An 82,094-nucleotide genomic window follows, 5' to 3' on the forward strand; every position below is an offset into this window, starting at 1 on the left:
TCCGCGACTTCGGTGCGCGCTGTCCAAAGGGTCCGCTTGGGTCACTTGGGGGAAGGCGGAGTGGGGTGGAGGGTGCGGGGCTATGCGCGCACTTTTTTCACAGGAGATTTGGAGATGGGGGAGTTCGGAAGGCGGGAGCCGTTTACGATTGTTTACTGTGGTTGGCGGTCGTTTACGGTGGTTTGGGCCAGAAGGCGGCGGTCCGAGTGAATCCGACTGGATCCGACCTTTTGCGATGGGAGGCGGTGGATGGAGTTGGCGGGGTCGTTGCCTCATCACACGGAGTGTGATGGCTACTTTGCTGGCGCGCATCGCTGCGGGGCGCTCGAAGAGAATCCAAGTGGATCCAACCAGATCCAGGTTGGTTTTGTGGCGCGAGGTCTCTGGGCGAACGGGGCTAGGAAGGTGGCCACGTTCGGGCGATCCGAGTCAATCCGACTGGATCCGACCTGTTGCGGTGGGAGGCGGTGGATGAAGCTGGCAGGGTCGTGGGCTCATCACACGGAGTGTGATGGCTACTGTACTGGCACGCTTCGCGACTTCGGTGGGCTATTTGGTGGACATGATCTCGCGCTCCAGGAGTTCGAACTCCTGAATGAGGATGTTCAGGCGGCCGGTTTGGGAGAGCATCTGCTGCTCGTGCTCGGCGGCGACTTCCTGGGCGGGATTGAGGATTTCGAGGAAGCGTGCGAAGAGAGCTTCGACATCGATGCGCACTTGCTCGGTGAGCATTTGGCGCAGGGCATGCGCGGACTCCTCCAGGCGGTCCACCAAGGTGCGACGTGCGCTGTTGAGCGCGGCTTGAGTGATGAGGAAAGCGGCGCCGACGAGCAAGGATCCACCCGCGATGGCGATAGCGGCTCCGAGCGGGCCTTCGAAATACCACGCGGCAGCGATGGCGATGATGGCAGGCAAGGCGAGCCAGGGAACCCAGCGTGCACGGCGACGTGCGGCGACGAGTCCTGGCGCGATGACTTCATCCAGCTTCAAGCCGAGTACGAAGCGGCGGATCGTGGAGTCGACATGGGCACTGAAGAGACGGCGCACTTCGGGATCGGCCTCCGTGGGGAGCTTGTCGTCCGGTGGGAAGAGACTGCCGCGGCCTTGGGCATGCAGGAAGCGATCGTATTGAAGATAGTCTTCCTCCAGAATGATGCCGACCTGACGCCAGCGATCTCCCGTGCGCTGTTGGAGGTCTTGGAAGAGGCGATGATCCAGGCTCTGGGCCTTGTTGCCGCCGTTGGCGGCATCGTCGTTGTCCTCAGGGTCAGCTTTCTCAAAGGCCTGCTTGGTGGCGAGGGCATCTTCGGCGAGTCCGGCGACACGCAGGCAGGACTCTTGATAGTCACGCTCTGTGGCATCGAGAGCCGGGAGTACTTTCTTCAAGGTGCGGTCCACCTGCAGCTCACGTTCCGTCTGCATCTCCTGAACCAGCGCGGCGGCACGCTGGGCACCGCGGGCATGCGAGCCGATACGCTCGTTGATGTTGTTCAGGAGCTGGCGCGCGATGCGGATGGAATGGACGAGCTTGTTCAGGCGCGCGGCGTTTTGCGCGACGAGACGTGAGATGTAGCCTTCCAGCTCATGGAAGCCACTCTGCTGCATGAGCGCCTCACGGTCGATGCCAGAGCTGCGTGCCAGGTAGGCCTTCTTCGCCGAGACGGGGAAGATGGGGAAGTCACGCCCGTAGCGCTGGCGCACGAGCTGGCTCATGTAGTCGATGATCACGGTCATCTCCTCTGGTGAGCGGAGATCACACTGCTGGATGACAAAGACCACATTGCGCATCCAGTGCTTGTGCACTTTGTCCAGGAACTGCCAGGCGCTGGCACCCCAGGGGTTCATGGCGCTGAAGACAAAGATGACGAGGTCTGAGATGGGCACGAAGCGCTCCGTGATCTCCTGATGCTCGTTCTCGATGCTGTTCGTGCCGGGCGTGTCGACGATGTGGAAGTCACGCAGGAACTCGGCAGGCACCTGCACCTCATCCAGCGTGGGTGTGATGGGAGCGACGAGGTGCTGCGGGCCGTGTTTGAAAAACAGAATCTTGGCCGTGGTGGGCATCACGCCCGTGCTGGAGAAGTCCTGGCCGAACAGGGCATTGAGAAAGGTGGACTTGCCCACATTCACCTCGCCCACCACCACAAAGACAAACGGCTCCTTGAGGCTCGCGGTGAGGTTCTCGACGATGGCCTGGGATTCAGCATCCGCGCCGAGATCGCGCAAGACTCCGCCCAGCGCCTGCAGCTGGGCATCCAGCTTGGCGCGAAGGTGAAAGTAAGTGTCGCCGATCATCGGGAGGAATGACGAGGGATATAGCTAGAAGGATGCAAAGACGGTGACGAGACTCGAAGGACGGGCGCCACTTCGAGATTCGACTTCTCTCATCATGGCCAGTCCGCTCAGAGGTGCTCCCACCACCGGGAATTACTGCGGAAGAGGCTTGGGGTCTTTGTCACCCATGGGCACGGCCGGACGGATGACCACGCCGACGGGCATGCTGGCCTTCTCCATGTTCATGAGCTGGCTGACGGTGACGAACTGATAGCCTTTGGCGATGAGCTGGTCGAACATGGCAGGCACGGCCTGGATGGTCGGCGGATGAATGTCATGCGCGAGCATGATGGAGCCGGGGCGGGCGCCATTCACAAGGCGGCTGGTGACCACGGAGACACCGGGGCGGCGCCAGTCCTGTGGATCCACGGACCACATGATGGTGCTGTAGCCAAATTCCGAGAACATGAGCTGCTTGACGCGCGTGTTGATGGCGCCATAAGGCGGGCGGATGAGCTGCGGGCGGTAGTTTGCGGCGGCCATCAGGGCGGCCTCGCTCTGCTTCAGCTCGGAGCGGATCTGGTCGTCCGAGCGGCTGGTGAGGCTGCAGTGCGTGTAGGTATGGTTCCCGATTTCATGCCCTTCCGCGATGATGCGCTGGACGATCTTTGGGTAGGCCTTCACGTTCTGGCCGATGAGGAAGAAGGTGCACTTGATGTTTCGCTCTTTCAGGATGTCCAGCAGCTTGGGCGTGAGGCTGGGGTGCGGGCCGTCATCAAAGGTCATGGCCACCACGGGCTGGGTGATGTTCACCTGCGAGTAGCTGATGCGCGCACCGGCGGGAGGCGTGGTGGGCATGGTGGAAGGTTTGTTCAGCCGCCTGGCCAGCGGATTGTCCTGCAGCACCGCCGTGTCGGGCACGGGGCTGGAGGGCTTTTTATCGGAGGTGGAACAGCTCGCGCTGCCCATGAGGATGCCAAGCCAGATGCTGAGATACATGCGTTGTGAAGTCACGGCCGCGAGAGTAGAGGAAGCTGGCGGTTAGGAAAGGGTGAAGTTGGTGGAAAAAACACGGGGTCCAGGAGGTGAAAGGTCAAGAGGGTCAAGGGTTTGACCGGAGGAGAAAGAAGACGCGGAGACACGGAGAAGGGAGACGCGGAGAGGGGTGCTTTTCGCGGCGTGACCTCTTGACGGGTTTGCTTGGACAGCGCAGCGATCTGCCCATGCACATCCCGAGCTTGATCGAGCGCAAACGCGAGGGCGGTGAGTTGTCGAGAGAGGAGATCCAGCGGGTGATCCGGGATTTTACTTCTGGGGAGATGCCGGACTACCAGATGAGCGCGCTGGCCATGGCCATCTTTTTCCGAGGCATGAGCACGGAGGAAACGGCAGCTTTGACAGAAGCGATGCTGCACAGCGGCTCCACGCTGAAGTGGCCGGACTCAGCGCCCATGCGCGTGGACAAGCACAGCACGGGTGGCATTGGCGACAAGACGAGCCTCATCATCGCGCCACTGCTGGCCTGTGATGGTGTGTGGGTGCCCATGATCTCGGGTCGTGGCCTCGGCATCACGGGCGGGACCCTGGACAAGCTGGACTCCATCCCCGGTTTCCGCACGCAGATGAGCGAGGTGGAGATCCGCCGCGTGATCGAGAAGCACGGCTGCGTCATGGTAGGGCAAACCGGAGACATCTGCCCGGCGGACAAAAAGCTCTATGCGCTACGAGACGTGAGCGGCACGGTGCCGAGCATCCCGCTCATCACCGCCAGCATCTTGTGCAAAAAACTCGCGGAGGGCCTGGACCGCCTGATCCTGGATGTGAAGTATGGCAGCGGGGCCTTCATGCAGACGGAGGCGGCCGCGCATGAGCTGGCGCAGAGCATGGTGCAGACGGGCCGGGCGCTCGGCGTGCGTGCGAGTGTGCATCTGAATCGCATGGATGAACCCACAGGTGAGTCCGCGGGCAATGCGCTGGAGGTGGCCGAGGCCGTGCGCTGCCTGAAGGGTGAAGGTCCGCCGGATCTGGAAAAGATCGTGCTGGATCTCTGCGCGGCGGTTTCCATCTCATCCCGCCAGCAATTGCATGACGTGCTGCATTCCGGAAAGGCCTGGGTAAAGTTCCAGCAGATGGTCGCCGCCCAGGGTGGTGATGTGGCCGCTCTGGAGCGCATGACGGAGATCCATCATGCGCCGGTGATTCAGGAGGTGAAGGCCGAGCATGCTGGCGTGATCCGGCGGATGGATGCGCGTGCCATCGGCCAGGCGGTGCTGGAACTGGGCGCAGGTCGTGCGAGATCGGGCGACAGCATCGACTACGCCGTGGGTTGTGACCAGATCGCGAAGACGGGCAGCGAGGTGGCCTTTGGGGATGTCTTGATCCGCGTTCATGCCCGCAGTCCAGCGGCGGCGGAGGCTGCGGAAGCCATGATTCGGAGCGGGATCCAGATTGAGTAAGGGGCTCAAACGGCCGCCCCATTCATGCTCGCCATGCATGATTTGCGTCGTTTGGAGCTGACTCGCGGGTTGTGCGGCACGCCAGGTGCGTCATGTTGTTCTCAAATCATGCCACTCACTGAAGACATCCTTTCCCGCCTCGGCACGGAGGTGCCGCTGTCCAAGATCGACCATGCTCTGCAGGAGATCTGGGCCAGCGACGAGGCGAAGACACGCGCCTCGCTGATCAACTTCGCCATCTACTCGGAAGACCCTGAGATGCTGCCGCGGAACAATGACCGTCTGGCGCGGATCACGGCGGATCATTCCTGCCGCGCGATGCTGATCACCTGCCTGCCCGAGGTGAAGCCCCAGCGCGCCCGCGCCTGGATCAATGCGCTCTGCCGTCCGTATCAGGGCAAGCAGGTCGTGTGCAGTGAGCAGATCAGCTTTGTGCTGGAAGGTGGCGATGCCGCGCAGGTGCAGAATGTGGTTTTCGGCCATCTGGACTCCGACCTGCCGCTGTTCATCTGGTGGCAGGGGGCGCTCACGCAGCACTTCGAAGAGCGTCTGTACTCCCGCATTCACACGCTGATCGTGGATAGCAGCTCCTGGGCGAATCCGAAGGCGGAGCTGGCCTATCTCCTCACGGCGCGGGACTCGGCCAGTTTTGATGTGCGTGACCTGAGCTGGACACGCAGCCACTTCCTGCGCACGGCGCTGGCCAGTTCCTTCCAGGATGCCAAGGCGCGCGAGAAACTGCCGGAGGTCGAACGAGTGGAGATCACGCATGCGCCGAAGCAGCGCTGCGCGGCCCTGCTGCTCGCAGGCTGGATCTCCCAGCGTCTGGGTGCCGAGCTGGATGCCACACAAACCGGCGGTGACTTTGTTTTCACCAAGGCGGATGGATCGAAACTGAAGATGGAGCTCAAGGAAGCGGATTCAGGCTGCGCGCTGTCCTCGCTGACGATCCAGGGTTCCTGCCTCGACCTCTCCATCACGCGGGACGGCACCTCCACCTTTGTGCATACCAGCACTTCCTGTGAAGGGCACAGTCATGATGAGATCCTGCCGGCGGACGTCGTGAGTGATTCCGAGCTGATCGGTGAGCAGCTCAGCCGTGCGGGTGGAAACACCCATTTCCGCGCCGCGCTGCCTCTCCTGGCGCGCATGATCTAAGGCTCACTGCCCTGTGGGTCAGCGCAGGAGACGCCAGAGATGCTCCACATCCTCGTCAGGGATGAGGGGGTCCAGATCTTCATGCGCGATCTCGGAGAAAATGGAGCGCGCCTTGGCGGTGAGGTTCACCATGCGCACGCGCAGGGCATTCACGGAGAGGCCGAGTTGCTGGGCCACCTCGGATTGCGGCGGGGTGTTTTTGGGCCAGCCATGCAAGATGTAGGGGCGCAGTGCCTGGTAGATCTCCGGGCGTTTTTGCACCTTGTCATCCGAGTCGAGCCTCAAGAGCGTCTTTTCCCAGAGTGGCAGGGCCAGGGCCTGATCACAGGCGAGCGAGGCCTCCTGACCGACCCTGTAGTGCCGGGTGAACTCCATCTCCACACTGTCAAACTCCCACTGCACATGCTCCACCCCGCCGCCGCGCTTCTGGGCGGTGCGGTGCTCGCGGCGGTTGGTGAGACGGTTGTTGAAGGAACGGATCATCCAGGCGCGCAGCCGGCCCTTCTCTTTTTGCAGAGTCTTCAGCGCGTCCTGGCCCAGCACATGGGCAAAGAAGTCCTGCACTGCATCCTCGGCATCATGCGGACCGAGGCCTGAGGCACGTGCATAATGGTAGAGCGCGCGCCGGTAACTGGCGCAGAGTCTGTCCAGCGCGATGTCGGCACCGCGCGAGTCGGCAGTGCGGATCAAATGGACCAAGGTCCACTGGGTCGTAGGAAACAAGCTGGGTGGAGGTTCCACGGAAAGGGGTCTTTATGCGCTCACAATTACAATCGGTTTATCCCAGAAAGGCGCGCTTGTTACCATCAAAGATCAGAAGTGGAAGATTTTTAAGCTTACTGATTTTGAGACTCGGGAGAATCTTGGCGTTTTTCCCCAAATCTATTTTGCGAATCGTGGCAAATTGAGTGCCCAGAAGCTCAAAAATCGCTTACTTTACGATTCTTGATTGATGGAATCCGCCAGAACAGCGCCCTCCTCCACTACGCCAGCGCCTGACTGGCTCCGTGACTTGGGCTGGGCTGACGTGTATGAGGTCAGGAGAGTCATCGGCCGCGGAGGCATGGGCCGTGTGTATGAGGGCTGGCACCGCCAGCTTGGCATCCCGGTCGCCTTGAAGATCATCGATCCGCATCTTGTGGGGGAAGATCACGTGCGGGCACGCTTTGAGAAGGAGGCCATGACCCTGGCCCGCCTCCAGGAGCCGGTGCCGCATCCGAACATCGTCCGTGTCATCGACTTCAAGCTGCTGGACAGCGTGGGCTGCATTGTCATGGCTTATGTCAAAGGCATGGACATCCGCGCCTGGTGCGTGGATCGCGAGGAACCCCTGACGAAGCGAGCGGCCTTGATGGAGCAGGTGGCGCGTGCCGCCGGTTATTTTCACAGTTTTGGTCTGGTGCACCGGGATCTCAAACCGGCCAACGTGCTGGTGCGTGAGGGCTCGGGAGAGCCCGTGATCGTGGATTTCGGCATCGTGCGGGGCAGGGAAGACATCACGCTCACCCGCACGCAGCAGGCGCTGGGCACGGCGGCCTACATGGCCCCTGAGTTGTTAGGCCTTAAAAAGAATGAGCCAGCGTCGCCATCCACGTCCACATCCACCACCACGGCCACAGCGACTGAGACGGATGAGCGGCCGCCGGGAGAAATCTCCCCGGCAGCGGATGTGTATGCACTGGGCGTCATGCTCTATGAGCTGATGTGCGGCAGCCTGCCGTATGGTTCCACGTTGGTGGAGGTGCTCCCGCAACATCAAAGGGAAAAGGTGCCCAGTGGCATCACCTCACGGCCGAAGCGGCTGCCCAAGGATCTCGAGCGGGTGTGCTTGAAGGCCATCGCGCACCGTCGATCGGAACGTTATGCGAACGGCACCGAACTGGCAGAGGACCTCGCGCGCTACCTGCGTGGCGAGTCCGTGCTGGCACGTCCGATTTCCAAGATCCGCCATGCGGCCCGGCGAGCCAAGCGCAGGCCTGTGCTCAGCATCGTGACGGTGATCGCGGCCGTGCTGATCCTGGTGGCCGGGGTGCGTCTCTTCTGGGATGCGCGGCTCGCGCAACTGGCAAAGCTTCGTGAGCAGATCAGCCTGAACATCCCCGCCGCTTCCTGGTCCACGCAGACCATGCTGAAGACGGACCGGATGATCGATCAGCTGCAGCAGAGTGATCCCGTGCAGGCGGCCATTTTTCATCGTACGCTCATTCACGGTGCCATGCGTGAGATCATGCAGATCCTGAAGAAGCCGCGCATCAGCGAGGAGGACCGCCAGGAGATCCAGGTCGCGCTCAAATGGCTGGAAGAGCATGACATGACAGAAGCCGCCCGCCTGCGCGCGGCCGTGGAGCAACGCCAGGCGCGCTGGGACGCGCTGCTGGAGATCACGCCGCCGTTTCAGAAACTGGCCGCACAGATCGAGAACGCTCATGTGGAGGATGGCGCGGTCGTGCTCACCGGTCAGAGCACGAGCGAGCGGCTGCTGAAATTCACCCGCCCGCCGCCGCTGGAGATCAGTGCCACCTTTGTCATTCCTCCGGAAGGTGTGGAGTCGCTGGGGTTCAAGGTGCGTCTCTCCGGCCAGTGGCACACGGTCCAGCTGATCCAGCCTCCCACCTCCTCGCTGATGCTGCATTTGCAGCAGTTTCACCTAACAAGTAATATTCCAGAAGCCGTGCTCGTCATCGCTAAGAAGGACCGCATTCTGGCGGTGACTCCGCTGGAAAAGCTGCCTCAGCCAGGCGCTGCCTTGCAGATGAAGCTGCATGTCGAAAACCGCCGCATCAGCCTGGAGACAAGCGATGGTGATCGTGTGGAAAGCCTGCAGCGCTACCAGTCCGTGGATCCTGTCTCTGTGGCGCTGGTGGGACATCCCAGCCTCCGCATCCAGGAGCTGCTCTGGACCGGGCCTGAGGAGCTGCCTGATGCCAGCCCGCTGGAGAAGGGTGACCTTGATGCAGGTAATGAGCGCTGGTGGCTGGCGGAGACGCATTTTCTCCAGCTGTCAGGAGATCCTGAGTACGGTGCCGAGGCCCTTTTCAAAGCGGGTGACTGCCAGCTCCAGCTCGGGCGTGCGGCAGATGCGCAGTCCACTTGGGAGCAGGTGATGAGCGGGCCGGAGTCCGAGTGGCGCACGGAGGCCTGCCTCCAGCTCTGGTATCTGCATGCAGAAGCCGGCCGTCTCAATGAAGCCCGCGTGTATCTGGATCAGCTCCCCGGTCCTGAAAACATGCCTGTGGACTACGTCGCGCAGATCCAGCGCCCTGGGCGCAAGCTGGATGACATCTATCGATCCCAAGGCCGCGGTCTCAATCTGCTGCGTCCCATGCCTGCGGTGGAGGACGCCGTGCGCGTGCACCGGATGCTGCAGTACACCTCCGTGGAGATCGCCTCCCGCTTCGCCCTGGCGCGCCATTTCAATGGCATGGACGAGGCTGCGCGTGACCTGCTCTATGACGGGGTGAAAGTGAAGCGTGTCGAAAGAATCACGTCCGAGGAGAAGCGCTCCATCAGCACGAACTTTGAACTCTGGAGCCTCATCACGCGCAGTGAGATCGATGAAGGCCTGGACGACGCGCAGAAGGCCTGGATGGCCCGTTTGCCGGCAGATCATTCCATCGCCCTGACGATCCGGCTGGACCAGGCGCGCCGCCTTGCGCGCGAGGGCAAGACTGCGGAGGCGCTCGCCATCGCTCATGAGGTTCTGAAGGAGGAGAATGCCAGCATCATGAGTTTCACGGGTGCGGCCTTGCTCATCGCGGCGCTTGAGCCTGCAGCAGGAGTGGAGGCGGCGGACAACGCGCTGCAGCGTGTCACGGAGGCACCACGGCAGATTCATGAGTTCACGCTCACCCATCGCCTGCTGCTGCACAGTGTGTTGAAAAACTGGACCACTCCGAGCACGGTGGACATCCTCGGGCAGTATCTCAGCCTCGGTGAGCCCAGGGATAACCGTGAGGCCGTGCGCGGAAGGCTGTGCCGGCTGTTGCTGGAGGATCGGGCCATGGTCGGCGCGCTCAACTTTCTGTATGCTGGCGAGGCCGGGGAGCAGCTGCTTCAGGAATTCGCCCTGCGCTCCAGGCCGGCGCGGGTTTCGGTTAACAACCTATTCTTCATGATTTTGCGTCGCTACGTGATTTTGGCGGCTTTTGGCCAGCAGGTCAGCAGAGATCAAGTGAGCGCCTCTGCTGCCTTTACGAGACTGTGGCTGGACACCTTTGCCGACAACGAGATGTCCGTGGATGACTTCCTGACGATCATGGAGAGCCTGCGGGAACCGGAGCCTGGGCTGATGCTGAAGGCCGCGCTACCACGCTGGCCGGAGCCTTTGCAACAGGCTGTGGGCAGGCTCTTCGAGCTCAAAAAGACCTGATCACATCGTCTCCACCTGCTCCAGCACATTCGCAAAGGGCACGCGCTCCAGCTGGCCGAACAAATCGTGCTTCGTCATGCGGGCTCGCGAGGTCGCGGGACTGGTGAGGCCGCACAGAAAACGCGTGAGCTGCCTCGGTGTGCGCAGCGCTGCATGCCGCTCATTCATCAGTGTGCGGATCGCCGTGATGTCTTCATCCGTGATCTCCGGAGCACGTGCTCGCGGGATCTCGCGTGGCTCGTCCATGACCGCCCCTTTGGCACGTTCGAGACAGCTCGTGCAGGTGCCGCAGTCCTCGGCCATCTCCTCGCCAAAGTAGCTCAGCAGCCAGCGCGTGAGACAGCCGCGATGCGATGCCATTTCCAAAACTTGGTTAAGCCTCTCCACATCACGCTTCTCGCGTTTGGAAAAGAGCTTCTGCATCTCCTCGCTGATCTGCTCGGGATTGCGCTTCTCATGCTCATCACAGAGACGATAGCGCTGGCGTGATCCACTGGGCTTGAGCTCGATCTCCCCGGCTTCTTGAAGCCAGGTCAGGGCTTTCAAGATGCGCTCGCGATCTTCCTCCATCGCAGTGGCTGCTTCATCGGGATTCAGCGTGGTCCACTTCGTGCCCTTGTTGCCTGCGGCGAAGAGCCTGCGCAGGAAGGCCTGCCGATCCGGCTTGTGCCCGGAAAGCACACGTGCCTCGGGCTGCAGCAGGCGGAACTGATAGCTGGAATAAAAAGAGCCCAGCGGCCTCATCACCCCGCGTAACTCCAAGTTTGTCAAAACGGTCTCGATGACCAGTGGCCGGATGTCCGTGGCCTGGGAGAGCTCATAGAGCGAGAAATCAAACTCCTGTCCCTGGCGCAGCAGATGATCCACCAGCTGCCGCAGCGCTTGTGGAGTCGGTGTGTCACCAAAAGTAAAATTCTCCAGCACCGTGCAATCGTCACCACAAGCCAGCAGCTCGCACACAGAGACCTTGCCATCGCGTCCCGCGCGACCCGTCTCCTGCATGTAGTTCTCCAGCGTCTTCGGCAGATTGTAGTGATACACCGCGCGGATGTCAGACTTGTCGATCCCCATGCCGAAGGCGATCGTGGCCACGATCACATCCACGCTGCCGTCCATGAAAGAGTCTTGAGCGGCATGTCGATGCTCATCCGCCAGTCCCGCATGATAGGCCAGCGCATTCACCCCATTCTTCTGCAGATGTGTGGCCACTCCCTCCGCCGTGTTTTGCAGTGTCACATAGACAATGCTCGGCACCTTGCGCTTCAGCAGCACCTTGGTGAGATATTCCTTCTTCTTCGCGACCGGACAGGGCGTGATGCGGTAATGTAAGTTAGGCCGGTGAAACGAGGTCTGTACATGATCCGCATCCGTGATGCCAAACGCTGCACGGATGTCCCGCGCCACATCCGGAGTCGCTGTGGCTGTGAGGGCCAGCACCGGCCTGATGCCCAGGTCCTTCGCCACATGCGCCAGACGCAGATACTCGGGACGAAAATTGTGTCCCCACTCCGAAATGCAGTGCGCCTCATCCACCGCCATCATGGCAATCTTGAGCCGCTTCAGGCGCTCGATGAAGTTCTCATTCATCAGCCGCTCCGGCGCGATGTAGAGAAGCTTTAATGTGCCATTGCGCAGTTCCTCAAAGACCTGGCCCGCCTGCTCCTGGGTGAGAGATGAGTCAAGCCTTGCGGCCGAAATGCCCCGAGCGCGCAGGGCCTGCACCTGGTCCTTCATCAGCGCGATCAGGGGCGAGATCACCAGCGTCACACCCTCCATCAAAAGCGCCGGGAGCTGATAACAAAGGCTCTTCCCCGCACTCGTCGGGAATAGCGCCAGCGCGCTCCTCCCCTCCAGCAGCGCCTGCATCACCCGCTCCTGCCCCGGTCGGAAAGCCTTGTGGCCGAACTGGGTCTTGAGCGTGGTGTGGAGATCGTGAGGCATGCAGCATCCTTACATAGGGTGGCAAATTCAGCATTCCCTTTCGGCGTGTTCGGTGTATTCCGTGGTTCATACCACCATGTCCCACTGGCTGCTCAAATCTGAACCCGACGTCTTTTCCTTCGAACACCTCAAGGCGCGCCCGAAGAAAACCGAGCCCTGGAACGGGGTGCGCAACTACCAGGTGCGGAACATGATGCGTGATGACATGGCCATGGGTGATCTCGGCTTCTTTTATCACTCGAGCTGTGAGGTGCCGGGCATTGCGGGCATCGTCAAAATTGTCAAAGAGGCCTACCCTGATCACACGCAGTTTGATCCTTCGTCCGAATACTTCGACAAGGGCAGCAAGCGCGAGGAACCACGCTGGCTCATGGTGGATGTGAAGTGGGAGGCGGACTTTAAGAACTTCGTCACGCTGGAGATGCTGAAGGCGGACCCGAAGCTGGCAGACATGCTAATTCTGCGCCGTGGCAACCGGCTCTCCATCACGCCGGTGGAGAAGGCGCATTGGGACCGCATCTGCAAGCTCGGCGGCCTGTGATTCTGATCAGGGTGTCACCACGACATCCTTCACGCTCAGAGTGCCGAAGCTGAAGCCCACGCTGAGGTTGGCTTTCTTCTGGGCATAGGAGGCATGCTCATAGGTCTTCTCGAAGTCGCCGATCTTCACCGTGGCCTTCGGTCCGCGCAGCGTCACGGTCACGGGCACCCATTCACCGGGCTTCAAGGTGAGCGTCTTTTCCTGGCCCGTGGAGATGGACTTGTGGTCCTTGGAATCCGTGGGGAAGGCACGCACTGCCGTCCCGAGGGCTGAGGTGCCAAAGCGGAAGACATGACCGTCCGCGCTGTTGCAGGTGAAGACCACCGTCTTCACCGCTGCATCAGCTTTGTAGCTGAAGTGGATGGTGGCATCGGTATAGCTGAGGTCGTAGAAGATGATCGGACCGTGGTCCTTGTTCTTCTTGTAGAGTGCATCGTCCTGCGTGCAGGTGGCCGTGTTTCCTTCGAACTTCCATTCGCCGCGTGAGGCACGGCGTGACTCCAGCTTTGGAGCCGAGAAGTCATCTTTGAGCAGAGGAGCATCCACCGCGAAGGCCGAGCCAAGGAGCAGGAGACTGAGAGAAAGGGTGCGCAGGATCATGAGGCGCTGAGAACAGTGCATCCCTGTCCGATATTTCATCGGGTTCTTGCGCAGGGCTCTGCTCCCCTCATAGCCCAGGGCTTTTTACAGGATTAACAGGATCCCAGGATTAACAGGAAAGAAAATAATCATGTAAATCCTGTATAAACGACCGCGAACTTCACCGGAGCTTCCATTCACCCAGCCGCTGCCACTCCAGGCCCGGGCGATCCACGCGGAACTGCACCAGCTGGCCGTGCTCCATCTCGGTCACATAGATGGTTCGGCCATCGGGGCCGCCGAAGCAGAGGTTGGAGGGATTCTTCCCGGTCAGGGTGATCTCTTGCAGCACCTCGCCCTTCGGTGAAAGCTTCACCACGGTGCCTTTGCCATGGCGGGTGATGTAGAGATTCCCGTCCACGTCCACGCGCATGCCGTCGAAGCCATGATCGGGGAACTCCTTGATCAAACGCTTGCCGGTGAGGGCGCCATCGGGCTTCACGTCAAAGGCCCAGACCATGCGCTGGATGCTCTCATTCACATAGAGGGTCTTGCCATCGGGGCTGAGGTCAATGCCGTTCGTCGTGCCCATGTTCTCAGCCACCTTGGTGAACTTGCCCTCGCGGCTGATGTGCCAGATCTGTCCGGTCTTCTCCTTCCAGTTGGGATCGCTGGCATACAGGGTCCCGTCCGCAGCCATGCAGAGATCGTTCGGCTGGTTCATCGTCGGCTCATGGGCAAAGGTGGTGATCTCCTTCGTCTTCGGGTTCACCCGCAGGATGTTATGCCCGGTGTAGTCCGCCACATACATCATGCCGTCCGGACCAAAGCGGATGCCGTTGGCCTTGGTGGTCTTCGGCAAATCCACAAAGAGCTCCGCCTTGCCCTCGGGGGTGGTTTTCCCCAGCGTGTGCTCATTGCCGAACTTCACGCAGAAGATGTTCCCCTGCGCGTCACAGGCCGGACCTTCGATGCCGCCGGTGAACTGCCCCTCGGGGGTCAGCGCGCTGGCTTTGAACAGCGGCTCTTCGGCATGAGCGGGAAGACAGGTGAGGAGGGCAAGGACGGCGAGAAGGCGATGATGCATGGCAGGCCTACACCAACGGCTGGTCCGGCAGGCTCTTGTCGCGGCTTTTGCCGTGGGGTGGCCCGGAATGGCCCGGAAGGAGGAGCCGGAGGCCCAATTCTCCCTTGCGCCTCTGGGGCGAATCAAGGATACCTCCGGCCCGTTCCTGCCCATGAATGTGATCCTTCCCCTGCTCGCCTCCGCCGCCCAGCCCGCCACCTCTGGTCTGGGGCGTTTGCACGAGTTCCTCGCCACGGGAGGTTATGTGATGCTCATGATCGTCCTCTGCTCCTTCCTGGCAGTGACGGTGATCATCTCCGCCTGGCTGCGGCTGCGGGACCATCTGGTGCTGCCTGCCAGCGTCATGAGCCAGCTCCGCTCGCTGCCGAACTACGCCGCGAAAGGGGACATCAAGCCCCTGCAGGAGTTTCTGGACAAAGATGAATCCCTGCTGGCCAAGCTGGGCGCGCTGGCCATCAGCGGCACCTTTTCCTCCCGCCAGGAGTGCGTGGACACACTGACGGCCCGAGCCAAGGAAGAGCTGCACCACCTGGAGCGCGGCATCCCCATGCTGGAGGTGATGGTGACCGTGGCGCCGCTGCTAGGCCTGCTGGGCACCACCGCAGGTCTGGTGGGCATGTTCTCCGCCTTTGGCAGTGAAGGAGGGGCGGACACGAATGCCGTGGCGCGTGAGATCGGCGTGGCGCTGCGCTGCACCATCGCAGGTCTTTTTGTCGCGGTGCCCTCCGTGGTGGCACACACGTATTTCGTCCGTCGTCTGGACCAGGTGGGCGTGAGGCTGGAGTCCATCATGCACGAGACCATCCAGACCTTCTTCGCGCACTTCGAGGTGCAACGTTTGGGGAACAATGCCCAGGACCATTCCTGACCTAACTGAAAACGTGTCATGCAGCTCAACCTACGCCCCCGCCGACGTCCGGTGCCCGCGATTCCCATCGTGTCACTGATCGACATCATGGTGATCCTGCTGATCTTCTTCATCGCCACCACGACCTTCCGCGAGAAGAAGGTGCAGATGAAGATCAACCTGCCGCAGTCGCAGACGATGGGCGGGACGGAGGCTGCTGAAGAGGCCCGCAAGACCATCACGGTCACGCCCAACAAGGAGCTTTTTCTGGATGGCAGCCCGGTGAATGTGGACAAGCTGGCGGCGGAACTGAAGAGCCTCAGGGCGGCGAATCCCAAGGCAAAGCTCGAGCTCCAGGCTGACACGGAAACACCGCTGGGAATGCTGGTGAAGATCTGGGATGCCCTGCGTGCCTCCGGCTTCTCCATCAATGATGTGCCGGCGCGCATCCAGCGGCCCGGGCAGAACTAACAAGCTTTCTTTTATCACACCATGGTCCTGAAAATCGTCCGATATCCCGAGCCCGTCCTGCGCGCGAAATGCCGTGAGGTCACTGAAGTCACGCCAGAGATCCGCCAGTTCGCGGCGGACATGATTGACACCATGCGTGCGGCGAACGGCGTGGGCCTCGCTGCTCCGCAGGTGGCTCGTGACATCCAGCTCGCGGTGATCGATGTCTCGCACAATCCGCAGTGCATCAGCTACCTGCGCATCAATGGTGAGGAAGTGGACATGGTGAAGCACATGCCGGTCATCTTCCTCAATCCGGTGCTGGAGCTCGGCAAGAACAAGGAATCTGACGAGGAAGGCTGCCTCAGCTTCCCGCGTCTGCGTGGTGACATCCGCCGCAGCATCGACGCCAAGGTCACCTTCAAAACCCTGGATGGAGAGACCCAGGTCTGGGAGACGGACGGCCTGCTGGCCCGTGCCTTCCAGCATGAGATCGATCACCTGAATGGCGTGCTCTTCATCGACCGCATGTCAGCCACGGCGAAGGTCACCCTGAAGCGCAGGCTGGCCCGTCTGATGGAAGAGTGGTCCGAGGACGACATCGGCGAAGACTAAGCTGAGGCGAGGCTATGATCACCGTCAACGCGCCGCATCCGCTGCTGCCTGGGATTGATCGTGCCCATGAGGCCGCGGAGGTGAATGCCTTTGGCAAGGATCGCGGCGCAGGCTTTTACGAGGCCTGTCATCTGCATGCGCAGACTCAGTGGCAGAAAGGTTTTCCGGCGAAGTGCATCCTGGCGCTGAACCGTGCGCTGAGCTGCACCCTGAGCGCGGATGAGCCGGTGATGCAGACGCATCCGCTGCCGTATCAGGCACTCGCGTGGATCCTGATGAACCGCCGGGAAGACCAGTTCACCGGCAATCCGCGCCGGCACTGGCAGCACCTCGCCACACGCATGGTGGAGCCTAACAAGGAATTGCGGAGGTGGCGTGCCTGGGCCTGCTGGTATCTCTCGAAGGAGATCCTGCCCGAGCTGGAGTTCCCGCCGGACTTCAAGCAGATCCGCGAGGAGGCTGTGCGCGAACCACGGCATGCGGAGATCGCAGAGCGGCTCGCAGCCTTGTCTCCCGCCGATGACCTGCAGCGCTGGGAAGACGCGCTCAACTGGGTGCGCGAACAGATGGGGCGGAGTACGTCTGAGGTCACCGAGTGGCGCATCCGCCGCATCGATGAGGGCGAGCTGCCGGTGATCCAAAAGCTGGCGCAGCGCATCTGGCCGGCGGTTTATCCCGGCATCATCACGCATGCGCAGATCGACTACATGCTCTCCGTCTGGTACCACCCTTCCGCGATGATGCGGGAAATGGAGCTGCGCGGAACGTGGTTTGCGCTCATCGAGGCCGCCGGGCATGGACCGGTGGGGTATCTTTCCTTCGAGCGCTATCCAGACACAGACATCTGTTTCATCAACAAGCTCTACCTCGCCCCTGAGATGCATGGGCAGGGTCTCGGCGCGAAGGCTTTGGAATGGATCCGTGAACGTGCGATCGAGATGGGATGCGCGCGCTTGCAACTGCGTGTGAACAAGGCGAATGCTCCAGGAATCCGCGCTTATCAGCGCGCAGGATTCACTTTCCTCGAAGATGTCACCACGGACATCGGCAACGGTTTCGTCATGGACGATTTTCGCATGGAGAAGATGATTTGAGCAGCTAGCATGAGGTCTGTATGACAGACCTCCCCCCCTCCATCGGCATCATCGGCGGCTCCGGACTTTATGATCTGGAAGGATTCGAGCAGCGTGAGGAGATCACAGTGGAGACACCCTTTGGCGCGCCTTCAGACAAGTTTGTCACGGGGCTCTATGCGGGCAGGCGTGTGTATTTCCTGCCTCGTCATGGCAAGGGTCACCGCATCCTGCCGACGGAGCTGAACCACCGTGCCAACATCTGGGCGCTGCGCTCTCTGAATGTGCGCTGGATCATCACCGTGACCGCGGTGGGAAGCCTGAAAGAGGAGTATCGTCCGCGTGATGTGATGCTGTTTGACCAGTTCTTTGACCGCACCAGCCGTCGTGAGCATCACACCTTCTTCGGGAATGGCATCGTGGGTCATGTGGCCTTTGCAGATCCGATCAGCGAAGGGCTGCGCAGCCTGCTGAGCGAGGCGGCGAAAGCCGCGGGTGCACGTGTGCATGATGGCGGCACCTATGTGAACATGGACGGCCCGGCCTTCTCCACGCGTGCGGAATCGAATGCGAACCGACAGCTTGGTTTTGATGTCATCGGCATGACGAATCTGCCGGAGGCCAAGCTCGCGCGTGAGGCGGAGATCGCGCTCGCCACGCTGGCGATGATCACGGATTACGACTGCTGGAAAACTGATGAAGCGCATGTGACCGCTGACGCGGTGATGGCGCATGTGTCGGCCAATGCCGCGATGGCGAAGCAAGTGATCGCGCGTGTGATTCCCCGGATTCCTGCCGAGCCCTCATGGTCCGAGCACCAGGCCTTGAACGGCGCGCTCATGACGGATCGCAAGCTCTGGCCTCAAGCGACGATCGACAAGCTGGGTCCGATCCTGGCGAGGTTCCTTTGATTGATCAAAACCCCGGCTTATCCGGTGAATTGTAAGGCAGCACGTTCGGTGCGGTTCCACCCGGGATGGTGTTGGTGCGGGTGGTGATGGTGCCGAAGCCGGGCTTGTTAAAGTTGTCCTGCCCCGGATTCACAAAGATGTCCACGATGCCGGTGGAGGTCACAGTGCCACCGAGGTCCACCTGCACGGCGCGTGCGGAGAAGATGGAGCGCGGACTGTCGATGACCACATTGCCCCGGAAGCGCAGCATGGAGGCACCGGCGGCATAGAATTTCAGCACGGTGCGCGCCACGAAGGATCCGCCATCCACAATCACCGCATCACCGCTGGCGCTGTGACCGCGTGCCTTGATGACATCTGCGTTGAGGTTGGAATTACGCAGCGTGAGCACATCACCGGTCTCGCCGGCATCCAGCACGATCTGTCCCGTGGTGGCGTTTGCCATCAGCGTGGAGTTATCGACAAGGATGGCACGGCCGCCGGAGTCAAACTTGATGCTGCCTGCCAGCGCGGCGATCTGGGAGGAATTGCGCACCGTGATGGTGGTCGGAGCCGTTGAGGTGCCGAGGGTGATGCCTTTCGGCGCGGTCACCGTGCTGCTGTCGATGCCGATGCGCTGATTGCCACCCCCGAGCGCACCCCGGGCTTCCACGGTGCCTGCTTCGAGCGTGCTGCCTTTCACACCGATGTCGAATTCACGGGTGCTGTCCGAGCCAAAGGCTCCCAGCGAGAGCCCTTCCGAGGCCTGGGTGCCATTGCCTGCTTTCAACGTGGCGTTCTGGATGTCCAGGGCACGGCCTTCGATCTCCAGCGCGGTGTTCGCCGGCGTGCTGACATTGGCACCCGGAAGGATGAGCAGGGTGTCATCCGCGTTGATGTTCAGCTTCTGGGGCGAGCCTCCATAGACGTCAGGGGCCACGGTGACATTGCCGCTGATGGTCGGGAGCGTGGTGCTGCCATCGTTTTCCAGCCGGCTGCGCATGTTCACCCGCATCGTTCGTGTCTTCGCCCCCTGGCGGGTGATGGTGACGTTGGAGAGAGAGGTGGTGTCACCTCCTGGCGGTAGATAGTTCTTCTCACCCACGATGGCGTTGGGATCGTCCAGATCGTTCACGAGCTGGAAGACCGTGACTTCCGGCGAGGCACCGCGAAGCGAGAAAGGCGTGCGCGTGACCATTCCATCATTCACCTCGCCCCCCTGGCCGGAGGCACTGGCCTGGATGAAGGGATCAGTAGGCGCCGGGCCGAGCGCACCGCCAGCGGTGAGCACAGATGTGGTCACAAGGCGGTTCAGATCCACCTCCACCGGATCAGGCAGGCGCTTGTCCGCCGGATTGATCACCAGCATCTGGCCTGCCTCAAGGGTCTCAAATTCACCTAACAAGGATTGCAGCGCCACGCGGATCCTGCCCTCCAGCACGGTGATCTTGATATAGCTGCCCGGCTGGTAGGCGATGAGCGCGGTGCCCTGCACCTGGAAGTTGTAGCCCGGGGCGGTGACCTTCACCGTGCCGCGCTTCCTGGCGCCGTCACTGCCCACCATCATCACGCCCTGCTTCAGGTTCACCTGGTCATCCTTGCCCACCTGGAACTGTGAGTTCGAGCCGAGGCGGACAAAGCCTTTGTCCAGCCGGATCTGGCTCTGGCTGGACTTCTTCGTGGCAAAGCTGGAGCCCGGCGGCAGTGCCTGCGCGGCCTTGGCGGATGCCCCGCCCTTCACGGCTTCCACCGTGGCGGCAGAAAGCGGGCTCACGATGGCCCAACCAACGATGCTGGAAAGAATGAGCTTTGTTTTCATAAGATCAGAACTCAAAGTGCGCGGTGAGGCCGGCTCCGATGATGAAGTTCTCGTAGTCGAAGGCGGGTCCAGAGGAGCGGTTGATGGTGTAGCTGCCGGTCACGCCGGCGCGCAGCCAGTCGGTGATGTTGTAGCTGACGTTCGCCATCATGACATGGTTCCAGTCCTGGCGCTCGCCGGTGCGGTACTGGTAGCGTGCGCCGCGGTAGCTGAGCTGCAGGCTCAGCGCATCCGTGAGGCGGAGCCTCCATCCCGTGAACAAACTATACTCATGCCGTCCGGCCGCCCAGGGCTCCGGCGCCGTGCTCCAGTCCGCATACAGACCGGCAAAGATCTGCTGGCCGCGCGAGATCTTCCAGGTCTTCTGCAGGCCCACGCTGGCCACATGATCGTCATAGAGCTTGGTGCCCAGGCCTGCCTCGGAGAGACGGTAGTAACTGTAGCGCGTGACCAGGAAGGTGTCCTTCAGCTTGGGCAGCAGGTACATGAGGCCGATGTCACCACGCCCCAGATCGAAGTCGAGATCCGTGTACTCGCTGTGTCTCACGGTATGGTAGTCCCAGGAGGCATTGAAGAAGAGATTTCCCACCACACGGTTGGAGTAACCCACACGGAAGCCCGTGCGCAGGTAGGTGTCCTCCTCCATGTTCTGGCTGCCGAGCGCCACGTTGTCTGTCCACAGTGTCTCGATGTCCGCCTCGAGGCTCCAGGGAGCCCAGCTGGCTTTGCGAATCAGGATGCGCTGCTCGCCATACTCTTCATCACCCGCCATGGTGGGCGCGGCAGGTGTGGAAGAGGCAGAGTCGTCATCTTCATCGGCCAGATTGCTGCCCCAGGCACCCTGGGCCACGCTTTGCTGCCGGGCCATGTCCGCCTGCTGCACATTGCTGGTGCTGTTTTGCGCCTGTGCCGCTCCGATGACCAGGCCGGTGAGGAGCATGATCAGAACGAAGAGCCGTGGGGAGCGGGGCAGGCCTGCAACAATGTTCATGAGGGGGATGCTGTCGGCTGCCCTTTTCCGATGAAAAGTCAGCCCTGACAAACTCCATCTACCGAAATGAACGCCCCAAATTACAGGCCTGTGGCAGTTCCCGCCGCAGCGGCATGCTACTTTAGTTCCTTCGGCAGCTGGTCGACCAGCTTCTTGATGTTTTCCGCATGAGCGCGGCTGGTGATAAGCAGCGCGTCCTTCGTCGAGACGACGATGAGATCCTGCACGCCGAGGAGTGCCACATGCTGGCCCGTCTGGGAGAACACCAGATTGTTTGCCGCGCTGATCTGGGAGAGGGCGCAGTTGTGCTGGTTGCCTCCGCCATCCTTCTGCAGGTAGCGGCCCACGCTGGTCCAGTTCCCCACGTCATCCCAGTCAAAGGTGGCCTCCACATTCAGCACGCGGGAGGAGCGTTCCATGAGCGCGTAGTCGATGGAAAGCTTCGGCAGCTTGCCAAACTGTTTGTTCACCGTGGCCATGAAGTCCTTCGATCCGCGCAGCTCGGAAATGAAGTCCGCCAGGGCAGGGCAGTGGCGGCTCATCTCGCTGAAGATGGCCGGGATGGTCCAGATGAACATGCCGGCATTCCAGGTGAAGGTACCCTGGCTGATGAAGTGCTCCGCCAGATCCGGGTTCGGCTTCTCGCGGAAACGCACGACCTCGTACAGGCCGCCGCAGTCCACATTGAGGAGGGTCGCGCGGCGGCCACGCTCGATGTAGCCGAAGCTGGGGCAGGGCCAGGTGGGTTTCACGCCGATGGTGACCAGCGCGTTGCCGGACTCCGCAGCGTCCATGGCGGTGCTGAGCGTGCGCTGAAACTCCGCCTTGTTCTGAATGAGATGGTCCGCTGGTAGCACCATCATGGTGGCCGCGGGATCTCGGGCCACGACCCAGCCGACGGCCAGGGCGATGGCGGGCGCGGTGTCGCGCTTCTCCGGCTCGGCGATGATGTTTTCCTTTGGCAGATCGGGGAGGAGGGCGCGCACACCGGCTTCCTGGGTCTTGTTGGTCAGGACGAGGATGTTTTCCTTGGGGACCAGCCCGTCGAGGCGCTCCACCGTCATCTCAAGGAGGGTCTTGTCGCCAAAAAGCTTCAGGAGCTGCTTGGGCAGGGCATCCCGGCTGATGGGCCAGAAGCGCTGGCCGCTGCCTCCGGCGAGAATGAGAGCATATCGAGAAGTCGGCGCGTGGGTGATTGAAGGCACGCCGGATCATGGAGCAGTCCTGGAAGCGGGCAAATTCCACTTTGGAGAATGTGCGGATCTGCTATCGTAATGCGTCATGCCTCCTGAAACATCCGTCGAAAGTCGCTACGAAGCCTATGCCAACGTCATCGCTCCCGCCGCCGCCGGCTGCGCGCTGGGCATCCTTTTTGGCCGTGGCATGAGCCGTAGCTCCTCCAACATTATCTCCCTCGCGCTGCTGGCTGCGAGCGCTGTTGTCGCCGCACCCGTGATCACTGATCTGGTCGGCCGCACCACGAACAGCCCGCGCACAGACCGTGGCAGCCGCCGCCGTCTGGACGGCATCCGCACGAACTCGACCGAAGACGAGCTGAAGGCCTTCTTCGTCGACTCCCCGGACGCTTTGGTGCCCTGAGATTCCCGCCCTCCCATCTCCTCCACAACCTGCATGACCAAATCCATCGCCCTGCTCCCACTCCTGGCACTCGCCCTCGCGAGCTGCTCCTCCGGTGAAAACGACGGCCGTAAGTATTACACGAACAACTCGTCCCCCATCGCCGGAAAGATGGGCGTGACCTACCGCCGTGTTAAGGCTGACAACCCGCCGCCTGCCTCTGAAACACCAGCCCAGCCTAGGACCGCAGAGTCTGACGGCCTCCTCGGCGTGCTGACCGGCGGTCACAGTGATGAGCCAGCAGGCCTTCTGGACCGCAATGAGAAGCCGGATGAACCCGGTGCTCAGTATTGGATGCACGCCCGGCAGTCCCCAGACCCGATTGCCGGGAAAATGGGTGTCCGCGTGACCCGCCTGAAGAAGTGAGCGACCTGCCCCAGCCCTGAATCTCCGAGGTGCGCACGAAAGTGCGCACCTTTTTTTGTGCCTGGAGTCCGCTGGAACGGGGAAGGGAAATTCCTCAGAAAATCCTCGCTCAATTGTAATATAAACCTTTCCAAAATAAATGAATGACTCTAAATTCCGTAATTCATAGAATCCGCATGACCACCGCCTCCCAGCGCTGGGCAGACACCGGACAGGGCTTTTGCCCTTCCTCTGCGGACTGCACCACGGCGCGAGCGGTGGCAGCGCAAGCTGCCTGACCGAGGGCGGCAGCTACCTCGAAAATCAACCCCCTCTTGCCAAGCGGACAAAAGCGCCCACTTTGCGCCCCTTTTTCGCCAATCTGCCCCTTCCTTTAGTTCGTGAGCACGTCCCATCCTATCGATGACCTCCGCGTGGCGGAGATCCTGCCTTTGATCCAGCCAGCGCTGCTGATGCACGAGCTGCCCATCAATGAGACAGGCGCGGCCTTTATCGAGAGCTCCCGCCGCCAGGCTGAAGACATCCTGAACCGCAAAGATGGCCGTCTTCTCGTGGTCACCGGCCCCTGCTCCATCCATGATCACAAGTCGGCGCTCGAGTATGCCGCGCTGATCCGTGAAGCCCGAGCGAAGTACAGCGCAGACCTGGAGATCTTCATGCGCGTGTATTTTGAGAAGCCGCGCACCACGGTGGGCTGGAAGGGTTTCATCAACGACCCGCATCTCAACGAGAGCTATGACATCAACACCGGCCTGCGCGAGGCGCGCAGCCTGCTGATCGAGCTCACCCGCATGGGCGTGCCTTCCGCCACGGAGTTTCTGGACGTGATCACGCCGCAGTACATCGCAGACGTGGTGTCCTGGGGCGCCATCGGCGCGCGCACCACTGAGAGCCAGGTGCATCGCCAGCTCGCCTCCGGCCTCTCCATGCCGGTCGGATTCAAGAACGGCACGGATGGTGGTGTGCAGGTGGCCCTGGACGCCATCCAGGCCGCCGCAGGCCAGCATTGCTTCCTCTCCGTGACGAAGGACGGCGTGGCCGCCATCGTGAAGACGAAGGGCAACAACGCCTGCCATGTCATCCTGCGCGGTGGCAAGGCCGGACCGAATTTCGATGCGGCCCCCATTGATGCCGTCGTGAGCCAGCTCACCGCGCGTGGCTTGCCAGCCAGCGTGATGGTGGACTGCAGCCATGGCAACAGCTTGAAGGACTACCGCAAGCAGCCGCTCGTCAGCGCCTCGCTCTCCGAGCAGATCTCCGCAGGCAGCAAATCCATCACCGGTGTGATGATCGAGAGCCATCTCGTCGAAGGCCGCCAGGACGCGAAGCCCGGCCAGCCGCTGACCTATGGCCAGAGCATCACGGATGCCTGTGTGAACTGGGCTGCCACCGAGACCATGCTGGACGAGCTCGCTGCCGCTGTGCGTGCCCGCCGCGCCAAAGGCTAATTCATCTCTGCCATGCTCACCACCGCCACTGCCCGTGACGCCATCGAGCGCATGCCGGGCTGCCGTATCCTCGTCATCGGGGATGTGATGCTGGACCATTTCATCTGGGGTGCGGTGCGCCGCATCTCACCGGAGGCCCCTGTGCCTATCGTCGAGGTCACGAAGGAGACCACCTTCCCCGGTGGTGCGGCCAATGTGGCGCGCAATCTTTCCGCCTTTACCCCGCATGCCTATCTCATGGGCCGTGTCGGCAAAGATAGTTCGGCGAACGAGCTGAAGCGCCTGCTCAAGGAGGAAGGTGTGAACACCGACCCCATGCTGGAAAGCGACACCCTGCCCACCATCGCCAAGACGCGCATCATCGCCCGTCAGCAGCATGTCGTGCGTGTGGATCGCGAGACCATTGAGAAGCTCAGCGGGGAGGAGTTGAAGCTGATCTCCAGCCGCCTTGAAGTCATGCTGCCGGATCTCGATGGCGTGATCATTGAGGACTATGGCAAAGGCTTCGTCACCCAGGCCTTCGCGGATCAGGTGATCGGTCTCTGCAAGGCTGCCGGGAAGCTGGTCACGGTGGACCCATCTCCGCACAATCCACTCAGTTGGAAGAATGCCTCGCTGGTGAAACCGAATCGTCTGGAAGCCTTTGCGGCGGCAGGCATTCAGGATCATCACAAGCTCATCCCGCCGCTTCAGGACAAACGTCTCCTCGAAGTCGGTGAAAAACTCCTCGCCCAATGGTCTGTCGGCAAGGTGCTCGTGACCCTCGGAGAGCAGGGCATGATCCTTTTCCAAACTGACAGCGCGCCGCATCACATCCCCACGCGCGCCCGTGAAGTTTACGATGTTTCCGGCGCTGGTGACACCGCCATCGCCTTCCTCACGCTGGCGCTTGCCGCCGGTCTGAGCGCTGAGGATGCCGCGGGCATTGCCAATCATGCGAGCGGCATCGTCGTGGGCAAGCTCGGCACGGCACGGGTGATGAAGGAAGAGCTTCTGCAATCTTTCGAAGACTAACCAAAACCATGTCTGAATTTGCCACCATGCTCAAAGGCCACATCGATGGCCATCTCGACACCATCAAGCGCCTCGACGACTGTGGTGCGGTGCTCAGTGCCATTGCCGATGCCTGGGTCACGGCCCTGAAGGCTGGTAAGAAAGTGATCTTCTTTGGCAATGGTGGCAGCGCTGCGGATGCGCAGCACCTCGCCGCGGAGCTGGTGGTGCGCTACCGCATCAACCGCCGCGCTTTGGGAGCCATCGCGCTGACCACGGACACCTCCATCCTCACCGCGCACAGCAACGACTACGGCTTTGAGACCGTCTTCGCCCGTCAGGTGGAGGCGCTCGCACAGCCGGGAGATGTCGTCGTCGGTATCTCCACCTCCGGCACCAGCAAGAACGTCATCGCTGGACTTAAAGCAGCCCGCGAGAGCGGCTGTGTGGTGGTGAGCTTCACCGGTCAGAATGGCGCGGACTGCGCCGCACTGGCGGATCATGCTTACTGCGTGCCTTCACCGATCACCGCCTATGCCCAGGAGTGCCATCTGATGGCCGGGCACGTGCTCTGTGAGTTCGTGGAAGCAGCTTTCCGAGACTGACGTCACGACCTGCGGTCGTGTCCCATCTTCCTATGAGTACCAAGGCCCGGCTTCATCTGGAGAAACTGCGCTTTGCCTGGCATGTGGGAGCCAGTTTTGCCGACCGGCTCAGGTTGTGCTGGCTGCTTTCCAAGCACATCGCCGTGAATCGCGGCCTGACACGGCATTCCCGTGAGGCTGAGGAGTATCGCATCCGCTATGCGGGGAAGGAGACCTCTGTCGTCCTGCGGGACAACCTCACGGACGGCCTCATCTTCCAGGATGTGTTCGGCATCGAGTGTTATGCCTTTAGAGCCCAGGTCCAGCCTCCGAAATGCCTCGTGGATGCAGGTGCCAACATCGGCATGGCCTCTCTGTATTTTTCCCTCCGGCATCCAGAGGCCACGGTCCATAGCTTTGAGCCCGTGGAGCATGTCATGTGCCGTCGCAATGCGCGTCATGTGCATCCTCATGCGCTCGGAAAAGAGCCGGGGCAGCTTCATATCCTGATCGATCCGTTGAACAGTGGTGGTCATCGCCTAACCATCTATGATCAGGATTCAACGCTGGAGCGTCTGGAGGTGAAGGTGGAGCGTCTGGATCATCTCATCGACAGCGGGGGCCTGCCGGCGCCGGACTGGATGAAGATCGATGCCGAGGGCGCGGAATGCGATATTTTGGAAGGACTGGGCCGTCACCTCTCCGCCCTGCGTGTGCTGCTCGCGGAGACCCAGTCACGTGCGAATCATGAATGGATCGTCGAACGTCTGCGCAGCTCGGGCTTCGCGCGCATCGACGAGCACATCCTGCACCCGGATGCCAGCCAGCCGCATGAATCATACTCCATCATTCACGCCCACAGGGACTGATCATGGGAGGAAACCTCAAACGCAGCGCCGTGTGGATGCTCGGCAGCCATGTCATGCGGCTGCTGGTGGGCTTCTTCCTCGGCACCTGGGTGGCGCGTGTGCTGGGTCCTGTGGAGTTCGGCATCCTGGCCACTGGCACGGCCGCCGTGGCCGTGGCGCACAGCGTGGCCGAGCTGGGCATCCGGCAGTTTTTGCTGAAGGAAGTGGGCCGCCGGAAGCGCAGCGGCGCGGTGATCGCAGGCACCATCATGCGGCTCTGGATGATGACCGGCGTGCTGGCAGCGCTCGGCCTAACGATTTGGAATACCATCACCGGGGCGCTGCCCTGGCTGGTCCTTGTGGCCATGGTGGTGCCGCTGCTGTGTATCAGCCTGAGTGTGCACAACAACTGGGAGGAGAGCTGCCACCGGGCGGATGTCTCCGCACGCAATCAATTGACCGGTTATCTCGTGGCCGCAGGCGCCCGGCTGGTGGCGCTGCTCACGGTGCCAAAGCTCGCGGTGATCTCGTGGACCTTTTCTTTGGAGACCGTGCTCGGCGGTCTGCTCGGCTTGCGCACGAAGCGTCAGCATGGACCTGCAGGCCGTTGGAACGGGCGGGTGGCACGCATCGTCCTGTCGCGCGGAATGCCGCTGTTTTTAAGCCAGGCAGGGATGCTTCTTCTGCTGCGCATGGACACGCTCATGATTGAGGAAATCTCCGGCCGTCGCGAGGCAGGGATCTACGGTGCCGCCGTGCGCCTGAGCGAGCTGTGCTATGCGCTTTCCCCCATGCTGATCACGCTGATCCTGCCACGGCTGGGCAAGTCCCTCAGCCAGCGAGATGAGGACGGCTTCCGGAAGCTGAGTGCGAAAAGCGCGGGCCTGGGAGCCATGGCAGGTTTCAGCTCGGCCATCGGGCTCTGGCTCGTCGGCGGACTGTTTGTGCAGTGGCTCTTTGGCAGTGAGTATCTCGGCTCAGTGCCGGTGCTCATGATTCATTGCGTGGCTGCCATCCCGTTCTTCCTCGGCGAATGGCGCTCGGCCGTGCTGGTAGCGCTGGACAAGCCCGCATGGACGGCGCGCTTTGCCTGGCTGGCTGCTTTGTTGAACTTTTCGTTAAACCTTCTATGGATTCCGGATCACGGAGCGCTGGGCGCGGCTTGGGCCACCCTGACCAGTTATCTGGTGGGGGGCATGCTGGCCACCTGGTTCGTGCCTGAGCTACGCTGGCTGGCCAGGATGCAGGCCGGCGCCTTGCTGGAACCTTTCCGTTGTCTCGGGGCTCCCAGACGCTGGTGGCGGGAGATGCTCGCCACATTTTGAGTTCTTTTAACCGACGAGTTCTTTCACCTCATGAATGACGGACGCGGCACGAATCCCTTCTCCATGATGCTGGGCCTGGGACTGGCCTTGTATGCCATTATCTCGGTCACCCTCACCCAGGGAAATTCCATCAGCGAGCTGTGCCTGATGCTCATGCTCGGCGGGCTCTTGCTGAGCCTCACCTCTCCGCGCCTGGCCTTCACGGCCTGGATCATCACCTCCGGCTACATTGATCTGGTGAAGCGCCTCATGGTGCTCTCCGGCAGGGTGAGCCAGTCAGACCTCTATTATGTGCTGGGCATTCATCCGCTGATGCTCGGCGGCATCACCATCTCGCTGATCGTCGGTGCCATGCTGGGCCGCCACCGCCTGCGTCAGGCAGATTTGTTGCGGTTCATCGCGGCGCTGATGTTCATGGGTCTGGCAGCGCTTGTCTCCTGGCGTGAGAACGGGCTGCAGATGGGCACGGTGATGGCCGATGTGGCCAACTCCGGCTTCTACGCGATGCTGCTGTTTGTGGTGCCCCTGCTCATCAAGGATCTGGACGCGGTGCTGCGACTTCTCCGGCTCGTCGTCATCGCTTACACGCCGGTGGCGGTTTACGGCATCATCCAGCAGATTGTGGGATTCCAGGATTTCGAGATCGAGTACCTGCTCACGGGTCTCTCCATCGAGATCAAGCAGCTCCTGAGCAATGAGGTCCGTGCTTTCTCGACTCTGAACTCACCCACGGCGCTGGGATTCGGCTGCGGTGCCTGCCTCATTTTCTGCTACATCCTGGGCTGGCACCGCGACCAGAAGGCGGCCCAGTTCCGCTTCCCCAAGCTGCTCATCATCCTGATGATGGCGGCGTTTCTCGGCGGACTGGCCAGCGCCACCATGCGCTCCGCCTTCGTGCTTGTGCCAGTGGGCCTTCTGGGAAGCTGGCTGTTCTCCTCCCGGATCCGCACAAGGGTCTTCTACATGAGCATGGTCATAGGTTTTGTGGCCCTGGTGATCTCATCCAAATGGATGCTGCAGGTTTTGCCCCAGGCGATGGCCGCGATGGGGGATGTTTCGGGAGACTCGGTCTTCATGTCGCAGATGCTTCGCGTGGGGACGTACTATGAGCGCCTCATGGGTTTCTCCAACTGTCTGGCCAATCCGGCCGCCTACACCCTGACGGGATTTGGCGCGGAACGCGGGCGCGATTACGGGGACGAGTTCATGAACCATGACCCGCTGAGCAACATCCTCATCCGTTATGGTGCGCCAGCCTTGTTCCTGACGCTCTTCAGCATCTGGATGGCGCTCCGGGTGATGCACCGCAGTGTCTTGAGCCTGCCGGAAGGCGGCAGCCGGCGCACCGCCGCCCTCCTGCTCAGTGTGCCACTGGGCTACATGGTGGCCTCCGTGCTCCAGGGCAGCGTCTTCGGCACCTTCCCGCTCAATCTCCTGGCCTACCTCTGCCTGGGGCTCATCCAGTCCCTAGGACGCTCCATGCAGCCGGAGGCTTCACAGGTTCCTGCAGCACCACACATGGATTTCCGGCCGCCTCCCCGAAGCATGATGACCCAACCAAGAATGCTTCCACGGCCGGCGCCGGGTTCCTTTGCCGCGGGCAGGCGGCCGTTCACACCTCCGTGAAGATCGTCGTTCATCGGATCTGCGGCGTTGGAGACGCGGTGCAGATCACGCCTCTGCTCCAGCAGATGCGGCTGGACTGTCCGGACGCGGAGATCACTTTCATGACCAGCCAGAATGCGGCGGATGTGGTGCGTGGTGCTCCGTATGTGGACCACGTCGTGGCCATGCCTCTGGCCAGCGTCACTCCCGGCCGTGGCAACCCGTTTCTCTGGCACATGTGGTCACAGATTGCCGCGCAGGGTCCCATGGATCTTCTGGTGACACTGGATTCCCGCTGGGTGCACTCGGTCGGCGCCTGGACCGTGCGCGCCCGCCGTCGCGTGGGGCTCAGCACTGGGAAAAAATGGCGGCCTCATCCTTTTCACGATGTCCTCGGATATCCCGAGAATCCGCAGCATGAGACCCGCCATGCCAGCCAGGTTTTCCTGGAATTGTGGACCAAGGCCACAGCTCACGCGGATCGTGGTCTCTCCGCATCGCTTCCACATCTGGGGCTGGGTGATCCGCATGCGCGCTGGGACGGCGCGCTGGCAACACGCTATCTCTGCCTGGCTCCGGGCGCGGGGAACTGGCTGAACCCCGCGGACTACAAGCGCTGGCCTGCGCCGCACTGGCAGAGATTGATGACTCTGGCTGCCGAGGCTGGCTGGCAGACGGTGGTGCTCGGCACGGCGGGAGATTTCCCGCCCGAGCTGCTGCCTGAAGGCGCTCTGGATCTGACGGGCCGCACCACGCTGGCGGAGACCGCCAGTCTGCTGCGGCGGAGCGGTGGCTTCATCGGGCATGACTCGGGCTTGTTTCATCTGGCGTTAGGCCTGGATGTGCCTGCGGCCGCCTTCTTCGGCCCTACGCGTTCCGATCTCACCGGCCCTTTCCGCAAGCCGAGGTCACGTGTGCTGCGCGCCGCTGATGTTCCCTGTGCTCCGTGCTGCCATGCGCACTGCATCCTGCCAGATGCCGCCGCCCGCGCCTGGCATGGCGCGCCGCCCTGCATGGCCCGCATCCAGCCGGACCAGGCCTGGACCGAGATCCAGGGTTTCCTCGCTGCCTGATCACCCGCCCGCTCCTGATGAGATGAAGACCTCCCACCACCTCCTCCACATGCTGTGCCAGCGCTGGCCCTTTCTGCGCGGGCGCGATGCCATCCCCCGCCATTTCCTGAAGGATGACTTTGCCCAAAGCCTGGCTGCTTATGGCCCGTGGATCACCACACGTGATGGATGGGAGATGAAGGCCAACATGGGTGGTGACTACACGTCCCAGGTTCTCAAGCTCTTCGGTGAGCTGGAGCCTCTGACCAAGGCCTTCCTGTTGCAGCACCTGGGGCCGCGTGGTGTGTTCTTGGATATTGGCGCGAATGTCGGTTACTTCTCCCTGCTGCTGGCGCGGCACCAGCCGCAGTCCCGCGTCTTTGCCTTTGAACCCAACCCTGCCATCTCGACCCTTTTGGCGGATTCCATCGAGCGTGGCGGCCTGGGTGATCGTCTTTCCCTGCACACGTTCGCGGCTTCTGATTCCGTAGGCAGCGTCAGCTTCCGCGTCGAAGGAGACAACTCGGGGCATTCGCGGCTCGTCGGCGGACCGGAGTCCGCGGCATCTGCCGAACAAACTTTGCAGGTGGAAACGGTTCGCCTGGATGACTGGCTCCCGCCGCAGCTTGGAGGGCGCCAGATCCAGGTGGTGAAGATCGATGTCGAAGGCGCGGAGCTTCGCGTCCTCCGTGGCATGGAGAAGCTGCTGGCCCAGCACCGTCCCGCGCTCGTGGTCGAGGCCTATGACGAGCATCTGGCCGAATTTGGAGACAGTTGCGCTTCCCTGCGTTCCTGGCTGAAAGCCGCCGGTTATGTAGAAGAGGCCTTCTTGGGCGGGAACCTGCATCTGGTGCATCGCGACGCCCGCTGACGCAGCCTTTGATTTCTGAACAGCATGGACCGTCCCCGCCTGCTCATCATCAGCCACACGTACGCGGCCACGGAGAATCGTAAAAAGATCCAGGCCCTCGCGGCGCATTTTGACGTCGTGTGTGTGACCTCGGCGCTGGAGTCTCACCTCATCCTTGGACGTGCGGCTTCTGATTTCGATGATGATGGCGATGCAGCCACGCGCACCTATGAGCTGGTCCGCTGCCAGCGTAACACGCCTAACGAAACACGTTTCTATTATCGGGGGCTGTCCAAGGTCATGCAGAGCGGACGTCTTGATGTCATCCTCGTCGAGAATGAACCCTGGTCAGTCGTGTGCCTGCAGGCGCGGCTGCTGAAGTCTCTCCACCAGCCGCACGCATTGTTCGGCGTGTTTACCTGGGAGAACGTTGAACGCACGGGATTGAAGGGCTGGATCCTGGACAAGGTCTACCGGTTTGCCGCAGCCACCACGGACTTCTTCATTGCGGGAAGCCAGCGCACAGCGGCCATTTTGACCTCTCGCGGGATGCCTCTGGAGAAGATTCTAGTCGCCGGGCAGCTTGGTGTTGATCTGGCCAGTCACTCTCCTGCTCATGGAGATGAGAGAGAAGCGCTTCGTGGCGGTCAGGGCCTGCCGGAGAAGGCTTTCGTGGTCGGCTACTGCGGTCGCTGGGTGGAGGCCAAGGGTCTGCATGAACTGGTTTCCGCCTGTGATGGTATGAAGGCTGTGCATCTGGCGCTTCTCGGTGCGGGACCGCTCCATCCCTGGTTGGAGGAACAGGCGCGCACGCGGCCCTGGATGCATCTGCTCGGCGCGCGGCCTCATGCGGAAGTGCCTGATTTTCTGCGCTGCCTGGATGTCTTCGTTCTGGCCAGCAAACCCTACCACAAGGATGGGGAGAACTGGGAGGAGCAGTTCGGTCATGTCTTGATCGAGGCCATGGCCTGCCAGGTGGCCACGGTCGGTTCCAGCAGCGGTGCCATCCCGGAGGTGGTGGGCGAGCCGGAAGTGGTGTTTCCCTGGGGTGACGCGGGAGTGTTAAAACAAATTTTAGTTAGGCTGCAGGAAGATGCCGGCTTCCTGTCCGACATCGTGCGGCGCCAGTACCAACAGGTGCTTGAGAAACACACGCACGAGGCTCTCGCGACTCATTGGACCGCCTTCATTCGCAAGAACCTTCCCAGATCTTGACTAACATGCGTCGCTGCCTCCATCTCGCCGCTTCACGCTTTGAGCGCCTCTCGCGCCCGGCCACGGCTCTGCTCTGCCAGCCTGGATGGATTCATCTGGGCGAGCCGCCTATCGACTGGCCAGCTGAGGTGCGTGAGCAGATGCGTTTTGGAAACTGGACTGGCGCTACGCGTCTCTGGCTGGCCTCTCACTATCGCCGCCTGCGGCCACGCTACTCCGCGGAGGAGCTTGCGCAGCTTTATGCTGCCTGTGAGTTCCGCGAGTTCTTCTTCCAGGCTGGCGGACGGCTGGACTTTGAGGATGCGAGTTTTGATTTCATCGTCAGCGAGCACTTCTTCGAGCACCTGCAGCTTCCGGATGCGCTCGCGCTCATGAAGGAATGCCAGCGCCTCCTGCGTCCCGGTGGAGTCATCCGCACCAGCGTGCCGGATGCCGATCTGCGTGGTTATGCCCCTCCTGAGCCCCCGGGTTACCCGGGTGCCATCGTGCCCTGGGACCATCACCAAAAGCACAAGTCCCGCTGGAACGTGCACAGCTTCTCGGAGTTGTTACGCCTCGCCGGCTTGGAGCCACGGCCTATCCAATATTGCACCAGTGACCGGCAGTATCACGATGATTTGAAGCTGGCCGCCTCGGCAGATCCGCAGCACGCTGCCGCCGACTTGATTGCCACCACGGACTACTTCCGCCGCCTGCCGTCCCTGATCATGGATGGCATCAAACCACGGACATGATGAGAAGACTCCAGGACATGTGGCTTGGACTTCAGGATCTGCTGAAGTTTGATCACGTGGCTCATCTGCTGTCCCAGCGTCTGCTGGGTCGGGGTGCGGGCTGGACGGTCTACCGCAAAGACAAGCTCTGCTTCCTCGTGGATCACAGCGCCGGGGACCAGAACGGCACGCGCGACTGCCTGACGCAGCCAATGTATCGTGACCTGCTCAAGCTCTTGAAGCTGCCGAAATCACTGCGCGTGCTGGACCTCGGCTCGAACGGCGGCGGCTTTCCGCTGCTCTGCCTGGATGAAGGTCACAACATCACAGCACTCGCCTGTGTGGAGGTGAATCCCTGGACCTTCTCGCGTCTGTCTCTGAACATCATGCATAATGTGGGCCTTCATGCGAAGCTGATGAACGTCGCCATCGGCGGTCATGCGCGGCTGCTGCGTCTGCGCCTGTCTCGCGGCGGTACCGGTCATTCCATTTATGAAGGCTCCGCCTCGGGAGATGAAGTGGAGATCCGTGTCCGCAGTTTTGATGACATCTACACCGAGGCCTTTGGCGATGGGTTCGTGGATGTGTGCAAGATGGATGTTGAAGGCGCTGAGTATGAGACACTGCTGGAAGGTCACGCTGAGTCTCTCCGGAAGGTGCATCATCTCATCATCGAGATTCACGAGGCACCTGCGGAGAAGCAGCAGGCCCTGCGCACTCGTCTCCAGGCGCTGGGCTTGAAGCATGTCATGACCTCTCAGGCCCATGACGACGTGCATCTTTTCACCAACGAGACCTGGTCCGCGGGAGGTTCCGTTTGAGCCAGCGTTCAGGCCAGTTTTTTCAAAGCCATCTCATGCACGTGGTCCACGCTCCAGCGCTTCATGCAGGCCATCGGCTCGGTCGTGTTGAGGCAGGCGTTCACCGGATGGGTGAGGTGATCACACGGCTGGCAGGCAAGCGCGGGGTCGCGCAAGATCTCAAAACGATCACGATGCCAGAAGGGATCCCAGACATCGGTGGAAGGTCCATTGAAAATGATGCCTGGGGTGCCGAGGGCCGAGGCCAGATTCATGGGTCCCGAGTTGTTGCCGATGAACAACCTGGCTCCAGCGATCTGACGGATGAGGTCTGCCAGCGTGCCTGGCGAGATGCGCCGCACCTCCGGAGAAAGCTGGTCTTCCGCAGCAGAGCCCTGGTTCATCCACAGTACTCTGGAATGTGCCGAAAGACGGTTCGCCAGATGAATGAAGTTCTCCAGCGGCCACTTCTTGTAGTCACGGCTGGCTCCAGGATGAATGAAGACACCTCCATGATCCTCACGGCCAAACGCGCTCAGGTCCGGCGGCGGAATCTCTTCAGGAAGCTCCGGCACGAGGGCACGCGCGATGCTCCAGTTCTGCCAGGGATCCGGCTGGGAGAAGTCAACCTGCACGCGCTGGCGGAGAAGACCTCCCAGGTAACGTTCGCGGACGAAGGCTCCGGCAGACTGGGGTGCGCCGCTCAGCCACGCGAGCAGATGCGCCACATTTCCCTGATCATTGCCCAGCAGGCAGAGGTCCTGCGGTGTGGTCATGAACTTCCGGGCCAGCCTGAGCATGGTCAGGGGATGACGCCAGACACTGTTAAAGTCACGGGTCACGAACTCCCTCACCTCCACACCGGGGCAGGCGACGTAATACAAGGGCGCGGCCACAGGGCTCGTGCATACCGTGATGTGCCACTGCGGATGCTGACGCGCGATCTGCTGCACCACCGGCAGGAACACCACATTGTCCCCCAGTTGATTCACTTTAAAAATGAGCAATCGCATCGGCATTGATTCTCCACTGCCGGTTGAAGGTGGCAACTCTTCAAACTTGGCAAGTGCGGCCGGCAGAGCGCCGATGAGCCTGCGGAGCTTTGGCATTTTTGTGGCGCTGGCCTTGGCCGCGCTGATGATTTTGCAGCCGTATGCCGCAGGCTATGGAGCCTTTCGTCTGACGCTGCTGCAGGAGCTGCTCATGCGCTGGAAGGACCCGACCTGGCAGCATGGCTTCCTCGCGCCCTTCATCGCCAGCTGGCTGGTGTGGCGTCAGCGTGAGGTACTGATGACTTTGCCGGTGAAGGGTAGTGTGCTGGGGCTCGCGGCCGTGGTGGTCTCCATGCTGGCCTACTTCGGCGGCTACAAGGCAAACAACTACTACCTCGGTGTGTTTGCCATCCAGCTCTTCCTCGCGGGTGCGGTGTTGGCCTGCCTGGGCTGGGCGCATGCACGGGCCATGGCCTTTGCCTGGCTCATGCTGTGCTTCATGTGGCCGCTGGTATTTCTGGAGGACTCCCTGTCTTTCCAGCTGCGTGAGCTGATGGTGCGGACCACCTCATGGCTTCTTAACACGATCGGGCTCGACACGATCCGCGAAGGCACCGCTCTCATCTCAGCGCCTGTGGATGGCCGCGCGTCAGGGCAGCTCTTCAGCCTGAAGGTGGATGGGCCTTGCAGCGGCATGAGATCACTCTTCGCACTGCTGATGGTCTCGGCCCTGTTCGGCTACTTCCGTCAGAAGACACTGCCGCGGAGGCTCTTCCTCTTCTTCTGCGGCTTCCCGCTCGCCATCCTGGCGAACATGGCGCGGCTGCTCCTGCTCATTGGCGGCACGATGGCCTTCGGCCAGGAGTTCGCCGTGGGAGATCAGGAGAAGGAGGTCAGCACCTTCCACTTCCTTTCGGGCATCGTGGTGTATCTGGTGGCGCTGGCGGGACTGGAGATGATTTCGAAGCTCATGCGGAGAAAAGGAGAAAGGCACGGAGACGCGGAGATGAGGAGACGCGGAGATGTTTCTGGATCTGCTCGTCCGGGCATCTCGATGTCGCCGCGCCTTGTGTTGATAGGTCTCTGCATCATCGCGGCCATCGCCGCCTGCCGCCTCTCTCCGGAAGTCCGTGCGGGGGATGCCTCAGGTGTGGTCATGGAACTGCCGACGGCAGCGGGGAGATTCCTCGGGCAGCCCATGGAAAGAGATGCCGCTGAGAAAGCCCTGCTGCCGGAAGACACGCAGATGCTGAAGATGCAGTACCGCTCCCCCGGCCGGCCTGAAGACCGTGATCTGGCACAGGTGACTCTGGTGCTGGCAGGCGCGGAGAGACGCAGCATCCATCGCCCCGAAGTATGCCTGGATGGCCAGGGCTGGACGCTGGTGAGCTCTACCATCATTCCCGTGGAGATCACACCCGGCCACACCTTGCAGGTGAAGGACCTGCTGGTGGAGCGTGAGATCCGTTTGAACGAAGGCAAGGCCAGGATGCTGCGCGCACACTACGTCTACTGGTTCATCGGCACAGACGTGACGACCCCGAGCAATGCGGTGCGTGTGTGGCTCAGCACGTGGGACAACATCGCCCGCAACGTGAACCACCGCTGGGCTTATGCCAGCATCACCGCCTGGGTGACGGACAATCTGGATGTCCGCGAGTCCGGACAGCGTGCGCGCGATTCTGCAGCCACCACAAGGCTGGTGGAGGAGATCATCCGGAGTCTCTCACCCCGTTTTCAAAAGAACCTGCCGTAGAAAAGTTCATCTCATGAGCGGCAACTTGTGGGTGAGCGGATGGTTGAAGAGTTGCCGCCCGGAAGATTTGAAGCGGTCGTCTAACTTGCCCCCATGAACCAGCGGCTGGACCAGAATTCAGAACTGATGATTGACGCATTGCGGGGCATCGCAGCCGTGATGGTGCTGCTGTCACACTGCTTTGACCTGGCGATCGCGGACAAGTTTGGCTGGAACTATGCCGACACCCCCGCTGGGTGGAGGCTGGCGCGCGCGACCATCGGCCACGGTGGCTTCTGGGTGTGGTCATTTTTCATGATCTCCGGCATCTGCATTCACAGGTCGATCATGAAGGGCATGCAGGATGGAACCTTCTCCTGGCGAACGTATGGCCTGGCACGGCTGACACGCATTTATCCCCTGTTCCTGCTCGGCCTCCTGCTGGCGGTGATCACCTGGCTGTTGCATGAGGACTTTGGGGGCTCCTCCCAGCAGCCCTGGCCCTGGCGGCAGTTTCTCGCCAGCATTGCCGGCCTGCATATCATGACGTGCTCCTTCCCCGGCTTTGAGACCTCCTGGAGCCTGAGCTGTGAATTGATCTATTATGCTGCCTGGCCCGTTCTTTTGCGGCTTGTGGGTGGGAGCACGAGCAAGACTGCATTCGTGGCCATCCTGGGCTCCTTGGCCGGCGCCGCCCTCATCCTCATGATCTGGAAAGGGCTTCACCAGATGGAACACAGCGCGTCCGTGGACGGAATGTGGACGACGCTGGTGCTGTTTCCGGTGTGGGTCTCCGGTGCCTGGATGGCTGCTCACTGGCAGCACGGCGGGCTGGTAGTTTCCCGAAACTTTTGGTTAGGCTCTTTTCTCCTCTGCCTGCTCTCCGAGCTGCTGCTGGCGACCCTCAAGTTCAAGCAGTACCCAGGCTGGGCGCTCCACCTGGCGGGCTTGAGCGCCATTCCAGGGCTCATGTTCCTGCTGTCAGGTGCCGGGCATCTCCGGCTCTTGCTCCGGCCTGCTGCCCAGCCTTCCTGCCGCTGGCTTGGCCGACTTAGCTATCCCTGCTACATCCTGCATTTGCAGATCCTGCTATTGATCAACTACTGGGTGAACAAGATCGCGCCTGACAGCATCACCAAGCGTCCAGTGGTGCATTCAGTGGTGGAGTTTGTGCTGGTGCTGGCCCTGCTGAGTGTGATCGGGCCCAGGCTGGAGTCCTTTTTTCTGAACTGGCGCGCGGGCATTCTTGCCAGAGCTCATCTGCGCATCGTCCGGGCTGTCTGAGAGACTGTTTTTATGTGTGGTTTTGTCGGCTGCTTTGCTCCATCGGGCCAGCCTCTGCCTTCAGCGGGAGTTTTGGAGTCCATGCTGCGCAGCATCCGCCATCGCGGGCCGGATGATGAGGGCTTTCATACGGTGTCTTTTTCTCAAAGGAGCACCCAGGTGCATCTGCCGGGGCAGAGCCTGGCCGCAGGCACGGACGGCGGCTTTGGCTTCGCACGACTGAGCATCCAGGATCTCTCGGAGGCGGGTCATCAGCCGATGTGCAGCCGTGATGGAAGGGTGGTGCTGGTCTTCAATGGAGAGATCTACAATGCTGGCGCGCTGCGTGACCAGCTGCGGTCTCAAGGCGCGGAGTTTCGCGGGCACTCGGACACGGAGGTGATCCTGCGGATGTATGAGCTTCACGGCTGGGATGCTGTGCTGGCAAAAATCGAGGGCATGTTTGCCATCGCCATCGCGGATGTGAGGACGGGCCTGCTGCGCATGGCGCGGGATCACTTTGGCATCAAGCCTCTGTATCACACCCAGCTCGCGGATGGCACGCTGCTCTTCGGTTCGGAGATCAAGGCGTTTCTGCATCACCCAGCCTTCCGCGCGGAGCTGGAGACGGCGCATCTGGCCGAACAAATGATGTTTCGCTACACGGCGTGGGATCGCACCTTGCTGCGCGGAGTCCAGCAGCTGCCGCCGGGGCATGAGATGTGCCGGCAGGCGGATGGCAGCCTCACCCTGAAGCGCTACTGGGCGCTGCCAGATGCGGTGGATGGAAAGGCGGATGCGAATGCGCTCCGCGAAACCCTGCGGCAGGCCGTGCGCAGCCAGCTCGTGAGTGATGTGCCTCTCGGCACGCAGCTCAGCGGTGGCATTGATTCATCTCTGGTGACTCTGGATGCGGCGCGGGCCAGCACGGTGACACGGCACAGCTTTTCGATCGTCTTCGATGATCCGGAGGTCAGTGAAGATGTCTGGATCACCGAGGCTGCGCGCAAGGCTGGCGTGCACAGTCATCGCTACCTGTTTTCACCCAGGCACTTCGCGGAAGATTTTTCACGGGTCACCTGGCATCTCGATCAACCTCCAGGCAATCCCAACACGCTGGCGATCGACCTGCTGGCGCGTGAAGCGAGACAGACGGTGAAGGTGCTCCTCACCGGCGAGGGCTGTGATGAGCTCTTCGCGGGTTACAATCGCTTTTACTACACAGCGCTTCAGCAGCAGCATCCCGCGCTGTTCCGGGCGGGTGCCAGGCTGGCAGGAAGGTCACGCGGGCGTCTTTGGAGGCTGTTGGGCCAGGCAGGAGAGAGCCTGGAACGTCAGATGGTCACGGGCTCAGCCTACGGTGCCGCAGCTCTGATCACAGATCTGCTGCCTGATGCACGTGTGGAAGATGCGCTCACTCGCCGTCTCGATCACCTCGCGGCTTTGCCTGGAGATGGTCTGCGCAAACAGATCCGCTATGAGGCGGAAACGTATCTGCCGGATCTCTTGCTGCGGCAGGACAAGATGACCATGGCCCATGGAGTCGAGTGCCGGGTGCCGTTTCTAGATTTGCAGGTCGCCAAGGCCGCGCGCTCCCTGCCTCTGAGCGCGCTGGCTGGAGCCGCCTATGGACCGAATGCCCGGATGCGCGGCACGAAGCGGATGATCAAGCAGATCGCTGCAGATGAGTTTGGCGCTGCCTTCGCCTTCCGGCGGAAGCGGGGTTTCGATGTGCCGCTGGCTTCCTTTTTCAGGCAGCCCGAGGTGCGTTCCAGGATTCAGGATGAATGGCTCCCGGGCATGAAGAGACGCGGGATCGTAAACGGCAGCGCCGTGGAGGCTCTCTGGAAGAGTCTGCAGAATGAACCCAAAGGCGGGAAGTCGGCCGCCGAGGCGCTCTGGGTCGCCCTAGGTTTAGAAGTCTGGGCAGGGGGAGTGCTAAATTTCAAATCAGAAATTCCTCTAGATAGCTAAAAAATCTATATTTTCTAAAATTATATTGGCGGAAATGTAAATTTATGGAAAATTTATTGTGTATGAAATTAAACGCCCTCTTCTTCACCCTGCTTTTCGGGCTGGCTGCCGTCTCGGCGCAGGCTGACCCAGCAGTTATCAATGGCGTGGACCGTGATGGTTGGGGCGGCGTCTATCAGATCGACGGCCCGGCTTTTGATAACGGCAACTACTGGTGGATGTGCATGGAACCCAATGGCAGCCCTTCGGCCACCATCAGCGAGGGATTCATTGCGGATGCCATCACCCTTTTGGATGGCTGGGATCAGCAGAACACAACGAGGCAGAACTTTTTCATCAATGACCCGAGCGCGAATCCCGCGCTGCAAGTGAGGGTGATCGAGTATGTGCTGGACACCTATCTGCCCTGGAACCTTGTGGGTGCGTCCAACCGCTTTCTCGAGCAGAGCTCCAACTCATCGCTCTTCGGCACGAACGACGATTTTTATAACGCCTTTTTTACCGTCCAGCACTTCATCGAGGAAGCCTATGGCAAGGGCAACATGGTGGACTTCACGGATATGTCCGAGTTCCTGCACGATAGCCAACCGGGCGACGTTCCCTGGAACGGTGGCAATGCCGCAGGAAATATCGACGCCTTCAATGCCCGCATGGCCCTGTTCAACAGCATCCTGAATGATGTGGAGAACAAGGCAGGAATCGCGGGCTTTTTTGAAAACTACAATGTCCAGGGAACCTATATCGTCGCCAATACGCTCTTCCCGGAAGGCGATGACGGCAATTGGCAGGATGCTCTCATCATCCTGGCTCCCGTCCCTGAGCCCAGCGGCGCGCTGCTGATCGCCTGCGCTGGCATCGTTGTCATGTTCCGCCGCTTCCGCCGGCTGGCTGCATGAGTGAATGATGCGGGCTTAAGGCTCGCTGAAAATAAAGATGTCTCTCGAAGACAAGCTCTATCCGCTGCTGCGGCTCTACGAAGCCGCGCCGCAGCCTGTGAAAAGTCTGGCCGGACATGTCTACCGGACCCTGCCAGTGGCCTGGAGACAAGGTCAGGCCTACCCAAAGTTTCAACAAGAAGCACGTGACTGTGAGAGCTGGGATGCGGACACGACCCGCCGATATCAAGTCAGTCATGTGCGTGAGTCCCTCATCGCCGCAGGCAAGGCACCTTTTTATGCGCGCCGCTTTGCCGAGGCAGGTGTGAAGCCGGAGCAGTTTGAATCGCTCGAGCAGCTCTCCGCTTATCCGCTGCTCACCAAGGCAGATCTGCATCAACACCGTGAAGAAATGGTGAACCCGGAGATCCCAGCCTCCCAGAGACTCTACATCACCACGGGTGGTTCCAGCGGTGTGCCGGTGGGCTTTTATCTTCAGCGCGGAGTCAGCCGCCCTAAGGAACAGGCCTTTCTCGAGGCGCAATGGTCACGGCGTGGCTATCGGCCAGGGGATCGTGTGGCCGTCATCCGCGGGGGTGTGACCTCCAGCAGGGCACGGGGCGGCATCAGCTACTACGACGCCACGCGTGACTGGCTCATTCTCTCCTCCTACCATCTCACGCTGGATCGTCTGCCGGAGTATGTGGCGGCACTGCAGCGCTTCCGGCCTAACCATTTGCATGCCTACCCGAGTGCCGCGCTGCTGCTGGCGCGGAGCCTGGAGCAGACTGGAATGAAGCTCAATTTTTCACTCACCTCCGTGCTCTGCGGATCGGAGAAGCTGGATGCCGAATCGCAGGCGTATCTGGAGCGCGTGTTCGATGCCCGTGTGTTTCACTGGTATGGTCACAGCGAGCGCGTGGTGCTGGCGGGGCAGGGAAGGCATACGGATCATCTCTACTTCTGGCCTGGCTACGGATACGTCGAGTTCGGCGAGGCTGATGCGCAGGGGTGCCGGGAGATCATTGGCACTTCCTTTCACAATCACGTCATGCCGTTGATCCGCTATCGCACCGGTGACTATGCTAAATTCAGCGCCCGCATGGACGGGGAGCTGCCCATGACTGAGATCGAGGCCGTGGTGGGGCGTGACTACGAGTTTCTCGTCAGTGCCACGGGCAGGCAGATCTCCCTGACGGCACTCAACATGCACGACAGCATCTTTGACGGCCTGCTGGCGGTGCAGTTTGCGCAGGGGAAGCCCGGGGAGGTGGAGTTTCGCTACCAGCCGGGGCCTGCGTGGCCGCCCGCGCGTGCGGAGTCCATGCGCGCCGGACTGCTGCGCAAGCTGGGGGATGACTTTGACCTCCGCCTTCGCGAGGTCGGGGAAGTCGAGAAGACAGTCTCAGGAAAGCATCGTTGGTTAGTCAAGATGGCTTGAGGAGGGTTCATGCCCTGAATTCCTATGTGCGGATTTGCAGGCTGGTTTCAAAAGGCGGACATCGTCTGGCCTGACGATGCGCGTCAGCGTCAGGAGCGTGCCTTGAAGGCCCTGAACCATCGCGGGCCTGATGATGGCGGCGAGACGCGTGGCCCCACATGGTGGATGGGCTTCCGCCGTCTCTCCATCCTGGATCTCAGTGACCACGCGCATCAGCCGATGAGCTTTGATGGCGGGCATCAAACGCTCACCTTCAATGGCGAGATCTACAACTTCCGCGAGCTGCGCGAGACGCTCGGACGCGAGCGCCTGTCATCCACCGGTGACACGGCCGTGCTCGGCGCGCTGCTTTCCCGCCAGAGGCTGGGGCGTGTGCTGCCGCAACTGCGCGGCATGTTTGCCTTTGCCTGGCGGGATGAGACACGGCGCACGCTGTGCCTCGCGCGTGATCATTTCGGCATCAAGCCGCTTTACTATCATCTCGATTCGGACGGCACTCTTCGTTATGCCTCGGAGATGCGCACCCTGCGTGCCTTGCTGGGTTCCAAAGCCTCCGCGCTGTCTCCGCAGGCCTTGACGGGTTATTTGCGCTGGGGCTGCGTGCAGGCACCTGACACCACGGATGACGGCATCCGCTGCCTGCCGCCCGGCCATCGCCTGATCTGGCAGGATGGAGAGATCGAGGTGGAACGTTGGTTCATGCCCGTGTGGCAGTCACAGAATGACTGGATCCGTGATGAGGATGAGCAGCGCCACATGGTGCGGATGGCCGTGCTGGACAGTGTGCGGGCCCATCTGATCGCGGACGTGCCTGTGGGTGTCTTTCTCAGCGGCGGTCTAGATTCCTCTCTCATGGCAGGGGCCATGCGCCATCTGGGCCAGAAGAAGATCAAAGCCTTCTCCCTCGGCTATGATGTGGATGCCGGAGTGCCGGATGAAACGCAGGCCGCAGAGCGCACGGCGCACGCCCTGGGGTGTGACTTCCATGCGGAGTGCATGTCTGCCGCGGCTGTGGAAAGCTTGCTGGATGACTACATCGGCAGTCTCGATCAACCCACGGGAGATGCCCTGAACACCTGGCTAGTCTCTCGTCTGGCGGCCCGTGATGTGAAGGTGGTGCTCAGCGGCCTCGGGGCGGACGAATGGTGGGCAGGCTATACTTTGCATCGGCTAGCGTCCTTGACGATGCGTTCACCACTCAAGCATTTTGGATGCATCGCCCGTGGCTTTCAGTCCCTGCTGCCCGGTGCACTGCACACCCATCCCTCCTGGAAGGCGGCCTTCTTTGCGCTTGGCGGTCATGGCCATACCCCCGCGCAGATCCAGCGCTCGTCACGGGCACTCTTCATGCCTTCAGAGGTGGCTCGCATCACAGGACAGTCATGGAGCGAGAACAGCGAGGGTCAGCGCATCGCACGCGAGGCTCCGCTCAGCGCGCCTGACAGCTGGCTGCACGAGCTGCTGCGCGTGGAGACGGAGACCTATCTCGCGGACATGCTGCTGCGTGACAATGATGTGGTCAGCATGGCGCACTCCCTGGAGCTGCGTGTGCCGCTGGTGGACAAGCACATTTTCGCGCTCTCCGCCCGCCTGCCTCCGGAGAGCAAGATGACCACGCGGCGTGGGAAGATCATCCTGCGCGAGGCGTGCAAAGATCTGCTCCCTGCGCACATCTACGATGACAAGCAGAAGAAGACCTTCACGCTGCCGCTGATGAAGTGGATGCGAACTCCGGCATGGCGTGCGCGTATTGAGGACACCCTTTACTCCACTGCCTGCCGCCAGCGTGGCTGGTTGCAGCCACGTGAGGTGGAAAAGCTCTGTGCGGCCTACTTCAACAGCTCGGTGGAGACGAAGCGCGGCTGGTCGCTCAGCCAGCGCGTGTGGGTCATGTATGTGCTGGAGGCCTGGGCCTCAAAGAACGCGTGAATAAACATTTATTTGGTTAGCGAATGTCCGTGATTCTCCAGGTCTTCAATCGCTATCTCCAGTCTGGTGGAGAGGAGAAGTCCGTGGACCGCATCCAGAAACATGCGGCGCTGCGCCATGAGGTGCCGCGCTGCTTCTTTGAGAGCGCTGCATGGACTGGGGCAGGTGCTCCAGGGCGCATCACCCAGGCGAAACGCTTCTTCTACAATGCGGCCTCCGCGGAGAAGTTTGAGGGGCGAGTTCGTGAGACCGGCGCGCGTGCGGCCATGTTTCATAATATCTATCCGGTGGGTTCGCCTGCGCTGTATCGCAGTGCTTTGAGGCAGAAGCTCCCGATCATACAATACCTTCACAACTATCGTCCTTTCTCGGTCGGTGGCTCCTTGTTTTACGATGGTCGTGTCCAGACAGCGCCTCTGCATGGCGACTATGCAGGCGAGGTGCGGGCAGGGGCCTGGCAGGGAAGATTAAAAAGCGGCCTCTGTGCGCTCATGCTGAAGATGCTGCATCGCAGTGGCTGGCTGGATGGCGTGAAAGCCTGGGTGACGATCTCGCAGTTCATGGCGGACCAGCTGGCGAAGCATGAATGTGTGCCGAAGGATCGCCTGCATGTCCTGCGGCACTCCTGGGATGCCATGCCAAAGCTCCCCGAGATCGAAGACCAGGGCAGCTATCTGTTTCTCGGCAGGCTCATTCCTGAAAAAGGCATTCACATGCTCGTGCAGGCGTGGCATGAGCTTCGCCAGCAGCTCGGTGATCGAACACCCGTGCTTCAAATCGCGGGCGATGGTGTTTTGGAATCATTCGTTAGGCAGGCTGCGACACTGAACCCGGGCATCCGCTACCTCGGACAGATCAGTGGTGAGGCGAAGCATGAGGCGCTGAGTTGCTGCCGGGCCGTGGTCGCTCCCTCCATCTGGTGGGAGCCTCTCGGGCTGATGATCTACGAGGCCTATGACTATGCCAAACCTGTCCTTGCCGCACGCAGCGGAGGTTTGATCGAAACCGTCCAGCCTCACGAAACCGGGCTGCTTCACGAACCTGGAGATGTCTCAGGACTTGTCCGGGATGTGCTCACACTCGAGTCCATGAGTGCGGAACTGCGCGAGCAACTGGGCTCACAAGCTCGTGCCTGGCTGCTCCGCGAGACGACGGTGGACAGATGGCAGGATCGTTTTGACGAGATCCTCGCCAGCGTGCTTTCATCACCCCACTAACACGCTACTAAGAATCCATGCTTCAGCTCGCCCAGTATCAGGATGGTCGTCTCGAACTCCAGGACGTGCCAGCTCCCGTGCCGCCGCCGGGAGGCATCCTGGTGCGCACGACCTGCTCGGTGATCTCTCCGGGCACAGAAAAGATGAAGGTGGAGCAGGCGCGCATGTCCTTGCTGCAAAAGGCCCGGGCACGCCCGGATCAGGTGAAGAAGGTCATCGATACCGCCCGCACACTAGGCTGGAAGTCGGCCCTCGAGAAAGTGCGCAACCGGCTCGAGTCACCCACGCCGCTCGGCTACTCGGCCACTGGCATCGTCGTTGCGGTGGATGAGCTGAACACACGCTTCCGAGTGGGTGATCGCGTGGCCTGCGGGGGTGCTGAGTGTGCCTTTCATGCGGAGATGATCGCTGTGCCAGATCTGCTGGCTTCGCCTGTGCCAGAGGGTGTTGAGGACTGGCAGGCTGCGTACACCACACTCGCCTCGATCTCGATGGAGGTGGTGCGCCAATCAGGAGCGCGTCTTGGTGAGCGTGTGCTGGTGATGGGGCAAGGTCTTGTCGGTCTGCTAGCCACCAGTTTGCTGAAAGCCTCCGGCGCTCGTGTGATGGGCGTGGACTTTGTGCAGCCACGTTTGCAAACCTCGCTCGCCATGGGTGCGGAGCGTGTGGTGAATCCTTCGCAGTCGAAGCTCGAAGATGAAGTGCATGCCTGGACTGATGGCCATGGCGTGGATGCTGTGCTGCTCTGTGTCGGTGGCAAAGGTCGCGAGGCAGCAGACAGCGCCATTGCTTGTCTGCGTGATCGTGGCGTCATGGTCATCGTGGGCATCTACGATGCCGAGCTGAGCTGGAAAACGGCCTACATGAAGGACATCCAGGTCCGCTACAGCCGAAGCTACGGCCCGGGCCGCTATGACCCGCAGTATGAGTGGGGTGGCAAGGACTATCCCATCGGCCACGTGCGCTGGACCGAGAACCGCAACTTCGAATCCTGCCTGCACCTCATGAAGACCGGCGCGCTGGATCTCAGACCCGTGACAACAAGACGAGTTGCTTTCTCTGGAGTGCTTGATGTCTACAACCATCTGGAGGCTGAACTGGGTGTGGTGATTGAGTATTCATCATCTCAATCCACGGCTTTGAGTAGTGGCCAGTCTGCCAGCGTCACTGAATCCAAGGTGACATCGAGTTCACCCGGTACACTGTCCCGTGCTTGTGATCGTTTGGACGTCCTCGGCGCCGGTAACTTCGCCCGCACCATGCTTTTGCCGCATGTGAAAGGGCAGATCACGCTGGGCACGATTGTCAATGCCACGGGCCTCAGCTCACGACATGTGAAGGAGAAGTTTGGTTTCTCCCATGCCGAGACGGATGCAGCCAAGGTCTTTGAATCCAATGGTGGCGCCGTGATGATCGGCACGCGTCATCATTTGCATGCGCCGTATGTCCTCAGAGCACTGGCGGCAGACAAGCATGTGTTTGTGGAGAAGCCGCTCTGCCTGACACGTGATGAACTGACGCAGATCGATGCGGCAATGAACTCCACCCAAGGCAGCGTCATAGTCGGTTTCAACCGTCGCTTCGCTCCTGCGACCGTGGAATTGAAGAAGACTCTGGCAACCATCTCGGGGCCGAAGACGCTCGCTTTCCATGTCTTCGCCGGGCCGCTCGCGCCGGATCACTGGTATGCAAACCTCGATGAAAGCGGCGGTCGTGTGCTCGGGGAGGCCTGCCACTTCTTTGACTTCGCCTGTCATTTGCTAGGCAAGCCGGTGCGCGTCACCGCTCAGACCGTGGGGCGCAGCACCTTCCCTGATTCTGTGACAGCACAGATTGAATTCGCAGACGGATCGGCGGCACAGATCATCTATTCCGCAGAGGGTGACTTCGCCTTCCCGAAAGAGACCTTCCGTGTCTTCGCCAGCGGCTTGGTGGCGGAGTGCGTGAACTTTCAGGAGCTTGCCCTGCATCGTCGCCGCAAGCGTGTGGTCACCAAGTTTAACAGCAAGGGACATGCGGAGGAGATGGCCGCGTGGATGGCCTATCTCAAAGGGCAAAGCCCGACTCCGCTGCCGTATGCGGAGTCACGCCAGAGCATGGCGCTGACCTTTGCAGTCCTCGTGAGTCTGCGGGAGAACCGCAGCATCTCTCTTTAACAGCTCACCACGCGCCGGTCACGATCACCGGCTCAAACGCGTAGCGGCCTAACAAACATCACCACAGGCCATGCTTGTGCCTGCATCAATGGGCCAGCGCCCAGGCGATGCCATTCAGCATGAGCTTACGGAAAGCAGGCTCTTTGAAGTCATCAGCATGGCCGAGTGAGGTGTAGAACACCTTCGCCTGCTTTGGGCCGAAGCGATGGGTCCAGGCGATGGGCTCGGCAGGTTGATTGGGAATGGTGCCGATGAGCAGAGGCGTGGCGGTCTTGGCCAGAGGTGTGTTCTTATACAGCGTGCCATTGCCGATGAGTTCAGTGAGAGTGATGCCTTTCAGGATCTCGTGGTCCTCAGCGCCTGGTGCGAGGGTGCAGATGGTTTTGTCCTCACCCTTGTGATGATTGGTGTAGCTGCCACCGAGCACCTCGGGATCAAATTCCTGCCAGTTCGCGTGCTTGTCATCAATGAGCTTGTCCTTCGGACGAAGGGCAAAGGCATGGCTCGCCGTGCGAATGCCGAGCAGTGGCTTGCCAGCGGCGAGAAAGGCGCGCACGGCATCCAGTTGCTCAGTTGGCGGTGTGCGACGGCGCACGCTCACCAACAGCAGATCCGCATCCTTCAGCGCTTCGACAATGCCCGGGAAGTTGTTCTTATCCGCAGCATCTGCATGAATGATCGTGACCTTGTGTCCGAGCGGTTCAACATCGCTCTTGGCAAAGGCGGGCAAGGTTTCCCAGGTGAGATATTCATCTTCACCAATCATGAAGACAAGGTTGGCCGCCTGTGCAGGAAGCACAAGCAGGGTTAGAGCAATGGCGAGGTGACGAAGGATCTTCATGGCGGTTATTTCAGGGACTTGATGTAGAGGACGAGGGACTCGAGCTGGGAATCGGTGACCACACCGGCATAGCTCGGCATGGCATATTCGCTCTTCGCGAAGTCGGCATGACGCTTGGCGGAGGGCTGGAGGATGGACTCACGGATGTAGGCATCATCGACAACGACGCTGCCCTTCTTTTTCTTCTCATCGACGTAGTCGCGCTTCGCGCCAAAGAGCTTGTTCCACTTAGGACCGATCTTGAAGAGGTCCTGGTCCTTCACGCTGTGGCAGGCCACGCAGCCCAGCATCTGGGAAAGACGCAGTCCTTCCTCGATGGTGACAGGGCCCTTGGCTTGAGCGGCTGCCGCGCGTGGTGTGAGATCCACGGTGATTTCACCAAAGCCCTCGGCCTTCGCATCAAAGCTCACCAGATCATACGGTGTGGTGTAGGCATTCTGCGCCATGGCGGCACCTTCGGCACTGGAGATGGACCAGCCGACGCGAAGCTGCATCTCGGTTTTCATGCCGGGAACGCCAACGAAGACGCTCTTGCCATCCTGGCTGACATAAGCGCCGCTCGGTGTGAGCCAGTCGATGCCCGTGCTGCCATCGGCCTTGTATTGAGCCGAACCATAAGTGTGTGCACGCTTATAACCCCAGGTGCCGAGCGAGTAACTGGCGGGGTCAGCCGCCTTCTTCGGATCAAGCGCCACGTCGAACCGCAGCAGCACACCCTTGTCCATCGGCACGATCTCGCGGGGCAGCAGGCTCGGTGCGCCCGTGTAGCGCACGCGGCAGAGGCCGGCGAGGGTATCCAGTGTGTTCCCCCAGCCGATGACCTGGAAGCCAGCGAGGTAGAGCTGGCCGTCCACAGGATTCACACTGCCATTCAGCGGCGGGAAATCGAACTCGTCTGTGATGCTGACCACAGCGGCCTGCGTGCGCTTGCCACGCTCATTGAGGATCACGCGCAGCAGCTCAGGCTTGTTGAAGCAGATCTGCACCATCTGGTCATTCAGCGGGCCCATCTTCGCATCGAAGAGCCAGACCTGGGACATGGCGGAGGAGTTCACCGCGTGCGGCATCCAGGTCAGTGGCTCTGCGATGGGTGCAGGATATTGTTCCTTGGGCAGCTTGTCACTGAGGAAGCCGTAGAACTGGTGATCCTTCACAATGTGAAGCGGTGTGCTGGGGATGTACTGGCCCTCCTGATCGCTGGAGGTCACCAGACCGGTCTTGATGTTCACGCCAATGCTGGGCTGGCGGAAGCCATAACCAAGCACGGTCGACTTCTTGCCATCAGCAGAGACGCGCAGCACGCTGCCATTGTGCTTGCCGATGGTGGTGGCCTCCTGACCGCCTTTGGCGATGACAAACTCACCTTTGGGGGCAAGGCGCAGCGTGCTCGGGAACTCACGCATGTCCGCTGTTTGCGCGAAGGCATTGGAGAAGAGCTCATGCACATCGGCCTCGCCATCTTGGTTGGTATCGATGAGCTTCCAGATGCCATTGCGATCAAACACAAAAATTTGTTCGTCGCGGATCGCGCAGGTCATCGGCTCATGCAGGCCTGAGGTGAAGCGCTTCCACGTCACGGGACCGTTCATCTCATGCAGACCACGGACGAGCCAGACATCGCCATCGAGAGTGATGGCCACGCCGGTGCCGTCCTTGAGGAACTGAATGTCGCCAAGGCGCACGGCGCGCTTCCAGGGATTGTCATCAGGCAGGTCCACATGATCCAGAACATAGGCTTCTTTGGAAGCAGACGGCTTGATCTTCGAAACCGCCTCTTGAGGCCAGCGAACGGCTGCGGCGACTTCAGAGATGGCGTGTGGCTTGATCGCAGGAGCCTCATGCTCGTCACAATGAGAGACGCAGAAAGTGGCGGTCTTCGCATGCGCTGGGACACGCACGATCCAGAGGTCGTCATCGTGCAGGAGCTCCGCATCGCCCGTCACGGTGATGCCTGCTTCCACCTCCTGGGAAGGGCCGTTCATCTTGGCGCCGACGACCAGCAGCAGATCCTTGGTGGAAGCGTCAACGCTGAGGTGGCGCTCCACCACGGGCCGGCCTTCTTTCTCCGAAGCCTGCCACCATTCGCGAACCTCAGCACCGCTGGCGGTGTATTCCAAAACAACACCTTCATTGACGAGGCGCACGTTCTGAAAGCGGTCGATGGATTCATCCACCGGACCACGACCGACTTCTTCTTTGCTCGGTGCAGGTTCGCGGGGATCTGTGGTGGAGACTTTCCCGCCACTCTGCCAGCCTGGGAAGAGGCCATTGCCGAGCCAGAGCTTGCCATCGAACTGAGGAGCCGGGAACTGACCGCCGGGGGTCTTGCGGCCTGCATCAAGGTAGGAGCCGGGCGCCAGGGCCTTGTCCGTGATGCCTTTGCCGCGCCAGATGGCGGACACGCGCAGCATGTCCGTGTCAAAGCAGGCCCAGCACTCGTGATCCAGCTTCAGGATGATGCCACGTGGAGTGAGATTGTTTGCGCCCACGCCTTCGCGCCGCGCATCGAGGATGGAGGAGAAGAAAGGAAAGTCAGCTTCCACCCATGTCCCCCAAGGTTGCGGCGGGTAGTTGGGCTTCTTCGACGGGTCCGCCGCAGATGCCGTGAGTGATAAGAGAGCGAGAAGGAAAAGCGGTTTCATGTCAGGGGGTGGAAAATCAAGACTTCACTGCGCCGAGGCCGAGTCCAGTCAGACAACTCGTGTTCATGGAGCCATCTCGTACATTAAAGATGCCTGGAAAGAGATCCCGCCAGGCATCATTTGCCACGGGGCAATACTGGCGCGAATTCGATTCAATGGCTGCAACGCCCGGTACATGCGCGGCGATGCCTGCGGAATGGATCAACGAAGCTCCGGGGCAGCTCAGATCCTGCACGCAAAGGAACATGCCCATCTTCTGCGCGGCTGCTGCCATGAGCAGAGACTGGCTCTGGCCTTTGCAGGCTTTCAATGCCGCTCCGGTGTAACCTAGCTCATGAGCGAGCTGCAGGGCTTCAAGATCCGTGAGGGATTCATCAATGACCACCGGCTTCAGCTTCGCGGCCTCATGCATCTTGTTCTCCGGATGCGCTTTCAGGTCACGCGCGGTCGGTTGCTCGATGTACTGCACGCGATCAAAGCCCTGCGGTGTGCGCTCACGCAGCTTGCGCATCATCTCCACGAGATACTCCACACTCTGGCAGCGCTCATTGAAGTCGAGCGAGTAATGCCACCCTGTGATGCCTCGCTCACGTTGCGCTTCGATGGTCACTCGATCCACCTTGATGATGCGCTCGAGGTCCCAGTTCAGGTCATCGCCATTGAGCTTGATCTTCAAATGCGTGAGGCCGTTGTAGTGAATCCACTGCGGCAATGTCTCAGGCAGACCATCACCGACAGGCTGTGTCAGCTCGTCATCATCGAGAGGATCCAGAGCGCCGACGAGATGGTACAACGGCATGCGCGCCTGCGGTTCGCTATGCACGTACGCATCTGGATACTCACCTGCGAAATCAGTGCCGAGCCAGGTGCCAAGATCATGGTTCATCAGATCACGGCTGTAGGTGTGGTAGCAGTTCAGTTCGAGCATCTTGCCAAAGGCATCATGCAGCGCGGCGTCAAAGGCACTGCCACACACGAGGGTGCAGAGTTTTGGAATCGGCTGGGAGAGCTGAAGCTCTCGACTCACATCAGCGGCAGCCTTGAGGAAGAGTTCTTCAAGCTCAATGCCGAGCTCGATCGGGTGACCAAACTCGTCAAAGCTGCGAGAGACTTGCGCGAGGCGCTCTGAGAGCTTTGCCATGGCTTCATGAGTCTGCTGGAAGGTCAGCTCGCGTGAGGGGAAGGACCAGGTGTTGGCAAGTGGCATGGAGCCGAAGCCGTGAGCCACGCGGCCATCGCGTGAGATGACCTCGCACTCCACATTGAGGACGGTGACTTCACTCACGGCCACGCCGCCGAACTTGATGGGTGTGCGGTAGTCGTAGTGCTCGTAACTGGTGCGGATGTCGCGAATGCGGATGTCGGTGGGTTTGCTCATGGTGGGTCGGTGAGTCAGTCAGGAAATCAGTTGGCGGGCCTTCATCCAGCTCAGGTAGGTGGTGGCGCAGGTGTCCAGGTTTTTGAGCGAGCCACCACCGCGAAGCGGCGAGCACATCTCAAAGGTGGCGATGCCATCAAACCCGCCATCTTTCAGGCCGCTGAAGAAGGCGGCGTAGTCGATGAAACCCTTGCCAAAAGGCACAGCGCGCACCCAGTCCACATCTTGGCGTTCGTAGTTCACCAGCTCGGGACGATAGCGATGGCGCGGCACCTTGATGTAGTCTGCATTCGTGGTGATCACGGTATGCGGTGCGGCCAGTTTGGCGGATTCGTAGACGTTTTCAGCGCGCAGGGCCGGTGACCAGGCATCGAAGCCGAGCTTGCAGTTAGGTCGATCGATGTCCGAAAGCATTTCGAGCAAGGCTTCGGTATGCAGACCTACATCGTGATGGTTCTGAAGGGCAATCGTCACACCATGCGCGGCAGCGCGATCACACATCTCACGCACAGCGGAGACACAGCGATTCCATTGAGTCTGCGGATCCTGGCCCTCGATCTCATAAGCTCCGAAGATGCGGACGATCTTGGTGCCAAGCTGGGCCGCGATGCGTGCGAGTGATTCGACATAGGCAATCTGAAACTCAATTTGCGGCACCTCACAGCCCACGCCGACAGGTTGCGCGAGGTTCGTGTAAGCACCGAGCACATCGCAGCGGATCTTCGCAGCATTTAACGCGGCTTTGAGCGGCTCGATCTGCTCAGCAGCATCCAGCGGTGAGAGATGCGGGCGCTTGCCGGCGATCATCACGGACTCATAACCGAGCTTCGCGGCATGAGGAATGAAGTCAGTGAGCTTGAGGACGGACTGGCCCCAGAAACCGGCGTAGCTGATGGAGAAGAGACAGGGTGTCATGCGCGTGTGGAGGCTGGATTTAAGATCACTCGGGCAGCGGACGGTCTTTGGTCTCGGGTGCGAACCAAATGGCGACCATGCCGATGAGGTAGACAAAAACGATGGCCGCTCCGGCCTTTGGATAGCTGCCGCCAAAAAAGCTCATCACGCTGCCCATCTGCCATGCGCCGATGGCGGCAATGATGCGGCCGGAATTGAAAGCCACACCTTGACCCGTGGCGCGCACACGTGTGGGAAAGAGCTCTGGCAGATACTGTGGCAGCCAGCCGTAAAAGGCTCCCGTGAACGCACCGACGACCCCTGTCATGAGAAGGAAGCCCGCGCCGTAGCTGTCAAAGGTGCGGAAAAAGAGCGTGCAGACGATGAGAGCACCGAGGCACAGAGCGAAGTAAACAGGTCTACGACCGAACTTGGCACCGATGAGCGGGGCGATCAGACAACTGATCATGGAGCCGACACAGGAGCAAATCTGAATCCATGCCTTGGCCTTCGGTTGCTGCCCGTGAGTGAGCTGGTCCGCCCAGAGCGGGATCCATTGCACAATGCCCCAGGTCACGGTGAGTGCCACCGAGGCGAATAGAATAGCGAGCAGTGTGTTCTTGCGCAGAGCGCCGGAGAAGATTTCGCGGAGTGGACTCGCCTTCGGATCCTGAGCCACAGCATGCTTCCAGGTTTCCGACTCCGGTACAAAGCGCATGATGAAAAGGGTGAGCAGCGCAGGTGCCGCACCGATCAGCATGACCCAGCGCCAGGACTCCGTGGTGATGGCGAAAAACAATCCCAGCACAGCGATGAACACATAGCCTAGATTCGCCGCAGCACCGATGAGGCCCGCCATGAGCGGGCGCTTGTCAGATGGCCAGGCCTCCATGACGAGAGCGACACCGAGCGACCACTCACCGCCCATGCCAAGTGCGGCGACGAAGCGAAACATGGCGAGCTGCCAGGGCGCCTCGGCGAAGTAGTTCAGACCCGTGAAGAGGGAGTAAGCCATGACGCTGAGCATCATGGCCCGCACGCGGCCAATGCGGTCGCCCAGCCAGCCAAAGAGCAGACCACCTGCTGCGGCACCCAGCAAAAAGGTCGCGGTGATACGGCCCATCCACATCTGCACGAAGGCCTCATCAATGATGCCCGCGGCTGCTTGAAACTCCTGCAGGGCCGGGCGTGCCACCAGGGGGAAGATGCCCATCTCCAGGCCGTCAAACATCCAGCCAAGGAAGGCGGCGATGAGGGTCATGGTCTGGGCTCGCTTGATCGGGTCGGTGGATAACATGGGCGGATAGATACTGGCCGGAAATTCTGTTTTCATCCCAACTTCGTCCAACAAAACACCACTTTTTGAGCGTTTTGATATTCGTGCTACGCTGCCGCCATGCCGACTCCCCGTGTTGCCCTCCTGGTCGAGACCTCCCGTGAATATGGGCGTGGTCTTCTGCGCGGCATCATCCGCTATCAGCGCAAGCATGGGCCGTGGTCCATCACCTTTCAGCCGCATGGACTTGATGAGCCTCCGCCGCCGTGGCTGCGCACCTGGAAAGGGGATGGTATCATCGCGCGCATCAATGATCTAGCCACGGCGAAGGCGCTGATGCGGCTGAAGGTTCCCTTGATTGATCTGCGTGCCTCATTGCCAGGATTAAAACTGCCGATCGTGGGCATCGAGAACCGTCTGGTGGTGCGCATGGCGGTGGATCATTTCCTGGAGCGCGGGTTTCGACACTTCGCCTTCTGCGGCACGCCGTATGGACAGCATGTGTATCAGGACGAGCGCTCGGACCGCTTTCGTGCGGAACTCAAGGAGCATGGCTTTGAGTGTGATGTGTATCAGCATCCGAAAGTGAGACGAGGTGCCGAACAAGAATTGCAACATTTGACGCAATGGCTGGCAAAGCTGCCGAGGCCGTGTGCGCTGATGACCTGTCATGATGACCGGGGCCAGCAGGTGCTGGATGCCTGCCTGCGTGCGGGCTTTGCCGTGCCGGATGAGATCGCGGTGCTCGGTGTGGACAATGACGAGTTCCTCTGCCAGCTCACCACGCCTCCGATGAGCAGCATTGATGTGGATCCAGTGAGGATCGGGCATGAGGCTGCAGCGCTGCTGGACCAGCTCATGAGCGGGAAGCAGCCGCCTCCTCCATCGCGCTTCTATCCACCTCGACGGATCATGGAGCGGCAGTCCACCAGCATCATCGCGGTGGAGGACCGGCATGTGGCCAGCACGGCACGGCGCATTCGTGACGGTGCCTGCACGCCGATGAGTGTGGACGAGGTGCTGCGGGATGTGCCGCTGAGCCGCAGCGCAGCCTATCGAAGGTTTCGTCAGCAGCTCGGACGTTCACCGAAGCAGGAGCAGATGCGGCTGCGCATCATTCGCGCTCGCGAGCTTCTGGAGGACACGGATCTCAGCATCACGGAGATCGGGCAGCGCATCGGCTATGAGGAATCCAAGTACTTCATCCATGTCTTCAAGCAGCAGACAGGCACCACGCCGCTGAAGTATCGCAAAGCGAAGCAGGGCAAGCGGTGAAGTTTTAGCGTGCGAGATTCTGCAAGACCTCCAGCGCCTTGGTCTCGAAGAGCTTCTGCCACTCAGGAGCCACAAGCACATCACAGTCTTCCTGCGCATAGCCGGTGTTGGTGCGCTGGGCGACGGTGGCGGTGTAGTAGATGTAGCCGTTCGTGTAGCCCGAGACATGGGCGTTCGCATCCTGCGCGGCTTTCTTGATATTGAGGCCGACCTGCACGGTGATCTCACCGGGGAAGGTGACGAGCTTGAAATCGCCGACACGTAGCCCACAGACCTCCACATCCAGCGTGGGGCTTCCGGAAGCTTTCGTCTGCTCGAGATGCCTTTTGAGCAAGGAGAGGTTGGCGCTCAGGCGTGTGAGCTTCTCCATGATGGTGATATTGCCGAGGTAGTTTTCGACGAGGGCCTTGTTGTCGGCATCGAGCTGTTGGAGAGGCTTGGCATCCTGCAGGTAGCCCTGCGCATAGTGCGAAGGCATGTCAGGAGACATCTTGTGCTGGAGGAGCAGCGGCAGGAAGGTTTTGAAATTGATGTTGGTCGGTCGCAAAGAGGCCAGAAGCACTTTTTGTTCGGCTTCGATGTTGGAAATGCGCTTTTCGAAATCAGCCGCACGAGGCAGTGCGATGACTTCGCGACTCACTTTCAGCGCGGTATCCGCTTGTGGATTGAATTGGCGAATAGCTGCTAACACAGTGGTGCCAAGCATGCTGCCGAGGGGCTCGGCATTCGCGGGACGGCTGACTTCCTTGTAGTGCACGGGATTGATGTCGCCGCCGCAGCCTTGCAGAAAGAGAGCAGTCGCGCCGGTGGCTTCCTCGATCACTTTCGAAGCAAAGCCGGGATAGTCCGCGCTGTTGCCCTTGCTTGGCGGATTCATGATCGGGTGACAGGCGAACTGATACACGATGGCGAGCGGAGTGCCGTCGGCGCGGTCGAGGCGCAGCAGGCCAACCTGCGGGTCGATGGGGCCGATGCTTGCCACATCTTCATCACGCGGCATGGAGTAGGCGCGGCGCATGTCGACCTGTGAGCCATCCTTCAGTGTCATGCGGCGGTTTTCGCTGATGCGACTTTCGCTGCCATTGCCTGCGCTTGCTTTGACTGGCACCAGGTTCATCGCGGCTTCCTTCACGGCCTGCACCACGAGCTGCTGCAAGTCTGCACGCACGATGCCATGACAGTGGCTGGCATTGATGATGACGCTGGCGGGTGGAATGCCGAGATCACGCTGGAGTTCACTGCGCACATTCGCCAGGAACCCATTGCCTATGCGACCGATCTCGCCAATCGCCACCGCATCCACGGCGACGAGCACGGCGGTGGTTTCGCCATTTTTCAGAACGAGCGCACGAGCAAAGCAGGGATCATTCACAGGTCCTGTGCGGTCGGTGATATCCACCTTGGCAACACCGGCGCTGAGTTCGGCGCTGGCATGGGTGGTGATGGTGACCAGGCAGAGGACGAGAAGGAATCTTGAGAGAGTCATGAGAGCTAGGGAGCCGTGATCACATACTTCTGCACACGGTGGTTGTAGGTGTCGACGACGAACAATTCGTTATGGCTGTTGATGGCGACGCCGTGAGGGGCGTAGAACTGGCCTTCTTCTGTGCCCTGGGTATCGCCGATGCCGCCGATGTAGGTGCCTTCAGGTGAGAAGCACTGTACACGGCCGCTCACGGCGGAGATCCAGAGGCGGTTCTGACGATCGAACGCGATGCCGATGGGGCCGATGAGCTTGGCATTGAAGCCGGTGAAGAAGCCGCCGAAGGCTCCGGGCTTGTCATCGAGCGTTCCCCAGGCGAGCAGCGGTTTGCCCTCAGGAGAAAATTTCTGGATGCGACCAACGCTGGCCTCGGTGGTGAAGATGCAGCCCGCTTGATTGATGGCGATGAACTGCGGGCCGCCGACACGTGACTTGGGATTGGTGTTGCCACCGAACTGACCGGGCTTCACGCCATACTCGCCCCATTTGCGGAGGAACTTTCCTTCACGATCAAAGACCTGCACGCGGCGGTTGGTTTGATCTGCGACGAAGACCTCGCCCGCTTTGTTGACGGCGAGGCCGCCGGGCCAGCTGAGCTGGCCATCACCGGTGCCTGTAGATCCCCACTCGCGGATGAACTCACCTTTCTGCGAATAGACACTCACGCGGTCCTGGGCCTTGGTCTGGTTCACTCGTGCGACCGGAAAATGCGTGATGTAAAGCAGGTCGCCATCTGCGGTGATGCCACCGGGATTGGGCAGCACGGGAAAGTGGGCCAGCAGTTTACCGTCTGCATCGAACTTCTGCACGCGGCTGTTGTAGTGATCGGAGATGAAGATCTCATCCGCGGCATTGATGGCGATGCCGATGGGAATGTTAAAGTCACCGGGGGCTTCGCCTTCCTTGCCCCACATGGTTTCGAAAGTGGCGGCTTTGGGAGCTGCTTGGGTGGTAGATGCTTTGGCGAGCGGACGAACGCTGATCTCCTTGAACCAGATGACGTCACCCGGATCATGATTTTGTAGGCCGATATAGCCGTGCGTGGGGCGGGGAATGTCGCGGATGGGTTCGGTCCATTTTTTTCGCGGCGGAAGATCCTTCGCGGCCGAATCAAAAGTGCTGAGAAGCGTGCCATCGACCTCGACGCGGATGCGTGTGGCATTGAGCGTGATGATCATCGTGCGCCACTCGGTCTGCGGTTTCGGTGGAAGAGGCGCGGACTTGGCCAGGGAGTAGATGGCACCGGTGCGATGGAACTCATCCGTATCGTCCATGATCTGAACTTCGTAGCCGTGATGCACGGGATACCAGGCACCGAGGTGTTTGTTGGAGGCATCTTCCAGCACCTGCAGCATGGCTTTGGAGAGGCGGCCGGTCTTTTCATCACGATGCACCTCGGGTGACTTCTCTCCTGCCTTGGCGAGGATGCCGTCATCAAGCCGGACGTAGATGCCGGCGTTCGATTTGGGCTTCTCGCAGCGGTAGACAATGCGGATCTGGCAGTCCCCAAGCTTCTCTTTCGTATAGAGGAGAAGGCCCATGCCGCGGTCATCGGGCTCCGTGCGCAAAGCGCCATCGTCGACGACGAAACTACCCCAGCCGACCTGTGACCACGCAGTGTCGACTTTGTTGTCCCTGATCAAGGGTAGAGCACGCCAGGGCAGATCTGGCGAAGAGTTCGATTGCCCTGAGGCAGGTGATCCAAGCATGAGACCCGCGAGCAGCAGCAGACGGAGTGCGCGCGGCGTCTTCATGAGGTCAATGGTGGTTAGGCCTTTCGGCTGATGGCTGTTACTTGAGTTTCTCAAAGAGCTCCTCGAGCCCGGCAAGGATCTTCGTGGACGCATCGACTTCCAGGCAGCTTGACCGCGCGCGCCAGGTTTCATAGCCACCGAGCTTGTGATGCTCCGGTGTGGGCAGGTAGCCGTGATAGGCGTTGGCGAGAGAGACGGTAAAGGTTTGAGCGTGGCGCTTTTTTAGCTCGAGACCGATCTCCACAAAGGTTTCCGCAGGAATGGCTGAGACCCGCAGGTCCCCTATTTTCAGGACTTGCAGCGGCGCGGAGACTTCAGGTGGGAACTCGCTGAGCAGCACGGTCTCGCGGGCATAGACCTGCTCCATGGTTTCCATGCGCGGAAAAAGCTTGGATTGCTTCATCACTTCTCGTGCCTTAGCGGCCTCATCTTTGGAAGGTAGGCGCAGGCCGAGAGTGATTTCTTTTTGCGCGACGGCGAGCGGAACCCAATCATGATAGACGAGTGTTTTGCACACACGGGCGACTTCCTGAGCGACATCATTGGCGACGAGTTTGATCTGGCCGTAGGGCGGCTGTTTGACCTGGCTGCCGCGGAAGTCGATGTTGTTGATGTCGCCGCTGGTGCCATTCGACATGGCACCGACGAAGGGCGGATCCAATTGCTCTGCATTCAGCAGCTCGCCGACGCGATTCGCAAAGGCACCGAAGTAGTCTGCGGAGATGTGACCCGCACCGACACCTCCGACATAGTGTAGCGAGTAGTTGGCATACAGGGCGAGGGGCTTTCCTTCCGCTGACTGCACGGAGATGAACCACACCTGTGGATCCGTGGGGCCGGCGGGCTGGTCGAGGTTCGGGTTCTTGATGCCGGGATTGGTCTTCACCTGCTCGGTGGTCACTCCGTGGGGTGATGCGGGCACGGTGCCTGGCTTCAAGCGCCAGCGGCGGTTGAAAACATGCTGCGGCACCTCGCCAAAGCCCCAGCCGATCTTGGCAGGCGCGAGATTGGTGAGGGCGCGGCGCACACCATCTGCGATGCGTCGTGCGACGAAGCGCTGATACAGCGGGTTGGGTTCACTCTGGCCCACGGCCTGGAGCGTGCCACAGGAGTGTGAGTGCGTGGCGGACATGAGCATGTTCTCCATCGGCAGGCCGGTGGCCTCATTGACCATCTTGCGGGCTTCATCGAAGACGGCGCGGCCAATCACGCAACTGTCCACGACGACAAGGGCGAGTTTCGTCTGTCCGTCATCCAGCGCGAGGCAGCGTACGTGCAACTCATCATGGATGAAAGTGGCTGTGCCATCCTGAAAGCCGCCATTGATGGAGGTGCCAAGTTCAGGGGTGACATTGCTGGTGGCAGCTCCGGCTTTGAAGACACGCGGCGCATCAGCGGCGTGAATAGGTGAACACGCAAGACAGACAAGGATGAGGGCACGCAGATTCATACGGGAGGTCGTTGTACCTACGTGCCCGGATGGAAACTCTGCCAAGGGATCAGCCTTTCTTGCCCTTGCCGCGCTTGAACTTGCCATAGCTGACTTTCTTCGGCTTTGGCAAGGAACCGCCATCATCGGGATTGAGGCCGGCTTGCTTCTTGAGCTCGCGGATCTGGTCGCGGAGGAGGGCGGCGCGTTCGAACTCGAGCTTGATGGCGGCTTCGGCCATCTCACCTTCGAGCTCGCGGATGACCTCGGTGACGACGAAGTCGCCTCCACCGCCTTCGCGCAGGACATTTTCCTCGATGTCCTTGGCCTTGCCGAGGATCTGCAGGCTCTCCTGAACCGCGCGGCGCACGGTCTGAGGCGTGATACCATGCTTTTGGTTATGGCTTTCCTGCACCTCGCGGCGATGCCGGCTGATGCTGAGGAGCGCGCGGATGCTCTGGGTCTCAAGATCCGCGAAAAGCACCACCTCACCCCCGACGTGACGTGCGGCACGTCCCGCGGTCTGGATGAGGGAGGTCTCGCTGCGCAGGAAGCCTTCTTTGTCCGCATCCAGGATGCAGACGAGACTCACCTCTGGAAGGTCGAGACCTTCACGAAGTAGGTTGATACCCACGAGCACATCACAGTCGCCTTTGCGCAGGCTGCGGAGGATCTCCACGCGCTCGATGGCGTCGATATCGCTATGCAGGTAGCGCACCTTCATGTCGATGTTCCGCAGGTAGTCGGTCAAGTCCTCGGCGGTGCGCTTGGTCAGGGTGGTGACGAGCACACGCTCACCCTTCTCGATGCGCTGGCGGCAGAGCTCGATGGTCTCGTCAATCTGGCCCTTGAGTGGCTTGATGGTGATGATGGGATCGAGGAGGCCTGTTGGACGAATAATTTGTTCGACCACGAGGTTGCGACCTTTCGTGGTGACATCAAACTTCTCCACGGGCTGGGCGTTCCCGCTGGCGCGGATGCTGAGACCTGGTAGGGCCGCGGGCACGGTTTCTTCCTCACCGATGCGCTCGCGCTTATGGGGGATATAGCCCTGGTTGCCGACCACACTGTTCTCCATCTCAAAGCGGGCCGGGGTGGCGCTGACATAAACGAGCTGGCCCACCTTGCCCATGAACTCGTTGAACTTCAGCGGGCGGTTGTCCATCGCGCTGGGCAGGCGGAAGCCGTGGTCGACGAGGACGGTCTTGCGGGATTTATCCCCCTCATACATGCCGCCGATCTGCGGGATGGTGGCGTGGCTTTCATCCACAAAAACGAGCGGCGGCTCGCGGAAGAAGTCCAGCAGGGTGCCGGGTGTGGCTCCTGGCGCGCGGCCGGTGAGATGGCGGCTGTAGTTCTCAATGCCCTGGCAGAAGCCCATCTCCTGCATCATCTCGATGTCATGCTCCGTGCGCATGCGCAGGCGCTGGGCCTCGAGGAGCTTGCCTTCCTTTTCAAACCAGGCCACGCGTTCAGTCATCTCGTCCCGGATATGGACGATGGCCTTTTTCATCTTGTCACCTGGCGTAACGAACTGTTTGGCAGGGAAAAGCGTGTAGCTGGGCATCTTCAGCGTGACGGTGCCGGTGAGAACGTCCACGGCGCTGATGCGGTCGATCTCATCACCAAAGAACTCGATGCGGATGGCCTCACTGTCGAGGTAGGCGGGCACGACCTCCACCACATCTCCACGCGCACGGAAGGCACCGCGCTTGAGCTGGATGTCATTGCGCTCGTAGAGCATGTTTACCAGGCTGGTGAGCAGGGTCTCGCGGGTCATTTGCTGGCCGACATGCATGGGAACCATCATGCCCTCATAGTCCTCGGGCGAACCCAAGCCGTAGATGCAGGACACGGAGGCGACGACGATGGCATCTGGCCGCGTGAGCAGCGCGCCCATGCTGGAGAGACGCAGGCGCTCGATCTCGTCATTCACGTTCGAGTCCTTCTCGATGTAGGTGTCTGTGCGCGCGATGTAGGCCTCGGGCTGGTAGTAGTCAAAGTAGCTGACGAAGTACTCGACCGAGTTGTCCGGGAAGAAGTTCTTAAACTCCGAGTAAAGCTGCGCAGCCAGCGTCTTGTTATGGCTGAAGATCAGCGAGGGCTTGCCGATCTGCTCGATGACATTCGCCATGGTGAATGTCTTCCCGGAGCCGGTGACGCCGAGCAGGGTCTGGTGCCTGTTTCCAGCCTTCACGGACTTCACCAGCTTCGCGATGGCTTGTGCCTGGTCGCCACGCGGATGGAACTCGGGATTGAGACGAAAGGGGGAAGACATAGGAGGGTAGAACCCGAAATACGTCCCCCAGGGCTGGCTGGCAACCCCTGTTCAACTGTTCACCTCTGCAACTTTTTCAGTCCTTTGCGCTGGAGCCGTCGCGTGCGGTCTCGCAGTTCCAGCAGACCTCGAACTCGGCGGGGTTTTCCTCATTGCACTTGGCACAGGTCCACTCGGCGGTGCTTTCCGGTGTTTCGGGATAGTGATGCGGCTTCAGGAGCGCGATGGCCTCATCGTAGCGGCTGTCATCCACAATGCAGAGCGTGGGCTGGAAGATGGGCGAGATGACGTTCAGTGTTTGTGCGCCGGCGTCGTTCTGGATGAAGCAGACGATGCCTGCCTCATCGAGCACTGACTTGTAAAAGCCGATGCGGCTGGAATCCATGCTGGTGTAGAGCTCTTTCATAGTGGCTTAGACCTCGAACTCATCCGCCGGATCAAAGGGCGGCATGGGGACATTGATGATCTTCAATTTGCCGACGGCGCGGTGGACGCAGCCGGGGCGGATCATGACGGTGGTCATGGGCTTGAGCGGGATGATCTGGCCATCGGCCTCAAGGTGGCCTTCTCCCTCGAGCACGATGTAGATCTCCGTCATCTTCTGGTGGTAGTGCGCCTTGCTGTCCGCATGGATGTCCGTGAGATGCACGGTGGCCAGGGTATTCCAGGGCTCCTTGAAGGCGCGGCGTGCCTGGCCACAAGGGCAAGGTGTGGGCGTGATCTCATCAAGCTGGGCGACGGCGAAGCGGGGAGAGGACATAGTGGGTAATGACGAATGTCGAAATCCGAATGACGAAGTCAATCACCGACGCTGGTGATCGCGCACATAACTTGAAGCGTCACGGGCGGCGTGGAGGACATACAAAATGCGCACGCCTGCATCGAGTGGGGGCGGGAAGTAGTAGATGAGGTAGTTAGGGTAGGCCATGACGGGCATCATGCGGAGGCCGCGTAGCACTGAACGAACAGGGTGTAGCTCTGTTCCTAATTTTGGTTGGGTGGCCAGGAGAGGAAACGTGTCACGGATCGTCTGCACGACTCTTCTCGCAGCGTCTGGATCGTCCAGCGCAATGAACTCGGCAATTTCTACCAGATCAATTTCCCCGACATCGGGGTGCATGTGCTCATCTGGATCAAACATGAGCTTGGCGCTGTCTCACCCGTTCCATGGCCTTTTCCATCACTTGATCGACCAAGTCTTCGGGAACAGGCACGAAAGGTCCTTTCATGCGTTCCTCCAAAATGTCTTCCAAGGCTTTCTGTGACGGGTCAGCATACTCGTGCTCAGACTCTTCCTCATGCTCCAGCGCATGAACCACGTAGCTGGAAAGAAAGCCTTCGGGCGTTTGCTTCCACCCCTCGGCCTTCTGGGTCAGGTAGGGCATCACTGAGTCTGGAAGATCAATGGTGAGCTTTGGCATGGTGGAAGAATATCATCAAACGTCCTGCCGGGCACTTCTTTTTACAAAGCCGCCAGTGCAGCAGCAGCCACTTCCGCTGTCCGGTCCATGTCCGCTTTCGCGTGGGCCATGCTGATGAAGCCGGTTTCGAACTGGCTGGGGGCGAAGTAGACGCCGTTGTCGAGGCAGTGGTGGAAGAACTTGCGGAAGGAGGCGAGGTCGGAGGTCTTGGCGTCATGGAGATTGTGCACTTCTTTCTCGGTGAAGAAGAGGCAGAACATGCTGCCTTTGCGATACCAGCGGTAGTTCAGGCCTTTCTTCTTCAGCACATCCAGCACAGCGTCTTCCATGACCTGGCCGATCTCTTCGAGGTAGGCGTATCCCTTTTGTTTATCGAGCTCACGGAGCTGTGCGAGACCGGCGGCCATGGCGACGGGGTTGCCGCTGAGGGTGCCGGCCTGATACACCGGACCCAGCGGGGCGAGATAATCCATGATGTCCGCACGACCACCGAAGGCGCCGACGGGCATGCCGCCGCCGATGACCTTGCCAAGGCAGGTGAGATCAGGGGTGATGCCTTCCAGCTCCTGCACGCCGCCTTTGGCGAGGCGGAAGCCGGTCATGACTTCATCGAAGATGAGCACGGTGCCGTGCTTGGTGGTGATATCGCGCAGCTTCTGGAGGAAGCCGGGTTTCGGCAGGATGAGGCCTGCGTTCGCTGGATAAGGCTCGACAATGAGCGCGGCGATCTCGTGACCTTTCTTTTCAAAGAGTTCTTCGAGGGCGGCTTCGTCGTTGAAGGGCAGCACACTTGTGAGATCGGCGAAAGCAGGTGGCACGCCGGCGCTGTCGGGATGACCATGGGTCAAGGCACCGCTGCCAGCAGCGACGAGGAGGCTGTCACTATGGCCGTGGTAGCAGCCGTCAAACTTCACCAAGCGATGACGACCGGTGAAGCCGCGAGCGAGGCGGATGGCGGACATGGTGGCCTCGGTGCCGCTGCTGACCATGCGCACTTTTTGGATGGAAGGGACCCACTCGCAGATGGTTTGCGCCATCTTCACTTCATAGGGATTCGGGATGCCGAAGCTCACGCCTTCCTTTGCCGCGTTGTTGATGGCTTCCAGAATGGGGATCGGCGCATGACCGAGGATGGCGGGACCCCAGGTGCCGACGAAGTCGATCATCTCACGACCATCGACATCCCAGATGCGGCAGCCTTTGGCGCGCTGCACGAAGAAGGGGTCGCCACCGACATTGCGGAAGGCGCGGACGGGTGAGTTCACACCGCCGGGGATGTACTTCTTGGCGAGATCAAAGAGCTTGGTCGAAATGGGGCCGTTGGGCATGGTCAGAGGAAAGGTTTGAAGGGTATTCAAACGTATCCTTGGCCAGATTTACAGCGGAAGAAAGCCCGTGTTTTTCCCTGGATCCCTCTTAGACGACTCCACCGCCCAGGAAGAGGCGGAGGATGGCCACCACGGCGACGGCGACGTTGATGGTGAGGCCGATCTTCCGCTCCGGGAAGGCGCCGAAGATGATGCCGAGAACACAGAGACCGAGCGTGGCCCAGAGTGTCCAACCAAGCAGCGGGATGATGCCGAAGAGCATCAGCACGGCGCAGACGAGGCCGATGAGCACCGAAAGGATCTGGCAGAGTGTTTTCATGTCGGAAATGATTGATCACGAGATCACCGCTGGAGCCAATCGAAATTTGGACTGGCTTTGTAACGAGTTTGACGTCCTTTTGGCTGCGCCATGAGCACCAGCGTTTCCATCGGACCCACTCTCATCCGTCATGAAGGCCACACGCCGCGTGAGCGCAGTAGCTGCGGCTGGCGTGACCGGTTGATCAGCCGTGAGGATGAGGCGCAGTCGCCCGCAGCCTGGGCGCATGCGGTGGATATCGATGGTGCGAAGCCGCACTATCACAAGCGCTCCACGGAGCTGTACTATGTGCTGGATGGTGAAGGCACGGTGTCTCTGGATGGCAAGGAGCATGCGGTGACGAAGGGCTCGCTGGTGCACATCCCGCCGGGTGTGGTGCATGGGGCGAAGGGGAAGATGCGCGTGTTGGTGGTCGGCATTCCGGACATCGCGGATGATGATTACTATCTGGCGGAGGGGTGAACCAAGTTTGATGCAAGCCCGGCGAGTCGGGCTCGTTTGAGAGCGCACTATGCTTCGTGCGCTTCTTTCCTCGTTTGTATTTATCGCGGCTTCTGTCATGTCGGCGGACAGGCCCAATGTGCTCATCATCGTGGCGGATGATCTGGGGTATAATGATGTGGGGTTCCAAGGATCGAAGGAGATCCCGACGCCGCATCTGGACAAGCTCGCGGCGTCAGGCATCCGCTGCACGAATGGTTATGTCTCGCACTCGTTTTGCAGTCCCACGCGTGCAGGGATGCTGACAGGGCGGTATCAGCATCGATTCGGGCATGAGAACAATCCGGGCTGGAAACCGGAGAGCACGACGGAGGGTTTGCGCATGGATCAGATCACGCTTCCGGAGCTGATGAGGAAGGCTGGATACAGCACGGGTGCGGTGGGGAAGTGGCATCTGGGCGCGCATCCGCAGTTTCATCCGATGAAGCGCGGATTTGATGAATACTTTGGCGCTCTTGGTGGAGGGCATAAGTACTTTCCTGAAAGCGGCAAGGTCGCCGCTGTGGAGTATTCCATCCCGCTGGATCGAAATGGCAAGAGTGAAGCGCAAACCAAATATCTGACTGAGCAGTTTGGTGATGAGGCGGCGGCGTATGTCCAGCGTCATGCTGAGGATGGCAAGCCGTGGATGCTTTATCTGGCCTTCAACGCACCGCACACACCGCTGGAGGCGCCGGAGTCCTGGCTGGCGAAGCTGGGGCACATTGAGGAGGGGAACCGCCGCACCTATGCGGCGATGGTGTGTGCGATGGATGCGGCGATTGGGCAGGTGATGGACAAGCTGGAAGCAACAAAGCAGCGTGAGAACACACTGGTGTTTTTTGTGAGTGACAATGGTGGGCCACACCTGGCTTTCCGCAATCTGGGGAACTTCACGGACAACTCGCCACTGCAGGGTGCAAAGGGCTCTCTGTATGAGGGCGGCATGCGCGTGCCTTTCCTGGTGAGCTGGCCGGCGAAGCTGAAGCCGGGTGTGTATGAGCAGCCGGTGATCTCTCTCGATTTTCTGCCGACGGCGGTGACGCTGGCCGGTGGTGAGGTGCCGAAGGACCGGCCGATTGATGGTGTGGATCTGATGCCGTATCTGAGCGGTGAAAAATCAGGCGCGCCGCATGAGCGGCTCTTCTGGCGCACCGGTGGGTTCAAAGGCACGCATGCGGTGCGGCAGGGGCCGTGGAAGTTTGTGCAGAAAGCGGGTGGCGAGCCGGAGCTCTATGATCTGGCGGTGGACGTGGGCGAGGCGAAGAATCTCGCGAAGGAGAAGGCGGAGATGGTGGCGCAATTCACCGACGCGATTGCGGAATGGGAGAAGGGAACGATCGCGCCAACGTTTGAGAGTCCGAATGCGAACCGGCCGGTGAAGAAAAAGAAGAAGGCGGAGTGACCGTCTTCACACCGCGAACTGGCGGGCGAAGTCGTCGTCGTGAAGGTGGGGGTAGGCGCGGTAGACGCGGTCGATCTCTTCGAGCTGGCCGGGGCTGAGGGTCTCGTGCTCGTCGAGGCACCAGATGCCTTCGAGGAGGCCCTGGCGGCGTAGAACTTCGTGCAGGCCGGCGATGCAGCCGCGGAAGCCGTTGGCGGCATCGAAGAAGACGGCGTTGGTATCGGTGACTTCGATGCCGAGACGCAGAAGCTCGGGGGTGGCATCGGCGTTGCGGCAGCGATCGAGAAGCTCGACGGCGCGTTTCGTCCACACAGACCAGTGGCCTAACAAACCGCCGATGATGCGGCGCTCCTTGCTATTGAAACGATAGGGGGTGAGGAAGTCGGCGACGATGTTGTCGTCATTGCCGGTGTAGAGGGCGATGTCATCGCGCCCGGCTTCCACGACAGCGCGCACGACATCGAGCGTCTGGTAGCGATTGAAGGGCGCCATCTTGATGGCGACGATGTTTTCGATCTCGGCGAAGCGACGCCAGAAGGAATACGGCAGCGTGCGGCCTCCGACGCTGGGTTGAAGGTAAAAGCCGACGACGGGGATGGCCTCGGCAACGGCACAGCAATGCGCGATGAGCTCGCCTTCCGTGGCGGTGCTCATGGCACCGAGGCTGAGGAGTCCGGCGTGGTAGCCGTGCTTCTTCAAGATGGCGGCTTCATTCACGGCCTGCTTCGTTTGTCCGCAGATGCCGCCGATGCGAACAAGTGGACGTGAGGCGCGGTTCATCTCCTCGGCGGCGAGGGCGAGCACGGGCTCGAACAAACCAATTTTAGGATCGCGGATGGTGAACTGCGTGGTGTGCACGCCGACGGCGAGTCCGCCGACTCCAGAGGCGATGTAGTAGCGGGCGAGATTGCGCTGGCGCTGCTCATCGAGCTTGCGGCTGGAATTTAGAGCGAGCGGATGCGCTGGAATGGCCAGGCCAGTATGCAGAGCGGAGTGAAAATCAAAATTGTCCATCTTGAACCTCGAAGTGAGTGGGTTTGCCAATGCTCTCGCCGCCGTGTTGCAACCATTGCACGGTGGCATCGATCATCTCTTCCAATGACACGGTGGGCGGGCCGAAGAGCTCATAGGAGCGTGCGGCATCCCAGATCCAGGCGGTGGGGCTTTCAGTGCCGGTGATGATGGCATCGCGGCCGAGCTTCTCACCGAACCGCAGGGCCAGTTCGCGGATGGAGATGCGTTCGAGGCCGGTGACATTAAGAGCACTCGGAGGCGACGAAACGTGCGCGAGACACTGGATGGCGCGTGCATTGGCATCGCCCTGCCAGATGACATGCGCGTAGCCCATGGTCACATCCACGGGCAGGCCTTGGGACACCTTTTGCGCGACATCCAGCAGCACGCCGTAGCGCAGGTCGATGGCGTAACAGAGGCGGAAGAAGAGGGTGGGTGTGTCGTGCTGCTTCGCGTAGTGGGAGAAGACACGTTCACGGCCCACGCAGGAGTTTGCGTACTCGCCGGGAGGTGTGAGCGGATCATCCTCGCGAGCGCCGCGACCATTCGCTGGCATGAGGGGATACACGCAGCCGGTGGAGAAGACGACGATGCGGGATTTGGTGAAGCGCTCAGCCACGATGGCGGGCACGAGGGTGTTCATGACCCAGGTGAGTTCTGGCGCATCACTGGTGCCGAATTTCTGGCCGGCCATGAAGATGATGTTCGGCACGTCCGGAAGGGCATTCACGGCGGCGCGATCCATGAGATCACAGGCGATGGTTTCGACTCCGTGCTGTGTCAGAGCCTCCGCGGCCTTCTTGGACGAGAAGCGGGAGACGGCGATGACGCGGCGCTGGGTGTGGCCGATCTCATCGAAAGCACGGCGCACCATGCGGGCGAGGGTGGGGCCCATCTTGCCACCGGCACCGAGGACCATGATATCTCCCTCAAGCGACCTCAGGGTTTCGAGCACACCTTTGGTTGGGCGGCTCAGGGCTTCCTCGAGGTCGTCAGGGTTGGTGATGGGTATCATGGACTAAGGGGCGGCGTTCAGCCGGTCACATACAGCGGCGGCCAGTGCTTGTACGCCGGTTTTTATGGACTCCTCGTCACAATCATACATCGGAGTGTGACCTCCGGCGGTCATGCCTTTCTCCTCATTCGCGACTCCGAGACGGAAGTAAAAGCCCGGTGAGACCTGCGCGAAGAAGGAAAAGTCCTCGCCGCCCATCCCTGGGATGGCCTCCATGACATTCTTCTCGCCAAAGAGACGGCGGAAAGAGGGCAGGGTGGCCTCGATGAGAGGCTTGTCATTGATGATGCTGGGGTAGGTCTTGCGATACTCCATCTCATAGGTCGCGCCGTGAGCTTCGGTGATGCCTTTGAGGATGCGGTGCATCTGCTCGATCACGCCATCGCGGAAAGTCGCATCATAAGTGCGGACGGTGCCGCCGAGCTCGACCTTCTCTGCGATGATATTTTCACGCTGGCCGCCATTGATCATGCCGATGCTGATGACGAGCGGCTGGCGTGTGTTGGTCTGGCGGCTCTTGATCATCTGCAGGGCCATGATGGCCTCGGCCGAGATGGCGATGGCATCCACGCCTTTGTGTGGAGACGAGCCGTGCGCCATCTTTCCATGGATGGTGATTTGGAAGCGGTCGCTGTTCGCATTGTCAATGCCTGGTGTGTAAGCGAGCTGGCCTGCTTTCAGGTAATGTGCTTCGTCATCGGTGCTTTCCACGGGCTGAACTTGAGAGCTGGTGTGAAGGCCGAAGACAGCGACAGGCCGCGGATTGTCCATGGCACCTTCCGCAACCATGAGCTTCGCGCCCCAGTCGCCTTTGAAGGTGGCGGGCATGGCTTCTTCAGCAGGCTGGAAGAGAAACTTCACAGTGCCTTTGACCTGATCACGATGCTTCGTGAGAAGCTCCGCGAGACCAAGCGCGCAGGTGACATGCACATCATGACCGCAAGCATGCATCACGCCTGGATTTTGAGAGCGGTAGGGCACGCTGCGCAGTTCCTTGATGGGCAGTGCATCCATGTCCGCACGCACAGCCACGCAGGGGCCATCAGCACTGCCTTTGAGCAGAGCGACCACACCGTGCTTGGCCACGCCAGTTTTCACTTCCAGGCCTAACGATTTAAGCTTTTCGGCGACGAGAGCGGCGGTGCGCTCTTCTTCATTCGAGAGTTCCGGATGCATGTGGATGTCACGGCGGATTTCCACGAGCTTGGGAAACATCTCGTTCACGCTGCTGGCGAAGAGTTTGTCGCGATCGGTGAGATCGGCGGCGGTAATGAGACAGGGGAGAAGCGTGAGGCAGAGGGAAAGCGGCGTCTTCATACCCTGCCAGTGAGGCAGGATGAGGGGTGGCTGGCAAGCACGAAACGGGGCCTGGAAGGCTCCCGGCAAACCATCCGACGAAAGTCGTATTGTCGGTTTTGGGGGAGGAATTAGTCTCGGGTCGTCATCAATGACACCCTGTTCCAAACCAAACTATCCGTCATGAAAACCATCGCATCCCTCCTCTTCGCCATGAGCCTCGCCGCCGCCTCCGCCGCTGATTCCCCCGACTCTGAATTCCCCAAAGTCGGTGACACCTACCGCATCGCCACCTCCGCACCTCTCGTCGAGGCGCCCTTTGACAACGTCGTCACTGTCGTCGCCATCGGCAAGAACGAGTGGGCGAAGGTGCAGTATGAAAAAATGGGCCGCGGTGCTGATGGCAGCGTCGGCAAGCAGAAGCACGAGATGTGGGTAAACTTCTCCGCTGTCACCTCCGCTGTGAAGAGCGAGGCGAAGTAATTCGCCTCAGACCAAGTCGATTTAATTTTGTGGAAGGGACGCCCGGCCGTGAGGTCGGGCGTCCTGTTTTCATTTTTCGGCTGAAGATGAGCGGTGAAGTGCGTTTTGAGACTTGCCTCTTTGCGGGCCAATCCTCACGCTCATCCGACCATGTCCTCCTTCCGCACCTTATTATTAGGTTCACTCGTCCTCGCCACCAGTCTGCATGCTGAGCTCACCCAGGAGCAGTTGCAGGTGCCGCTCGAAGTTCAGCCGGCGGACAAGTCGCTGGCGAAGATTGTACTGATCGCGGGGAGCACGAGCAACAAGCCGGGGCAGCATGAGTACTTCGCTGGTTGTGCGCTGATGATGGACTGGCTGAAGAAGGTGCCGGGTGTGGCTCCGGTGATGGTGGCGGAAGGCTGGCCGAAGGATGAGGCAGTGCTCGATGGTGCGAAAGCGGTGCTGCTTTATATGGATGGAGGCGACAAGCTGCCTTTCCTGGAACCTGCGCGCTGGGTGAAGATGCAAACGTTGGCGGAGTCCGGCACAGGGCTGGTGATTTTACACCAGGGCATTGATTGTCCGGTGGATCGTGCGCCGACTTTCAAGGAGTGGTTTGGCGCGGCTTTTCAATCCGACATCGGCTGTCGTGGACACTGGGATGTGAAGTTTGGCACGGTGCCGGAGCATGCGATCAACAAGGGCATCAAGCCTTTTGACCTGCTCAAGGATGGCTGGCTGTACAATCTGCACTTTGCCGCCAAGGGAGTGACACCGGTGCTGGCCTGCGCGATGCCGGATGACAGCCGCAAGACCGAGGATGCGAAGATCCACACGGGGCGTGAGGAGACGGTGGCCTGGGCCTTTGAGCGTGCGGGCGGTGGACGCAGCTTTGGATTCACTGGCTGTGATCTGCATGCGAACTGGGCGGATGCGAACCAGCGTCTGCTGGTGCTGAACGGGCTGCTCTGGACGGCCAAGATGGAGGTGCCCGAGGGTGGCTTTGCCTCGTCCGTGACGGAGGAAGAGATGAAGAAGAACTGGGACCGCAAGGTGTTCATCAAGAAGGAAGCGAAGGCGAAGACCCCGGCCAAGTAATTTTCCGTTATGTCCGCTTCCCAGCCTAGCAATATTCGCAGAGTCGTCATCGCGAGCTTCATCGGCACCACGATCGAGTGGTATGACTTCTTCCTGTATGGCACGGCGGCGGCGCTGGTGTTTAACAAGCTGTTCTTTCCCTCGGTCGACCCGGTGACGGGGACGATGGCGGCCTTCATGACTTTTGCGGTGGGCTTCTTTGCGCGGCCGCTGGGTGGCATTGTGTTCGGGCACTTTGGCGACAAGATCGGGCGCAAGTCCATGCTGGTGACCACGCTGATGATGATGGGCGTTGCGACGGTGCTGATCGGCGTGCTGCCGACCTATGACCAGATCGGTGTGGCGGCTCCGGTGTTGCTGGTGGCGCTACGATTCATCCAGGGATTCGGTGTCGGCGGTGAGTGGGGCGGCGCGGTGTTGATGGCCGTGGAGCATGGGCATGAGGGCAAGCGCGGTTTCCACGCGAGCTGGGTGCAGGCCGGTGTGCCGGTGGGGCTGCTGCTGGCGAACGGTGTGTTCAGGCTGGCCTCGTCCATGGATGAGAAAGCCTTTTTGGCCTGGGGATGGAGAATTCCCTTTTTGTTAGGCGTTCTTTTGCTGCTGGTGGGCATGTTCATCCGGATGAAGATCATGGAGAGCCCGATTTTCACGGAGGCCAAGGCGGCTGATCCAGGGCCGAAGGTGCCGATCCTGGCGGTGATCCGTGATCATCCGCGTAATGTGATCCTCTCCATGGGCGCGCGCTTTGCGGAGAATGCTTTCTTCTACATTTTCACGGTGTTGGTGCTCAGCTTTGGCTCGCAGCAGCTGGGGATCAGCAAGGACTTTTTGCTGAATGCAGTGCTGCTGGGGTCGGCGGTGCAGTTGGTCGCGATTCCGTGGTTTGGCGCGCTTTCGGACAAGGTCGGCAGAAGGCCGGTTTACCTCGGCGGGGCTTTGTTTTTGACGCTTTTTGCCTTTCCGTTCTTTTGGATGATGGAGAGCCGGCAGAGCGGCCTGATCATGCTCGCGGTGGTGATCGGTCTCGTGGGCCATGCGGCGATGTATGGGCCGCAGGCGGCGTTCTTTTCGGAGCTCTTTGGGACGCGTGTGCGCTACAGCGGGGCTTCGCTGGGGTATCAGCTCGCGTCACCACTCGCGGGTGGGTTGGCGCCGCTGATCGCGACGAAGCTGCTGGAGAAAAGCAGCGGCAAGCCGTGGCCGGTGGCGGTTTATTTGATCGTGATGGGAGTGATCACGCTGGTGAGCGTGTGGCTGGTGGAGGAGACGAACAGGAAGAGATTGGATTAGATCGAGTGTCGTGATGTGATCATCCTATCAAGCGCATGAGACGCGCTTTCAGCGCTTTGCGGTCTGCTTTCTCGCAGGTCCCTGGGGTTGAAACCCCAGGCTATGATGAGACGCGCACGTTGGCACTTTGAGATCCGAGCCAAAGACTTTCGCAAAAAGCGCTTATCACATCGAGCGGCGGCGGCGCATGAGGAGGGTGATCATGGAGAGGCCGAAGAGCAGGAACTTGCCGGGTTCGGGGATGATGGTGACGACGGTGAGGGTGAGGGCTCCGCCGTTGGTGGAGATGTTCCAGAAGCCGGTGCCGGTGATGTCGGGGAGATCGAAGTTGCCTTCGTTGAGGGCGGAGTCGGCGCCGGTGCGCATGTTGGTGCCCCAGGAGAAGCCGCCTTCGGTGAGGAGGCCGCCCCAGTCGATGAGTTGGAAGGTATCGCCCACGGTCGGGACATAGCTGCCGCCATTGAGGACGATGCGGCTGAAGTTGTTGAGGGTGAGATTGCCGGCGACGTGGAGGGAATCGAAGGCGAGATTCGAGTTGCCGGTGGAGCCGGTGACCTGGAACTCGGCAACGGTGTTGATAGTCGTGGGTGTGAAGGAGAGGGTGCCGACATTCAGTCTGCCGATGGCAGCACCGCCCTGGTCGCCAGGTTTCAAGGTGCCCTGGATGATGGAGACGGCATTGACGCTGCCGGTGCCGGAGATCACGGCGCCGCTGCCTGAGAGAGTGAGCAGACCCTGGCCGGCGCTGCCGATGCCTGCGAGGCCTACCTGGAGATTTCCCGCGGAGACGGCGGTGGGGCCGGTGTAGGTGTTGGCGCCTGCGAGCACGGTGGTGCCAGTGCCAACTTTGGTTAGGCCGTAGACGCCTGAAACGGGAGCGTGGATGGTGAGATCTCCACTGCCGCCAATGCTGGAGTTTGCCGCGAGGGTGACGGAGGTGAGATTAGCCGTGGCGCTGGCAGTGCCGCCCTGGATGCCGACGCTTGGCGCAGAGGTGTAGCCGCTCCCCGCCTGTGTCATGGCAAAGCCGAGCAGGGCGAAATTGGTGTCATTGCCATCGATGACAGCGCCGGTGCCGCCGGTGACGGTGACCGTGGGGGTGGAGGTGAAGCCAGTGCCGGAGTTCACAATGTTCAGGCCCGCGATGGTGAAGTTGGTGGAGTTTCCCGTGGCGGTGGGGGTGGTGCCGGCAAAGCTGGTGGTGCCGCCGGAGAAAGTGGCGGTGGGAGTGGTGCTGAAGCCGGAGCCTGGACTGGTGATGCTGATGCCAGTGACGTAACCATTCCCATCGAGTACGGCCACGCCCGTGGCACCGTTTTGCAATGTTACACTCGGTGCCACCGAGTAGCTCGTGGTGGTGCCAGGAACGGCAGCGGGAATGGTGAAGGAGGAATTTGTTAGGCCAACCAGGGCCGTGACGACTGCGCCGGTTCCACCACTCACGGTGATCACGGGCGCCAGACCGAAGCCGCTGCCGCCGTTGGTGAGGGCGAGGCTGGATGAGGAGAGCCCGAGCACGGCTTTGGCGGTCGCCGGGATCCCTGTGCCGGGAGCATCCAATGTTAGGCTGGCACCTGCGGCCCAGCCGGTGGTGCTGGCGGATGAAACACTGAGGGAGGCGACGCCATTGCCGATGCTGGCGGGTGTGGAGCTGTTGTTCACCAGGGCTCCGAGGCCACCGATGCCATCGCCACGAAGAGTGATGACTTCCTGGACCATGGACTGGCCGTTGAGATCCAGCGTGGCACCTGCTTGCACACTCGTGCCAGCGGTGCCGGAGGCCAGTGATACGCCGCCATGACCAAGGGCATTCGCGTGAGCGATCTGCAGGGTGCCTGCGGCAATGGTGGTGGTGCCGTTGTAGGTGTTCGCAGAGCCGAGGGTGAAAGTGCCTGTGCCGCTTTTGATGAAGCTGATGTTGTTGTTGAGATGCTGATCCAGCACGCCAGTGCCACCGAGAGTGCCGGTGTAGGTCTGCGTGCCGCTGGCTTTGATCTCCAGCAGGCTGTTGGCGGTGCTGGTGCCGCCGGTGACGGCATTCGCTGTGCCAGTGCCAGCGGTGGACAGTCCGGCGACAGTTTGCGAGTAGCCGTTGAGCTGAAGCGTGCCGGAGTTAGTGCCTGCGCCTAACACGACATTCGTGCTTGTGGGCAGACGGTCATTGCCGAGGTTGATGCGCAGCGTGCCGTTTTCCACCTGGGTATCGCCAGCATAGCTGTTGTCGCGAGCGGAGAGCACAAGGACACCGGGGCCTGATTTCAGCAGGTTTCCAGAGCCGGTGACATTTCCTGTGAAGGTGAGCTGGGAAAGGCTGCCAGCGACGGTGCCATTGTCCACCTGGATGCGCGAGGTGCTTTGCAGCACGATCTCGCGGTCGAGCGTGGTGCGCGGATCAGCGCGCGAGGAGCCCGCTGTCTGGTCGATGAGGCGGATGGCGCCATTGCCATTGAGACCGAGGCCATTGATGACGAAGCGGCCCGAGGCAGCCATGCTGAAGGTGTCCGTGCCGTCGTCATTGACCTCATAGGAGCCGCCGCTGTTGACGGTGATGGAGGCTGCGCTGTTGAGCTGCGGGCTGGACATGCGCAGAGCGCCGTTGTTGATGATAATGGCTCCGGAGAAGGAGCTGCCATTGCTGCCGACACTGACAATGCCGGAGCCGGCCAGCGTGAGTGGTCCCGTGCCATTGAATCCGTTGCCTTCGATGCTCTGGTTGGCGGTGAAATTGAAGGTGGCTCCGGCAGGGCCGACGGTGATGACGCGGTTCGCGGAGTTGATGGTGCCCAAGGTGCCGCCACTGGGAAGGGCGAGGGTGCCGCCGTGAATGATGATGTCGGTGGTGACAGCGCCGAGGTTGGCTGCGGCGGTGACGGTCACGGTGCCGCCATTGATGTACGTGTTGCCGGTGTAGGTGTTCGTGCCGGTGAGGATGAGATTGCCATCGCCCGATTTGATCAAACTGGTGCCTGCCACTGTGTCTGGAATCACGGAGTGGATGCTGAGCGCGCCAGCCGTGCTGTTTTGATGAATGACGAACTCGTTTGTGGAGGAGGAAAGAGTGCCGCGGCGGGTGGTGGCACCGATGCTGGTGGCTCCTGCCGTTGGCGAGACGAGGATGCCGCCGCTTTCGATGGTGAGCGTGCCCTGAGTGGTCGAATTGAAAGCGACTGCCGAGGTGCCGGTGATGCGCAGTGTGCCGGTGGTGCCGCCACCGCTGGGCAGCGTGGTAGTGGCGGCGGAGAGGCTGGTGTGCTGGCCGGTGGCGAAGCTGGTCGTATAGCTGCCGGAAGCGAGGGCGGTGACATTGCCTCCGCCGCCATTCACGGCCCAGTCGGTGCGATTGAAGGTGGCGTAAGCACCAAGGATGTTGAGGGCGTTGTTGCCGTTGCCTATGGTGATGGCGGCCACGCCTGTGCCTGTGTTGGTGGTGGAGAAATCCGTCGTGGTGCCGGTGTTGCGGGTGATGGTACCCAGGTTCAGCGTGGCGTTTTGATCCAGACCGCTGGTCACAGAAATACGCGCACTACCGCCGAGAGGTGCGGTGCTGTTTCCCAACGTCGTGGCGCTCACTGTCTGGCTGCTGCTGGCGCTAGCATTGCCGATGAGGCTGATGGAACCGCCATTCAAGATGAGTCCGGCAGTGCTGCTGATCTTGGTGCTGTTGTTCGTGCTGTGATTGAGCTGGAGGGTGCCGGCGTTCACGGTGGTGGTGCCGGTGAAAGTGTTTGCGCCATAGAGAGCCACGGTGCCGCCGCCGGTCACAATGAGTGTGTCCGTGGTGCCGGTGGCCGAGGTGGCGCGCAGAAGGTTGCCGGTGAACTCGACGGTGCCAGCAGTTGCGGAAATAATAGTTAGGCCTTTCGCGGCTCCACTGTTGGTGCCCAGGGTGACATTGCCGCTGTAGGTGGCGGTGCCGCTGGTATTGAGTCCGCCCAGGGTGTAGACACCGGAGCTGCCGGTTTGAAGACGGATGTTGCGACCGATGGAGACTCCCGGTGTGTCGATGAGCAATGAGGCGATGCTAGAACCGCTGGTGTTTCCCACCAGCACCTCCGTGGTGGCATTGCCGAGGGCACCTGCGCTGCCACTGGGTGCATTGGCAGAGACGATGATCTTGCCCGCCGTGATGGAGGTGGCACCGGTGTAGTTGCTCGTCGCGTTGGAAAGCACCAGGGTATGGCTGACTCCTGAGACGGTCAGGTTGCCGGCAGCGCCGGTCATCTGGCCGGAATACTGATACCAGCCTGCGGAGGACACGTTGATGTTCACAGTGGTGCGGACGGTGCCCGCGCCTGACATGGCGCCGAAGGACTCGCCATTGCCATTGAAGTCAAAGGTGGCCCCGGACTGCACATTGAGCACGGCGGAGGCGCTGAGGAGGTCCCCGCCTGTGCTGCCGGCAAAGCGCACGGTGCCGGTGCCGCCGACATTGAGGGTGAAGTTGGTGAGATTGCCGAGGTTACCGATGCTGAAGCTGTTCGCCGTGGCGTTGTTGTTGATGGCGTTGATGACAAGGCCGGTGTTTGTGCCCGTGCTGGCATAGGTGATGGCATCCGCCAGGGTGATGGTGCCTGTGCCGCTATTGAGCAAAGTTTGTTTGGTGCCGCTGGCATAGGTCTGCGTGCCATTGAGGAGCAAGGTGCCGGAGCCGGTGTTGCTCGTGATGCTGTTCGTGGCCCAGGTCAGGGGCGCGGTGAGGGTGGCATTGCCTGCGCCTTCCAGGGAAACGGAGGGGATGGCCGAATCTGCGGTGCTGGTGAGAATCAGCGCACTGGCAGCGGGAGATGCGGCGAGCGTGACTGTGCCCGCGCTGTTGGTGAAGCGGATCTGGTTCAGGCTGAAATCGCCCAGGTCGTTTGTGCTGGTATAGCCCGTGCTGCCGCCAAAGATGAGCGAGGTGGTGCCGCTGCTCGTTGGTGCGCTGGAAGGGGACCAGCTGGCGTTGCTGCTCCAGGCTCCATCGGTAGTGTTCCAGATGGATTGAGCATTCAGTGGTGAGGGAAACGTGGACAGCCATCCGATGGCCATGACGATCCAGAACCAGCAAGGTGTGAGCTTGGGCATGAGGGCAGAGGCGCGCCATGGCCTCAGCCTGACATCAGGCTGGAAACACACGGTGCTTATTGAGGGGGGACGCCCGTGTAGGCCCGCCCGGGCACCGTTTCACCCAACGATCTTGTCACCAAATGCATGGAGCGCGCCCCACTCTGATGTGAATGACCTCGAAGGGCCTAACAAAAAATCATGCGATAACAGGCTCTCCCGCCCTCAAGCGCGGTTGGTGAGGCTGAGGAGATTATGAACGGCGGCGATGAGCTCCTCGGGATTGACGGGCTTGCCGAGATGGATCTGGAAGCCTGAGCGGAGGGTGCGGACGCGGTCCTCGGGGCGCATGAGCGCGGTGAGGGCCACCATGGGAATGGAGGCACCGCCGGAGAGTTTTTTCACCTCGCGGACGAGATCGTAGCCATCACGATCAGGCATGCCGATATCACTCAAGATGAGGTGAGGGCGGAATTCGGGGATGGCTGCGAGGGCATCATCTACGGAGGAGACGGCGTGGACGGTGGCCTTACTCATTTCCAGGATGCGCTTCAGCACGAGGAGCGAGTCCAGATCATTGTCCACAGTGAGGATGCGGTAGCCGTACAGGTCGGCTTCATCATGATTGTCATCCACCTCGGAGTTGCGCTGCTCGGAGGTGGATCTGGCCTCCTCATAATGGGTGACGACAACGGGCAGGCAGATAATGAAGACGGAGCCTTTGTCCCTGCCCTCGCTGCGGACAAGGATCTGGCCGCCGTGGAGCTCAGTGAGGTGCTTGGCGATGGACAGGCCGAGGCCAAGGCCGCCGTGACGACGGGTGCTGGAGGAGTCTGCCTGGCGGAAGCGGTCGAAAATGACAGGGAGGATGTCCTCGAGAATGCCGATGCCATTGTCCCGCACGGCGAGCTCGAGATGGGAGCTGACCCGCTCAAGGGTGACGTGAATGCGCCCGCCTTTAGGAGTGAACTTCACGGCATTCGTCAGCAAGTTCCAGATGATCTGCTGGAGGCGAGTGCGGTCGCCCATGACAGCGCCGTTGATGCTGTCAAAAGCGGTGGTGAGGCGGATCTCCTTAGCTTTGACGACGGGTTCAATGGCGGCGATGGCGGCCGAGGTCACGGCGGGGACATCGAGGCTTTGGAGATCGAGCGCGATCTTGCCGGTTTCGATGCGGCTCATGTCGAGGAGGTCCTCGATCATCTGCACCTGGCTGCGCGCATTCCGCTCGATGGCGGCGAGACCTTCCTCGAGCTCGCCTGGGTTCAGACGGGTGTCCTTCAGGATCTCCAGCCAGCCGATGATGGCATTCAGCGGTGTGCGGAGCTCATGGGAGAGTGTGGCGACGAACTCGACCTTCATGCGGTCCGCCTGCTTCATTTGCTCCAGCAGACGCGCCATCTCCCGCTGGGCCTGTTTTTGTGCGGTGATATCGCGGGCAATCTTCGAGGCGCCGATGATGGTGCCGCTGGCATCACGCACCGGAGAGATGGTGACGGAGATCTCCACGAGACGACCGTCTTTGCGCACGCGCACCGTTTCGAAGTGGTCCACGCGCTCGCCTTTCTGCAGGCGGCGGAGAATCTCGGGCTCCTCCTGGAGGCGATCCGGCGGGATGAGGATGGAGATATGCTTTCCGATCACTTCCTCCGCCTCATAACCAAAAATGCGCGCGGCCCCGATGTTCCAGCTTGTGATGATGCCTTCGAGGCTCTTGCTGACGATGGCGTCATCCGATGAATCCACGATGGCCGCCAGCCGGAGATCCGGCGGCGGGGCCGAAATGGCGCTGGAAGGAAGGGAATCTGCCATGGGATGGTACGGTGCAGAGTGTCAATCGTGACACTTTTGTCAACGTGGCTGACTTCTCAGCAGGCCGTGTCCATGTTCTGCGATAGGGGGCTGGTGAGATTGACTACAAGAGGATCGGCTTCCGATCCTATGCAGGTCCCCATGGAGAGATGCGCACCCGGCAGGGATCGAACCTGCGACCAGAGGATTAGAAATCCACTGCTCTATCCACTGAGCTACGGGTGCCTTGAGGAGGGCTGATTTACAGGGTTAGACGGGGTAATCAAGCCGCCGCGATGCGAAATCCGCTGCTCTGGGTGATGGGAGGGACGATTTTTAACCGCAGATGACGCGGAGGGCTCGGATGTTCTGATCAGAACCTTGGGGCTGAGTCTGTGCTTTGAGTGCCACCCCCCAAAAATACGTCCTGACCAGCGCGGGGCTGGTCAGGACTTGGTGAACGCCTTCGAAGTGTTCCTCATTCCATTTCTGGGGAGAGGCTTTTCCGGTGTCCACTGGTAGATCGCATGAGGGGAAAAAGTGGATGGGTGGGCGGGGAGATTTTTTTCTGTGGGGAGGAGGGATGAGCGATCAGGGATGGGGGATGGGGGATGGGGGATGGGGGATGGGGGATGAGATATATGGGATAAGCGGTGGAGTGGTGGAGTGGTGGAGTGGTGGAGTGGTGTTGGGCAGCGGGCGGTGAGCGGTGAGCGGTGAGCGGTGAGCGGTGTCGAGGAGTGGGGGGAGCGTTCAAAACATAGGTAACT

The 82,094-nt window shown here is 60.7% G+C and carries 66 protein-coding genes and 1 tRNA gene; 36 read left to right on the forward strand and 31 right to left on the reverse strand.

From position 1 onward, the window contains the following. Positions 1 to 549 precede the first annotated feature (549 nt). Entirely contained in the window at positions 550 to 2,295 is a 1,746-nt protein-coding gene (locus BGE01nite_RS19150; protein WP_146852624.1) for a dynamin family protein, read from the reverse strand. Between the two features lie 132 nt (positions 2,296 to 2,427). Beyond that, complete coding sequence (locus BGE01nite_RS19155) at positions 2,428 to 3,273, reverse strand: polysaccharide deacetylase family protein (RefSeq protein ID WP_146852626.1); 846 nt, start codon at positions 3,271 to 3,273, stop codon at positions 2,428 to 2,430. Positions 3,274 to 3,497: 224 nt separating this feature from the next. Between BGE01nite_RS19155 and BGE01nite_RS19160 the strand changes: the two genes are divergently transcribed. Together BGE01nite_RS19160 and BGE01nite_RS19165 are read left to right on the forward strand one after the other, a co-directional pair. Continuing rightward, complete coding sequence (locus tag BGE01nite_RS19160; RefSeq protein ID WP_146852628.1) at positions 3,498 to 4,730, forward strand: thymidine phosphorylase; 1,233 nt, start codon at positions 3,498 to 3,500, stop codon at positions 4,728 to 4,730. Between the two features lie 108 nt (positions 4,731 to 4,838). Then, positions 4,839 to 5,888: a glucose-6-phosphate dehydrogenase assembly protein OpcA gene (locus BGE01nite_RS19165; RefSeq protein WP_170266897.1), complete on the forward strand. Its 1,050-nt coding sequence runs from the start codon at positions 4,839 to 4,841 to the stop codon at positions 5,886 to 5,888. A gap of 18 nt (positions 5,889 to 5,906) precedes the next feature. On the opposite strand, the gene BGE01nite_RS19170 is transcribed toward BGE01nite_RS19165, so the two are convergent. Beyond that, entirely contained in the window at positions 5,907 to 6,611 is a 705-nt protein-coding gene (locus BGE01nite_RS19170; protein WP_218033038.1) for an RNA polymerase sigma factor, read from the reverse strand. 229 nt (positions 6,612 to 6,840) lie between these two features. Between BGE01nite_RS19170 and BGE01nite_RS19175 the strand changes: the two genes are divergently transcribed. Then, complete coding sequence (locus tag BGE01nite_RS19175) at positions 6,841 to 10,257, forward strand: serine/threonine-protein kinase (RefSeq protein WP_146852634.1); 3,417 nt, start codon at positions 6,841 to 6,843, stop codon at positions 10,255 to 10,257. Here the strand turns inward: BGE01nite_RS19175 and BGE01nite_RS19180 are convergent, their stop codons facing one another. Beyond that, positions 10,258 to 12,198, reverse strand: coding sequence for a RecQ family ATP-dependent DNA helicase (locus BGE01nite_RS19180; protein ID WP_146852636.1), 1,941 nt, complete (start codon positions 12,196 to 12,198; stop codon positions 10,258 to 10,260). A 76-nt stretch (positions 12,199 to 12,274) separates the two neighbouring features. Here BGE01nite_RS19180 and BGE01nite_RS19185 point away from each other — a divergent pair, with 76 nt between their 5' ends. Beyond that, positions 12,275 to 12,739 (forward strand): EVE domain-containing protein, encoded by a 465-nt coding sequence (locus tag BGE01nite_RS19185; protein WP_146852638.1) that lies wholly within the window; start codon positions 12,275 to 12,277, stop codon positions 12,737 to 12,739. Positions 12,740 to 12,745: 6 nt separating this feature from the next. Here the strand turns inward: BGE01nite_RS19185 and BGE01nite_RS19190 are convergent, their stop codons facing one another. Next, positions 12,746 to 13,339 carry a hypothetical protein gene (locus tag BGE01nite_RS19190; protein ID WP_146852640.1) on the reverse strand — a complete coding sequence of 198 codons (594 nt, stop codon included), beginning with the start codon at positions 13,337 to 13,339 and terminating at the stop codon, positions 12,746 to 12,748. A gap of 160 nt (positions 13,340 to 13,499) precedes the next feature. After that, positions 13,500 to 14,405 carry an SMP-30/gluconolactonase/LRE family protein gene (locus BGE01nite_RS19195; RefSeq protein WP_146852641.1) on the reverse strand — a complete coding sequence of 302 codons (906 nt, stop codon included), beginning with the start codon at positions 14,403 to 14,405 and terminating at the stop codon, positions 13,500 to 13,502. Between BGE01nite_RS19195 and BGE01nite_RS19200 the strand changes: the two genes are divergently transcribed. Genes BGE01nite_RS19200 through mtnP form a run of 5 tightly spaced genes read left to right on the forward strand, consistent with a single transcriptional unit; the run spans position 14,404 to position 18,301 of the window. Then, complete coding sequence (locus BGE01nite_RS19200) at positions 14,404 to 15,273, forward strand: MotA/TolQ/ExbB proton channel family protein (protein WP_146852642.1); 870 nt, start codon at positions 14,404 to 14,406, stop codon at positions 15,271 to 15,273. The two genes, BGE01nite_RS19195 and BGE01nite_RS19200, sit on opposite strands and share 2 nt — an antisense overlap. 18 nt (positions 15,274 to 15,291) lie before the next feature. Further along, positions 15,292 to 15,723 (forward strand): ExbD/TolR family protein, encoded by a 432-nt coding sequence (locus BGE01nite_RS19205; RefSeq protein WP_146852644.1) that lies wholly within the window; start codon positions 15,292 to 15,294, stop codon positions 15,721 to 15,723. Positions 15,724 to 15,744: 21 nt separating this feature from the next. Beyond that, on the forward strand, positions 15,745 to 16,317 hold the full coding sequence (gene def, locus BGE01nite_RS19210; protein WP_146852646.1) for a peptide deformylase: 573 nt from the start codon (positions 15,745 to 15,747) through the stop codon (positions 16,315 to 16,317). A gap of 14 nt (positions 16,318 to 16,331) precedes the next feature. Continuing rightward, positions 16,332 to 17,411 (forward strand): GNAT family N-acetyltransferase, encoded by a 1,080-nt coding sequence (locus BGE01nite_RS19215; protein WP_146852649.1) that lies wholly within the window; start codon positions 16,332 to 16,334, stop codon positions 17,409 to 17,411. Between the two features lie 20 nt (positions 17,412 to 17,431). Further along, on the forward strand, positions 17,432 to 18,301 hold the full coding sequence (gene mtnP / locus BGE01nite_RS19220) for an S-methyl-5'-thioadenosine phosphorylase (RefSeq protein ID WP_146852651.1): 870 nt from the start codon (positions 17,432 to 17,434) through the stop codon (positions 18,299 to 18,301). 4 nt (positions 18,302 to 18,305) lie between these two features. On the opposite strand, the gene BGE01nite_RS19225 is transcribed toward mtnP, so the two are convergent. The 3 genes from BGE01nite_RS19225 to BGE01nite_RS19235 form a co-directional block, all read right to left on the reverse strand. Beyond that, positions 18,306 to 20,099, reverse strand: coding sequence for a FecR domain-containing protein (locus BGE01nite_RS19225; protein WP_146852653.1), 1,794 nt, complete (start codon positions 20,097 to 20,099; stop codon positions 18,306 to 18,308). 4 nt (positions 20,100 to 20,103) lie between these two features. Further along, the gene (locus tag BGE01nite_RS19230) at positions 20,104 to 21,090 is read right to left on the reverse strand and encodes a TonB-dependent receptor (RefSeq protein ID WP_218033039.1); all 987 of its coding nucleotides are present in this window, start codon (positions 21,088 to 21,090) and stop codon (positions 20,104 to 20,106) included. A gap of 116 nt (positions 21,091 to 21,206) precedes the next feature. After that, positions 21,207 to 22,295: a mannose-1-phosphate guanylyltransferase gene (locus BGE01nite_RS19235; protein WP_246145761.1), complete on the reverse strand. Its 1,089-nt coding sequence runs from the start codon at positions 22,293 to 22,295 to the stop codon at positions 21,207 to 21,209. 76 nt (positions 22,296 to 22,371) lie between these two features. On the opposite strand from BGE01nite_RS19235, the gene BGE01nite_RS19240 reads away from it, so the two are divergent. The 13 genes from BGE01nite_RS19240 to BGE01nite_RS19300 all read left to right on the forward strand — a co-directional run bounded on the left by BGE01nite_RS19240 (position 22,372) and on the right by BGE01nite_RS19300 (position 34,548). Further along, complete coding sequence (locus tag BGE01nite_RS19240; RefSeq protein ID WP_146852657.1) at positions 22,372 to 22,689, forward strand: hypothetical protein; 318 nt, start codon at positions 22,372 to 22,374, stop codon at positions 22,687 to 22,689. A 33-nt stretch (positions 22,690 to 22,722) separates the two neighbouring features. Beyond that, entirely contained in the window at positions 22,723 to 23,094 is a 372-nt protein-coding gene (locus BGE01nite_RS19245) for a hypothetical protein (protein WP_146852659.1), read from the forward strand. Positions 23,095 to 23,474: 380 nt separating this feature from the next. Next, complete coding sequence (locus tag BGE01nite_RS19250; RefSeq protein WP_146852661.1) at positions 23,475 to 24,542, forward strand: 3-deoxy-7-phosphoheptulonate synthase; 1,068 nt, start codon at positions 23,475 to 23,477, stop codon at positions 24,540 to 24,542. A 12-nt stretch (positions 24,543 to 24,554) separates the two neighbouring features. Then, positions 24,555 to 25,556, forward strand: coding sequence for a bifunctional heptose 7-phosphate kinase/heptose 1-phosphate adenyltransferase (locus BGE01nite_RS19255; protein ID WP_146852663.1), 1,002 nt, complete (start codon positions 24,555 to 24,557; stop codon positions 25,554 to 25,556). Positions 25,557 to 25,564: 8 nt separating this feature from the next. Then, a complete protein-coding gene (locus BGE01nite_RS19260) occupies positions 25,565 to 26,140 on the forward strand; it encodes a D-sedoheptulose 7-phosphate isomerase (protein WP_146852665.1) in 576 nt (191 codons plus the stop codon). A gap of 32 nt (positions 26,141 to 26,172) precedes the next feature. Then, complete coding sequence (locus tag BGE01nite_RS19265) at positions 26,173 to 26,988, forward strand: FkbM family methyltransferase (protein ID WP_146852667.1); 816 nt, start codon at positions 26,173 to 26,175, stop codon at positions 26,986 to 26,988. Positions 26,989 to 26,990: 2 nt separating this feature from the next. Beyond that, on the forward strand, positions 26,991 to 28,292 hold the full coding sequence (locus tag BGE01nite_RS19270) for a flippase (RefSeq protein ID WP_146852669.1): 1,302 nt from the start codon (positions 26,991 to 26,993) through the stop codon (positions 28,290 to 28,292). A 30-nt stretch (positions 28,293 to 28,322) separates the two neighbouring features. Then, positions 28,323 to 29,918 (forward strand): hypothetical protein, encoded by a 1,596-nt coding sequence (locus BGE01nite_RS19275; RefSeq protein ID WP_146852671.1) that lies wholly within the window; start codon positions 28,323 to 28,325, stop codon positions 29,916 to 29,918. Then, positions 29,915 to 30,970, forward strand: a complete 1,056-nt coding sequence (locus BGE01nite_RS19280) for a glycosyltransferase family 9 protein (protein WP_146852673.1) — start codon at positions 29,915 to 29,917, stop codon at positions 30,968 to 30,970. Before BGE01nite_RS19275 ends, BGE01nite_RS19280 begins: the two co-directional genes overlap by 4 nt. Before the next feature lie 22 nt (positions 30,971 to 30,992). Next, complete coding sequence (locus tag BGE01nite_RS19285; RefSeq protein ID WP_170266899.1) at positions 30,993 to 31,820, forward strand: FkbM family methyltransferase; 828 nt, start codon at positions 30,993 to 30,995, stop codon at positions 31,818 to 31,820. 24 nt (positions 31,821 to 31,844) lie between these two features. After that, positions 31,845 to 33,014: a glycosyltransferase gene (locus BGE01nite_RS19290; protein ID WP_146852677.1), complete on the forward strand. Its 1,170-nt coding sequence runs from the start codon at positions 31,845 to 31,847 to the stop codon at positions 33,012 to 33,014. 5 nt (positions 33,015 to 33,019) lie between these two features. After that, complete coding sequence (locus BGE01nite_RS19295) at positions 33,020 to 33,748, forward strand: methyltransferase domain-containing protein (protein WP_146852679.1); 729 nt, start codon at positions 33,020 to 33,022, stop codon at positions 33,746 to 33,748. Next, positions 33,745 to 34,548, forward strand: a complete 804-nt coding sequence (locus tag BGE01nite_RS19300; RefSeq protein WP_146852681.1) for an FkbM family methyltransferase — start codon at positions 33,745 to 33,747, stop codon at positions 34,546 to 34,548. The genes BGE01nite_RS19295 and BGE01nite_RS19300 overlap by 4 nt, the downstream gene beginning before the upstream one ends. Positions 34,549 to 34,556: 8 nt before the next feature. On the opposite strand, the gene BGE01nite_RS19305 is transcribed toward BGE01nite_RS19300, so the two are convergent. Further along, entirely contained in the window at positions 34,557 to 35,540 is a 984-nt protein-coding gene (locus BGE01nite_RS19305) for a glycosyltransferase family 9 protein (RefSeq protein WP_170266900.1), read from the reverse strand. On the opposite strand from BGE01nite_RS19305, the gene BGE01nite_RS19310 reads away from it, so the two are divergent. The 8 genes from BGE01nite_RS19310 to BGE01nite_RS19345 all read left to right on the forward strand — a co-directional run bounded on the left by BGE01nite_RS19310 (position 35,527) and on the right by BGE01nite_RS19345 (position 48,109). After that, positions 35,527 to 37,275: an exosortase/archaeosortase family protein gene (locus tag BGE01nite_RS19310; protein WP_146852685.1), complete on the forward strand. Its 1,749-nt coding sequence runs from the start codon at positions 35,527 to 35,529 to the stop codon at positions 37,273 to 37,275. The genes BGE01nite_RS19305 and BGE01nite_RS19310 overlap by 14 nt on opposite strands. A gap of 126 nt (positions 37,276 to 37,401) precedes the next feature. Continuing rightward, positions 37,402 to 38,538, forward strand: a complete 1,137-nt coding sequence (locus BGE01nite_RS19315) for an acyltransferase family protein (protein WP_170266901.1) — start codon at positions 37,402 to 37,404, stop codon at positions 38,536 to 38,538. A gap of 12 nt (positions 38,539 to 38,550) precedes the next feature. Further along, positions 38,551 to 40,491, forward strand: coding sequence for an asparagine synthase (glutamine-hydrolyzing) (asnB, locus tag BGE01nite_RS19320; RefSeq protein WP_146852689.1), 1,941 nt, complete (start codon positions 38,551 to 38,553; stop codon positions 40,489 to 40,491). Positions 40,492 to 40,553: 62 nt separating this feature from the next. Further along, positions 40,554 to 41,387: a hypothetical protein gene (locus tag BGE01nite_RS19325; RefSeq protein ID WP_146852691.1), complete on the forward strand. Its 834-nt coding sequence runs from the start codon at positions 40,554 to 40,556 to the stop codon at positions 41,385 to 41,387. Positions 41,388 to 41,424: 37 nt separating this feature from the next. Beyond that, a complete protein-coding gene (locus tag BGE01nite_RS19330; protein WP_146852693.1) occupies positions 41,425 to 42,807 on the forward strand; it encodes a phenylacetate--CoA ligase family protein in 1,383 nt (460 codons plus the stop codon). Between the two features lie 24 nt (positions 42,808 to 42,831). After that, positions 42,832 to 44,736, forward strand: coding sequence for an asparagine synthase (glutamine-hydrolyzing) (asnB, locus tag BGE01nite_RS19335; RefSeq protein ID WP_146852695.1), 1,905 nt, complete (start codon positions 42,832 to 42,834; stop codon positions 44,734 to 44,736). Between the two features lie 23 nt (positions 44,737 to 44,759). Continuing rightward, positions 44,760 to 45,953, forward strand: a complete 1,194-nt coding sequence (locus BGE01nite_RS19340; RefSeq protein ID WP_146852697.1) for a glycosyltransferase family 4 protein — start codon at positions 44,760 to 44,762, stop codon at positions 45,951 to 45,953. Between the two features lie 17 nt (positions 45,954 to 45,970). Further along, positions 45,971 to 48,109: a bi-domain-containing oxidoreductase gene (locus BGE01nite_RS19345; protein WP_146852699.1), complete on the forward strand. Its 2,139-nt coding sequence runs from the start codon at positions 45,971 to 45,973 to the stop codon at positions 48,107 to 48,109. An 85-nt stretch (positions 48,110 to 48,194) separates the two neighbouring features. Here BGE01nite_RS19345 and BGE01nite_RS19350 read toward each other — a convergent pair whose 3' ends face one another. From BGE01nite_RS19350 to BGE01nite_RS19370, 5 genes are read right to left on the reverse strand one after another with little or no spacing between them, the layout of a single operon-like run. Further along, entirely contained in the window at positions 48,195 to 48,950 is a 756-nt protein-coding gene (locus tag BGE01nite_RS19350; protein ID WP_146852701.1) for a ThuA domain-containing protein, read from the reverse strand. 5 nt (positions 48,951 to 48,955) lie between these two features. Then, positions 48,956 to 51,592: a DUF6797 domain-containing protein gene (locus tag BGE01nite_RS19355; protein WP_218033040.1), complete on the reverse strand. Its 2,637-nt coding sequence runs from the start codon at positions 51,590 to 51,592 to the stop codon at positions 48,956 to 48,958. A 16-nt stretch (positions 51,593 to 51,608) separates the two neighbouring features. Next, the gene (locus tag BGE01nite_RS19360) at positions 51,609 to 52,970 is read right to left on the reverse strand and encodes an enolase C-terminal domain-like protein (protein ID WP_146852703.1); all 1,362 of its coding nucleotides are present in this window, start codon (positions 52,968 to 52,970) and stop codon (positions 51,609 to 51,611) included. A gap of 18 nt (positions 52,971 to 52,988) precedes the next feature. Next, a complete protein-coding gene (locus BGE01nite_RS19365) occupies positions 52,989 to 53,885 on the reverse strand; it encodes a sugar phosphate isomerase/epimerase family protein (protein WP_146852705.1) in 897 nt (298 codons plus the stop codon). A gap of 25 nt (positions 53,886 to 53,910) precedes the next feature. After that, positions 53,911 to 55,161, reverse strand: a complete 1,251-nt coding sequence (locus BGE01nite_RS19370) for an MFS transporter (protein ID WP_146852707.1) — start codon at positions 55,159 to 55,161, stop codon at positions 53,911 to 53,913. Between the two features lie 99 nt (positions 55,162 to 55,260). Here BGE01nite_RS19370 and BGE01nite_RS19375 point away from each other — a divergent pair, with 99 nt between their 5' ends. After that, on the forward strand, positions 55,261 to 56,415 hold the full coding sequence (locus BGE01nite_RS19375) for a XylR family transcriptional regulator (protein WP_146852709.1): 1,155 nt from the start codon (positions 55,261 to 55,263) through the stop codon (positions 56,413 to 56,415). 4 nt (positions 56,416 to 56,419) lie between these two features. Here the strand turns inward: BGE01nite_RS19375 and BGE01nite_RS19380 are convergent, their stop codons facing one another. From BGE01nite_RS19380 to BGE01nite_RS19425, 10 genes are all read right to left on the reverse strand, one after another. Next, the gene (locus tag BGE01nite_RS19380; RefSeq protein WP_246145762.1) at positions 56,420 to 57,901 is read right to left on the reverse strand and encodes a hypothetical protein; all 1,482 of its coding nucleotides are present in this window, start codon (positions 57,899 to 57,901) and stop codon (positions 56,420 to 56,422) included. A 5-nt stretch (positions 57,902 to 57,906) separates the two neighbouring features. Next, entirely contained in the window at positions 57,907 to 59,652 is a 1,746-nt protein-coding gene (locus BGE01nite_RS19385) for a 3-keto-alpha-glucoside-1,2-lyase-like domain-containing protein (RefSeq protein ID WP_218033041.1), read from the reverse strand. A gap of 37 nt (positions 59,653 to 59,689) precedes the next feature. After that, on the reverse strand, positions 59,690 to 61,102 hold the full coding sequence (locus BGE01nite_RS19390) for a hypothetical protein (RefSeq protein WP_146852713.1): 1,413 nt from the start codon (positions 61,100 to 61,102) through the stop codon (positions 59,690 to 59,692). Positions 61,103 to 61,151: 49 nt separating this feature from the next. Next, positions 61,152 to 63,359 (reverse strand): excinuclease ABC subunit UvrB, encoded by a 2,208-nt coding sequence (locus BGE01nite_RS19395; RefSeq protein ID WP_146852715.1) that lies wholly within the window; start codon positions 63,357 to 63,359, stop codon positions 61,152 to 61,154. A 76-nt stretch (positions 63,360 to 63,435) separates the two neighbouring features. Then, positions 63,436 to 63,765, reverse strand: a complete 330-nt coding sequence (locus BGE01nite_RS19400) for a putative signal transducing protein (protein WP_146852717.1) — start codon at positions 63,763 to 63,765, stop codon at positions 63,436 to 63,438. 6 nt (positions 63,766 to 63,771) lie between these two features. Then, a complete protein-coding gene (locus tag BGE01nite_RS19405) occupies positions 63,772 to 64,119 on the reverse strand; it encodes a cupin domain-containing protein (RefSeq protein WP_146852719.1) in 348 nt (115 codons plus the stop codon). Between the two features lie 42 nt (positions 64,120 to 64,161). Further along, the gene (locus BGE01nite_RS19410) at positions 64,162 to 64,500 is read right to left on the reverse strand and encodes a type II toxin-antitoxin system RelE/ParE family toxin (RefSeq protein WP_146852721.1); all 339 of its coding nucleotides are present in this window, start codon (positions 64,498 to 64,500) and stop codon (positions 64,162 to 64,164) included. Then, the gene (locus tag BGE01nite_RS19415; protein ID WP_146852723.1) at positions 64,493 to 64,780 is read right to left on the reverse strand and encodes a hypothetical protein; all 288 of its coding nucleotides are present in this window, start codon (positions 64,778 to 64,780) and stop codon (positions 64,493 to 64,495) included. Before BGE01nite_RS19415 ends, BGE01nite_RS19410 begins: the two co-directional genes overlap by 8 nt. A gap of 41 nt (positions 64,781 to 64,821) precedes the next feature. Beyond that, a complete protein-coding gene (gene hemL, locus BGE01nite_RS19420) occupies positions 64,822 to 66,108 on the reverse strand; it encodes a glutamate-1-semialdehyde 2,1-aminomutase (protein WP_146852725.1) in 1,287 nt (428 codons plus the stop codon). Between the two features lie 88 nt (positions 66,109 to 66,196). Next, positions 66,197 to 66,427 (reverse strand): hypothetical protein, encoded by a 231-nt coding sequence (locus BGE01nite_RS19425; RefSeq protein ID WP_146852727.1) that lies wholly within the window; start codon positions 66,425 to 66,427, stop codon positions 66,197 to 66,199. A gap of 90 nt (positions 66,428 to 66,517) precedes the next feature. Here BGE01nite_RS19425 and BGE01nite_RS19430 point away from each other — a divergent pair, with 90 nt between their 5' ends. Next, positions 66,518 to 66,889, forward strand: a complete 372-nt coding sequence (locus tag BGE01nite_RS19430) for a cupin domain-containing protein (RefSeq protein ID WP_146852729.1) — start codon at positions 66,518 to 66,520, stop codon at positions 66,887 to 66,889. 49 nt (positions 66,890 to 66,938) lie between these two features. Further along, positions 66,939 to 68,312: a sulfatase gene (locus BGE01nite_RS19435; RefSeq protein ID WP_146852731.1), complete on the forward strand. Its 1,374-nt coding sequence runs from the start codon at positions 66,939 to 66,941 to the stop codon at positions 68,310 to 68,312. 6 nt (positions 68,313 to 68,318) lie between these two features. Here BGE01nite_RS19435 and BGE01nite_RS19440 read toward each other — a convergent pair whose 3' ends face one another. The 3 genes from BGE01nite_RS19440 to BGE01nite_RS19450 are packed head-to-tail and all read right to left on the reverse strand — an operon-like array spanning position 68,319 to position 71,658. Further along, positions 68,319 to 69,326 (reverse strand): dihydrodipicolinate synthase family protein, encoded by a 1,008-nt coding sequence (locus BGE01nite_RS19440; protein ID WP_146852733.1) that lies wholly within the window; start codon positions 69,324 to 69,326, stop codon positions 68,319 to 68,321. Next, positions 69,313 to 70,341, reverse strand: coding sequence for an NAD-dependent epimerase/dehydratase family protein (locus BGE01nite_RS19445; protein WP_146852735.1), 1,029 nt, complete (start codon positions 70,339 to 70,341; stop codon positions 69,313 to 69,315). Before BGE01nite_RS19445 ends, BGE01nite_RS19440 begins: the two co-directional genes overlap by 14 nt. Positions 70,342 to 70,344: 3 nt before the next feature. Continuing rightward, positions 70,345 to 71,658 (reverse strand): M20 metallopeptidase family protein, encoded by a 1,314-nt coding sequence (locus BGE01nite_RS19450; protein ID WP_146852737.1) that lies wholly within the window; start codon positions 71,656 to 71,658, stop codon positions 70,345 to 70,347. Positions 71,659 to 71,820: 162 nt separating this feature from the next. Here BGE01nite_RS19450 and BGE01nite_RS19455 point away from each other — a divergent pair, with 162 nt between their 5' ends. The 3 genes from BGE01nite_RS19455 (at position 71,821) to BGE01nite_RS19465 (ending at position 74,490) form a co-directional block, all read left to right on the forward strand. Then, entirely contained in the window at positions 71,821 to 72,120 is a 300-nt protein-coding gene (locus tag BGE01nite_RS19455) for a hypothetical protein (RefSeq protein WP_146852739.1), read from the forward strand. 150 nt (positions 72,121 to 72,270) lie between these two features. Then, positions 72,271 to 73,200, forward strand: a complete 930-nt coding sequence (locus tag BGE01nite_RS19460) for a ThuA domain-containing protein (protein ID WP_146852741.1) — start codon at positions 72,271 to 72,273, stop codon at positions 73,198 to 73,200. Between the two features lie 9 nt (positions 73,201 to 73,209). Beyond that, positions 73,210 to 74,490: an MFS transporter gene (locus BGE01nite_RS19465; protein WP_146852743.1), complete on the forward strand. Its 1,281-nt coding sequence runs from the start codon at positions 73,210 to 73,212 to the stop codon at positions 74,488 to 74,490. Positions 74,491 to 74,655: 165 nt separating this feature from the next. Here the strand turns inward: BGE01nite_RS19465 and BGE01nite_RS19470 are convergent, their stop codons facing one another. The 3 genes from BGE01nite_RS19470 to BGE01nite_RS19480 all read right to left on the reverse strand — a co-directional run bounded on the left by BGE01nite_RS19470 (position 74,656) and on the right by BGE01nite_RS19480 (position 81,570). After that, positions 74,656 to 79,554: a beta strand repeat-containing protein gene (locus BGE01nite_RS19470; RefSeq protein WP_146852745.1), complete on the reverse strand. Its 4,899-nt coding sequence runs from the start codon at positions 79,552 to 79,554 to the stop codon at positions 74,656 to 74,658. A 204-nt stretch (positions 79,555 to 79,758) separates the two neighbouring features. Further along, complete coding sequence (locus BGE01nite_RS19475; protein WP_146852746.1) at positions 79,759 to 81,345, reverse strand: hybrid sensor histidine kinase/response regulator; 1,587 nt, start codon at positions 81,343 to 81,345, stop codon at positions 79,759 to 79,761. Positions 81,346 to 81,497: 152 nt separating this feature from the next. Beyond that, positions 81,498 to 81,570 (reverse strand) — tRNA-Arg (locus tag BGE01nite_RS19480). Positions 81,571 to 82,094 lie beyond the last annotated feature (524 nt).

The organism is Prosthecobacter gellanilyticus (assembly GCF_007992435.1).
Lineage (GTDB): Bacteria > Verrucomicrobiota > Verrucomicrobiia > Verrucomicrobiales > Verrucomicrobiaceae > Prosthecobacter > Prosthecobacter gellanilyticus.

Excerpts from the sequence above, each read along its gene's own strand:
- BGE01nite_RS19160 (WP_146852628.1), top strand. The coding sequence starts at position 3,498 with ATGCACATCCCGAGCTTGATCGAGCGCAAACGCGAGGGCGGTGAGTTG.
- BGE01nite_RS19435 (WP_146852731.1), top strand. The coding sequence starts at position 66,939 with ATGCTTCGTGCGCTTCTTTCCTCGTTTGTATTTATCGCGGCTTCTGTC.
- hemL (WP_146852725.1), bottom strand. The coding sequence starts at position 66,108 with ATGCCCAACGGCCCCATTTCGACCAAGCTCTTTGATCTCGCCAAGAAG.
- BGE01nite_RS19270 (WP_146852669.1), top strand. The coding sequence starts at position 26,991 with ATGGGAGGAAACCTCAAACGCAGCGCCGTGTGGATGCTCGGCAGCCAT.
- BGE01nite_RS19410 (WP_146852721.1), bottom strand. The coding sequence starts at position 64,500 with ATGTTTGATCCAGATGAGCACATGCACCCCGATGTCGGGGAAATTGAT.
- BGE01nite_RS19405 (WP_146852719.1), bottom strand. The coding sequence starts at position 64,119 with ATGTCCTCTCCCCGCTTCGCCGTCGCCCAGCTTGATGAGATCACGCCC.
- BGE01nite_RS19260 (WP_146852665.1), top strand. The coding sequence starts at position 25,565 with ATGTCTGAATTTGCCACCATGCTCAAAGGCCACATCGATGGCCATCTC.
- asnB (WP_146852695.1), top strand. The coding sequence starts at position 42,832 with ATGTGCGGATTTGCAGGCTGGTTTCAAAAGGCGGACATCGTCTGGCCT.
- BGE01nite_RS19375 (WP_146852709.1), top strand. The coding sequence starts at position 55,261 with ATGCCGACTCCCCGTGTTGCCCTCCTGGTCGAGACCTCCCGTGAATAT.
- BGE01nite_RS19450 (WP_146852737.1), bottom strand. The coding sequence starts at position 71,658 with ATGAAGACGCCGCTTTCCCTCTGCCTCACGCTTCTCCCCTGTCTCATT.
- BGE01nite_RS19345 (WP_146852699.1), top strand. The coding sequence starts at position 45,971 with ATGCTTCAGCTCGCCCAGTATCAGGATGGTCGTCTCGAACTCCAGGAC.
- BGE01nite_RS19275 (WP_146852671.1), top strand. The coding sequence starts at position 28,323 with ATGAATGACGGACGCGGCACGAATCCCTTCTCCATGATGCTGGGCCTG.
- BGE01nite_RS19265 (WP_146852667.1), top strand. The coding sequence starts at position 26,173 with ATGAGTACCAAGGCCCGGCTTCATCTGGAGAAACTGCGCTTTGCCTGG.
- BGE01nite_RS19465 (WP_146852743.1), top strand. The coding sequence starts at position 73,210 with ATGTCCGCTTCCCAGCCTAGCAATATTCGCAGAGTCGTCATCGCGAGC.
- BGE01nite_RS19300 (WP_146852681.1), top strand. The coding sequence starts at position 33,745 with ATGATGAGAAGACTCCAGGACATGTGGCTTGGACTTCAGGATCTGCTG.
- BGE01nite_RS19240 (WP_146852657.1), top strand. The coding sequence starts at position 22,372 with ATGCCTCCTGAAACATCCGTCGAAAGTCGCTACGAAGCCTATGCCAAC.
- BGE01nite_RS19215 (WP_146852649.1), top strand. The coding sequence starts at position 16,332 with ATGATCACCGTCAACGCGCCGCATCCGCTGCTGCCTGGGATTGATCGT.
- BGE01nite_RS19230 (WP_218033039.1), bottom strand. The coding sequence starts at position 21,090 with ATGAACATTGTTGCAGGCCTGCCCCGCTCCCCACGGCTCTTCGTTCTG.
- BGE01nite_RS19360 (WP_146852703.1), bottom strand. The coding sequence starts at position 52,970 with ATGAGCAAACCCACCGACATCCGCATTCGCGACATCCGCACCAGTTAC.
- BGE01nite_RS19150 (WP_146852624.1), bottom strand. The coding sequence starts at position 2,295 with ATGATCGGCGACACTTACTTTCACCTTCGCGCCAAGCTGGATGCCCAG.
- BGE01nite_RS19205 (WP_146852644.1), top strand. The coding sequence starts at position 15,292 with ATGCAGCTCAACCTACGCCCCCGCCGACGTCCGGTGCCCGCGATTCCC.
- BGE01nite_RS19180 (WP_146852636.1), bottom strand. The coding sequence starts at position 12,198 with ATGCCTCACGATCTCCACACCACGCTCAAGACCCAGTTCGGCCACAAG.
- BGE01nite_RS19440 (WP_146852733.1), bottom strand. The coding sequence starts at position 69,326 with ATGGACAATTTTGATTTTCACTCCGCTCTGCATACTGGCCTGGCCATT.
- BGE01nite_RS19455 (WP_146852739.1), top strand. The coding sequence starts at position 71,821 with ATGAAAACCATCGCATCCCTCCTCTTCGCCATGAGCCTCGCCGCCGCC.
- BGE01nite_RS19200 (WP_146852642.1), top strand. The coding sequence starts at position 14,404 with ATGGCAGGCCTACACCAACGGCTGGTCCGGCAGGCTCTTGTCGCGGCT.
- BGE01nite_RS19330 (WP_146852693.1), top strand. The coding sequence starts at position 41,425 with ATGTCTCTCGAAGACAAGCTCTATCCGCTGCTGCGGCTCTACGAAGCC.
- BGE01nite_RS19470 (WP_146852745.1), bottom strand. The coding sequence starts at position 79,554 with ATGCCCAAGCTCACACCTTGCTGGTTCTGGATCGTCATGGCCATCGGA.
- BGE01nite_RS19385 (WP_218033041.1), bottom strand. The coding sequence starts at position 59,652 with ATGAAGACGCCGCGCGCACTCCGTCTGCTGCTGCTCGCGGGTCTCATG.
- BGE01nite_RS19415 (WP_146852723.1), bottom strand. The coding sequence starts at position 64,780 with ATGCCAAAGCTCACCATTGATCTTCCAGACTCAGTGATGCCCTACCTG.
- BGE01nite_RS19195 (WP_146852641.1), bottom strand. The coding sequence starts at position 14,405 with ATGCATCATCGCCTTCTCGCCGTCCTTGCCCTCCTCACCTGTCTTCCC.
- BGE01nite_RS19400 (WP_146852717.1), bottom strand. The coding sequence starts at position 63,765 with ATGAAAGAGCTCTACACCAGCATGGATTCCAGCCGCATCGGCTTTTAC.
- BGE01nite_RS19350 (WP_146852701.1), bottom strand. The coding sequence starts at position 48,950 with ATGAAGATCCTTCGTCACCTCGCCATTGCTCTAACCCTGCTTGTGCTT.
- BGE01nite_RS19165 (WP_170266897.1), top strand. The coding sequence starts at position 4,839 with ATGCCACTCACTGAAGACATCCTTTCCCGCCTCGGCACGGAGGTGCCG.
- BGE01nite_RS19430 (WP_146852729.1), top strand. The coding sequence starts at position 66,518 with ATGAGCACCAGCGTTTCCATCGGACCCACTCTCATCCGTCATGAAGGC.
- BGE01nite_RS19355 (WP_218033040.1), bottom strand. The coding sequence starts at position 51,592 with ATGAAACCGCTTTTCCTTCTCGCTCTCTTATCACTCACGGCATCTGCG.
- BGE01nite_RS19380 (WP_246145762.1), bottom strand. The coding sequence starts at position 57,901 with ATGACTCTCTCAAGATTCCTTCTCGTCCTCTGCCTGGTCACCATCACC.
- BGE01nite_RS19255 (WP_146852663.1), top strand. The coding sequence starts at position 24,555 with ATGCTCACCACCGCCACTGCCCGTGACGCCATCGAGCGCATGCCGGGC.
- BGE01nite_RS19285 (WP_170266899.1), top strand. The coding sequence starts at position 30,993 with ATGAAGACCTCCCACCACCTCCTCCACATGCTGTGCCAGCGCTGGCCC.
- BGE01nite_RS19365 (WP_146852705.1), bottom strand. The coding sequence starts at position 53,885 with ATGACACCCTGTCTCTTCTCCATCAGCTACGCCGGTTTCTGGGGCCAG.
- BGE01nite_RS19340 (WP_146852697.1), top strand. The coding sequence starts at position 44,760 with ATGTCCGTGATTCTCCAGGTCTTCAATCGCTATCTCCAGTCTGGTGGA.
- BGE01nite_RS19245 (WP_146852659.1), top strand. The coding sequence starts at position 22,723 with ATGACCAAATCCATCGCCCTGCTCCCACTCCTGGCACTCGCCCTCGCG.
- BGE01nite_RS19310 (WP_146852685.1), top strand. The coding sequence starts at position 35,527 with ATGAGCAATCGCATCGGCATTGATTCTCCACTGCCGGTTGAAGGTGGC.
- BGE01nite_RS19460 (WP_146852741.1), top strand. The coding sequence starts at position 72,271 with ATGTCCTCCTTCCGCACCTTATTATTAGGTTCACTCGTCCTCGCCACC.
- BGE01nite_RS19370 (WP_146852707.1), bottom strand. The coding sequence starts at position 55,161 with ATGTTATCCACCGACCCGATCAAGCGAGCCCAGACCATGACCCTCATC.
- BGE01nite_RS19290 (WP_146852677.1), top strand. The coding sequence starts at position 31,845 with ATGGACCGTCCCCGCCTGCTCATCATCAGCCACACGTACGCGGCCACG.
- BGE01nite_RS19305 (WP_170266900.1), bottom strand. The coding sequence starts at position 35,540 with ATGCGATTGCTCATTTTTAAAGTGAATCAACTGGGGGACAATGTGGTG.
- BGE01nite_RS19395 (WP_146852715.1), bottom strand. The coding sequence starts at position 63,359 with ATGTCTTCCCCCTTTCGTCTCAATCCCGAGTTCCATCCGCGTGGCGAC.
- BGE01nite_RS19175 (WP_146852634.1), top strand. The coding sequence starts at position 6,841 with ATGGAATCCGCCAGAACAGCGCCCTCCTCCACTACGCCAGCGCCTGAC.
- BGE01nite_RS19155 (WP_146852626.1), bottom strand. The coding sequence starts at position 3,273 with ATGTATCTCAGCATCTGGCTTGGCATCCTCATGGGCAGCGCGAGCTGT.
- BGE01nite_RS19185 (WP_146852638.1), top strand. The coding sequence starts at position 12,275 with ATGTCCCACTGGCTGCTCAAATCTGAACCCGACGTCTTTTCCTTCGAA.
- BGE01nite_RS19390 (WP_146852713.1), bottom strand. The coding sequence starts at position 61,102 with ATGAATCTGCGTGCCCTCATCCTTGTCTGTCTTGCGTGTTCACCTATT.
- BGE01nite_RS19315 (WP_170266901.1), top strand. The coding sequence starts at position 37,402 with ATGATTGACGCATTGCGGGGCATCGCAGCCGTGATGGTGCTGCTGTCA.
- def (WP_146852646.1), top strand. The coding sequence starts at position 15,745 with ATGGTCCTGAAAATCGTCCGATATCCCGAGCCCGTCCTGCGCGCGAAA.
- BGE01nite_RS19325 (WP_146852691.1), top strand. The coding sequence starts at position 40,554 with ATGAAATTAAACGCCCTCTTCTTCACCCTGCTTTTCGGGCTGGCTGCC.
- asnB (WP_146852689.1), top strand. The coding sequence starts at position 38,551 with ATGTGTGGTTTTGTCGGCTGCTTTGCTCCATCGGGCCAGCCTCTGCCT.
- mtnP (WP_146852651.1), top strand. The coding sequence starts at position 17,432 with ATGACAGACCTCCCCCCCTCCATCGGCATCATCGGCGGCTCCGGACTT.
- BGE01nite_RS19475 (WP_146852746.1), bottom strand. The coding sequence starts at position 81,345 with ATGGCAGATTCCCTTCCTTCCAGCGCCATTTCGGCCCCGCCGCCGGAT.
- BGE01nite_RS19225 (WP_146852653.1), bottom strand. The coding sequence starts at position 20,099 with ATGAAAACAAAGCTCATTCTTTCCAGCATCGTTGGTTGGGCCATCGTG.
- BGE01nite_RS19295 (WP_146852679.1), top strand. The coding sequence starts at position 33,020 with ATGCGTCGCTGCCTCCATCTCGCCGCTTCACGCTTTGAGCGCCTCTCG.
- BGE01nite_RS19190 (WP_146852640.1), bottom strand. The coding sequence starts at position 13,339 with ATGATCCTGCGCACCCTTTCTCTCAGTCTCCTGCTCCTTGGCTCGGCC.
- BGE01nite_RS19425 (WP_146852727.1), bottom strand. The coding sequence starts at position 66,427 with ATGAAAACACTCTGCCAGATCCTTTCGGTGCTCATCGGCCTCGTCTGC.
- BGE01nite_RS19445 (WP_146852735.1), bottom strand. The coding sequence starts at position 70,341 with ATGATACCCATCACCAACCCTGACGACCTCGAGGAAGCCCTGAGCCGC.